The organism is Streptomyces sp. AHA2, from assembly GCF_036857595.1.
Classification (GTDB): domain Bacteria; phylum Actinomycetota; class Actinomycetes; order Streptomycetales; family Streptomycetaceae; genus Streptomyces.
The window spans coordinates 57,672-171,372 of the sequence record NZ_JAUQWJ010000011.1; the positions used below are offsets into that span (position 1 = coordinate 57,672).

Genomic DNA, 113,701 nt, shown 5'->3' on the forward strand with positions numbered 1-113,701 from the left:
AGCGTCGACCGGCTCGCCGCCCTGTACACCGCGATCGAGCTGGTGCGCCGCGGCGGGACCATCTCGCTGTCCGGTGTGTACGGCGGCATGGCGGACCCGCTTCCGATGCTGACCATGTTCGACAAGCAGATCCAGCTGCGGATGGGCCAGGCCAACGTGCGCCGCTGGGCCGACGACATCATTCCGTACCTCACCGACGAGGACCCGCTCGGCGTCGACGACTTCGCCACGCACCGCGTGCCGCTGTCGGACGCGCCGCGCGCCTACGAGATGTTCCAGCGCAAGGAGAACGGCGCCGTCAAGGTGCTGATGCAGCCCTGAGCACCCCTGAGGCGTGAGCGCCCGTCGCGCACCGTCACTCCTCAGGCGCCCAGGATCTCCGCCAGGTCGTAGCGGACCGGCTCCTCCAGTTGCGCGTACGTGCAGCTCTCGGGGGTCCGGTCCGGGCGCCAGCGACGGAAGCGGGCGGTGTGCCGGAACCGCTGCCCGTTCTCCATGTGGTCGTACGCCACCTCGGCCACCCGCTCGGGCGCCAGCGGCACCCACGACAGGTCCTTGCGGCCCGACCAGCGGCTCGGCGCCCCCGGCAGCCGGGCCGTCTCGTGGGCGGCCTCCTCGGACCAGGCCGCCCACGGATGCCCCGAGACGTCGTCCATGCGCAGCGGCTCCAGCTCCTCGACCAGCTCGGCCCGCCGCTTCATCGTGAAGGCCGCGGACACGCCCACGTGCTGCAGCGTCCCCCGCTCGTCGTACAGGCCGAGCAGCAGCGAGCCCACCACCGGGCCGCTCTTGTGCAGGCGGTACCCGGCGACCACGACGTCCGCCGTCCGCTCGTGCTTGACCTTGAACATGGCGCGCTCGTCCGGCCGGTAGCGCACGGTCAGGGGCTTGGCGATCACGCCGTCCAGGCCCGCCCCCTCGTACTGCTCGAACCAGTTCCGCGCCACCTCGATGTCGGTCGTGGCGGGGGCCAGGTGCACGGGGGCCGCCACCCCCGACAGCTCCCGTTCCAGCAGTTCCCGCCGCTCGGTCAGCGGAGCGCTCATCACCGGGTCGTCCCCGAGGGCCAGCAGGTCGAACACGACGAGGGACGCCGGCGTCCGCTCCGCCAGCGTCCGCACCCGCGAGTCCGCCGGATGGATCCGCTCGGTCAGCGCGTCGAAGTCGAGATGGCCCTCCCGCGCGATGACGATCTCCCCGTCCACCACGCACCGCCGCGGCAGCCGCTCCCGCACCGCGTCCACCAGCTCGGGGAAGTACCTGGTCAGCGTTTTGCCGGTCCGGCTGCCGAGTTCGACCTCGTCCCCGTCGCGGAACACGATCGCCCGGAACCCGTCCCACTTCGCCTCGTACTGCATGCCCGCGGGGATGGACGCCACCGACTTGGCGAGCATCGGCAGGACAGGGGGCATCACCGGCAGATCCATGCGTCGATTCTGCGCCCGAATGCCGGACTGTGCCCGATGTGCGAGGTATGCGGGGTACGCCTACCGTGGCTCGCATGGGTGACGCGGTGGAACTGGAGGTCGGCGGCCGGACCGTACGGCTGTCCAGCCCGGACAAGGTCTTCTTCCCCGAGCGCGGCTTCACCAAGCTCGACCTCGCCCGCTACTACATCGCCGTCGGCCCCGGCATCCTGCGCGCCCTGCGCGACCGGCCGACCACCCTGGAGCGCTACCCCGAAGGCGTGAGCGGGGAGAACTTCTTCCAGAAGCGGGCGCCGAAGAACATGCCCGACTGGATCCCGACCGCGCACATCACCTTCCCCAGCGGCCGCAGCGCCGACGAGATGTGCCCCACCGAAGTGGGAGCGGTGGTGTGGGCGGCCCAGTTCGGCACGCTCACCTTCCACCCCTGGCCGGTCCGCCGCGACGACGTCGACCGCCCCGACGAACTGCGCATCGACCTCGACCCGCAGCCCGGCACCGACTACGACGACGCCGCCCGCGCCGCCCACGAACTGCGCGCGGTGCTGGACGAGTTCGGCGGACTGCGCGGCTTCCCCAAGACTTCCGGCGGCCGGGGCCTGCACGTCTTCGTGCCCATCGAACCGCGCTGGACCTTCACCCAGGTCCGCCGCGCCGCCATCGCCGTCGGCCGGGAGATGGAACGCCGGATGCCCGAGCAGGTCACCATCAAGTGGTGGAAGGAGGAGCGGGGCGAGCGGATCTTCCTCGACTACAACCAGACGGCCCGCGACCGCACGATCGCCTCCGCCTACTCCGTGCGCCCCCGCCCGCACGCTCCCGTCTCCGCGCCCCTGCGCTGGGAGGAGGTCGGCGTGACGCACCCGCAGGACTTCGACCTGGCGACCATGCCCGCGCGCTTCGCCGAACTCGGCGACGTGCACGCGGACATGGACGACCACCGCTACTCGCTGGAGGCCCTGCTCGACCTCGCCCGCCGCGACGAGCACGACCACGGGCTGGGCGACCTGCCGTACCCGCCCGAGTATCCGAAGATGCCGGGGGAGCCCAGACGGGTACAGCCGAGCAGGGCCAGGAAGACCTCCGGAGGGTCTACAACTCCTTGATCCGGATGTCGCGGTACGAGACCACGTCCGTCGTGCCGTGCACCTGGAGCCCGATGTAACCGGAGGCGAAGCGCCGCCCGTCCGTGCCCGGGTCGTCCGAGCGCGGGGGAGCGAACTCCTGGCCGCCGGTGTTGTCGAACTCGTTGATCAGCACGCCGTTGCGGAAGACCGAGTAGTGCTGGCCCTCCACCCGGATCTCGTAGTCGTTCCAGGTGCCCTTCTGCGTCACGACCGCGCCGGCCAGGCCCACGCGGTCGAAACCGTAGATCGAACCCGTCTTGTACATGTCGCCGTCGGGCCGGTCGAGCACCTGTACCTCGTGACCGTACTTGATGGCGACCCACTCGGGCCGGGACTCCTCCGGGTGGTCGAGGACCCACGGGAAGCGCACGAACACACCCGAGTTGGCGTTGCCGGTGCCGGGCGCGTCGTCACGCCACTGGAGCTTCAGCGAGAAGTCGCCGTACTTGCGCTCCGGGAACCAGAGCATGCCCATGCCGGGTGTGGTGGTGCCGGAGGTGAGGGTCCCGTCCGGGTTCAGCCCGAACGAACCACCGCCCACCTGCCTCCACTTGGCCAGGGACTCGGCCGTGCCGTCGAACAGCGCCCGGTAGCCCTCGGTCTGCCCCGGCTTGCCGATGCCCGACTGCCGGGCCGCCTTGCGGATCGCCTTGGCCTCCCGCTCGTCGATGACGCCTTCCTTCAGCAGTGCGTCCAGGACGGAGCCGACGTGCTTGAGGAACAGCGCCTGGGACGTCCACTCCTTCTCGTCCTCGATCAGCTCGCCGATCCGGCAGCGGTTGTCGGTCACCCGGTTGCGCACCCCGGAGTCGACCGTGCCGACGATCACCGTCAGCCGCTCGTCGTACTCGGGGCAGTCCGGCGCCGGGACCTGACCGGAGACGACCGTGAAGGACACCGTGCGGGCCGCCGCGGTGTTGCCGGCCTTGTCGGTCGCCCGGTACGCCACGGTGTGCGCACCGGCCCGGTCCACCACGACCGGCGCCGAGTAGGCCAGGTAGGGGCCGCCGTCGAGCGAGTACTCGATCCTCTCGACGCCCGAGCCGTGCTCGTCGGTCGCCGTGACGGTCACCCGGGCGCTGTTGACGTACGCCCCCGCGGAGTTCTTCGTGCCCTCCACGCTCACGCCCGTCACCGGCGGGACGGTGTCCTGCGGCGGCGCCGCGACGACGGCGAACCGCACGGTCTTCTCCGCCGCCACGTTGCCCGCCTTGTCGGTGGCGCGGTAGCGGACGGTGTGCTCGCCCACCTGGTGCACCATCACGGGCGCGGTGTACGCCTGCCAGGCTCCGGAGCCGATCGCGTACTCGATCGTGTTGACCCCGGAGCCGGTGTCGGACGCGGAGACGGTGACCGTCGCCATGTCGATGTAGGCCCCGTCCGCGTTCCGCTCGCCGGTCACCGTCGCCGAGGTCTCCGGCGCGGTGGTGTCGTCCGACTGCGGTGCCACGACCGTGAACGCGGCGCTCTTCTCGGCGGAGACGTTGCCCGCCTTGTCGAACGCCCGGTAGCGGACCGTGTGATCGCCGACCTGGTCGACCACGACCGGCGTGGTGTACGGCTGCCAGGCACCCGCGTCGCCGAGCGCGTACTCGATCCGGTCCAGACCCGAGCCGCCCTCGTCGGTGGCGTGCAGCGCCACGCTCGCGGAACCGACGTACTGGCCCTGCGTGTTCCGCGTGCCGCTCACGTGCGCCGACGCCTCGGGCGCCGTGGTGTCCTCGCCGGTGCCCTCGGTCACCGTCAGGATGCCCTGCATCTGACCGTGGCCGGGGATCGTGCAGTGGTAGAAGTACCGGCCGGGCGTGAGCGTGACCTGGGCGGTGTGCTTGCCGCCCTGGCCGTCGTTGGGGTTGGCCAGGATGTTGAGCTGCACGTCGCCGTTGAACTCGGGATCGCTGGTCACGAACGTCAGCGTGTGCGGCATGCCCGTGGTGTTCCCGGTGGCCGCGCTGTTCTCGAAGACGATCGTGGCGGGCCCGGCGACCGCGGTCGTGGGCGCCGAGAGGTACTTGTCGATGGGGTCGCCGGCCGTCCAGGTCAGCACCTGCTCGGCGGCCTGCTCCGTGGGCTGCCCGGCGGCGGGCAGCGCCTGCACGCCGAGCATCATCAGCACGGCGGCCAGCAGGGCGGCCCAGACTCTTCGTGCGCGCATCACTCGGTCCCCCTCGCCAGCTGACCGGCGGCCGGGGTCGGTCCGCCGCCCTTGTAGGTGACCCGCCACAGGGCCGATTTGGAGTCCGAGGTGAAGAAGCCGCGCCCGTAGTCGAGGACGTAGAGCGCGCCGTCCGGACCGAACTTCCAGTCCATCAGGTTCCTGATGCCGTCGTTGCCGACCGGCACGATCTTCTTCAGCGACTCCGAGTGCACCGGCAGACCGCCGTCGCCCTGCGTCTTCGGGTCCATGATCACCGCGTTGCGCGGCTGGTCGGCGTCGTAGAAGTCACCGACGAACCACTTGCCGTCCCAGTAGGCCGGCCACTTCACGGCACTGTCCGCCGCGACCGCGTCGGACCGGTACACCGGCCCGTTCATGGCCGCCTGGCCGCCGCCCTTGAGCCAGGGCAGCTTGTAGGTGGCCTCCGCCGCCTTGTACGACGGGACGCCGTTCGCGTCCCGCGGGAAGTCCGGGGCGCCGCCCGAGGGCGAGTACCAGATGTTGTTGCCCGTCACCGGCGGCAGGTTGACCAGGCCGTCGTTGTTGGGCGACTCGTTCTTCGGGTGGTCGCAGTCGTACCAGCCCAGCGGCTTGGACGGGTCCGGCAGGTTGCGGTCCCGGTAGGGCTGCTTGTTGCCCATGCAGTACGGCCAGCCGCGGTTGCCGGCCTTCGTGATGGCGGCGAACGTGTCGTACTTGGCCGGACCCCAGGTCGTCGAGGGCGAGCCCGCGTCCGGTCCGACCCAGCCCGCGTACAGCACGTCCGTCGACTTGTCGACGAAGATGCGCGCCGGATTGCGCACGCCCATCACATAGATCTCGCCGCGCGTCTTGCCGCCGCCCTCGTCGGTCTCCTTCCCGGTGAACAGGTTGCCCTCGGGCAGCGTGTACGTGCCGTCCGGCTCGGGGTGGATGCGCAGGATCTTGCCGTTGAGGTTGTTGGTGTTGCCCGCGGTGCGGCGCGCGTCAGCGAACGACACGCCCTTGTAGTTGGGCTCCGGGTTGTTGCCGGAGTAACCACCGCTGAAGCCGCTGGAGTTGTTGTCACCGGTGGCGATGTACAGGTTGTCCTCGGAGTCCCAGGCCATCCCGCCGCCCGCGTGGCAGCAACTGTGGATCTGCACCGGCCACTTCAGCAGCACCTTCTCGCTGGACAGGTCCAGCTTGTTCGTGGCCTGGTCGAGCGTGAACCGGGAGACCCGCCGCTCCGCCATACGCGTCTCGCGGTCGATCCGCTCGTGCGGCGTGTAGTGCAGGTACACCCACCCGTTCTGCGCGAACCCGGGGTCCAGTTCGATGCCGAGCAGGCCTTCCTCGACCTTGACCAGTTCGTCGCCGCCGCCCTTGTTGCCGAAGACGGTCAGCGCGCCGGCCAGGGTGACCTGCTTGGTCTTCGGGTCGTAGACGTGGATCTCACCCTTGCCCTTGCCGATGTCCGGGTTGTTCCAGTCGGTGATCACCGGCTGTGAGGAGTCCGCCCCGCCCCGGCCGATGTAGAAGACCCGGCCGTCGGGGGCGGTGACCAGGCCGTGCGGCTCGCCGATCTGGTCGTTCCGCCCGGGCTGGTTCGGCTTGGTCAGGCGCTCGGCCGCGTAGTTGGCGTTGATGGTCGCCTTGCAGTCGGCCTGCTCCAGCCGGGTCGTCCACATCAGCGCACCGCGCAGATGGGCGCGGAAGTCCGCCTCGTCGTAGGACGACACCGTGCCGCCCATGCCGGTGTAGAAGGAGCGACCGCCGTCGTAGTCCCGGCACCAGCTGACCGGGTGGTCCCAGCCGTTGGCGCCGGTGCCCGGCTGGTACGTCGACTCCCGTACACGGGCCACCGTGTGGACCTCGCCCGAGGGGTTCTTCACCCAGTTCAGCCACTTGTCGGGACGTTTCCACTGCACCGGCAGGTCCTTGGTGGCCGGATGCCGGCGGTCGCCGACCTCCACGGTCGCCCGCTGCGCGGACGTGGGACCGGAGGCGGCCGGGCGTGCGCCGACCAGACCGGTGAACCAGTCCGAGTACGGTTCCGCGCGCGCCGCGTCGTGGATGCCGACGAACCCGCCGCCGGCCTCCATGTAGGCCTCCAGGCCGGCCTCCTGCTCCGCGTCGAGGACGTCGCCCCCGCCGGTCAGGAAGACGATCGCGTTGAAGCGGCCCAGCTTCCTGTCATCGGTGAACACCGAGGCGTCGCCGGTGGCTTGGACCTTGAAGCGGCGGTCCGCCGGTCCCGAGAGCCCGATGTCCTCGATCGCCTCGATCCCGGCGTTCACCACCGGGGACTCCTCCCCGGCCGCGGCGGAACCGTGGAAGATCAGCACCCGTACGTTCGCGCCGCCCGGCGGCGACTTGATCGACATCGTTGTCAACGACGGCTCGGGGAACGGGCGCGCGTTCGCCGCGGGCCCGGACAGCAGTCCGGCGATCACGGCGGCGGCGGCCACCGAGGCCGCCCCGACACGTCTCCTCTTGCTCGCCCCTCGTAAGCGCATGGGCACCTCCTCGGTCACAGCAACACCGCCAAGGAAGCTAGACCCCTTTGCCCGCGCCGCCAATACCTATGACCGGGATGGCATCAACTTTGTCTTGAGTGTGGATAAACGTCGGCGCGGCCGGTACCGTCTCACCGGTTCATCACAGGCACGCCTCCGTCAAAGCCTTACCAGGGTGGGGAGTTCCGCATGGACAGACGCAGCTTCAACCGGCGGGTCCTGCTGGGCGGCGCGGCCGTCGCGACATCGTTGTCCGTGGCGCCGGAGGCCCTCAGTGCCGTCGAACCGGCGAGGACGGCCCCCGCCGGGGGCGAGGTGAAGCGCATCAAGCTGTACGCCGAGAAGCTGGCGGACGGTCAGATGGGCTACGGCCTGGAGAAGGGCAAGGCGAGCATCCCCGGACCGCTGATCGAGCTCAACGAGGGCGACACGCTCCACATCGAGTTCGAGAACACCATGGACGTCGCGGTGAGCCTGCACGTCCACGGTCTCGACTACGAGATCACCAGCGACGGCACCAAGCTGAACCGCAGTCACGTCGAGCCGGGCGGCACGCGCACCTACACCTGGCGCACCCACGCCCCCGGGCGCCGCAAGGACGGCACCTGGCGCTCCGGCAGCGCGGGCTACTGGCACTACCACGACCACGTCGTGGGCACGGAACACGGCACCGTGGGACTGCAGAAGGGCCTGTTCGGCCCGGTCATCGTCCGCCGCAAGGGCGACGTCCTGCCCGACCGGACGCACACGGTCGTCTTCAACGACATGCGCATCAACAACAAGGCGCCGCACTCGGGCCCGAACTTCGAGGCGACGGTCGGGGACCGGGTCGAGTTCGTCGTGATCACGCACGGCGAGTTCTACCACACGTTCCACATGCACGGTCATCGCTGGGCGGACAATCGCACCGGCATGCTGACCGGCCCGGACGACCCCAGCCAGGTGATCGACAACAAGATCACCGGCCCGGCCGACTCCTTCGGTTTCCAGGTGATCGCGGGGGAGGGGGTCGGCGCCGGTGCCTGGATGTACCACTGCCACGTGCAGAGCCACTCCGACATGGGGATGGTCGGCCTGTTCCTGGTGAAGAAGCCGGACGGCACGATCCCCGGCTACGACCCGCACGAGCACGGGGAGGGCCCGGGAGGCGGCCACGAGCACGACGCGGACACGGGAGGCGGACACGAGCACTGAGGGGCGCGGGCCGCGGCGCTGAGGGCGTCGGACAGGGTCGCGGGCCCCCCACTGAGGGCGCGCGGACGGTCGGGCGCTCCCCGGACCACCGGAGAGCGCTCTCACCCAGCGCCGTGCCCGGGGCTATCCTGATCCGCAGCCGCAGAGAGGGAGCCCCGAAGTGACCGACACAGCGCCGCGTCCCACTCTGGAGGCCGTGGCCGCACGGGCCGGGGTCTCGCGGGCCACCGTCTCACGCGTGGTCAACGGCGGGGACGGGGTGCGGGACGTCCTCGTCGAACGCGTCCGCAAGGCCGTGGAGGAGCTCGGCTACGTGCCCAACCAGGCCGCCCGCTCCCTGGTGACCCGGCGGCACGACGCGGTCGCGGTGGTCGTCGCCGAACCGGAGACGCGGGTGTTCGCCGACCCGTTCTTCGCACTCCAGCTGCGCGGCATCAGCAAGGAACTCACCGCCCACGACAACCAGCTCGTGCTGCTGCTCACCGAGGGCCGGGACGACCACGCCCGGGTCGGCCGGTACCTCGCCGGCGGGCATGTCGACGGCGCCCTCGTCTTCTCGCTCCACCTCGACGACCCGCTGCCTGAACTGATCCAGCGGGCCGGCGTCCCCACCGTCTTCGGGGGGCGGCCCGGCTGGGGCGGCGACCGGCGGGACGTGGTCTACGTCGACAGCGACAACCGCGGCGGCGCCCGCGACGCCGTCCGCCACCTGGCGGGCCTCGGCCGCACCCGCATCGCGCACATCACCGGCGCCCTCGACCAGACCTCGGCGGTCGACCGGCTCGACGGCTACCGCGACGTCATGGCGGACGCCGACCCGCGCCTGATCGCCGAGGCCGACTTCACCTACGCCGGCGGGGAGCGGGCCATGCGCGAACTCCTCGCCCGCTGCCCCGACGTGGACGCGGTGTTCGCCGCGAACGACCTCACCGCCTCGGGCGCGCTGCGCGTCCTGCGCGAGTCCGGCCGCCGCGTCCCCGACGACGTGGCCGTCATCGGCTTCGACGACATGCAGCCCGTCGCGGAGCAGACCGACCCGCCTCTCACCACGGTCCGCCAGGACATCGAGGAGATGGGCCGCCTGATGACCCGTCTGCTCCTGCGCGGCCTGGACCGGGACGCGCCCCGGGAGGGCGTCGCCCGCACCCCGTCCAGCGTGGTGCTCCCCACGACGCTGGTGCGCCGGGGGTCCGCCTAGGCCCTGGTCCCGGTCCGCTGATCCTCCGGCCGCTCGCTGCGCACCACCGCGAAGCGGGCGCCGTAGGGGTCGGCCAGTTTGGCCAGGCGGCCGACACCCGGTACGTCGGTGGCGGCGAGACGGACCGTTCCGCCCAGTTCCCCGGTCCTGGCGACGACGGCGTCCGGGTCCGTCACCTCGAAGTACGGCAGCCAGTACGCCTGCTCCTCGGTCGGGTCCTCGGACAGCGGGACGACCCCGCCGAACATGGCGTCCTCCCCCTCCCCGGCCGGGTTGAACGTGGTGTAGGTGCCGCTCGGGAAGTCGACACCGGCGGTCTCCAAACCGAGGACCGAGTGGTAGAAGGCGGCCGTCGCCGGGACGTCCTCCGTGTACAGCTCGACCCAGCACAGCGAGCCCGGCTCCTGGACGGCCTCCAGGCCCTCGTTGCGGCCCGGCTGCCACAGGCCGAAGGGCACGCCGGCCTGATCGCTCAGGATCGCCATGCGGCCCAGGTCCTGGACGTCCATGGGCTGCACCAGGACCCTGCCGTGCTTCTGCTCGGCCGTCCGTGCCGTGGCGTCCGCGTCCGGCGCCTGGAAGTAGACCGTCCAGGAGGGCGGCCCCTGCTCCGCCGACGTCTGCATCCCCCCGGCGGTGGTCCGCCCGTCGAGCCGGAACAGCCCGTACCCGCCGACCTCCGGTCCGCCCGGCTCGAACCGCCAGCCGAACAGCTCACCGTAGAAGGCCGCCGCACCCCCGATGTCGGGTACGCCGAGGTCGATCCAGTTGGGGGAGCCGGTGACATAACGGGTGGTGAGCATCCTCGCCCTCCTCGCACAGGGGCCCGTCCGTCCGTACTGCCGAGTCTCGCACCGCGCACGGCCCCGCGCCGCCGGAACGCCGCCGGTCCCTGCCGCGCACCGGCCGTGCCCGCCCGGCTGACGGGTGGCGCCGCGCGCCGCCGTGCGCGCAGCCGTCCGCGGGGGCGGCAGCGAGGCGGCCCAGGGCCGTGAACGCGGTGTTGATCCGGTGTTGATCGAACGTTTTTCGCCTGCCGCGAGGCTTCCGGCCATGCACATCGACACGATGATCTCGCCCGAACTCACCTGGCAGCAGGAAGCGCTGTGCGCGCAGACCGGGGCGGACTTCTTCTTCCCTGAGCCGGGCAGCTCGGTGCGCGAGGCGAAGCGGATCTGCGGTATGTGCCCGATCCGCACGGCCTGTCTGGAGTACGCGATGGCCCACGACGAACGCTTCGGCGTCTGGGGCGGCCTGTCGGAGAAGGAGCGGCTGGAGCTGCGGCGCGTGGCGCGCTAGGCGGGTGGCACCACCGCGTGCGCGTGGCGCGGCGGCCGGGTGGCACCGCGGCGTGCGCGGTACGCCGGCGGGGCCCGGCCGCTCGTGACGGCCGGGCCCCGCCGGATGCGTGCGCGGGGTTCGCCGTCAGGCGCCGGCGCGGGCGGCCATGCGCGCTTTGCGGGCGGCCAGCTTCTCGTCGAACTTCGCCGCCTCCGCGTCGAGGCCGCCCATGTACAGCCCCAGCTCCTCCTGGGCCTTGCGGCCGTCCGGGCCCAGGCCGTCGATCTCCATGATCTTCAGGAAGCGCAGCACGGGCTGCAGCACGTCGTCGTGGTGGATGCGCAGGTTGTAGACCTCGCCGATCGCCATCTGCGCGGCCGCCCGCTCGAAACCGGGGATGCCGTGCCCGGGCATCCGGAAGTCGACCACCACGTCCCGCACGGCCTGCATCGTCAGGTCGGGCGCCAGCTCGAAGGCCGCCTTGAGCAGGTTGCGGTAGAAGACCATGTGCAGGTTCTCGTCGGTCGCGATCCGGGCCAGCATGCGGTCGCAGACCGGGTCACCGGACTGGTGGCCGGTGTTGCGGTGCGAGATGCGGGTGGCCAGCTCCTGGAAGGCGACGTAGGCCACCGAGTGCAGCATCGAGTGGCGGTTGTCCGACTCGAAGCCCTCGCTCATGTGGGACATGCGGAACTGCTCCAGCTTGTCCGGGTCCACCGCGCGCGAGGTGAGCAGGTAGTCGCGCATCACGATGCCGTGCCGGCCCTCCTCGGCGGTCCAGCGGTGCACCCAGGTGCCCCAGGCGCCGTCACGGCCGAACAGGCTGGCGATCTCGTGGTGGTAGCTGGGCAGGTTGTCCTCGGTCAGCAGGTTGACGACCAGCGCGATGCGGCCGATCTCGGTGACCTTCGACTGCTCCTTCTCCCATGCCTGGCCGTCCTCGAAGAGGCCGGGGAAGTTGCGTCCGTCGCTCCACGGGACGTACTCGTGCGGCATCCAGTCCTTGGCGACCTTCAGATGCCGGTTGAGTTCGGTCTCGACCACTTCCTCCAGGGCGTACAGCAGCTGAGCGTCGGACCAGGCGCCGGCGGGGCTGCCGAGATGGGGAGTGGTGATCGTCATGGACTCTCCAGGGGGACATGCGTACGAGCGGTGAGCGGTAACCTACGGCATCGTAGGCTACGTTCCCGTAGGTTACGAAGCCGTAGGTTAAGGACACCGTAAAGGCCGCTGATCAGCTCTGCCGTGCATGTGCATGCCCAGGCTCCGGATGTGCAGGCCGGCGGCCCGGAAACGACGGGCCCGACGGGTCAGACGTACAGCTCCCGCAGGCGCACCGAGAGGCATGTCACACAGCCCTCGAGCTTCTCGAACTCGCCGATGTCCACGACGACCGGTTCGTACCCGAGGTCGGCGAAGAGCTCCGCGGTCTTCGGTGCGCTGGCCGCCATCAGCAGCTTGTCCCCGCCGAGCAGCACCACGTGCGCCCCCGCCTCCTCCGGCACCGGCAGGAAACGGCCGAACAGCGAGGGCGTGTCCATCTGGGGGATGTGCCCGATCACCGTGCCGTCGGGCAGCGCCGTCACCGCGGTCTTCAGGTGCAGCACCTTGCTCACGGGCACCGAGACGACCCGCGCGCCGAGCGGCTCGAACGCGGCGCGCAGTTGCTGGACCCCGGCGGCGTTGGTGCGCCCGCCCCGGCCCACGTACACCGTGTCGCCGATCTTCAGGACGTCGCCGCCGTCCAGCGTGCCCGGGTCCCACACCCAGTTGACCGAGCAGCCGAGACCGGCCACGGCCTCCTCGACAGCGGCGGTCTCGCCGCGCCGCGACTCGGCTCCGGGGCGGGTGATCAGGGCGACGTTCCGGTACATGACCACCGTGTCCTCGACGAACACCGCGTCCGGGCAGTCGTCGGCCGGCTCCACCTCGACGGTCTCCCAGCCGTGCGTGCGCAGGGCCGCCACGTACGCCTCCCACTGCTGCAGCGCGAGGTCGGCGTCGACGGGCTCCCGCTCGATGTGCGTCACCAGCCCTTCGGCGAGACGCGGGCCGGGACGGCGGACGAGGGCCTTCTTGCTGGGCACGAGGACGACTCCGTATCGGAGGGGACGTGGGGGACCGCACCGAGGGAGTTCCCGGAATCGGCCGGAACCCGACGTGCGTCGGCCGACCATCATGCAGGGCGACGGGGGGAGAGAACAGCCCCGCCCCCGTCGCTGCGGCCGGCGTCAGCCCATCGGCTCCGCCTCCTGCGCCTCCCGCCGCTGGGCCGGAGCCGTGGTGGCGCCGGCCGCGGGGGGCTCCGGGGCGCGCAGGCACTCGATGAGGTAGTCGCCGGTGTCGGGGTCCCGCGTCACCCCGTGCGTCTCGCTGCCGAAGCCGGGGAAGCGCCGGTCGAAGGACTCCAGGGCGCCCAGGTACCGCAGGAGCGGCCCGTCCGCCGCGCCGATGCTCTCGCCGGGCATGAGGACCGGGATGCCGGGCGGGGTGACGGTCACCATCGCCGCGGCGACCCGGCCCGGCGTGTCCGCCAGGCGCAGCCGCTCCGTGCCGCCGCGGATCAGCCGCTGGTAGCACTGCTGCGGCGGGGCGACCGGCTCCGGCAGCTGCTGGAAGGCCGTGTCGAGCAGCTCGACCAGGCGGGAGGCGCGCAGCTGGTCGTGCATCTCCTGGCACAGCTCGCGCAGCGTCAGCCCGGCGTAGCGGCGCGGGTGCTGCGCGACGAGCGCGGGCAGCACCCGGTCGAGCGGGGCGTCACCGTCGTAGAGGTCCTTGAAGTCCATCAGGGCGTCGAGCAGCGTGCCCCACTTGCCCTTGGTGATGCCCATGGAGAACAGCACCAGGGTGGTGTAGCTGTCGGTCTTCTCGACGACGATGCCCCGCGTGGTCAGGTACGCGGTGAGCACCCGCGCCGGGATGCCCTGCCCGGACAGCTCGCCGGTGGCGCTGATGCCCGGGCAGGTCAGGGTCACCTTGATCGGGTCGAGCATGCAGTAGCCCTCGGTCAGCCCCGGGAAGCCGTGCCAGTCGGCTCCCGGTTCGAGGTGCCAGCAGGACGGCTCGGTGCGCAGCAGCTCCGCCGGTGCCTCGTCGAAGGGCAGGCGCGTCCCGGTGGCCGGGTCGGTCACCTCGTCGGGCTGCCACACCCCGAAGAACCACGCCGGCCGGTCGCCCGCGGCCTCGATGCGGCGCCCGATGCGCACCATCTCCTGGCGGAACCGGACCGCCTCCGTCACCGCCTCGTCGACCAGCCACTGTCCCTGCGGCCCGTCCATCATCGCCGTGGCGACGTCCAGGGAGGCGATCATCGGGTACAGCGGCGAGGTGGTGCCGTGCATCATCAGCGCCTCGTTGAACCGGTCGTGTTCCACGGGGGCCCGCGGCCCGGGCCTGACGTGCACCATCGCGGCCTGGGACAGCGCGGCCAGCAGCTTGTGCGTCGACTGGGTGGCGAAGACCGTGGGCCGGTCGGGGCCGGGGAAGCTCTCCGCGTCGACGGACATGCCGTAGCGGCCCGCGTAGAGCGGGTGGAAGCGGGCGTACGCGAACCACGCCTCGTCGAAGTGCAGCCGGGGCGTGCCTGCCGCGAAGGCCCGGGCCGCGGCGTTCGCGTCGTAACACAGCCCGTCGTACGTGGAGTTGGTGAACACCGCGTACTGGGCGCGCGCGGACACCGCGTCCGCGGTGAGCGGGTTGGCCGCGATCCGCTCCGCCGCCGCGTCGATCTCCGCCGGGGGCAGCGGGCCGGCGAGGCCGTAGCCGTTACGGGTCGGCACGAGGTACACCGGGCGCGCACCGGAGACGACCAGGCCGTGCAGGACCGACTTGTGGCAGTTGCGGTCCACCAGGGCGATCTCGTCGCGGGTGACGCTGAAGTGCCCGACCAGGCGGTTGCAGGTGGAGTCGCCGTGCAGCACGAAGTACGTGTGGTCCGAGCCGAAGACCCGCGCGGCGTTGCGCTCCGCCTCGCCGATCGGCCCGGTGTGCTCGAACAGCGAGCCGAGTTCCTCCACGGAGATCGACAGGTCGCTGCGCAGCAGCCGCTCCCCGAAGTAGTCGTGGAACGCCCGCCCGACGGGCGACTTGAGGAAGGCCACGCCGCCGGAGTGCGCGGGGGTGTGCCAGGAGTACTCGTGCGCGTCGTCGAAGCGGCGCAGCGCCTTGAAGAACGGCGGGAGCAGGGCCTCCTGGTAGGCCCGCGCGGCGGTGGTGATCCGCCCGGCGATGAACGACGGGGTGTCCTCCAGGGGCCACACGTAGCCCACGACCGACTGCGAGACCCACAGGGGCAGTTCCCGCAGCTCGTCGTCCGCCATGACCAGGAACGCCGGCAGGTCCCGGAAGCGGCGCCCGATGCCGCGCAGGACCGCCGCCCCGCCCGGCTCGTCCCCGGTGCCGGGTGGGAGGTCCCAGGCGACCAGTGCGGCGGCCAGCCGGGCCTCCGTCCTGAGCACCGCCTCGGCGTCGGCGGCGCTCGTCACCCAGCGCACCTGCGAGCCGCGGTCCCGGATCGCCTCGGCGATGCGCGCCAGCTGCCCGGCGGCGGCGCCCCCGTCCTGCGGGTGCTCCGCCACCGCCACCAGTACCGTGCCGCCGTCCATGCCGTCCCCCCTCGCCGGTGGCCCGCGCCACCCCCCTCCAGTGTTCGCGGGCACCGCACGCCGGATCGGCCGGCGGCCGGTCAAACCACTCCATCGGGGCACGGCCCCGGCCGCCCCTTGACGGCCCTGGGTCATCGCACCCGGCGGACCGGCTCCGGAGCACCCCGCCGCCCTTGACCGGCCGGGGCCCCTCCCCGGCCGCCCGGCGACCCGCCTCCAGGTCACCCGACCGGTGTCGCCCCGCATCGCCGGGTCGTAGCACGCCCCGCCCAGCGAGGACGCGGTGAGCGTGGCCGTGACGTGGCACGCGGCCGTCGACCTCGGGGTGTCCAGCGGTCGCGTCGTGGCCGGCCGCGTCGGCCCCGGCACCCTGGACCCGACGGCTCACCCTGCGCGCCGGCGGTCCCGCTCCCCGGCGGTCCGGCACTCCGCTCCCCGGCGCCCGGCGGTCTCACCCCGGCGTCACGGCAGCCGTCCCGGCCGCGTCGACCGCGCGGCGCAGGTGCTCTGCGGTGAAGGACCCTCGCGCGCGGAGCAGTTGGCGCGGTGTTCCCTCGAAGACGACCTCGCCGCCGTCCCGGCCGCCGTCCGGGCCGAGGTCGATCACCCAGTCGGCCCGGGCGACCACGTCCAGGTTGTGCTCGACCACCACGACCGTGTTGCCCGAATCGACCAGCCGCTCCAGCAGGTTGATCAGGCCGGCGACGTCCGCCATGTGCAGGCCGGTCGTCGGCTCGTCGAGCACGTAGACCGCGCCCGTCCGGTGCAGCCGCGTGGCCAGCTTGATGCGCTGCCGCTCGCCCCCGGAGAGCGTGGACAGGGGCTGACCGAGCGTCAGGTAGGTGAGCCCGACGTCCCGCAGGGCCCGCAGCCGGCGCCGCACGCCCGCGTCGTCGAAGAAGTCGAGGGCCTCCCCGGCGGTCATCGCCAGCACGTCGGCCACGGAGCGCCCCCGCACGGTCAGCGCGAGCACCTCCTCCTTGAAGCGCCGTCCCTCGCAGTCCTGGCAGGTCGTCGTGACCGGGTCCATGAACGCGAGGTCGGTGTGGATGACACCCCGTCCCTCGCAGGTGCCGCACGCCCCGGCGGAGTTGAAGCTGAACAGGCCCGCCTCCGCCCCCGTCCCACGGGCGAAGATCCTGCGGATGCTGTCCATGACCCCCAGGTACGTCGCCGGAGTGGACCGGCCCGAGACGCCGATGGCGGACTGGTCGACGACCACGGCCTCCTCGTGCGCCGCGGTGAACTCGCCGACCAGGGTGCTCTTGCCCGACCCGGCGACCCCGGTCACGGCGGTGAGCACCCCGGCCGGGAACCGCACGGTCACGTCCCGCAGGTTGTGCCGGTCCGCGCCCTTGACCCACAGCTCGCCGGTGGGGCGGCGCACCGCGTCCTTGACCGTCGTACGGCTGCGCAGGCAGCGCCCGGTGAGCGTGCCGGAGGCGGCCAGCCCGGCCGGCGTGCCCTCGAACACCACCGTGCCGCCCTCCGCGCCGGCCCCCGGCCCCATGTCGACCACGTGGTCGGCGAGCGCGATGACGTCCGGGTCGTGCTCCACCACGAGCACCGTGTTGCCCTTGTCGCGCAGCCGCAGCAGCAGCTCGCCGAGGCGCCCCACGTCCCGCGGGTGCAGTCCGACGCTGGGCTCGTCGAAGATGTAGGTCATCCCGGTCAGGCTGGAGCCGAGGTGCCGCACCGTCTTCAGCCGCTGTCCCTCCCCGCCGCTGAGCGTCGCGGTCTCCCGGTCGAGGCTGAGGTAACCGAGGCCGATCGCCTCGATCCGCTCCAGCGCGGCCACGGCCGCCGAGGCGATCGGCCGCGCCACGGGGTCGTGGATCTCCTTCAGGACGGTGATCAGGTCGGTGACCTGCATCCGGGTGCAGTCGGCGATGGACCGCCCGCCGACGCGGGTGGCGAGCGCCGCCGCGTTCAGCCGGGCTCCCCGGCAGGCCGGGCAGACGCCCTCCACCAGGAACTCGCGGACCAGGTCGCGGGTCTTCTGGCTCATGGCGGACAGGTCCCGCTTGAGGTAGAGCCGCTCGAAGCGGTCCGCCAGACCCTCGTAGTCGGTGGTCCAGGTGCCGCCGCTGCCGCTGACGGTGACCTTGCTGCCGGGCCGTCCCCGCATGAGGAACTCCCGTTCGGCGTCGGTGAAGCGCCCCACCGGCTTGTCCGGGTCCAGCTCGGCGCTGTTGGTGTACGCCTTGCCCTGCCAGGTCCCGGCGGCGAACGGCGGGAAGCGGACCGCACCGCCTGCCAGGGAGCGCTCCGGGTCCAGGATGCGGTCCCAGTCGGGCCGCACGGTCCGGCCGAGGCCGTCGCACTCGGGGCACATGCCCGACGGGTCGTTGAACGAGTACGCGGTGGCGGGTCCCGCGCTCGGGGTGCCGTGCCGGGAGAACAGCACCCGGATCACCGAGTAGACGTCCGTCATGGTGCCGACCGTCGACCGCGAGTGGCCGCCCACCGGGCGCTGGTCGACGACGATCGCGGGGGTGAGGTCCTCCAGGCCGTCCGCGTGCGGCCGCTCGAACTTCGGCAGCCGGTTGCGGACGAACCACGGGTAGGTCTCGTTGAGCTGGCGCTGCGACTCCACCGCGATCGTGTCGAAGACGACCGACGACTTACCCGACCCCGAAACGCCGGTGAACACGGTCAGCCGGCCTTTCGGGATGCGGAGGGTGACGTCCTTGAGGTTGTTCTCCCGGGCTGCGGTGAGGGTGATGACATCGGGCATGCAGCCGAAGCTAGGAGGTATACCCGACAGCCTCCGGCGTGATTTCCCGCAGTTCTCCCTCCTCCATCATCAGCCAGCGCGTGATGCCGACCGACTCCAGGAACGGCAGGTCGTGACTGGCCACCAGCAGCGCCCCCTCGTAGGAGTCCAGGGCCGAGACCAGCTGGCGCACGCTCGCCATGTCGAGGTTGTTGGTCGGCTCGTCCAGCATGAGCAGCTGCGGGGCGGGCTCCGCCAGCATCAGCGCGGCGAGGGCCGCCCGGAAGCGTTCGCCGCCGGACAGCGTCGCGGCCTTCTGGTCGGCCCGGGCGCCCCGGAACAGGAACCGGGCCAGCCGCGCCCGCACCCGGTTGTTCGTGGCCTGCGGTGCGAACCGGGCCACGTTCTCGGCGACCGTCAGCTCCCCGTCGAGGACGTCGAGCCGCTGCGGCAGGAACCGCAGCGGAACGTGCGCCGTGACCTCGCCCGCCTCCGGTGCGAGCTCCCCGCCGATCGTGCGCAGCAGGGTCGTCTTGCCGGTGCCGTTGCGCCCGATCAGTGCGGCCCGTTCCGGGCCGCGCAGGTCGAGCCCCTTGACCCGGGCGCCGTGGCGGAGCCGGAGGTCGCGCAGGGTGAGGACCGTGCGCCCCGGAGGGACGGCCGTGTACGGCAGTTCGACGCGGATCTCGTCGTCGTCGCGCACCGCCTCCACGGCCTCGTCGAGCCGCTCCCTGGCCTCGGCGAGCTTCTCCTCGTGCATGATGCGGTGCTTGCCCGCGGACTCCTGCGCCGCGCGCTTGCGCGCCCCCATGACGATCTTCGGCTCGCGCTTCTGGTCCCACATCTTCTGCCCGTACCGCTTACGGCGGGCCAGTTTGACCTGGGCGTCGGCCAGTTCGCGCTTCTGCTTGCGCAGATCGGCCTCGGCCACGCGCACCATGCGCTCGGCCGCCTCCTGTTCGACCTCCAGTGCCGCCTCGTAGGCGGTGAAGTTGCCGCCGTACCAGGTGATCGAACCCGAGCGCAGGTCGGCGATCTGGTCGACGAGGTCCAGCAGTTCACGGTCGTGACTGACCACGATCATGACGCCCGGCCAGGACCGGACGGCCTCGTACAGCCGCCTGCGCGCGTACAGGTCGAGGTTGTTCGTCGGCTCGTCCAGCAGCAGTACGTCGGGCCGGCGCAGCAGCAGCGCGGCCAGCCGCAGCAGCACCGACTCGCCGCCGGACAGCTCGCCGACGGTGCGGTCGAGCCCGATGTGGCCGAGCCCGAGTTCGCCGAGCGTGGCGAGGGCGCGCTCCTCGACGTCCCAGTCGTCGCCGACCGTCTCGAAGTGCTCCTCGGACACGTCACCGGCCTCGATGGCGTGCAGTGCGGCCCGCCGGCCGGCGATGCCGAGCGCTTCGTCGACCCGCAGGGCGGTGTCGAGCGTGACGTTCTGCGGGAGGTGGCCGACCTCCCCGGCGACGCGGACGGTGCCGTCGGCCGGCGCCAGTTCACCGGCGATCAGTTTCAGCAGGGTCGACTTCCCCGACCCGTTGACGCCGACCAGGCCGGTCCGGCCCGGGCCGAACGCGGCGTCCAGTCCCTCGAAGACCGGGGTGCCGTCGGGCCAGGCGAACGACAGGGACGTGAGGGTGACGGATGAAGACATGGTGGCCTCACTCGCGGTTGCTCGAAGCAGACAGGGGCAAACGCGTGTCGAGACACCTGCGACCCGGAGGGAGGCTCCACGGGCATGGCAAAAGCCCTGTACCGCCAGGACGGCTCGGACGCCGAGGTCGCACGCAGCGCACACCCGGGGGTGTGACGCGGTGTCTCAGGACCTCAGACGAGCAACGTCCTTCTCCAATCGACGGCAACAGGACCGCTTCACACCGTAGGAGTGGCTGCGGAGCCTGTCAACGGATTAACGAACCGCCCCTCCGCGCTGCGCCGAACACCCGTTCCCGACCCCAGGAGGCACCGTGCCCGTGTCCGACGGCCGGCTCTCGCTGCCGGCCCGGCTGTGCCTGCTGGGCTGGGACGCCGCGCGGCCGCCGTCCGGTGCCACCGTCCGGCTGCCCGGCCTGGTGCGGGCCGGCGCCCTGGTGGAGCTGGCCCGCAAGGGTCTGCTCCGGGACGAGGACGGCATCGCCGTGCCGGCCGGCCCGGACGCGGTCGCGGGCGACGCGGTCCTCGACGGGCTGCTGGAACTCGTCCACGAGTCCTGTCCGCACCCCTGGCGGACCTGGGTGACGCTGCGGTCGCGGGTGACCCTCGACGCCGTACGGGAGCAGCTGGTTGCCGGGGGGTACCTGCGGGCGGAGAAGAAGCGGGTCCTCGGCGTGTTCCCCTCGGTGGAGTACGCCCTGGGGCGCGCCGCCGCCGTGGAGGCGCTGCGGGAGGAGGTCCGGCAGGTCCTGCGGGGGCCGCTGCCGGTCGCCGCGCTCGCCGAGCGGGACGCGGCCGTCGCCGCCCTGGCCGCCGCGGCCGGCCTGTTCGCGCAGGAGGGGGCCGCAGCGGGCCGGCGGGTCGGGGAGCTGACCGAACGGGCCGGCGAGGCGGCCCCCGGACTGGGCCGGATCGTGCGCGAGGTGCGCGCGGCGGTGGCCGAGGCGGTGAGGGCACCGGCGTCGCTCTGACACCGGCGGCGGGCGCCGGCGCGGGGAGCTGAAAGGGCCGGTGAGGGCCACGTCGGGCTTCCGCCGGCCGCCGTTTCCACCCCGTCGGCCGAGTTGGCCGGTACGACGGATCGGAACGGGCCGCGGCCCTGGGCGCGCCGGGCCGCGCGGGAGCTGCTGCGCACCGGGACGTGCGGGCGCTCCCGGGCACTCCCGGCTCCGGAAGGTCAACGCCCCGCTGGAGCCGGGGCGCCGGGGCTCAGCAGGCGTCCCGCATCAGCTCGGCCAGGTCGTGGTCGAGGTCCAGCTGGAGGTGCTCCAGGCCCACGGGGACCAGCTCGCCGGTCGCCTCCAGGAACCGGCGGATCTCGCTGGAGCGCACGTGCACCACGGCGGTGCCCTCGGGGGCGTGGAACTCCAGCACGGTGCGGTCGTACCCGTACGGCCGCACCCGCACGTCGCCGTGGCCCTCGGAGTCGTGCAGGCCCGCGGCGAGCAGCTCGCGGGAGAAGGTCCAGCAGACGTCGACACCCTCCAGCGTGGCCGGGGCCGGGAAGGTCATGCGGACGGCGAACGGGTCGCGCCGGTCGTAGTGCAGCGTCGCGGGAATGCTCGGCATACGCGGCGCGGCGGCGACGAGGCGGGCCTCCACGGGCTGCTCGATGACGATGGACAACGCCTTGCTCCCTTTGGACGGCTGGACGGACTTCCGGGCGTATGAGGCCGGGCACTGGAAGAGACGTCGGAATGAGCCGATCCGTGCACCCGGGATGCGAGTGACCTCCGTCACCGCGCTCATGCACGTACGTGACGTGGCTCTCCTCGTGTGCCCCGCAGGGCACTTGTTGCACCCGCGGGGTCGGGGGAACGGGCGAGCGAGGCCGTCTGGACGGCGTTCGGGCAGTGGGCTAGCTTCGCCCGCCATGAGGCGCATGGGGAACACGCGACGCACGCGACGGCGGGGTCCGGTACGGCGCACGGCCACGGCGGTCGCGGCCTGCGCGGTGGCACTGGCCGCGCTGACCGCCCCGCCGGCGCAGGCGCACCCGGCGGGGCGCGGGGCACCGCACTGGGACATGAAGGACACCGGCACCCCGGACGTGCGGTTCCGGGGACTGTCCGCGGTCGGCCGGGACACCGCCTGGGTCGCCGGGACCGGCGGCACCGTCCTGCGCACCACCGACGGCGGCCGGGACTGGCGGGACGTCTCGCCCCCCGGCGCGGGGGAGTTGCAGTTCCGGGACGTGGAGGCGTTCGACGCGCGCCGCGCGGTCGTCCTGGCCGTCGGGGAGGGCGAGGCGTCCCGCCTCTACCGCACCGACGACGGCGGAGCGACCTGGACCGAGTCCTTCCGCAACACCGACCCGAAGGCCTTCTACGACTGTCTGGCCTTCTTCGACCACCGCCACGGCCTCGCCATGAGCGACCCGGTGGACGGCAGGTTCCGCATCCTGTCGACCGGCGACGGCGGCCGGACCTGGCGGGTGCTGCCGGACCGGGGCATGCCGGCCGCGCTGGAGGGCGAGGCCGGATTCGCGGCGAGCGGGCAGTGCCTGGTGACGTCCGGGCCGCGGGACGTGTGGCTCGCCACCGGCGGGGCCGCGCACGCGCGCGTGCTGCACTCCGCCGACCGGGGCCGCACCTGGACGGCCACCACCTCGCCCCTCCCGGCGGGCGATCCCGCGCGAGGCGTCTTCGCCCTCGCCTTCCGCGACCGGACCCACGGTCTCGCCGTCGGCGGCGACTACCGCCCTGACCAGCCCTCGCCCCGGTCCGCCGCGCGCACGGCGGACGGCGGCCGCACCTGGCGTGCCGCCGGCACACCGCCGGCCGCCTACCGTTCCGGCGCCGCCTGGCTCCCGCACAGCCGGACCGCCGCCCTCGCCGTCGGTCCCACCGGCACCGACCTCACCACCGACGCGGGCCGCACCTGGCGGACCGTCGACACCGGCTCCTTCGACACCGTCGACTGCGCGCACGGCACGGGATGCTGGGCCGCGGGGGAGAAGGGGCGTGTGGCCCGCCTGGAGCACTGAGCGAGCGGGGTGCGCTGAACCTTGGCAGTGTGGGTACCCGTTCACTGATCGGGAAAGGAAGTGAGCGGGTATGCCACGCGGTTCGAGCCCCAAGCGGGAACGCCAGTACGAGCACATCAAGGAGAGCGCGAAGGACCGGGGCGAGAGCACCGGCCGCGCCGAGGAGATCGCCGCTCGGACGGTGAACAAGGAACGCGCCCGGTCCGGCGAGTCGAAGACGGCCAGCCGCACCTCCACCAAGGACATGTCCTCCGGCAAGCGCGGCGGCCAGCGGTCGGGGCAGGGCTCCCAGGGGCCCACCTACGACCAGCTCTACCAGGAGGCCAAGCGCAAGGGCGTCGAAGGCCGTTCGAGCATGAACAAGAGCCAGCTGCAGCGCGCACTCGGCAAGTGACGCACGCGGCTCGTGAGGCCGGCAGGGACTCCCGCTTCCTGCCGGCCTTCGCACGGCCCGTAGGCTTCCACGCACCATGACGACCGTACGCATCCCCGAGGACTGGCCGGCCACCGAGGAACAGGCCCGCGCCGTGCAGGACGAACTGCGCGCCCGGGTGATCCTCGACGAACCGGGACCGCCGCCGGGGACCGGTCATGTGACGGGGGTGGACGTGGCCTACGACGACGAGCGGGACGTGGTCGTGGCGGCGGCGGTCGTCCTGGACGCGTCCGGGCTCGGCGTCGTCGCGCAGGCCACGGCGGTGGGCCGGGTCTCCTTCCCCTACGTCCCCGGACTGCTCGCCTTCCGGGAGATCCCCACGGTCCTCGCCGCCCTCGACGCCCTGCCCTGCCCGCCCGGCCTGGTCGTCTGCGACGGGTACGGCCTGGCGCATCCCCGCCGCTTCGGCCTGGCCAGCCACCTCGGCGTCCTCACCGGCCTGCCCACGATCGGCGTGGCCAAGAACCCGTTCACCTTCACCCACGACGACCCGGACGCCGCGCGCGGCGGCAGCTCGGCGCTGCTCGCCGGCTCCGAGGAGGTCGGCCGCGCCCTGCGCACCCGGGACGGCGTCAAGCCGGTCTTCGTCTCCGTGGGACACCGGGTGACGCTCGCGAACGCCTGCGCCCACACCCTCGCCCTGACCCCGCGCTACCGCCTCCCGGAGACCACGCGCCGGGCGGACGCCCTGTGCCGCAGGGCCCTGAAGGAGACCTACTCCGCCTGACCGGTCACCCGCCAGCGGCCGACCTCGCGGTACTCCGAGTCGTAGACGGCCGCCCCGTCCCCGGGTTCGAGGGCGTAGTGGTGGAGATTGCCGCCCCAGTACCTCAGGATCCGGCCCAGCTCGCCCGCCGGGTCCTTCGCCAACGCTGCGTCGTCCATGGTGACTTCCAGAAGGAATCGCATGTCTTCCATGGTTCCATTGAAGTCCCGTTGGCACTTGTGGCTGCCACGCCGAGGTAGCGGCGCGACAAGTCTCAAACCCTGCTGCAGGCCAGTGGCGAACCGGGCGGGCCGGGATGAGTACGGGCCCTGAGTACCCGTACGGATGTCCGACCCGTCCGTCGCCGACAGGCTGGGCGCATGCCGACACATCGTGCGCCCAAGCCGCTCGCCGCCCCGGTCCAGCCCGTGGAGCGGGCCGTCGTCGCCGGACTCGTCCTCGCCGTCCTGGCGGGGCTCGCCTGGATCGGCGGGATGATCTACACCCTCACCGCGTGGCCGCTGTGAGGCGCGGGCGCTCTCACCTGGTCGCCGCCACGCGGAAGCGGATGCCCGCCGCGCGCAGCCGGCCGATCAGGGCGTCGCCCATCGCCACCGCCGTGGTGACCTGCCCCGCGGTGCCCGGCAGGTCGTCGAAGGCCAGACACAGGGCGGACTCGGCGAGCATCTTCGCCGTCTCGTCGTAGCCGGGATCGCCGCCCGAGACCTCCGTGTACACCCGCCGGCCGCCGCCCTCGCCCACGAACCGCACCGAGAACCAGCTCTCGGCCCGCTTCTGCGCATCGGGCCCCTCGCCGGGCTCGAGCCGGCCCGACAACCAGCGCCGCGCGGGCGGCACCTGGGCCGCCGCGACGAGCGCGCCGAGGGCCGCGACCCCGCCCACCGCCACGGGCAGGTGCCGTACGGCGGCGTACTGGCGGTAGCGGAAGTCGGGCCCGTAGCGGTCGAGCGCCGCCGCCGAGCGCCGCACGATCTGCGGGTCGATGGTCGGCATCGGCAGCGCCCAGGCGCCGACTTCCCTCGCGAAGCGCGGCGCACCGAGCGGCGCCGACGCCCGCCGCCCCACCAGCCGCGGCTCGTGCCGCCGCCGGTCCCGTGCGGCCGCCGCCATCTGCCGCTGCCGCGCGATCTGGTTGAGGGCCGAGGCGAAGGTCCCGCCCGAGAACGCCCCGTCGGCCGTGACGAACCCCTCGACGCTCAGCGGCACGTCCTCGGGGAGCTGCTGCACCGTGAAGTACACGCCCAGGTCGTGCGGGACCGAGTCGAACCCGGCGGCGTGCACCAGCCGTGCCCCGGTCTCCCGCGCGCGTGCGTCGTGCCGGACGTACATCAGGTCCACGAACTCCGGCTCGCCGCACAGGTCGAGGTAGTCGGTCCCGGCGTCCGCGCAGGCGGCCACCAGCTCCTCGCCATAGGCGATGTACGGCCCGACCGTGGTCGCCACCACCCGCGCGTTCCCTGCCAGCTCGCGCAGGGAGGCCGGGTCGCGGGCGTCCGCCCGCACCACGCCGACCCCGGCGGGCAGCCCCTCGCTCAGCCGCCGCAGCTTCTCGGCGCTGCGGCCCGCGATCGCCCAGCGCAGCCCCTCGGGCGCGTGCGCGGCGAGGTACTCGGCGGTGAGCGCACCGGCGAAACTCGTGGCTCCGAAGAGCACGATGTCGTACGGACGGTCCGTCCTGCTTTGCCTGCTCATGACACCCCTCGGTCGTGCAGCCCGTGCCGCTGTCGGTGGCCGAGGCTAGCGTGAGGGGTGCGGAGCGCGACGACGAGCCCGGAGGAACGCCATGGCCCTGCCCAGAAATGCCCTGAAGAAGCGGGAGAAGGTGCGCGCGTTCGCGCTGGGGCTGCCGGGCGCCGTCGAGGAGTTCCCCTGGGGCGAGTCGGTCGTGAAGGTCAACAGGAAGGTGTTCGTCTTCCTCGGCGCCGAGGACGGCAGCCAGCCCCTGGGGGTGACGGTGAAGCTCACCGACGAGACGGCCCACGCCCACGCGCTCGCCTGCCCCGGCGCCGAGCCCACCGGGTACGGACTGGGCAGGGCGGGCTGGGTGAGCATCCCCCTGGAGGGGCAGGGCGCGCCCGCGGCGGAGCTGCTGTGCGACTGGGTGGAGGAGAGCTACCGGGTGATCGCGCCGAAGCGGCTCACCGCGGAGCTGGACGCGAGCTGACCCGTGCGGCAGATTGCTAAGCGCTTGCTCGTTGAGGGCTTGTGCCGAGTGGAACGCGTTCTTAGCATCGCTGGTGTTACATCGGTTGTGTCACAGCACTGGGGGCTGGATGACCACGGCAAGGACGCCAGGGCACGGCCCGCTCACCGGAGTGCGGGTCGTCGAGCTGGCGGGCATCGGGCCCGGCCCGTTCGCCGCCATGCTCCTGGCCGACCTCGGCGCCGACGTGGTGCGCGTGGACCGGCCCGGCGGTCCCGGCCTCGGCATCGACCCGGCGTTCGACGTCACCAACCGCAACAAGCGCTCGGTGATCGTCGACCTGAAGTCCCCCGACGGCGCCGGGCGGGTGCTCGACCTCGTCGCCCGCGCCGACGCCCTGATCGAGGGGTACCGCCCCGGGGTCGCCGAGCGCCTCGGCGTCGGGCCCGAGCCCTGCCACGCCCGCAACCCGCGCCTGGTCTACGGCCGGATGACCGGCTGGGGCCAGGACGGACCGCTCGCGCGTCGCGCCGGGCACGACATCGCCTACCTCGCCCCCACCGGCGCCCTCGGCATGATCGGCAACCCCGGCGCGCCGCCGCCGGCCCCCGCCAACCTGCTCGGCGACTACGCCGGCGGCTCCCTCTACCTCGCCGTCGGTGTCCTCGCCGCCCTCCACCACGCCCGGGCGACCGGGACCGGGCAGGTCGTCGACGCGGCCATCGTCGACGGCACCGCCCACCTCGCCACGATGATCCACGGCATGCTCGCCGCCGGCGTCTGGCAGGACCGCCGCGGCGCCAACCTCCTGGACGGCGGCTGCCCCTACTACGGCACCTACGAGACGGCCGACGGCCGGTACATGGCGGTCGGTGCCCTGGAGCCGCGGTTCTACGCGGAGTTCCTGGCCCTGCTCGGCATCGGGGACCGGGCCGGCGCCCACGCGGACGTCACCCGCTGGGACGAACTGCGCGAGGAGATCGCCGCCCGTTTCAAGGCCCGCACCCGGGACGAGTGGACGGCCGTCTTCGACGGCACGGACGCGTGCGTGGCGCCCGTGCTGTCACTGCGCGAGGCGCCCCACCACCCGCACCTGGCCACCCGCGGCACCTTCACCGACCACGGCGGCATCACCCAGCCCGCCCCGGCCCCCCGCTTCTCCGCGACCCCGACCACCGTGCGCAGCGGCCCGGCCCGGCCGGGTGCCGACACGGCGGACGTCGCCCGGGAGTGGGACGTGCCCGGGCTGCTCCCAGCGTCCCGAAACCCTCAGTGAAAGGCCTCCTCGTGAGCACCGAAGCGTACGTGTACGACGCGATCCGCACCCCGCGCGGGCGCGGCAAGGCCAACGGCGCCCTGCACGGCGCCAAGCCCATCGACCTGGTCGTCGGGCTCATCCACGAGATCCGCGCCCGCTTCCCGGGCCTCGACCCGGCCGCCGTCGACGACATCGTCCTCGGCGTCGTCGGCCCGGTCGGCGACCAGGGGTCCGACATCGCGCGGATCGCGGCCATCGCCGCCGGGCTGCCCGACACCGTCGCCGGCGTCCAGGAGAACCGCTTCTGTGCCTCGGGCCTTGAAGCCGTCAACCTGGCCGCCGCGAAGGTCCGTTCCGGCTGGGAGGACCTCGTCCTCGCCGGGGGCGTCGAGTCGATGTCCCGCGTGCCCATGGCCTCCGACGGCGGCGCCTGGTTCAACGACCCGATGACCAACCTCCAGGTCAACTTCGTGCCGCAGGGCATCGGCGCCGACCTCATCGCCACCATCGAGGGCTTCTCCCGCCGGGACGTCGACGAGTACGCCGCGCTCTCCCAGGAGCGGGCCGCCACCGCCATGAAGGACGGCCGCTTCGACCGGTCCGTCGTCCCCGTGAAGGACCGCAACGGGCTCGTCGTCCTCGACCGCGACGAGTTCCCGCGCCCCGGCACCACCGCCGACTCCCTGGCCAAGCTGAAGCCGTCCTTCGCGGACATCGGCGAGCTCGGCGGCTTCGACGCCGTGGCGCTCCAGCAGTACCACTGGGTGGAGAAGATCGACCACGTCCACCACGCGGGCAACTCCTCGGGCATCGTCGACGGCGCCTCGCTCGTCGCGATCGGCTCCAAGGAGGTCGGCGAGCGCCACGGCCTCACACCCCGCGCGCGGATCGTCTCCGCCGCCGTCTCCGGCTCCGAGCCCACCATCATGCTCACCGGCCCCGCCCCCGCCACCCGCAAGGCCCTCGCCAAGGCCGGGCTGACCATCGACGACATCGACCTCGTCGAGATCAACGAGGCGTTCGCGGCGGTCGTGCTGCGCTTCGTGAAGGACATGGGCCTGTCCCTGGACAAGGTCAACGTCAACGGCGGCGCGATCGCGCTCGGCCACCCCCTCGGCGCCACCGGCGCGATGATCCTCGGCACCCTCGTCGACGAGCTGGAGCGCCAGGACAAGCGCTACGGCCTCGCCACGCTGTGCGTCGGCGGCGGCATGGGCGTCGCCACCATCGTCGAGCGCATCTGACCCCCTCCCGACGGATCACACGGAGCACCTCCACATGAGCACTGAGCCCACCACCATCCGCTGGGAGCAGGACCGCACCGGCCTCGTCACCCTGGTCCTCGACGACCCGAACCAGTCCGCGAACACCATGAACCAGGCGTTCCGCGACTCACTCGCCGCGGTCACGGACCGGCTGGAGGCCGAGAAGGACTCCATCCGGGGCGTCATCATCACCTCCGCCAAGAAGACCTTCTTCGCCGGCGGCGACCTGCGCGACCTCATCCGCGTCACGCCCGAGACGGCCCAGGAGCTGTTCGACGGCGGCATGGCCATCAAGCGGAACCTGCGCCGCATCGAGACCCTCGGCAAGCCCGTCGTCGCCGCCCTCAACGGCGCTGCCCTGGGCGGCGGTTACGAGATCGCCCTGGCCTGCCACCACCGGATCGCCCTGGACGCGCCCGGCTCGAAGATCGGCTGCCCCGAGGTCACCCTCGGCCTGCTGCCCGGAGGCGGCGGCGTCGTCCGCACGGTCCGCCTGCTGGGCATCGCCGACGCCCTGCTGAAGGTCCTCCTCCAGGGCACCCAGTACAGCCCCCGCCGCGCCCTCGACAACGGCCTCGTCGACGAGGTCGCCGACACGCACGACGAACTCCTGGCCAAGGCGAAGGCGTTCATCGACGCCCACCCCGAGTCGCAGCAGCCCTGGGACCGGCCGGGCTACAAGATCCCCGGCGGCACCCCAGCCGACCCCAGGTTCGCGGCCAACCTGCCCGCCTTCCCGGCCACCCTGCGCAAGCAGACGGGCGGCGCCCCCTACCCCGCCCCGCGCAACATCCTCGCCGCGGCCGTCGAGGGCGCCCAGGTCGACTTCGAGACCGCGCAGGTCATCGAAGCCCGCTACTTCGTCGAACTGGCCGCGGGCCAGACCTCGAAGAACATGATCCAGGCGTTCTTCTTCGACCTGCAGGCCGTCAACTCCGGCGCCAACCGCCCCAAGGGCGTCGAGCCCCGCAAGGTCGGCAGGGTCGCCGTCCTCGGCGCCGGCATGATGGGCGCGGGCATCGCCTACTCCTGTGCCCGCGCCGGCATCGACGTCGTGCTGAAGGACGTGTCCCTGGAGGCCGCCGTCAAGGGCAAGGGCTACTCCGAGAAGCTGTGCGCCAAGGCCGTCGCCAAGGGCCGGACGACCCAGGAGAAGGCCGACGCCCTGCTGGCCCGCATCACGCCCACCGCCGAGGTCCAGGACCTGGCCGGCTGCGACGCGGTCATCGAGGCCGTCTTCGAGGACACCTCCCTCAAGCACAAGGTGTTCCAGGAGATCCAGCACGTCCTCGCCCCCGACGCGCTGCTGTGCTCCAACACCTCCACCCTGCCCATCACCGCCCTCGCCGAAGGCGTCGAGCGGCAGGCCGACTTCATCGGACTGCACTTCTTCTCGCCGGTCGACAAGATGCCGCTCGTCGAGATCATCAAGGGCGAGCGCACCGGCGAGGAGGCCCTGGCCCGCGCCTTCGACCTGGTCCGGCAGATCAACAAGACGCCGATCGTCGTCAACGACTCGCGCGGCTTCTTCACCTCCCGCGTCATCGGCCACTTCATCAACGAGGGCGTCGCCATGGTCGGCGAGGGCATCGAGCCCGCGTCGGTCGAACAGGCCGCCGCCCAGGCCGGCTACCCGGCCAAGGTGCTGTCCCTCATGGACGAGCTGACGCTGACCCTGCCCCGCAAGATCCGGGCCGAGACGAAGCGGGCGGTCGAGGAGGCCGGCGGCACCTGGACGCCCCACCCCGCCGAGGCCGTCATCGACCGCATGGTCGACGAGTTCGGCCGCACCGGCCGCAGCGGCGGCGCCGGCTTCTACGACTACGACGAGGACGGCAAGCGCGCCGGGCTCTGGCCGGGGCTGCGCGAGCACTTCACCCGGCCCGGCCACCGCATCCCCTTCGCGGACATGCAGGAACGCATGCTGTTCTCCGAGGCGCTGGACACCGTCCGGCTGCTGGAGGAGGGCGTGCTGACCTCCGTCGCCGACGCCAACATCGGCTCGATCCTCGGCATCGGCTTCCCGGGCTGGACCGGCGGCGTGCTCCAGTACATCAACGGCTACGAGGGCGGCCCGGCCGGCTTCGTGGCCCGCGCGCGGGAACTCGCCGAGCGCTACGGCGACCGGTTCACGCCGCCCGCGCTGCTGGTGGAGAAGGCCGGGAAGGGGGAGCGGTTCAGCGACTCAGCCCGCGGCTGAGCCGCCCGGAGCACCGGTCAGCCACTGGCCCAGCTCCTCCTTCAGCGACCGCTGGAACGCGGTGAGGAGCGCCTGCACCACCAGGGGGTGCATGTGCGCGGACAGGGACCGCACGTCCTGTGCGTCCCGTTCCGCGACCTCACCGCGGAAGAGGTCCGACAGCTCCCGGGCCGCGGCGCGCGCGTGCTCCAGCAGTACCGTGCGCGCCGCGGAGATGGCCTGCTGCGACAGGGGCACGTCCAGCAGGCCCACGCCGAGCCGCAGCAGGCCGAGATCGGCCTCGTAGCCGCCGTCCACCGGCCGGATCACACCCATGGCGACGAGCCGCTCGACGTCCTCGTCGTCCAGCGGCCGCCCCGCCCGCCGCACCAGCGCCTCCCGGGTGACCGTCTCGACGGTCTCCGGTGACCAGGAGGCCACCACCGCCCGGTGGACGGCGAGATCGTGCGGGCTCAGGTCGGGCGGGAGTTGCCGCAGATGGCGCTCGATGCCGGCCAGGGTCATGCCCTGGTGCTGCAGCTCCTCGATCAGGGCGAGCCGGGCCAGGTGCTCGCGCCCGTAGTGCCCGACGCGCCGCGGGCCGAGCACCGGCGGCGGCAGCAGGCCCTTGGTCCCGTAGAAGCGGACCGTGCGCACGGTGACGCCGGCCCGGGCGGCCAGCTCGTCGATCGTGAGGGTCGGCTCCCCGGTGTCGGTCGTCATGTGCAGCAGTATCGCTGTCCCACCAGTGCTGTGAAACCTCACCCGCACCTTCGGGCGGTAACGAGCGCGTCCCGTGACGACCGAACGGTGAACGTGGAGCGGCCGCTGTGGGCGTCCCGGGTGGACCTTGTGAGAAGTCACGCTCTGTGACACCGGTCACCGTGTGCGAACCGAGGCGTGTGGGAAAGTGCTGCCTTGGTCTGTGCCGCGTCACAAGGGTGGTGCGGGCCAGCGCACTGTACGGACCCCGGGCCCATGACGCCCAGGGGCGATCCAGAGAGTGGAACCACCCGTGAGCAAGGACGCCGTGAACACGGCTGCGGCCACGCCGCGTACCGATGCGGCCCAGGTGCCCGCGGACGCGGGCGACGCCGGCTACAGCAAGGACCTCAAGGCCCGCCACGTCAACATGATCGCCATCGGCGGCGCGATCGGCACCGGACTCTTCCTCGGCGCCGGCGGGCGCCTGCACAACGCCGGCCCCGCGCTGGCGATCGCCTACCTGGTCTGCGGCATCTTCGCCTTCTTCGTGGTGCGGGCGCTGGGCGAGCTGGTCCTGTACCGTCCCTCCTCCGGCTCCTTCGTGTCGTACGCGCGCGAGTTCCTCGGTGAGAAGGGTGCCTACGTCGCCGGCTGGATGTACTTCCTGAACTGGTCGACCACCGGCATCGCCGACATCACCGCCATCGCGCTCTACACGCACTACTGGAGCATGTTCACCGACATCCCGCAGTGGGTGCTCGCGCTGATCGCCCTCGCCGTGGTGCTGGCCGTGAACCTGATCTCGGTGAAGATCTTCGGCGAGATGGAGTTCTGGTTCGCGATCATCAAGGTCGCGACGCTCGTCGGCTTCATGCTGATCGGCATCTTCCTGCTCGCCACCCAGCGGGAGGTCGGCGGCCAGACCCCGGGCCTGAGCGTGATCACCGACAACGGCGGCGTCTTCCCGCACGGCCTGATGCCCGTCGTCCTGGTGATGCAGGGCGTGATCTTCGCGTACGCCGCGCTGGAGCTGGTCGGTGTCGCCGCGGGCGAGACCGCGGAGCCGGAGAAGGTCGTCCCGCGGGCCGTAAACTCGATCATGTGGCGGGTCGGTCTCTTCTACGTCGGCTCGGTCGTCCTGCTGGCCCTGCTGCTGCCCGGCTCGGTCTACTCGGCCGACCAGAGCCCCTTCGTCACGGTGCTGTCGAAGATCGGCGTCCCGGCGGCGGGCGACGTGATGAACCTGGTGGTCCTGACGGCCGCGATGTCCTCCCTCAACTCGGGCCTGTACTCCACGGGCCGCATCCTGCGTTCCATGGCGATGGCCGGCTCCGCGCCGAAGTTCACCGCCCGCATGAACGGCAGCCAGGTCCCCTACGGCGGCATCCTGCTCACCTGCGCGGTGTGCGTGCTGGGCGTCGGCCTGAACTTCCTCGTGCCGGCCCAGGCGTTCGAGATCGTGCTGAACGTCGCCTCGCTGGGCATCATCAGCACCTGGGTGATCATCATGATCTGCCACCTGGTCTTCGTCCGCCGCGCCAAGGCGGGCATGATCAGCCGCCCCACCTTCCGCCTCTTCGGCAGCCCGGTCACGGAGATCGCCACGATCGCCTTCCTGCTGGCCTGCCTCGGCATGATGTGGAACGACCCGGAGGTCGGCCGCAAGACCCTGCTGCTCGTCCCGGTGATCGCACTCATGCTGATCGCGGGCTGGTTCGGCATCCGCCGCCGCGTGTCGCGGACCACCGACCAGGAGCTGTCACAGCTGACGAAGTAGCGCGGAAGCCGCTCGACGGCTCCTTCGGAAGGTGGCGTCGTGCCGGAGTGCCCTGCGCCTCGGACGGCGCCACCGTCGCGTCGCCGCGCAGGACGGCGACCTCGCCCGGGAGGACAACCGGCGACGATCCGCTCTCAGCTCTGCCCGTCGAAAGCCCGGAGCAGGCAGGCGGTCAGGTGGTGGGTGGTCGCTCCCGTCGGGTCGAGGCGGGGGTTGAGGATCGTGACGGTGAGGCCCGCCGCGCCGTCGCCGCGCAGCGCCGTCCGGAGCACGGTCTCCAGGTCCTGCCAGGACAGACCGTCCGGCCGGCGGTGGTCCACGGCCGGCATCACCGCGTCGTCCAGCACGTCGGCGTCGAGGTGGACCCAGTAGCCCGCGTCCGCGCCGCCGCCGGTCAGCAGCTCTACCGCCCGCTGGGCGGCCTCGCCCGCGCCCAGCGCACGCACGGTGTCCAGGTCCATCGCGTGCAGCGCGTCCGGCAGCGGCTGCATCCCGTACGCCGCGGCCTCCTCCGCGTCCCGGAAGCCCAGGGCGACGACGTCCTCGTCCCGGACCAGCGGTCCCCTGCCCTCCAGGTCGGCCAGCACCCGCGGCCCCCGGCCGGTGGCCAGGGCGAGCTCCATGGACGCCACCTCGCCGGCCGGCTCCGCCGCGGGCTGGTAGAAGGCGCTGTGGCCGTCCAGGAACAGCAGGCCGTGCCGGTCCCGGCGGCGCAGCGCGAGCAGGGCCCCCAGCAGCACGCTGCAGTCGCCGCCGAGCACCACCGGGAAACGGCCCTCGTCCAGGACGGCGCCCACGGCGTCGGCCAGCGCGCCGGAGTAGGCCGCGATCCCGTCCCCGTTCAGCAGCCCGGTCGTCGGATCCCGCCGCGCGTCGTACGGCGGCGGCTCCACCCGCCCCGCCCGCACCGCGCCCAGCCCCTCGGCGAGCCCGGCCCCGAGCAGCGCCCCCGGCAGCTCCTCCACGCCGGTGGGCCGCAGCCCCAGCACGGACGGCGCCTCGACGATCGCCACGTCCCGCACGCCGCCTCCTCCACCGACCCGCCCTTGCACGGCCGGTCTCACTCACCGGCCGGCCGGTGCACCTTCGGTCGCCTCACCGCCCGGCCGCGTCACCGCCGAGCCCACACGCCCCCGGCAACCGGCACCGGGTGCGCATGGGCCCACCGTAGACCGCCGGGCCCGGCGGGGCGCGTCAGTGCCGGTGGGGCGTCCGCCCGTGCACCCCGTTCGTGGCGGCGATCTTCTTCCAGGACCTCGGCTGCTTCACGGCCCCCGGCCCCTTCGCCAGCGCCGCGGCCCGCGCCGCCGGCGCCCCCGGCTTCGACGGCTGGAACAGCCAGGTGTCGAACAGCGCGGCCAGCGGCTTGCCGGACACCTCCTCGGCGTAGCGCCGGAAGTCGGCGACCGACGCGTTGCCGTGCGCGTACGTCCGCGGCCAGCCCTTGAGGATCGCGAAGAACGCCTCGTCGCCGACCTTGTTGCGCAGGGCCTGGACGGCCAGTGCGCCCCGGTCGTAGACCGCGATGTCGAACTGGTTGTCCGGGCCGGGATCGCCGGGCCGGACCGTCCAGAACGGGTCGTCGGCGGGGTGCGAGGCGTAGACGTGGTCGGCGAGTTCCTGCGCCGTGCCCTCGCCCTCGTGCTCCGACCACAGCCACTGCGCGTACCGCGCGAAGCCCTCGTTGATCCAGATGTCCTTCCAGCGCTTCAGCGACACGGAGTCCCCGTACCACTGGTGGGCCAGCTCGTGCACCACGACGGACACGTTCGACCCGTTCGCGAACTGCCGCGGGCTGTAGAACGGCCGCGTCTGCGTCTCCAGCGCGTACCCGGTGTTCGTGTTCGGCACGTACCCGCCGAGTGCGTCGTAGGGGTACGGCCCGAAGTACCCGGCCAGCCAGTCCGCGATCTCCCCGGTCCGCTCGATGCTCGCCCTGGCCGCACCGGCGTTGTCGCCGAGGTCCTCGCTGTAGGCGTTGAGGACCGGGATGCCGCTCTCGCTCGTGCCGGTGGTGATGTCGAACCTGCCGACCGCCAGCGTGGCGAGGTACGTGGCCTGCGGCTTGTTCGAGCGCCAGTTCCAGCGGGTCCAGCCGAGGCGCGAACTCGTCGACTGCAGCCTGCCGTTGGAGATGGCCTGGGTGCCGTCCGGGACCAGTACGGACACGTCGTAGGTGGCCTTGTCGAGCGGATGGTCGTTGCTCGGGAACCACCAGGCCGCCGCCTCGGGCTCGTTGGCGGCGACACCCCCGTCCGGGGTGCGGTGCCAGCTGGTGAACCCGAACGCCTTCTTCGAGGAAGGCACTCCGCGGTAACGCACCACGACCGTGACGGGTGCGCCCTGGGCCAGCGGCTTCCTCGGTGTGATCTCCAGTTCCTGCTCGCCCGAGGTGCGGTACGCGGCCGTGGCGCCGTTGACGCGCACCTCGGTGACGTCGAGCAGGAAGTCCAGGTTGAAGCTCGTCAGGTCCTGTGTGGTGCGGGCGACGAGGGTCGCCGTGCCCTCCAGTTCGTCGGTGGCCGGCTGGTACTTCAGTCTCAGGTCGTAGTGCGAGACGTCGTAGCCGCCGTTGCCGTAGGCCGGGTAGTAGGGGTCGCCGACACCCGGCGCGCCGGGGGAGAGGGAGGCGGCCGATGCCGGGATCGCCAGCAGGGTGGCCGCCGCTGCCAGGGCTCCCGGCGCGATGATTCTGCGGTGCACGCAAGGCTCCAAGTCGTAGGGTCCCGAGGTCTGTGACGAACCTATTCACCACCTGAGCCGCTAGTCATGTCCATGGCCCCTGCTGTCACACGATCGCCATTCGGCCGACACGCGGCGCCGCCCCCGCAGGGTCCTTCATGACACGCCGGGCCGTCAGCTGCCCTCTTCTGAACGGGAGTTCGCCGATGTAGCGTCCGGCGCATGCCGAAACGCACGCGCTTCACGACCTGGAGACCGCTCGCGACGGCGGCCACGGCCGCCCTGATGGCCACCCTGCTGACCCCGGTGGCCCCGGCCGCCGCCTCCGCCGCATCCGCCGCGTCCGGCGGCAGCCGGCCCGTCCACTCCTACGCGGACGCCGTCCGGGAAGCCGTCTGGGTGGACACCGGACTCGACGGCGACCGCGACGGGAGGACCGACCGGGTCGCCGTCGACATCGTCCGCCCCCGCGAACCCGCCCGCCAGGGCCGCAAGGTGCCCGTCATCATGGACGCCAGCCCGTACTACTCCTGCTGCGGGCGCGGCAACGAGAGCCAGAAGAAGACGTACGACGCGAACGGCGACGTCGTGCAGATGCCGCTCTACTACGACAACTACTTCGTGCCACGCGGCTACGCCTTCGTCGGGGTGGACCTGGCCGGAACCAACCGCTCGGACGGCTGCGTCGACGTCGGCGGCCGCTCCGACGTGCGGTCCGCGAAGGCCGTGGTCGACTGGCTCAACGGCCGCGCCAAGGCGTACACCACGCGCACCGGCACGACCCGCGCCACAGCGGGCTGGACCGACGGCCGCACCGGGATGATCGGCAAGAGCTGGGACGGCACCATCGCCAACGGGGTCGCCGCCACCGGCGTCGAGGGACTGGAGACCATCGTCCCCATCAGCGCCATCTCCTCCTGGTACGACTACTACTTCCAGCAGGGCGCCCCGCTCTACGACTCCGGCCCCGAGTGGCTGTCGGACTACGTCAACAGCCCCGCCGCCCGCGCCAAGTGCGGCCCCGTCCAGCAGAAGCTGACCGAGGGCGCCCCGCGCACCGGCGACTGGACCCCGCTGTGGACGGAGCGCGACTACGTGCGGGCCGCCCGCAAGGTGAAGGCCAGCGTCTTCCTCGTCCACGGCATGCAGGACCTCAACGTCCGCATGAAGCACGTCGGCCAGTGGTGGGACGCGCTGGCGAAGAACGGCGTCCAGCGCAAGATCTGGCTCTCCCAGACCGGCCACGTCGACCCCTTCGACTTCCGGCGCGGCGCCTGGGTCGAGACCCTGCACCGCTGGTTCGACCACGAACTCATGGGCTACGACAACGGCATCGACCGCGAGCCCATGGCCGACATCGAACGCGCGCCCGACGTCTGGGACACCTCCCGGACCTGGCCGCCGAGCGGTACCCGAGCCGCCACCCTGCGGCCCGACCGGGGCACTCAGGCCGGCGTGGGCACCCTCGGACTGCGCCGCGGCCACGGCACCGAGACCTTCACCGACGACCCGCGGCTGAACGAGACCGACTGGGCCGCGCACATCGACGAGCCGACCCCGGAGAAGGCCGGGTTCACCACGCGTCCGCTCACCCGGGACCTGCGCCTGGCCGGTTCCTCGAAGGTCACCGTCACGGCGACGCCCTCCACCCCGACGGCGCACCTGTCCGCCGTGCTCGTCGACGTCGGCCCCGCCACCGTCCGCGACTACGCCGACCCCGGCGAGGGCATCGTCACGCTCGCAAACCGCAGTTGCTGGGGAGCGAGCACACCGGGCGACAGCTCCTGCTTCAAGGAGACCGAGGCAAAGACCGCCGACGTCGACTACACGGTCGTCAGCCGCGGCTGGGCCGACCTCGGCAACCACGCCTCCGCTCTCGCGGGCTCGCCGCTCACCCCGGGCAAGCGGTACACGATCACCCTCGACCTCGCGGCCACCGACCACGTGGTGCGCAAGGGCCACCGCCTGGCGCTGATCGTCGCCGGCACCGACCAGGGCCTGATCGACCCTCCGGCCGACAAGCCGAAGCTCACGCTCGACCTGTCCCGCACCTCGGCACGCGTCCCGTTCGCGGGCGGAGCCGCCGCCTTCGCCCGCGCCACCTCGGGCACCGCGCCCGCGCCCCCCGGCGCCACCGCACTGGACGGCGTGGAGGAACCGCGCACCACCCACCGCGTCCCGGAGGGAGGCCGATGAGCCGCCGCACCGCCCCCGTCGCAGCACTGATCGCGACCACCGCCGCGCTCGCCGCGTGCCTGGTCGCCGCACCGGCCCGGGCGGCCGCCGACACGCCGCCGCGCACCGGCTTCGAGCGGACGGGCGGCGCCCGCTGGACCACCCAGCCCGAAGAACAGGGCTTCCTGCGGGCCGTCGACCGGTCGAGCGACCGCGCCTCGGTGACCCGCTTCGGCACCACCGAGCAGGGCCGCCCGCTCCAGCTGGTCCGCATCGGCAGCGGGAAGAGCCCCGGCACGGTGCTCCTCGTGTGCAGCCAGCACGGCGACGAACCCGCCGGCCGAGAGGCCTGCCTGACCACCGTCCGCGACCTCGCGCTCGCGCGCGACAGCCGCACCCGGCGGTTCCTGGACCGCACCACGGTCCTGGTCGTGCCCACCGCCAACCCCGACGGCCGGGCGGCCGGCACCCGGGGCAACGGCGACGGCGTCGACATCAACCGCGACCACCTCGCCCTGCGCACCGCCGAGGGCCGCGCCCTGGCCGCGGTCATCCGCGACCAGCGCCCCGACATCGTCTACGACCTGCACGAGTACGGCGCCACACCCCCGTACTACGACAAGGACCTGTTCGACCTGTGGCCGCGCAACCTCAACACCGACGAGGACGTCCACGACGAGGCACGGACCCTGTCCGAGGCGTACGTGCGCCCCGCCGCCCGGCGGGCGGGCCACTCCACCGGCACCTACGGCATCTGGACCGACCCGGCCACGGGTGAGCCGGTCCGGCAGGTCGCCGGGGACGGGCAGGAGCGGATCCTGCGCAACATGTCCGGGGTGAAGCACGCGGTGGGTCTGCTCATCGAGAGCCGCGTCGACCCGCTCACCGAGGCCGAAAGGGCCGACGAGGCCCTCAACAACCGCCGCCGCGTGACCTCGCAACTGAACGCCCTGGACGGGCTGTTCGCCTACGCGGACCGGCGCCGCGCCCGGATCGAGGTCACCACGGCGAAGGCCCGGCTCGCGGGCTGGGCGGACACCGGCCCGGTCTACGTGGGCGGCGCCGACAACGAGCCCCCCGAACCGGCCGACGTCATCCAGGACCCACCCTGCGGCTACCGCCTGACCGCCGCCCAGTACGCCGAGGTGGGGGACGAACTCGCCCTGCACGGCGTGCGCGTGCGCAAGGACCGCGAAGGCGTCCTCGTCCCGCTTCGCCAGCCCCTGCGGGCCCTCGTCCCGCTGCTGCTGGACGACCGGGCCGAGTACCACCTGATCGGAGGTTCACCCGAAACCGCATGTTGACAGGGGTGAAAATGCGCCAGTCGTGGTAGCAGCGTTTACGGAGGTGCAACACCTCCGCTGCTGTCCCGATGAAAGGTGCCGCCAGTGACGCAAGAACGACCAAGCGACAAGGGTTCCCGGGAGGGGACCGCGCTACCGGGGTCGGAAGCGGGTCTGCCAGGTCAGGACCGGCCGCGTACCGACCGCATCGTCTTCGGCGTCACGGCGGTGCTCACCCTGGCCTTCGTGGTGTGGGGCGCCACCGCGACCGGCTCGCTCGAGGACGTCTCCACCAGCATGCTCGGCGGGCTGATGCACAACGGGGGCTGGGCGTTCATGCTCGCCGCCTCCGGCTTCGTCGTCTTCGCCCTCTGGCTCGCGATCAGCCGCTACGGCCGGATCCATCTGGGCGCGGAGGGCGAGGAGCCCGAGTTCCGCACGATCTCCTGGGTCGCGATGATGTTCAGCGCCGGCATGGGCATCGGCCTGATGTTCTACGGCGTGAGCGAGCCGCTGTCGCACTACACCACCGCCCCGCCCGGCACCGACCCGGCCGACTCCGGTGACCGCATGGAAACGGCCATGGCCACCACGCTGTTCCACTGGACCCTGCACCCGTGGGCCATCTACGCGGTGGTCGGTCTCGCCATCGCCTACAGCACCTTCCGCAGGCGGCGCCGGCAGACCATCAGCGCCGTGTTCACCCCGCTCATCGGCCGGAAGAACGCCAACGGAGGCGTCGGCCGGGCCATCGACATCCTCGCGATCATCGCGACCGTCTTCGGCTCCGCCGCGTCCCTGGGCCTCGGCGCGCTGCAGATCGGCTCCGGCGTCCAGGAGCTGGACTGGATGGACGAGGTGAGCACCGGGCTGCTCGTCACGATCATCGCCGTGCTGACCCTGGCCTTCGTCGCGTCCGCCATCTCCGGTGTGGAGAAGGGCATCCAGTGGCTGTCCAACACCAACATGGTGCTGGCGCTGGTGCTCGCCCTGTTCGTGTTCGTCGCCGGCCCGACCATCATCGTGCTGGACCTGCTGCCCACGTCGGTCTTCGCCTACCTCGGCGACCTGCCCCAGCTGGCCGGGCGCACGGAGGCCAGCGGCGGCGAGGGCGTCGCCGACTGGCTGGGCAGCTGGACGGTCTTCTACTGGGCGTGGTGGATCTCCTGGACGCCGTTCGTCGGCATGTTCATCGCGCGGATCAGCCGGGGCCGGACGATCCGGCAGTTCGTCGGCGGCGTGATCCTCGTGCCCAGCACGGTCAGCCTCATCTGGTTCGCGGTCTTCGGCGGCTCGGCGATGAGGATGCAGCAGGAGGGGCAGCTCGGCAAGGAGACGACCCCGGAGGGCCAGCTCTTCGCCGTGCTCCAGCAGTTCCCGATCGCGACGGTCACCAGCCTGCTGGTGATGGTCCTCGTCGGCATCTTCTTCGTCTCCGGCGCCGACGCCGCTTCGATCGTCATGGGCACCCTGTCGCAGAAGGGCGCGCTCGAACCGGGCCGTTTCGTGGTCGTGTTCTGGGGCGTGGTCACCGGTGCGGTGGCCGCCATCATGCTGCTGGTCGGCAGCGGGCAGGGCGACGCCCTGACGGGCCTGCAGAACCTCACGATCCTCGCGGCGGCGCCGTTCGTCGTCGTGATGATCTTCATGTGCGTCGCCCTCATGCGCGACCTGCGCCGCGACCCGGTGATCGTGCGCGAGCGGATGGGCTCCGAGGCCGTCGAACAGGCCGTCATCGAGGGCCACACCAAGTACGACGGCGAGTTCGAACTCCGCGTCGGACCGGGCCGCGGCCCGGACGTCGAGGGAGACCCGGTCGGCAAGCACTGACCCGCCACCCGGTGAGGGCGGCCCGGCCACCACGGCCCGGGCCGCCCTCTCGCTGCCCCGGGTCCCCACCGCCGCACGGCCCTCGCCGTCGTGCCCGCCTCCACTCCGCCGCGGCCCCGCCGGCGCGGGCCATTCGGTCGGCCCCCGCCGGTCTCCGCCGGTTCGCGCCGGTCGCCGAAGGACCCGGCTGAAGCGGGGCCTTCGTGGTTGATTCCCGCCTGTGTCCGTCGCCCGTGCTGGTCGCTGCAGGGTCCCGCCGGTCCGGGCCGTTCGCGGTCGGTCCCTGCCGGTTCCCGCTGGCGCGGGGCCTTCGTGGTCGGTTCGCGCCTGTGACCGTTGACCCCGCCGTTCCCGCCGGCCGCTGCAGGCTCCCGCCGGTCCGGGTCGTTCGCGGTCGGTCCCCGCCGGTCGCTGTAGGCTCCCGCCGACCCGACCCGACTTGACCCGACCCGACCTGACCCGACCCGGGCCGTTCGGTCGGTCCCCGCCTGTGCCCGTTGACCCCGCCGGTCGCTGTAGGCTCCCGCCTGTCCGGGCCGTTCGCGGTCGGTCCCCGTCGGTCGCTGCAGGCTCCCGCCGACCCCACCCGACCCGACCCGACCTGACCCGACCCGGGCCGTTCGGTCGGTCCCCGCCTGTGCCCGTTGACCCCGCCGGTCGCTGTGGGCCCCCGCCGGTCCGGGCCGTTCGCGGTCGGTCCCCGTCGGTCGCTGCAGGCTCCCGCCGACCCGACCCGACCCGACCCGACCCGATCCGACCCGGGCCGACCCGACCCGGGGCCGTTCGGTCGGTCCCCGCCTGTGTTCGTTGGCCCCGCCGGTCCCGCAGGCTCCCGCTGGTGCGGGGCCCTCCCGATCGGTCTCCGCCCGTGTCCGTCGGTCCCTGCCGGTCGCCGAAGGCTCCCGCCGGTGTCAGGCCGTGGCCAGCCGGGCCGCTTCCTCCGCGCAGCCCCAGGCCACCGTGACGCCCGCGCCGCCGTGCCCGTAGTTGTGCACCAGCACGCGCCCGTCCGGCAGTTCCTCGCGCTCCAGGCGGACCGCGTCGCGGACCGGGCGCAGTCCCACCCGGTGCTCCAGCACCCGTGCCCCGGCGATCTCCGGCCGCAGCGCGGCGCAGCGCCGTACGATCGCCTCGGCCGTCTCGGGGTCCGGCTCCAGCGACCAGGCGTCCTCCTCGCTCGTACCGCCGAGGACGAGCCCGCCCGGCTGCGGGAACATGTACGCGTGCTCCCCGGCCTCGCCGCCGGCGACCAGCCACGTGCCGATCCCCGGGTTCTCCACCACCACCAGCTGCCCGCGCACGGCCCTGACGGCCGGGTCCGGCACCAGCTCGCGCGCGGCCAGCCCCGTGCAGTTGACCACCACCCTGGCGTCCACCTCCCCGAGGGCGGACACCGTCCGCGCCTGCACCACCCCGCCCGCTGCGACGAACCGGTCGCGCAGCCAGGGCAGATGGGCGGGCATGTCGATCAGCGGCAGCCGCGCCCGCACGCCCGTCCCGGCGTACTCCGCTGCCGTGGCCGCCCGCAGCCCGGGCACCCGGCCCGCGAGCCACCCGTCGACCTCGTCGAACCGGGTGTCACCCAGTACCCCTTCGACCATGCGTACGCCGGACGCCCCGGAGTCCGCCGCCAGCTCCTCGTACACCTCCAGCGACCGCAGGGCCCACGTCCGCGCGAGCGCCATCGGCTCGATGCGGTAAGGCCACCACAGCGCACCCGCGACGGCGGAGGTGGTCGCCTCCGCCGCGTCCCGCGTCCACACCCGCACCCGGTGCCCCCGCTCGGCGAGCACCACCGCCGTCGCCAGCCCGACGACCCCGCCCCCGACCACCACGATCCCGTCACTCAGCTCGCTCGCCATGCCGGGACCGTAGCGGAATGTGCCATGCCGTGCTCACATCACGCTGAGTGCGGGAATACTCACAGCATGTGTGTCGAGTACACGACCTTCGGCCTGGCCCCGGCGATGCGGGCCGGCGGCGTCCGCACCGACGGCGGTTACCAGGTCCACCGTGACTTCCTGGACTTCGTCGTCGACGGGCGCCCGCTGCTGTTCCGCCTCTCCGACCTCGACGCGGTCTCCCCGCTCGCCTCCGACGTCCCGCCGGCGATCTTCACCGCGCAGGTCCGCAGCCTGCTCCTGGAGAGCCCGGCCCCGCTGCCCGGCGGCCGGTACGTCGTCTACGGCTGCCCCGAGTGCGAGGACCTGGCGTGCGGCGCCGTCACCGCGGTCATCCGGCAGGACGGCGAGGACGTCGTGTGGGCCGACTTCGCCTGGCAGACCGGCGAGACGGCCGACCTCGCCCTCAACGGATACCACGGCATCGGCCCCTTCCGCTTCCGCGGCGCCGAGTACCGCGCCGCCCTCGGCACCCTGCTGAACGGAACGGCCCCGGACCCCCGCCCCCGGGTCCTGCTCATCGGGGCCCGCGTCGCCGTCCTCGCCAAACTGGCCGCCGCGTTGCGCACCATCGGCATCGGCGCCGACATCGCCCGGGACGCCCACCGCGTGCCCGTCGAGGAACTGCGCGGCTACGGCGCCGTCGCCTTCGGCCAGGACACCGCGGAGCGCGAACGCGACGCCGTCCTGCGGGCTTTCGCACGCGCAGGGGTCCCGGTCGCCCGCGTCGACGGCCTCGCACCCGTCATACCCCTGCTCGTCGCCCAGATCGAGCACGCCCTGGACCGCAGCCCGGCCGGGCAGCGCCGCCTCACGGGCCTGACCGCCCGCACCGGCCACGCCGAGATCGAGGTCACCTCCGCCTGCCGGGTCACTCTCACCGCGTACCGCGTCGACCGGCTCTCCCGCACCCGCACCCGCGACCTGCTCGACGAGGTCCTCCAGCCGGGCCGGCACCGCATCCCGCTCGACCCGAAGGCGGTCAGGAGCCGGTCCTTCCTGGTGGCGCGCACCGCCACCGGCGTCCTGGCCACGGCCGTGACCCCGTGAGCGGCCCACTAGGATCGGCGCTCTGATGACCGCCACCCTCGTCGCCAAGAACCTCGCCGCCGGCCACGCCGACCGTTCCCTGTTCACCGGACTCGACCTTGTCGTCGCACCCGGCGACGTGATCGGCCTGGTCGGCGCCAACGGCGCGGGCAAGTCCACCCTGCTGCGGATGCTCGCCGGCCTCACCACGCCCGAACAGGGCGAACTGCGCCTGTCCCCGCCGGCCGCCACCGTCGGACACCTCCCGCAGGAGCCGGACCGCCGCCCGGGCGAGACCGTACGGGCGTTCCTGGCCCGCCGCACGGGCGTCGCCGAGGCGCAGCGGACCATGGACGAGGCGACCCAGGCCCTGGTCGACGGCACACCCGGAGCCGACGACGCCTACGCCACCAGTCTGGAGCGCTGGCTCGGCCTCGGCGGTGCCGACCTCGACGAACGCGCCGAAGAGGTCGCCGGCTCCCTGGGCCTCGCGGTGGACCTGGACCAGCCGATGACGTCCCTGTCCGGCGGCCAGGCGGCCCGCGCCTCCCTCGCCTCCCTGCTGCTGTCGCGCTACGACGTCTTCCTGCTCGACGAGCCGACCAACGACCTCGACCTCGACGGCCTGGAGCGCCTGGAACGCTTCGTCACCGGCCTGCGCGCCGGCACGGTCGTCGTCAGCCACGACCGTGAGTTCCTCTCCCGCACCGTCACCAAGGTCCTCGAACTCGACCTCGCCCAGCGGCGGATCAACCTCTACGGCGGCGGCTACGAGGCTTATCTGGAGGAGCGGGAGGTGGCCCGCCGGCACGCCCGGAACGACTACGAGGAGTACGCCGACAAGAGGGCCTCCCTGCAGGACCGCGCGCAGATGCAGCGTTCCTGGATGGACAAGGGCGTCAGGAACGCCCGGCGCAAGGCGGGCGGCGACAACGACAAGATCGGCCGCAAGTTCCGCAGCGAGGCCAGCGAGAAGCAGGCCGCGAAGGCCCGGCAGACCCAGCGCATGATCGAGCGCCTCGACGTCGTCGAGGAGCCGCGCAAGGAGTGGGAACTGCGCATGGAGATCGCCTCGGCCCCGCGCTCGGGCGCCGTCGTCGCGACCCTGCGCGACGCCGAGGTGCACCGCGGCGGCTTCGTCCTCGGGCCGGTCTCCCTCCAGATCGACTGGGCGGACCGGGTGGCGATCACGGGCGCCAACGGTTCCGGCAAGTCGACCCTGCTCGCCGCCCTGCTCGGCCGCGTCCCCCTGGACGCCGGGCACGCCGCGCTCGGCTCGGGCGTCCTGCTCGGCGAGGTCGACCAGGCGCGCCGGCTCTTCCACGGAACCGACAGCCTGCTCGACACGTTCCGCGCGGCCGTCCCGGACACCGAACCGGTCGAGGTCCGCACCCTCCTGGCCAAGTTCGGCCTCGGGACCGACCACGTCCTGCGCCCCGCGGCGACCCTGTCCCCGGGCGAGCGCACCAGGGCCGCGCTGGCCCTGCTCCAGGGCCGCGGCGTGAACCTCCTGGTCCTCGACGAGCCGACCAACCACCTCGACCTGCCGGCCATCGAGCAACTGGAGTCCGCGCTCGACGCGTACGAGGGCACGCTGCTGCTGGTCACCCACGACCGCCGCATGCTGGACGCGGTCCGGGTCACGCGCCGTCTGGAGGTGGCGGACGGCAAGGTGACCGAGCGCTAGGCGGTCGCCAGGCGCCGGGCCAGGGAGGGGTAGTCCACGACGAACCCCTCCTCGTCGAACTGCAGGTCGCCGCGGAAGCCGCCGGAGGCGAAGCCGACCCGGCCGGGGCGCAGGTGCGCGTACGTCTGCTGCGACGGCCGCACCGTCAGATCCGGCACCGACACCCACGCCACCAGGAACTCGAGCTCTCCCGGTCCGCGGTGCAGGCCGTGGCGCAGCACCGGCATGGTGTTGGTCAGGGGACACAGCCCGAGATCGCAGTCCAGGGCGCCGTCGACGTCCGGCAGCCGTTGGCCGTTCGCGGTCCAGGCGCCGCCGCCGTCGTGCCGAAGGTCGAGCGTGCGGCTGCCGCCCGCGGACTCGGCGGTCACCCGCAGCCGGCGTGTCACGAACTCCTCGGGTGCGTCGAGTTCGTAGGAGATCCAGTACGGCTCCGGGTCCGTCGCGACGGCCCGGCCGCGTGCCGTCAGCCCTCCGTCGGCGCGCCACACCCAGGCGGTCTCGAATCCGCCGGTCGCGGAGACCGCCCAGGTCAGGGTGCGCGACGTGACCATACGGCCACTGTAGGCCCGAGGGGGCGCCGGACGCCTCCCCCCGGGGGGCGGGGGGAACCACGCGACCGGTCACGACCCGCAACTGCCCACGTGGGCTTCCGGCCCAGCCGTCAGCGGCGGCCGTTCTTCGGGTCGGCCAGCCCCGCCCGGCGCAACGCGTCGGCCATCGCGCTGTTGGCAGGCGGCGCCGCCGCCTGGCGCGAGCCGCCCGCCTGACCGCCGCGGCGGGAGCCGCCACCGCCCTGGCGCTGCTGCGGCGGACGCCCGCCGCGCTGCCGGCGCTCACCGCCGCCGTCCGCACCCTGCGGTGCGGCCTCGTCGTCCAGACGCAGCGTCAGCGAGATCCGCTTGCGCGGGATGTCGACGTCCTGCACCTTCACCTTGACGATGTCCCCGGGCTTCACCACGTCACGCGGGTCCTTCACGAACGTCTTCGACATCGCCGAGACGTGCACCAGACCGTCCTGGTGGACGCCGACGTCGACGAACGCGCCGAAGGCGGCGACGTTCGTCACCACGCCCTCCAGGATCATCCCGGGGGTCAGGTCGGAGATCTTCTCGACGCCCTCCTTGAAGGCGGCGGTCCGGAACGCCGGACGCGGGTCGCGGCCCGGCTTCTCCAGCTCCTTCAGGATGTCGGTGACGGTCGGCAGGCCGAAGGACTCGTCCACGAAGTCCTGTGGCCGCAGCGAGCGCAGTACGGAGGTGTTGCCGATGAGCGCGGCGACCTCCTGCCCGGCCGTCTTCACCATGCGCCGGACGACCGGGTAGGCCTCGGGGTGCACGCTGGAGGCGTCCAGCGGGTCGTCGCCGCCGCGGATGCGCAGGAAGCCGGCGCACTGCTCGTACGCCTTGGGTCCGAGGCGGGCCACCTTCTTCAGCTCGCGGCGGGACGTGAACGGCCCGTTGGCGTCCCGGTGCGCCACGATGTTCTCGGCGAGCCCGGAGGTGATGCCGGAGACCCGGGCCAGCAGCGGGGCCGAGGCGGTGTTGACGTCCACGCCCACGCCGTTCACGCAGTCCTCCACGACCGCGTCCAGCGAACGGGACAGCTTCACCTCCGACAGGTCGTGCTGGTACTGCCCGACGCCGATGGACTTCGGGTCGATCTTCACCAGTTCGGCCAGCGGGTCCTGGAGCCGGCGGGCGATCGACACGGCGCCCCGCAGCGACACGTCCATGTCGGGCAGCTCCTGCGAGGCGAACGCGGACGCCGAGTACACCGACGCGCCCGCCTCGGACACCATGACCTTGGTGAGGTTCAGCTCCGGGTGCTCGGCGATGAGCTCCCCGGCGAGCTTGTCGGTCTCGCGGGACGCCGTGCCGTTGCCGATCGCGATCAGCTCGACCTTGTGCTCCTTCGCCAGCCGGGCCAGCTTGGCGAGGGCCTCGTTCCAGCGGTTGGCGGGGACGTGCGGGTGGATGACGTCCGTGGCGACGACCTTGCCCGTCGCGTCGACCACGGCGACCTTGACGCCCGTGCGGAACCCGGGGTCGAGGCCGAGCGTCGCGCGGGTGCCCGCGGGAGCGGCGAGGAGCAGATCGCGCAGGTTCGCGGCGAAGACCCGCACCGCCTCGTCCTCGGCGGCCGTGCGCAACCGCAGCCTGAGGTCGAGGCCGAGGTGGACCAGGATGCGGGTGCGCCACGCCCAGCGGACCGTGTCCTTCAGCCACTTGTCGCCGGGGCGGCCCCGGTCGGCGATCCCGAACCGGTTCGCGATGACGCCCTCGTACGAGGAGGGGCCGTCGGTCGGCTCCTCCGGTTCGAGGACGAGGTCGAGAACCTCCTCCTTCTCGCCGCGCAGCATGGCGAGCACGCGGTGCGAGGGCAGTTCGGTGAACGGCTCGGTGAAGTCGAAGTAGTCGGCGAACTTCGCGCCCGCCTCCTCCTTGCCCTCGCGCACCTTGGCGGCGAGCCGCCCGCGCACCCACATGCGTTCGCGCAGTTCGCCGATCAGGTCGGCGTCCTCGGCGAACCGCTCGGTCAGGATCGCCCGGGCGCCGTCGAGGGCGGCCTGCGGGTCGGCGACGCCCTTGTCCGCGTCGACGAACGAGGCGGCCGCGGCGAGGGGGTCGACGGTGGGATCGCCGAGCAGCCCCTCCGCCAGCGGCTCGAGACCGGCCTCACGGGCGATCTGGGCCTTCGTGCGCCGCTTGGGCTTGAACGGCAGGTAGATGTCCTCCAGCCGGGCCTTGGTCTCGGCGCCCCGGATGCGGCTCTCCAGCTCGTCGGTGAGCTTGCCCTGCTCGCGCACCGACTCGAGGATCGCCGCCCGCCGTTCCTCCAGCTCCCGCAGGTAGCGCAGCCGCTCCTCGACCGTGCGCAGCTGCGCGTCGTCGAGCATCTCGGTCGCTTCCTTGCGGTAGCGGGCGATGAAGGGCACCGTCGAACCGCTGTCGAGCAGTTCCACGGCAGCCCTGACCTGCCGCTCCCGTACGCCGAGCTCCTCGGCGATCCTGCCTTCGATGGACCCGTTGGACCCCGGTGTCGTCACGATCCCGTACCGCCTTCTCCGCTGAGGTTGCGCGGCAATTGTGGCAGGTGACACCGACACTCGGGGATCAGGGCGGGCCCGGCGGGCCGGGCGGGGCGGTCAGGCCCTGCGGGTGGAGGACGAGGCCCCGCCGAACAGCCGGGCCAGGGCCCGGAAGGGAAGCGTCACGACGGTGGCGATGGCGCCGCCGATCTGGCGCAGCACGTCTGCGATGGCACGGAACACGAAAATCCCCTTTCCTCGTCCCGGCCGAACCGGCCGGTGAAGAACAGGTACCTCGCGAACGGCTCACCATGCGTCACGACCGGGCACGCCCGCCCGGACAGGCCCGGGAGGGGCCGCCGACGGCCCCCGGCGGCGAGGCCGCGCGGCGCCCGCACCCCGACGGCGGCCACGGCCTCCGCACCCCGGGGGGAACGAAGTCATCAGCGCTCGGCGTCAGGCCTTGCCGATCAGGTCCGCCGGGAAGGCACCCGCCACGAGCGCCGCGTGCGCGAACGTCCCGCCCAGCTCGGTCAGCCGGGCCACCCCCTCGGCGCCCAGGTGCGCGTACGGGGCGCGGTCGAGGCGGTCCGTCTCCTGCTCGATCTCGGTGCGCAGGGCGGCTCCCTGCCCGCTCAGCTCACCGGACTCCTCCAGCAGCCCCCGCTCGCGCAGCCGGTCCGTCGCCGCGTCCCACTCCTCCTGCGTCCAGCCCCGGGTGGTGAACACCCACTTCGGGGCCATGCCCCTGCCCGTGGCCGTGTGCGTCACGACCGCCTCCAGGCCGTCCAGCCCCGCGGACACCAGGACGGCCAGGTGACCGTCGCCCCGGTGCTCGCGCAGCAGGGTCGCCGCGTGCCAGTAGGCGAGGTGCGGCTCCTCGGGGACGGGCAGGTCGGCGTGGGCGGCGTACAGGGGCCGCGCCTCGCGCGAGCACGCCTCGGCGGCGCGCAGCGCGAGCCGTGCCGCCTCGGCCATCTCCGCCGACGCCAGAGCCTCCCGGCCGAGCAGCCGGCGCAGCGTCGCGTCGACCGCACGCGCGCGTGCCGCCAGCACCCGCGACGGTGCGGCCGTCTCCCAGACGGCCGGGAGGTGCCGGGCGACCAGCTCGTACTTGTAGTTGTAGAAGGCGGCCGCCACCGGCCCCGCGCCGACGGCACCGAGGGCCGCGGCACGCACGGCGAAGTTCGCCGCCTGCGGGTCGGTGATGCCGACGGCGCCCAGCTCCCTGCCCAGGTCGGGTGAGAAGTAGTGCGTCGCGTGCAGGGAGTTGAGCATGTTGTGGCAGCGTCGGCCGGCGCGCGGCTCCAGGGCGGCAGTCGTCATGCCGGGGAGGTTACCAACCGCTTGGTATGGCTTCCATGGCCGTGCGCGGCATGGCAGGAAAGGTGGGGAACTCGGCATTGCGGCCATGTCGTGCCCCCGCGAAGAATCGGGACCATGGCCCAGCGCACGATTCTCGTCGTCCTGTTCGACGGTCTGCAGAGTCTCGACGTCACCGGGCCCGTGGAGGTCTTCGCGGGCGCGGAGCTGCTGCGTCCGGGCACGTACCGGATCCGCACGGCGTCCCTGGACGGGGCGCCCGTACGCAGCACCAGCGGCCTGACCCTCGTGCCCGACGGGTCGCTGGCCGGCGCGGCCGACCCGGACGTCCTGCTCGTCCCCGGCGGGAAGGGCAGCCTGCGGCCCGATCCGCGGCTGGTCGACTGGGTGCGCGAGCACGGGCCGCGCGCCGCCCGGCTGGTGTCCGTGTGCACCGGCGCGGCCGTGCTGGCCGAGGCGGGGCTGCTGGACGGCCGCCGGATCACCACGCACTGGGCGTACTGCGACAGGATCGCCCGCCGGCATCCCAGCGTCGAGATCGACCCCGACCCCGTCTACGTCCGCGACGGGAACGTCGCCACCTCGGCCGGCGTCACCGCCGGGATCGACCTCGCCCTCGCCCTGGTCGAGGAGGATCTGGGCCGGCAGACCGCCCTGACCGTCGCACGGCACCTGTTCGTGTTCCTGCGCAGGCCCGGCAACCAGGCCCAGTTCAGTGCCCAGCTCGCCGCCCAGACCGCACACCGCGAGCCCCTGCGCGAGGTCCAGCGCTACATCGCCGAACGCCCCGGGGCCGACCTGTCGGTGGAGTCCCTCGCCGCCCGCGCCCGGCTGTCGCCCCGCCACTTCGCCCGCGCGTTCCGTGCCGAGACCGGCACGACACCGGGCCGCTACGTCGACCGCGTCCGGCTGGAACACGCCCGCCGTCTGCTGGAGGACACCGCCGACGGCGTCGAGGAGATCTCCCGCAGCAGCGGCTACGGCACCCCGGAGGCGATGCGCCGCGCCTTCCTCAAGGCCCTGGGGACGTCACCTGCCGAGTACCGCCGGCGCTTCCGCCCGGTGACAGCGCCCTGAACGGGACGGGTCACCCCTTCTCATGCCTGCCCGCCGACCGAAGGGACACCATGCAGATCGCCATCGCCCTCTACGAGGGCTTCACCGCCCTCGACGCCGTGGGCCCCTACGAGACCCTGGGCCGTCTGCCCGGCGCCGAGACGGTGTTCGTCGCCGAGGAGGCCGGCCCCGTGCGCAACGACACCGGCAGCCTCGCCCTCGTCGCCGACCGGCCCCTGGCCGACGTGCCGAGCCCCGACATCGTCGTCGTCCCCGGCGGCCCCGGCCCGCTCCCGCTGGCGTCCGACGGCCCGCTGGCCGGCTGGCTGCGCACCGCGGACGCCACCAGCACCTGGACGACGTCCGTGTGCACCGGCTCCCTGCTGCTGGCCGCCGCCGGGCTCCTGCGGGGCCGCCGCGCGACCTCCCACTGGCTGGCCCTGGACGAGCTGCGCCGGCACGGCGCCGAGCCCACGGGCGAACGGGTCGTCACCGACGGCAAGTACGTCACCGCGGCCGGCGTCTCCGCCGGCATCGACATGGGCCTGACGCTCCTCGGCCGGATCGCGGGCGACGACCACGCCCGCATCGTCCAGCTGGCCACCGAGTACGACCCCCAGCCGCCCTACGACGCCGGATCACCCGAGAAGGCCCCGGCCCACCTGGTCGACCTGGTCCGCACCCACTCCGGCGTCATCCTGACGTAGGCACGACCCAGCCGAACCGCGGCTGCCTTCGCTCCAGGAACGCGGCGACGCCCTCCGCGGCGTCGCCGCTGCCGCGTGCCTGCCCGGCCCAGTACGCGTCCCGGTCCGTACGCCCGTCCGCGAACTCCTTGGCCGCCGCCTGCGTCAGTTGCGAGCGCGACACCAGGACGCGGGTGAACTCCGCCGCCCGCTTGCCGAGTTCGCCCTCGGGCAGGACCTCGTCGACCAGTCCGGTGCGCAGCGCCCTGCCCGCGTCGATCAGCTCCCCGGAGAACAGCAGGTACTTGGCGGTGGCCGGACCCACCAGGGACGCCAGCCGCCGGGTCGAGGACGCCGGATACACGATGCCGAGCTTCGCGGGTGTCACCCCGAACAGGGCGCCCTCCTCGGCGAACCGCAGATCGCAGGCGGCCGCGAGCTGTGCGCCGCCGCCCACGCAGTACCCCCGGATCACCGCCAGGGTCGGTTTGGGGAAGGCGGCCAGGGCCTCCTCGGCCCGTACGGCCAGCCCCTGCGCCTCCTCGGGGGAGCCCCGCAGTGTCGATATGTCGGCACCGGCGCAGAACGTGCGCCCCTCGCCGGTCAGCACCAGCGCCCGTACGGCCGGATCGACCGCGAGGTCGTGCAGCAGCGGTGGCAGGGCCCGCCACATCCCGGCGGTCATGGCGTTGCGCTTCTCGGGGTGGCGGATGACGACCGTCGCGACCGAGTCGGTCACGGCGTGGTCCAGCAGGGGCTCCATGCGCCGGATGCTATCCGGATGCCAAACCCGTACAACCCGAATAGTTCGCCGAGACGGCACAACAGGGACAGGACCAGTCCCACAACTGACCGTGTCATACGCCGACGGTCAGAAGTGCTCGATAGTTGCTGACTTCTGTTCAGCTCCGAGGAGGGGAGCGCATCGTTCCCAACACTCGACGTGTGGCGACAATCGAGCGCGAGGGTGGCGACCGGACGATGGACGACGACGGGCGCGGAATCGGCCGGCGCCCCGAGGGCGGCGCGGTGCCCCTCGGTCCGGGGCCCGCGGATCCGCTGCCGTACGAAGGGGTCTGGAGGTTCACCGCGCCCGCGGTGGAGGCCTCCGTCCCGCAGGCCCGGCACGCCGTGCGGGACCTGCTGCTGCGCCAGGGCGTACCGGTCTCGGACGACCTGGCCCAGGGGCTGCTGCTGATCGTCTCCGAGCTGGTGACGAACGCCGTGAAGCACGCGGCGGTGCTCTCGCCGACGATCGCCGTCGAGGTGGCCGTCGGCGCGCAGTGGCTGCGCCTGTCCGTGGAGGACAACCACCCCTACCGGCCCACGGCACTGGAGACCGACCACGGCCGCACCGGCGGGCGCGGGCTCCTCCTGGTGCGCGAGATCACCCGGGAGGCCGGCGGGGTCTGCGAGGTCGAGTACACCGCGAGCGGCGGCAAGGTGATCTGGGCCGCCCTGCCGCTCGCACCCGCCCGCCTGCCCTAGGCTCGAACCGCCCGGCTGCCCGGGGGCCGCCGGCCGCGCCGGGCCTCGGAGGACGCGGGGAACCGCCGACGGGCCCCCGAGGCCCGGAAACGCGTCAGGGCCCGGGGAATCGCCTCACCATCCGGCCGACGTGCCCGTCAGCTCCCTGATCGCGGGCCGGGCCGCGTCCAGCACGGTCATGAACCAGGCCGAGAACGGGTCCTTGGCGTGCCGCTCGGCCAGTTCCGGCGGCGTCACGAAGACCGTCGAGGCCACTTCCTCCCGGTCCGGCCGCAGCACGGCCTGCACCATGCCGACGAACAGGTGGTTGTACTCCTGCTCCACCAGACCCGACTCCGGGTCCGGGTGGTTGTAGCGGACCGTGCCCGCCTCGGCCAGCAGCGAGGGGGACGCGCCGAGTTCCTCGAACGTGCGCCGCGCCGCCGCCGCGAAGGGCGCCTCACCGGGGTAGGGGTGGCCGCAGCACGTGTTGGACCACACACCGGGGGAGTGGTACTTGCCCAGCGCGCGCTGCTGGAGCAGCAGCCGGCCGTACTCGTCGAACAGGAACACGGAGAACGCGCGGTGCAGCCGCCCGGGCGGCTGGTGAGCGGCGAGCTTCTCCGCGGTGCCGATCGTCACGCCGTCCTCGTCGACGAGTTCCAGCAAAATCGCGTCTGCGGTGCCGTTCGACGGGCTGTGCGTCGCGGTGGCAGGTGTGATCGGCATACCCATCCTTCACATCGGTCTTCGCGCCCCAAGTCTGCCGTACGAATCCGGCACTCCCGGCACTTCGCTGCCCGCCCGCATGTCCCGGGCGGGCGACACGGAGCGCGGACGGCGCCGCCGGGAGACCGGGGAGAGGGACCCGGAAGGGGATCGTGCCCGGCCCGCCGGACCGAAAATCGTCCCCGGCGGGTGCTCCGGGAGTCAGGGCGCCTGCGTGCGCCGCAGGGCCGCATTCCCCGGCGCGCGCCGGGCGCAGTGCGCCCCACCCGCCCCGGCCGCCTCGGCAGGCCGGTGCGTCAGTGGCACAGGCGCGCCTCGTGCTCGGCGTGCCCGCTCGGTTCCAGCTGGAAGGTGCAGTGCTCCACGTCGAAGTGGTCGCCGAGGCAGCCCTGGAGCTCGTGGAGCATCTTCTCGTGCCCTATCGCGTTCAGCGTCTCGGTGCTGACCACCACGTGCGCCGACAGCACCGGCATGCCGGAGGTGATCGTCCACGCGTGCAGGTCGTGCACGTCCTCCACCCCGTCCGTCGCCAGGATGTGCGCCCGCACCTGGGCCATGTCGACGCCCTTGGGCGCCGCCTCCAGCAGCACGTCGAGCGTCTCGCGCAGCAGCTTCCACGTCCGGGGAACGATCATCAGAGCGATGACCAGCGAGGCGATCGGATCGGCGGGCTGCCAGCCGGTGAGCATGATCACCAGCGACGACAGGATGACCGTGACCGAGCCCAGGGCGTCCGCGGCCACCTCCAGGAACGCGCCCCGCACGTTCAGGCTCTCCTTCTGCCCGCGCATCAGCAGCGACAGGGAGACGAGGTTGGCGGCCAGACCGATCGCGCCGAACACCAGAGCCAGCCGGCCCTCGGTGTCCGCAGGGGTGATGAACCGCTGCACCGACTCGTACACGACGTACCCGCCGGCCCCGAGCAGCAGCAGGCAGTTGGCCAGGGCCGCCAGGATCTCGGCGCGTGCGTAGCCGAACGTGGCGCGTTCGCTCGGGGGGCGGCTCGCGAAGTGGATGGCGAGCAGTGCCATGGCCAGCCCCAGCGCGTCCGTCGCCATGTGCGCCGAGTCCGCCACCAGGGCCAGCGAGTCGGCGAGGACACCCCCGACGATCTGGACGACGACGATGCCGAGCGTGATCGCCAGCGCGATCCGCAGCCTGCCGCGGTACGCCGAGGTCGCCGTACCGCCGGCCGCGCCGTGCGCGTGCCCGTGATCGTGCCCAGCCCCCATGGAAAGTCACCCTCCTGTGTCCGCCGATCGTGCCCGGGCACCCCAGTCAACTACGGGGAGGGGGTATGGGCAACGCGGCACTGAACACCGTTGTCATGTGCCCTGACCTGCGGAAACGACGCGCAGGTCAGGGCGGTGCGACGGTCAGGAGCCGTGGTGGAGCCGCCAGCCCCGCCAGGCCGACTCGGTCATCTCCCGCACCCCGCGCCGTGCCGTCCAGCCGAGTTCCGCGGCCGCCCGGGCCGCGGACGCGACCGCCCGCGGGGCGTCCCCCGGGCGGCGCTCTTCGACCACCGGGGGCCGCCGGTCGCCGGTGACCTCGCCGATGACCGCGATCAGTTCCCGGACCGAGACGCCCTCACCGCGGCCGATGTTGACCGTCAGGTCACCCGTGACACCGCCCTCGGCCAGCCGCCGGGCCGCCGCGAGATGGGCCTCGGCCAGGTCGGCGACGTGGATGTAGTCCCGTACGCAGGTGCCGTCGGGGGTCGGGTAGTCGTCGCCGAAGATCCTCGGGGCCTCGTCGCGGGTCAGCCGGTCGAAGACCATCGGGACGATGTTGAACACTCCCGTGTCGGCCAGTTCCGGAGCGGCGGCGCCCGCCACGTTGAAGTACCGCAGGCACACCGTGGAGATCCCGTGCGCCCGGCCCGCCGCACGCACCAGCCACTCCCCGGCGAGCTTGGTCTCGCCGTACGGGTTCACCGGCGCGCACGGCGTGTCCTCGGTGATGAGGTCCACGCCCGGGTCGCCGTACACCGCCGCCGAGGAGGAGAAGACGAACCGCCCGATCCCCGCCTCGGCCACCGCGTCGAGCAGGGTCGCCAGGCCGCCCACGTTCTCCCGGTAGTACCGCGTCGGCTGCGCCACCGACTCGGCGACCTGCTTGCGTGCCGCGAGATGCACCACGCCCGTCACGGCGTGCTCGGCGAGGACCCGCTTCAGCAGCTCCCCGTCGAGCGAGGAACCCCGCACGAGCGGAACGGCGGACGGCAGCCGCGCGGGCACCCCGGCGGACAGGTCGTCCAGGGCGACGACGCGCTCCCCGGCCTCCGTCATGGCCCTGGCCACGTGGGCCCCGATGTAGCCGGCCCCGCCGGTGATCAGCCAAGTCATGGTCGTCCACCCTATGCCGCCCGGCCCGGCACCCGCGCAATGTCCCCGATGTCCGGTCTGCGGGGCGCGGTTTGTGGGGCGGGCCCCGGATCCACCAAGATGATCGCGGCAGGGCTCGGGCGAACTGCGTCGATCGAGCCGCCCAACGGGCGGTGAACACGGCCTTCCGGCCATCCGATAGCCTCTGCCGACATGCCGCCCCGGGAGTGACCGGCGCGGCCGCCCCCATCATGTACAGCACCGGTGCGGAGCGCCGGTCCCCAGGGAGTGAATTCGGTTGTCGACCGCCATCCTCACCGGGCAGCCGGTCCCCGGATCGTCGATCGAGGGCGACCTGCGGTCCCTCGGGTTCGACGTCCGGTTCGCCGGTGACGCCGTCGAGGCCGAGACGCTCCTCGCCGAGGTCCCGGGCGACGAGCGGGTCGCCCTGGTCGACGCCCGGTTCGTGGGCCACGTGCACGCGCTGCGGCTCGGCCTGACCGACCCCCGCTTCCCGCTGGCCGCGATTCCGGGCGCCGTCACCGCCCGGCCCGCCGGGCGCCCCGCCCTGACCCGGGCGATGGCCCGCGAGAACTCCACCGGCGGCGGCACCACCCTGGTGGACAGCCTCGCCGACCGCGTCCTGGCCGCGCTGGACGCCGACGGCGCCGACGTGCACCGCCCCGAGCTGGGCACCCTCGTCGCCGCCGTCCCGGCCGACCCGCAGGCCCGCAACGAGGCCCGGCAGGCGGTGGCGGACGTCGACGACGAGGCCGTGCGCCTGAAGTCGGCCGTGAAGGCGCGCGACGGCTTCTTCACCACCTTCTGCATCAGCCCCTACTCCCGCTACCTCGCCCGCTGGTGCGCACGCCGCGGCCTGACCCCGAACCAGGTCACCACCGCCTCCCTGCTCACCGCGCTCATAGCGGCGGCCTGCGCGGCCACCGGCACCCGCGGCGGCTTCGTCGCGGCCGGCGTCCTGCTGATCGCCTCGTTCGTGCTGGACTGCACCGACGGGCAGCTCGCCCGCTACTCCCTGCAGTACTCCACCCTCGGCGCCTGGCTCGACGCCACCTTCGACCGGGCCAAGGAGTACGCCTACTACGCCGGCCTCGCCCTCGGCGCCGCCCGCGGCGGCGACGACGTATGGGCCCTGGCCCTGGGCGCCATGGTCCTGCAGACCTGCCGGCACGTCGTGGACTTCTCCTTCCACGAGGCGCACGTCGTGGGCACCGACGCCACCGTCAACACCAGCCCCACCGCAGCCCTGTCCGACAGGCTCGACAGCGTCGGCTGGACGGTCTGGGTCCGCCGCATGATCGTCCTGCCCATCGGCGAGCGCTGGGCGATGATCGCGGTGCTCACCGCCCTCACGACCCCGCGCATCACCTTCTACGCGCTGCTCGCCGGCTGCGCCTTCGCGGCGACGTACACCACGGCGGGCCGCGTGCTGCGCTCCCTCACCCGCAAGGCGCGGCGGACCGACCGCGCGGCCCGGGCGCTGGCCGACCTCGCCGACAGCGGACTCCTCGCCGACGCCCTCGCGGGGGTGCTGCGCAGACTGCCCGCCAGGCCGCCGCTCGGCGCACGCTTCCTCGTCGCCCTGCCCGGTGCGGTCCTGCTGGTCCTCGCCGCGGCCCTGGAGCCCTACGGCAGCGCGCTGCCCGTCGCCGCCGCGGTCCTGTACGCCCTCACCTCGGCCGCCGCCGTCGCCCTGCCCCTCAAGGGCGCCCTCGACTGGCTCGTCCCGCCGCTGTTCCGGGCCGCCGAGTACGGCACCGTCCTGGTCCTGGCGGCCCGCGCGGACGTGAACGGAGCCCTTCCTGCGGCTTTCGGGCTGGTGGCCGCGGTCGCCTACCATCACTACGACACGGTGTACCGCATCCGCGGCAACGCCGGAGCGCCCCCCGCCTGGCTGGTGCGTTCCATCGGGGGGCACGAGGGACGAACGCTGCTCGTCACCGTCCTCGCCGCGCTGCTCACCGCCTCGCAGTTCACGGTCGCGCTCACGGTCCTCGCCGTGGCCGTGGCCCTGGTGGTGCTCGCCGAGAGCATCCGCTTCTGGGTCGCCGCCCACCAGGTCGGCGCACCCGCCGTACACGATGAAGGAGAACCCGCATGATCGGCCTCGTGCTGGCCGCCGGCGCCGGACGGCGTCTGCGCCCCTACACCGACAGACTTCCCAAGGCGCTGGTACCGGTGGGGCTGGCGGGCGAGGAGGACGGGCCGACGGTTCTCGACCTCACCCTCGGCAACTTCGCCGAGATCGGCCTGACCGAGGTCGCCGTCATCGTGGGCTACCGCAAGGAAGCCGTGTACGCGCGCAAGGAGGCGCTGGAGGCGAAGTACGGCCTCAAGCTCACCCTCATCGACAACGACAAGGCCGAGGAGTGGAACAACGCCTACTCCCTGTGGTGCGGCCGTGACGCCCTCAAGGACGGCGTGATCCTCGCCAACGGCGACACCGTCCACCCGGTCTCCGTCGAGAAGACGCTGCTCGCCGCCCGCGGCGACGGCAAGAGGATCATCCTGGCCCTGGACACGGTCAAGGACCTCGCCGACGAGGAGATGAAGGTCGTCGTCGACCCCGAGAAGGGCATGACGAGGATCACCAAGCTGATGGACCCCGCCGAGGCGACCGGCGAGTACATCGGCGTCACCCTCATCGAGGGCGACGCCGCCCCCGAACTCGCCGACGCGCTGAGGACCGTGTGGGAGGCGGACCCGCAGCAGTTCTACGAGCACGGCTACCAGGAGCTTGTGAACCGCGGCTTCCGCATCGACGTGGCGCCGATCGGCGACGTCAAGTGGGTGGAGATCGACAACCACGACGACCTCGCCCGCGGACGGGAGATCGCGTGCCAGTACTGACCCGGCTGATCCCCTCCCCGCTCGTCGTGGACATCCGCCCGGGTGCCCTCGACGACCTGGCCTGCGTCCTCGCCGACGAGCGCATCTCGCACTCCGGCCGCCTCGCCGTCGCCGTCAGCGGCGGCTCCGGCGCCAGGCTGCGCGAGCGCATCGCGCCGAGCATGCCCGGCGCCACCTGGTACGAGGTCGGCGGCGGCACCCTCGACGACGCCGTCCGGCTGGCCGGCGACATGCAGGCCGGCCGCTACGACGCCGTGGTCGGGCTCGGCGGCGGCAAGATCATCGACTGCGCCAAGTTCGCCGCGGCACGCGTCGGCCTGCCCCTGGTCGCCGTGCCCACGAACCTCGCGCACGACGGTCTGTGCTCGCCGGTCGCGACCCTCGACAACGACGCGGGCCGCGGCTCCTACGGCGTGCCCAACCCGATCGCGGTCGTCATCGACCTGGACGTCATCCGTGAGGCCCCGGTCCGCTTCGTGCGCGCCGGCATCGGTGACGCGATCTCCAACATCAACGCGATCGCCGACTGGGAACTGGCCAACCGCGTCAAGGGCGAGAAGATCGACGGGCTGGCCGCCGCCATGGCCCGGCAGGCGGGCGAAGCGGTGCTCCGGCACCCGGCGGGCGTCGGCGACAACGGCTTCCTGCAGGTGCTCGCCGAGTCGCTCGTCCTCACCGGCGTCGCCATGTCGATCTCCGGCGACTCGCGGCCGGCCTCGGGGTCGTGCCACGAGATCAACCACGCCTTCGACCTGCTCTACCCGCAGCGGGCCGCCGCCCACGGCGAGCAGTGCGGTCTCGGCGCGGCCTTCGCGATGTGGCTGCGCGGGGCGCACGAGGAATCGGTGTACACGGCCGAGGTGCTGCGCCGCCACGGGCTGCCCGTCCTGCCGGACGAGATCGGCTTCACGACGGAGGAGTTCGTCAAGGCCGTCGAGTTCGCGCCCGAGACCCGGCCCGGCCGTTACACCATCCTCGAACACCTCGACCTGACCACCGAACAGATCAAGGACGTCTACGCCGACTATGTCAAGGCCATCGGTAGCTGAACTCCGCCCCGTCGTTCACCCCGCGGGGGTGAAGGACCGGCGCAGCGGTGAGCACTGGATGGGACGCCTCTACATGCGCGAGGTGTCCCTGCGGGTCGACCGCTACCTGGTGAACACCAGGGTCACGCCCAACCAGCTCACCTACCTGATGACCGTCTTCGGTGTGCTCGCGGCCCCGGCACTGCTCGTGCCGGGGATCCCGGGCGCCGTCCTCGGCGTGGTGTGCGTCCAGCTGTACCTGCTGCTGGACTGCGTCGACGGCGAGATCGCGCGCTGGAAGAAGCAGTACTCCCTCAACGGCGTCTACCTGGACCGGGTCGGCGCCTACCTGACCGACGCCGCGGTGCTCACCGGCTTCGGTCTGCGCGCCGCCGACCTGTGGGGCAGCGGCCGCATCGACTGGCTGTGGGCCTTCCTCGGCACCCTCGCCGCCCTCGGCGCCATCCTGATCAAGGCCGAGACCGACCTCGTCGGCGTCGCCCGGCACCAGGCCGGCAAGCCGCCGGTGCAGGAGGCCGCCGCCGAGATGCGCTCCTCCGGCATGGCGCTGGCCCGCCGGGCCGCCGCCGCCCTGAAGTTCCACCGGCTGATCCTCGGCATAGAGGCGTCGCTGCTGATCCTGGTGCTGGCGATCGTCGACCAGACCCGCGGCGACCTGTTCTTCACCCGGCTCGGCGTCGCGGTGCTGGCCGGCATCGCCCTGGTGCAGACGCTGCTGCACCTGGTGTCCATCCTCGCCTCCAGCAGGCTGAAGTGAGCGCCATGAAGGTCGGGGCCGTCATCATCACCATGGGCAACCGCCCCGACGAACTGCGCGCCCTGCTCGACTCCGTCGCCAAGCAGGACGGCGACCCCGTCGAGGTCGTCGTCGTCGGCAACGGCTCGCCCGTCCCGGACGTCCCCGAGGGCGTCCGCACCGTCGAACTGCCCGAGAACCTCGGCATCCCCGGCGGCCGCAACGTCGGCATCGAGGCCTTCGGCCCGGCCGGCCGCGACGTCGACATCCTGCTCTTCCTCGACGACGACGGCCTGCTCGCGCACCACGACACCGCCGAGCTGTGCCGCAAGGCGTTCGAGGCCGACCCGAAGCTCGGCATCGTCAGCTTCCGCATCGCCGACCCCGACACCGGCGTCACCCAGCGCCGGCACGTGCCCCGGCTGCGCGCCTCCGACCCGATGCGCTCCTCCCGGGTCACCACCTTCCTCGGCGGCGCCAACGCCGTCCGCACCCGCGTCTTCGCCGACGTCGGCGGCCTGCCGGACGAGTTCTTCTACGCCCACGAGGAGACCGACCTGGCCTGGCGCGCCCTGGACGCCGGCTGGATGATCGACTACCGCGCCGACATGGTGCTCTACCACCCGACGACCGCCCCCTCACGGCACGCGGTGTACCACCGCATGGTCGCCCGCAACCGCGTCTGGCTGGCCCGCCGCAACCTGCCCGCGCTCCTGGTGCCGGTGTACCTGGGCGTGTGGCTGCTGCTCACCCTCCTGCGCCGTCCCTCGCGGCCCGCGCTGCGGGCCTGGTTCGGCGGATTCCGCGAGGGCTGGACCACCCCCTGCGGGCCCCGCCGTCCGATGAAGTGGCGTACGGTGTGGCGGCTGACCCGGCTGGGCCGGCCCCCGGTCATCTGACAGGCTCGTGTCCGGGACCACCCGGGACCACCCGGGAGTGTCCGAGGGGGCCTACCCTGGCCCCGGCTCAAGCAGGCCCGCACAGGCCGCCTATCCCGAAGACGAAAGTTTCCACTAGTGAGTGAGACAACGCACGACGCCACGGTCGCGGTGAGCGCGCCCGCGGCGCCCGACGAGGGCCTCACGGCGAAGGAGCTCGCCGCCAAGTACGGCCTGAGCGTGAGCGGCGCCCGGCCCTCGCTGCTGGAGTACGTGACTCAGCTCTGGGACCGGCGGCACTTCATCCTCGCCTTCTCGCGGGCGAAGCTGACCGCCCAGTACAGTCAGGCCAAGCTCGGCCAGCTGTGGCAGGTGGCCACGCCGCTGCTGAACGCGGCCGTGTACTTCTTCATCTTCGGCCTGCTGCTGGAGGCCGACCGGGGCATGTCCCGCGAGGTCTACATCCCGTTCCTCGTCACGGGCGTGTTCGTGTTCACCTTCACGCAGAGCTCGGTGATGGCGGGCGTGCGTGCCATCTCCGGCAACCTCGGCCTGGTCCGGGCCCTGCACTTCCCGCGGGCGTCCCTGCCGATCTCCTTCGCGCTGCAGCAGCTGCAGCAGCTGCTGTTCTCGATGATCGTGCTGTTCGCGATCGCGGTCGGCTTCGGCCACTACCCGGACCTGTCCTGGCTGCTCATCGTGCCGGTGCTGGTCCTGCAGTTCTGCTTCAACACCGGTCTGGCGCTGATCATGGCCAGGGCGGGCGCCAAGACCCCGGACCTCGCGCAACTGATGCCGTTCGTGATGCGGACCTGGATGTACGCGTCCGGCGTCATGTTCTCCATCCCGATCTTCCTGGCGGACAAGCCGTCCTGGATCGCCAACGTCCTGCAGTGGAACCCGGCCGCGATCTACATGGACCTGATGCGCTTCGCCCTGATCGACGACTACGGCTCGCGGTACCTGCCCGACCACGTGTGGGCGGTCGCGGCCGGCTGGGCCGTGCTGTTCGCCCTCGGCGGTTTCGTGTACTTCTGGAAGGCGGAGGAGAGGTACGGCCGTGGCTGAGCAGCAGGAGCGGGTTCCCACCGTCATCGCGGACGATCTGCACATCGTCTACCGCGTCAACGGCGCCAAGTCCGGCAAGGGCAGTGCCACCGCCGCCCTCAGCCGCATCCTCAAGCGGGGCTCCGACGACACGGCGCGCGGTGTGCGCAAGGTGCACGCCGTGCGCGGGGTGTCCTTCGTCGCCTACCGCGGCGAGGCCATCGGCCTGATCGGCTCCAACGGCTCCGGCAAGTCGACGCTGCTGCGTGCGATCGCCGGGCTGCTCCCCGCCGAGCGGGGCAAGGTCTACACCGACGGCCAGCCCTCCCTGCTCGGCGTCAACGCGGCCCTGATGAACGACCTCACCGGCGAACGCAACGTCATATTGGGCGGGCTCGCCATGGGCATGTCCCGCGAGGAGATCAAGGCGCGCTACCAGGACATCGTCGACTTCTCCGGCATCAACGAGAAGGGCGACTTCATCACCCTGCCGATGCGCACCTACTCCTCCGGCATGGCGGCCCGGCTCCGCTTCTCCATCGCCGCGGCCAAGGACCACGACGTCCTGATGATCGACGAGGCCCTCGCCACCGGCGACCGGAAGTTCCAGAAGCGCTCCGAGGACCGCATCCGGGAGCTGCGCAAGGAAGCCGGCACGGTCTTCCTGGTCAGTCACAACAACAAGTCCATCCGCGACACCTGCGACCGCGTCCTGTGGCTGGAGCGCGGCGAACTGCGCATGGACGGCCCGACCGACGAGGTCCTCAAGGAGTACGAGAAGTTCACGGGCAAGTAGCGCGATCCGGCCAGGGCCCCGGCGGAACTGTTCCGGCGGGGCCCGGCGTCTGCAAAGGAAGCGTCAACTCCCGTCCACGACAGGAATCTTGGGGTCGATCGGTGTGTTCTCGTTGGGGTGCGGGCCACCCTGACGAACCGTGTCGCGTTGTACAACGTAAGCTGTACCGGTCCCGAAACACGGCAATCAGGGCAATAATGCGCGACACCGCCCGTCGGACGACCGTGCGGACGGCCGGGCGGCGTGTCCGAAATAGTGCGTATTGGGTCGGCAGTGTAGAACGGGAGATGTGACGGCGATGGCTACGGAAACTCCCCAGCTCCACGCAGCACGTGCCGTCCCCGCACCGGGCAGCCGGCGGTGACGGGAACCGGCACGGCGCGCACCCCCGACCCGGAGCGCGCCACCCTCGACAAGGCCGCGGGTGAGAACTTCCCCGTGGCCCCCTTCTTCCTGCCCCGGGCCTGGCGCACCGACCTCATGGCCGTCTACGGCTTCGCCCGTCTCGTCGACGACATCGGCGACGGCGACCTCGCCCCCGGCGGCGCCGACGCCCGGCTGCTCGGGGTGTCCCCGCAGGACGCCGACGACCGGCTGGTCCTGCTCGACGCCTTCGAGGCCGACCTGCGCAGGGTCTTCGACTCCGCTCCCCGTCACCCCCTGCTGCGCCGGCTGCAGCCGACCGTGCGGCGGCACGCGCTGACCCCCGAGCCGTTCCTCGGCCTGATCGCCGCCAACCGCCAGGACCAGCTGGTGGGCCGCTACGAGACCTACGACGACCTGCTCGCCTACTGCGAGCTGTCCGCCAACCCGGTCGGCCGTCTCGTCCTCGCCGTCACCGGCACCTCGACGCCCGAGCGGATCCGCCGCTCCGACATGATCTGCACCGCCCTGCAGATCGTCGAGCACCTCCAGGACGTGGCCGAGGACCTGCGCCGCGACCGGGTGTACCTGCCCGCCGCCGACCTGAAGCGCTTCCACGTCCAGGAGGAGGACCTCGCCGTCGCGAGCGCCGGGGCGTCGGTCCGCGCGCTGGTGGCGTACGAGGCGCGCAGGGCACGCGACCTGCTGGACGAGGGCGCACCCCTGGTGGGCAGCGTCCACGGCAGGCTGAGACTGCTGCTCGCGGGCTTCATGGCGGGGGGAAGGGCGGCGCTGAGGGCGGTCGCCGCCGCCGACTTCGACGTACTTCCCGGCCCGCCCAAGCCCGGCAAGCTCCAGGTGCTGCGTGAGGTGGGCGTGATCCTGCGAGGAGAGGGGTGATCCGGACCGTGGAATCCGAACCGCACACGTCCGCACCGGTACTCGCCGCCTACAGCTACTGCGAGGCCGTCACCGGGCGGCAGGCCCGCAACTTCGCCTACGGCATCCGTCTGCTGCCGACGCCCCAGCGCCGTGCCATGTCGGCGCTCTACGCGTTCTCGCGGCGCGTCGACGACATCGGCGACGGCCCGCTCGCCGACGAGGTCAAGGTGGCCCGGCTGGAGGAGACGCGGGCGCTGCTCACCCGGATCCGCGAGGGCGGGGTCGGCGAGGACGACACCGACCCGGTCGCCGTCGCCCTCACGCACGCCGCCGCGCACTTCCCGATCCCGCTGGGCGGCCTGGACGAGCTCATCGACGGCGTCCAGATGGACGTCCGCGGCGAGACGTACGAGACCTGGGACGACCTGAAGGTCTACTGCCGCTGTGTGGCCGGCGCCATCGGACGGCTGTCGCTCGGCGTGTTCGGGACCGAACCGGGGGCGCGCGGAGTCGACCGCGCGCCGGAGTACGCCGACACGCTCGGTCTCGCGCTCCAACTCACCAACATCCTCCGCGACGTCCGCGAGGACGCCGAGGGCGGACGCACCTACCTGCCCGCCGACGACCTCGCCAAGTTCGGCTGCTCCGCCGGCTTCAGCGGTCCCCGCCCGCCCGAGGGCTCGGACTTCGCGGGGCTCGTGCACTTCGAGGTACGCCGGGCCCGGGCCCTGTTCGCCGAGGGCTACCGGCTGCTGCCCATGCTCGACCGGCGCAGCGGCGCCTGCGTCGCGGCCATGGCCGGCATCTACCGCCGCCTCCTCGACCGCATCGAGCGCGACCCGCAGGCGGTGCTGCGCGGCCGGGTCTCGCTGCCGGGCCGTGAGAAGGCGTACGTGGCCGTGCGCGGTCTGTCGGGTCTCGACGCCCGGCACGTCACGCGACGAGCCGTCAGGAGGCGGGTGTGAGCGCCGAAGGAGCCGCCGCCGACGGGGAACAGCGGGCAACCCCCCGCCCCGTGGGCGCGTCCCTGACACAGACGGCCTCCCGCGCGGGCATCGCGCGGCACGGCCGCCGCGCGGGGGAGGGGGTGCGATGACCCACGGCACGCGGTCCCACGGACCGGCCGCGGAGGGACGGCACACCGTCGTGGTGGGCGGCGGGCTCGCCGGTGTCACCACCGCGCTCGCCCTCGCCGACGCCGGAGTGCGCGTCACGCTGCTGGAGGGCCGGCCCCGGCTGGGCGGCCTGGCCTTCTCCTTCCGGCGCAAGGACCTCATCGTCGACAACGGACAGCACGTCTACCTGCGGTGCTGCACCGCCTACCGGTGGTTCCTCGACCGCATCGAGGGCGCGGCCCTGGCCCCGCTGCAGCACCGGCTCGACGTCCCCGTCCTGGACGCCGACCGCCCCGTCGGCCGGCGCCTGGGCAGGCTGCGGCGCGACGCGCTGCCCGTGCCGCTGCACCTGGGCCGCAGCCTCGCCACCTACCCGCACCTGTCGCTCGCCGAACGCGCCAGGGTCGGACGTGCCGCGCTCGCGCTGAGGAACCTCGACCCGGCCGACCCGGCGCTGGACGCCCAGGACTTCGGCAGCTGGCTGGCCGCGCACGGCCAGTCCGCCCGCGCCGTCGAGGCGCTGTGGGACCTGGTCGGGGTCGCCACCCTCAACGCCGTCGCCGCCGACTCCTCCCTGGCGCTCGCCGCCATGGTGTTCAGAACCGGCCTGCTGTCCGACCCGGGCGCGGCCGACATCGGCTGGGCGAGCGTCCCGCTCGGCGACCTCCACGACCGGCTGGCCCGCGAGGCCCTCGACCGCGCCGGCGTGCGCACCGAGCTCCGCACGCGCGTCACCTCCGTCTGTGCACGGCCGGACGGCCGCTGGCGCGTCGAGGTCCCCGGCGAGAGCCTCGACGCCGACGCCGTGGTGCTGGCCGTACCGCAGCGCGAGGCGCACGGGCTGCTCCCCGAGGGGGCTGTCGACGCCCCCGAGCGGCTCCTGCGGATCGGCACCGCGCCGATCCTCAACGTCCACGTGGTGTACGACCGCACGGTCCTCGCCCGGCCCTTCTTCACCGCCCTCGGCAGCCCCGTGCAGTGGGTGTTCGACCGCACCGAGGCGTCCGGCTTGCGCGAGGGCCAGTACCTCGCCGTGTCCCAGTCGGCGGCCCAGGACGAGATCGACGCCCCCGTGGCGGTGCTGCGCGAGCGGTATCTGCCCGAGCTGGAGCGGCTGCTGCCGCGGGCCCGGGGCGCGGCAGTGAGGGACTTCTTCGTCACCCGGGAGCGGACCGCGACGTTCGCTCCCACCCCCGGCGTCGGGCGTCTCAGGCCCGGTGCCCGCACCAAGGCACCCGGCCTGTACCTGGCCGGAGCGTGGACCGCCACCGGGTGGCCCGCGACCATGGAGAGTGCGGTCCGCAGCGGCGTGAGCGCGGCGGACGCCGTGCTGAGCGCCCTGGGCCGGCCCCGCCCGCAGCACCTCTTCGCGTTCGAGGAGGCGGCGTGATGCTCGCTCGGCACGACGCGGCAGGCGGCCCCCGTACCTCCGGCACCGCAACAAGAGGAGAGACTGTGCCCACTGTGCCCCCGGCCTCGAGGACTGCCGAGGCGGTGGACGTGACCGCGCTGCTGGAGCGCGGCCGGACCCTGGCCACTCCGGTACTGCGGGCGGCCGTCGACCGCCTGGCCCCTCCCATGGACACTGTTGCCGCCTACCACTTCGGCTGGATCGACGCCCAGGGCAGGCCCGCCGAGGGCGACGGGGGCAAGGCCGTGCGCCCCGCCCTCGCCGTGCTGTCCGCCGAGGTCATGTCCGCCGCCCCCGAGACGGGCGTCCCCGGCGCGGTCGCCGTGGAACTCGTCCACAACTTCTCCCTCCTCCACGACGACCTCATGGACGGCGACGAGCAGCGCCGCCACCGCGACACGGTCTGGAAGGTGCACGGCCCCGCCCAGGCCATCCTGGTCGGCGACGCCCTGTTCGCCCTGGCCAACGAGGTGCTCCTGGAACTCGGCACCGTCGAGGCCGGCCGTGCGGCCCGCCGGCTGACCACCGCCACCCGCGCCCTGATCGACGGCCAGGCCCAGGACATCTCCTACGAGCACCGCGACCGGGTCAGTGTCGAGGAGTGCCTGGAGATGGAGGGCAACAAGACCGGCGCCCTGCTCGCCTGTGCCAGCTCCATCGGTGCGGTCCTCGGCGGCGCCGACGACCGCACCGCCGACACCCTGGAGAAGTACGGCTACCACCTGGGCCTCGCCTTCCAGGCCGTCGACGACCTGCTCGGCATCTGGGGCGACCCGGACGCCACGGGCAAGCAGACCTGGAGCGACCTGCGACAGCGCAAGAAGTCGCTGCCCGTGGTGGCCGCGCTCGCGGCGGGCGGCCCCGCCTCCGAGCGGCTCGGCGAGCTGCTCGCCGCCGACGCCGAGGCCAGCGACTTCGCGAACTTCTCCGAGGAGGAGTTCGCGGCCCGCGCCGCCCTGATCGAGGAGGCCGGCGGCCGCGAGTGGACCGCCGGTGAGGCACGCCGTCAGCACACCATCGCCATCGAGGCCCTCGACGCCGTCGACATGCCCGACCGGGTGCGGGAGCAGTTCACGGCGCTCGCGGACTTCGTCGTCGTACGAAAGAGATGATCACTATCGGCCGAATAACCCTCGCGTAGTCGCCGGCCGGTGCCGCGGGCACCGGCCGACGGCGGACCCACAGCAGATGCACACCTTGCAGGACTGCACGAAGGGGAAGCCATGACAGCGACGACCGACGGAAGCTTCGGGGCCCTGCCGCCCCGCGCCGCCGCGGCCAGCGACACCGACACGCACACCCCCGGGGCGGCCGGGGCACCGCAGGCCGCCGCACGCGCCGCCCGGCGTGCCACCGACTTCCTGCTCTCCCGCCAGGACGCCCAGGGCTGGTGGAAGGGCGACCTCGAGACCAACGTCACGATGGACGCCGAGGACCTGCTGCTGCGTCAGTTCCTCGGGATCCGCGACGAGAAGACCACGCAGGCCGCCGCCCTGTTCATCCGAGGTGAGCAGCGCGAGGACGGCACCTGGTCCACCTTCCACGGCGGACCGGGCGAACTCTCCACCACCGTCGAGGCCTACGTCGCGCTCCGCCTCGCCGGTGACGCGCCCGACGCCCCGCACATGGCTCGGGCCGCCGCCTGGGTCCGCGCGCGGGGCGGCATCGCCGAGGCCAGGGTCTTCACCCGCATCTGGCTGGCCCTGTTCGGCTGGTGGAAGTGGGAGGACCTGCCCGAACTCCCGCCGGAGCTCATCTTCTTCCCGAAGTGGGTGCCGCTCAACATCTACGACTTCGGTTGCTGGGCCCGGCAGACCATCGTCCCGCTGACGGTCGTCTCCGCGAAGCGGCCGGTGCGCCCCGCGCCCTTCCCGCTCGACGAACTGCACACCGACCCGGCGCACCCGAACCCCCGCAAGCCGCTCGCCCCGCCGCTGAGTTGGGACGGCGCGTTCCAGCGCATGGACAGGGGCCTGCACTCCCTGCGCAGGGTCGTGCCCGCCGGGCTGCGGCGGGCGGCCATGAACAGCGCCGCCCGCTGGATCATCGAGCGGCAGGAGAACGACGGCTGCTGGGGCGGCATCCAGCCCCCGGCCGTGTACTCGATCATCGCCCTGCACCTGCTCGGCTACGACCTGGAGCACCCGGTGATGCGGGAGGGGCTCGCCTCCCTGGACCGGTTCGCGGTGTGGCGTGAGGACGGGGCCCGCATGATCGAGGCGTGCCAGTCGCCGGTGTGGGACACCTGCCTGGCCGCCATCGCACTCGTGGACGCCGGACTGCCCGCGGATCATCCGCAGTTGGTGAAGGCGGCCGACTGGATGCTGGGCGAGGAGATCGTACGGCCCGGCGACTGGTCCGTGCGGCGTCCGCAACTACCGCCCGGCGGATGGGCGTTCGAGTTCCACAACGACAACTACCCCGATATCGACGACACCGCCGAGGTGATCCTCGCGCTGCGCCGGGTCGCCCACCACGACCCCGAGCGGCTGGACCGGGCCGTCGGGCGCGGCGTGCGCTGGACGCTCGGCATGCAGTCGCGCAACGGCGCGTGGGGCGCCTTCGACGCGGACAACACCAGCCCGCTGCCCAACCGGCTGCCGTTCTGCGACTTCGGCGAGGTCATCGACCCGCCCTCCGCCGACGTCACGGCGCACGTCGTGGAGATGCTCGCCGTCGAAGGGTTCGCCCACGACCCGCGCACCCGGCGCGGCGTGCAGTGGCTGCTGGCCGAACAGGAGCCGGACGGCTCGTGGTTCGGGCGCTGGGGTGTCAACTACGTCTACGGCACCGGATCGGTCGTCCCCGCCCTGGTGGCCGCCGGTCTGCCCGCCGCGCACCCGGCGATCCGCCGGGCCGTGAGGTGGCTGGAGTCGGTGCAGAACGACGACGGCGGCTGGGGCGAGGACCTGCGCTCCTACCGGGACCCCGCGAGGTGGAGCGGCCGGGGCGCCTCCACCGCCTCCCAGACCGCCTGGGCGCTGATGGCGCTGCTCGCGGCGGGGGAGCGCAACTCCCGCGCCGTGGAACGCGGCGTCGAGTGGCTCGCCGCCACCCAGCGCGAGGACGGCTCCTGGGACGAGCCGTACTTCACGGGGACGGGCTTCCCGTGGGACTTCTCGATCAACTACCACCTCTACCGGCAGGTGTTCCCGCTCACCGCGCTCGGCCGGTACCTGCACGGGGAGCCCTTCGCGGACCGGCTCCGGCTGAGCGGGGCTGCGGCGGAGGCCGGCGACTACGGGCTCGCCGGGGCCGAGGCCGACTGATGGGCACAGGGACCGCCCCCGCCCCGCTGCTGATCGCCTGCGCGCTCGGCATCGAGCAGTTCGCCCTGCGCGCGGGCGGCCGCGGCGGGGCCGGCGGGCCGGTCACCGTGGTGCGGACCGGGATGGGGCCGGCGGCGGCCGAGCGGGCCGTCACACGGATGCTCGCCGGCCCGGCCCTCGCTGACGCCGCCGTGCTCGCCACCGGTTTCTGCGCGGGGCTCGCCCCCGGCATGCACCCCGGCGACCTCGTCGTCGCCGAGGAGACCCGCGACCCGCGCGCCACCACCGCCTGCACGGGGACCGGCCTGCTGGTGAACGCCCTGGCCCGGGCCGTGCCGGGAAGGACCGTGCACACCGGTCCGCTCACCGGCTCCGACCACGTCGTGCGCGGCCCCGAGCGCTCCGCCCTGCGCGCCACCGGTGCGATCGCCGTCGACATGGAGTCCGCCGCCACGCTCCTGAGCGCCGTGCGCGGCGGCGAGCGCCCGGTTGCGGCCGTCCGGGTGGTCGTGGACGCTCCTGAACATGAGCTCGTCCGGATCGGCACGGTGCGCGGTGGAATATCGGCTTTCCGTGTTCTTCGCTCGGTCCTTCCCGCTTTCTTCGAATGGCACCGTTCCTTGCTGCTCCCCAGGAGGTGAGCCAGATGGCCATGCCGCTCCGACAGTCCATCAAGGTCGCTACGTATTTGGCTGAACAGAAGCTGCGCCGCAGGGACAAGTTCCCGCTGATCGTGGAGCTGGAGCCGCTGTTCGCCTGCAACCTCAAGTGCGAGGGGTGCGGCAAGATCCAGCACCCCGCCGGAGTGCTGAAGCAGCGGATGCCGGTCGCCCAGGCCGTCGGCGCCGTCATGGAGTCCGGTGCCCCGATGGTCTCCATCGCCGGCGGCGAACCCCTGATGCACCCGCAGATCGACGAGATCGTGCGCCAGCTGGTGGCCAAGCGCAAGTACGTGTTCCTGTGCACCAACGCCATGCTGCTGCGCAAGAAGATGGGCAAGTTCACGCCCTCGCCCTACTTCGCCTTCGCGGTGCACATCGACGGACTGCGCGAGCGGCACGACGAGTCCGTGGCGAAGGAAGGCGTGTTCGACGAGGCCGTGGAGGCGATCAAGGAGGCCAAGCGGCGCGGCTTCCGGGTCACCACCAACTCGACCTTCTTCAACACCGACACCCCGCAGACGATCATCGAGGTGCTGAACTTCCTCAACGACGACCTCGAGGTCGACGAGATGATGATCTCGCCCGCCTACGCCTACGAGAAGGCCCCCGACCAGGAGCACTTCCTCGGCGTCGAGCAGACCCGCGAGCTGTTCAAGAAGGCCTTCTCGGGCGGCAACCGGCGGCGCTGGCGGCTCAACCACTCCCCGCTCTTCCTGGACTTCCTGGAGGGCAAGGTCGACTTCCCGTGCACGGCGTGGGCGATCCCGAACTACTCGCTCTTCGGCTGGCAGCGCCCGTGCTACCTGATGAGCGACGGGTACGTGCCGACGTACCGGGAACTGGTCGAGGACACCGACTGGGACAAGTACGGCCGCGGCAAGGACCCGCGCTGCGCCAACTGCATGGCGCACTGCGGCTACGAGCCCACGGCCGTCCTGGCCACCATGGGATCGCTCAAGGAGTCGCTGCGCGCCCTGCGCGAGACCGTCTCCGGGAACCGGGAGTGAGGACGTGACCGCCGTCCCGCCGGGCGGGCCCGCGGTGCCGGCCCGGCCGGTCGCGCCCCGGCGCGCCCGGCGCCTGCTCCACGTCGGCCCGGTGGCCGTCGGAGGCGGCGCCCCGGTGCCGGTGCGGTCGATGGAGCACGGCTTGCGCGACCCGAAGCTCTGAGTCCGACCGTCAGGGAAGAGCAGTCCAAGGAGTCACAGCAATGACCACCGCCGAATCCGCGCCGGAGTCGTCGCAGGCCGGGGAGTTCGACCTCGGAGCCCTGCTGGCCGAGCGCGGGGCCGAGCGCTACGAGCTGCACGGCCGGTACCTCAACCACCAGCTCCCGCGCATGCTGCACACCATCGGCTTCGACAAGGTCTACGAACGCGCCGAGGGCGCCTACTTCTACGACGCGGACGGCAACGACTACCTGGACATGCTCGCCGGGTTCGGAGTGATGGGGCTCGGCCGCCACCACCCCGTCGTCCGCAAGGCGCTGCACGACGTGCTGGACGCCTCCCTCGCCGACCTCACCCGCTTCGACTGCCAGCCGCTGCCCGGCCTGCTGGCCGAGAAGCTGCTCGCGCACAGTCCGCATCTGGACCGGGTGTTCTTCGGCAACAGCGGCACCGAGGCGGTCGAGGGGGCGCTGAAGTTCGCCCGGTTCGTCACCGGCAGGCCCAGGGTCCTGTACTGCGCGCACGCCTTCCACGGCCTGACCACCGGCTCCCTGTCCGTCAACGGCGAGGCCGCCTTCCGCGACGGCTTCGCCCCGCTGCTGCCCGACACGGCCGTACCGCTCGGCGACCTCGACGCACTGGAGCGGGAGCTGCGCAAGGGGGACGTCGCCGCCCTGATCGTGGAGCCGATCCAGGGCAAGGGAGTGCTGGAGGGTCCGCCCGGCTGGATGCGGGCCGCGCAGGAACTGCTCCACCGGCACAAGGCCCTGCTCATCGCCGACGAGGTGCAGACGGGCCTCGGCCGCACCGGCGACTTCTACGGCTACCAGCACGAGGACGGCGTGGAGCCGGACCTGGTGTGCGTGGCCAAGGCCCTGTCCGGCGGCTACGTGCCCGTCGGCGCCACCCTCGGCAAGGACTGGATCTTCAAGAAGGTCTACTCGTCCATGGACCGGGTGCTGGTCCACTCGGCGAGCTTCGGCTCCAACGCCCAGGCCATGGCGGCCGGCCTGGCCGTGCTGTCGGTGATGGAGAACGAGCAGATCGTCGCAGGCGTCCGAGCCACCGGTGAGCTGCTGCGCACCCGGCTCGCGGCGCTGACGGACCGGTACGAGATGCTCGCCGAGGTGCGCGGCCGGGGGCTGATGATCGGCATCGAGTTCGGCCGTCCCACGTCGCTGAAGCTGCGCAGCCGCTGGACCATGCTGCAGGCGGCGCGCAAGGGGCTGTTCGCGCAGATGGTCGTGGTGCCGCTGCTGCACAGGCACCGCATCCTCACCCAGGTCTCCGGCGACCACCTGGAGGTGATCAAGCTGATCCCGCCGCTGATCATCGGGGAGCGGGAGGTGGACCGGTTCGTCGAGGCGTTCACGGCCGTGATGGACGACGCCCACAACGGCGGGCTGGTGTGGGACTTCGGCAGGACGCTCGTCAAGCAGGCGGTCGCCAACCGCTGAACCGACGCCTTTGCCTGGGAGGCAAGAAATTTGCCGCAGAGGCAAAGGTCCGGCTGAATGGAGGCATGAGCTCCTCCGAGAGCGAGCGGCCCCCCGGGGCCGGCTCGCCGGCCGACCAGGCACCCGGCGCCCTGCCGGCCGTGGTCGCGCCCCAGCTGCGGGCACTGCGGCGGCAGGCTTCCCTGACGCTGGAGGCCGCGGCCCGCGCGGCCGGGCTGTCGCCCGCGCACCTGTCCCGACTGGAGACCGGCCAGCGCCAGCCCTCGCTGCCGATGCTGCTGGCACTCGCCCGTATCTACGGTACGACGGTCTCCGAACTGCTCGGCGAGACGGTCGCCGAACGGGACTCCGTCATCCGCTCCGCCGACATGGAGCCCACCGCGGCGGGCGGCTGGACCTACTGGCAGGCCGGCGCCCCCGGCCGCGGCATGCAGGCGCTGCGCGTCCACGTCCCCCACGGCTCCCAGGGCGACATCGTGCGCGTCCACCCCGGGGAGGAGTGGCTGCACGTCCTGCGGGGCCGGCTGCGGCTGCGTCTGGCGGACACCGTGCACCGCCTGGGGCCCGGCGACAGCGCCCACTTCGACTCGCTGACCCCGCACCGCATCGCCGCCGAGGACCACGACGGCGTCGACCTGCTCTTCGTCCACACCCTGCTGCAGAGCCCCACGGCCGCCCTGTGCCTGGGCCCCACCCCTGGAGACACGACATGAGCAACCTCGAGGAGAAGTTCCCCCGGGCCCTGTGGGTGCGCCTGCTGGTCTACCTCGTCCTCGGGCACGTCTTCGCCGCGTTCGTCTACCTGCTGTTCGAGGTCGGCGCGAAGTAGACCCCGGCCGGCGCCTCAGTCCAGGAGCCGCTCGCGCAGTCGCTCCCGGGTCTGCGGGGCGAGCCCGAGCCCCTGTTCCAGATAGGCGTCGACACCGCCCCAGGTCTCCTCGATCGTGTCGAAGGCGGCCGTCAGGTACTCGGCGCGCGCGTCGAAGAGAGGGCTGAGCAGCTCCATGACCTCGGGGGAGTAGGCGGAGGCGTGGGAGCTGCTGCGGTGGACCTTGTAGCGGCGGTGCTTGGCGTTCGACTTCAGGTAGTCCTCGACGATCGCCTCCCGCTCGACCCCCACCGCCAGCAGCGTCACCGCCACCGACAGGCCCGCGCGGTCCTTGCCCGCCGCACAGTGCATCAGCGCGGGGACGCTGTCCTGCGCCAGCGCGTGCAGCACCCGCGAGTGCTCGGCGGTGCGGTCCTTGATGATCGAGCGGTACGAGGCGATCATCCGGGCCGCGCCCTTGCCGTCGGCCAGGATCGCGCGCAGCTGGTCCAGGTCGCCGTCGCGGACCATCGTCCAGAACTCGGCGCCGTCGGCCGGGTCGCTCAGCGGCAGGTTCACATTGCGCACGCCCGGCAGCGTGACGTCCGGCCCCTCCAGCTTCTGGTCGGCCGCGTTGCGGAAGTCGAAGATCGTGTGCAGGCCCAGGGCGGTGAGGAAGGCGGCGTCCTCCCCGGTCGCGTGGGCGAGGTGGCCGCTGCGGAACAGCACGCCTTGGCGCACCCGCCGCCCGTCCACGGTGGGCAGTCCGCCGACATCGCGGAAGTTGCGCACTCCGGCCAGCTCGGGCTCGGTCGACGGGACCTGCTGTGTCACGAGGGCTCCTCCCCATCGGTGCCGCCGCCGCGGCTCGCCGGCGGGCACCACTCGACGATACGACATGCCTGCCTGGGGCAATGAAGTCGTCCGCAGGCGCTGCCGGCACGCCCCACGGAATTCGACGAGCCGCCCCCCGGTCGCACCTGATCGGGCTCGCTCACATCCGTGGATCCATGCTGCCGGACCGTGCCGAAGCCGGACGTACGCGGCTGCTGCCTGGCCGCTCGCCGCGTGGGCCGCGGCTCCGGACGTCGAGCTGGTCCGGTCGACGACGCCGGGGCGGCTGTCCGAAAAGGGTCGGCCGGGCGGCGGTCCGGACACGGCCCACGTCCTCCTTGAGTGGAACTGGCCCTTCTGTCCGAATGAGGAGCTTAGGTTGCTTCGTCATAACGTGCCCCGGTCATGCGGGAAATGGGGAGGAGTCGCGTGACCATCGTCATATCCGTGACGATGCGTTGTCGCCATGTGCACGTAATTCGGGTGAATATCAGGGGCATTGAGGAAAGGGAAAGATCGAAATAGCACGCTCGGTGACCGTGAAAACCTCGGCGCCTCAGAAAAAACACCGTCACGCGCAACCACACGCTTGTCCCTTCGCGTCCCGGTCGCTTACGTTCCACACCGATCCGGACGGACGCCTAATCCTGCCGCCGCCCGGAGCCCGCACACACTGACCCGACGCACGGCAGGAGCGGGGGACCCACAGGTACGACGCCTGTTCCGGTTCCCGGAACGGGCTTGGGGTTGAGTCGCGCCTCCGGCGCGGCCGGGCATCTCCAGCCCGCACCCGACAGCTCACCTCGCAGGCGACGGAGAGGAATTCACCATGCCCGCGAAGGGTAAGCACCGCCGTCCCAAGACCCAGCGTTTCACCCGTTCCATCGCCGCCGCCGGAACCGGCGGCGCCGCGCTGGCACTGCCGCTGATGGGGGCCGCCGGCGCCCACGCCGCCACCCCGCAGGCGGTTCCGGAGAAGGCGGTCCAGTCCGCCCCGGCCGCGGAGAAGAAGACCGCCGACAAGGCCGCCGGCACCCGCACCTACACCGTGAAGGCCGGTGACTACCTCGCGAAGATCGCCGACGACCAGCACGTCAGCGGTGGCTGGAAGAAGCTCTACGCGGACAACCGCGACGCCGTCGGTGACGACCCGTCGCTGATCCACCCGGGCCTGAAGCTCTCGATCGGCGAGAAGGCCGCCGCGGACCGGGCCCCGTCGCAGCCCGCGCCCAAGGCCTCCGCCGAGAAGCCCGCGAAGAAGTCCTCCGCCGAGTCCTCCGCGGACACCTCCGCCAAGGCCGGCACCGCCGCGAAGCCGGCCGCCGCCGAGCCCGCCGCACAGAGCAACGCCAGTGGCTTCACGTCGCCCGTGGCCGGCGCCACCGTCGGCACGCCGTACCGCATGTCCGGCAGCATGTGGTCCAGCGGCTACCACACCGGTGTCGACTTCGTCGCCCCGACCGGCACCTCCCTGAAGGCCGTCGGCGCGGGCACGGTCGTCTCCGCCGGCTGGGGCGGCGCGTACGGCAACCAGGTCGTCGTCAAGCTCGACGACGGCAACTACGCCCAGTACGCCCACCTGTCGCAGCTGTCCGTCTCGGCCGGCCAGACCGTGACCGCCGGGCAGCAGATAGGCCTGTCGGGCGCGACCGGCAACGTCACCGGGCCGCACCTGCACTTCGAGATCCGCACCACGCCGGACTACGGCTCGGACGTGGACCCGGTCGCCTACCTGCGCTCGCACGGCGTCTCCATCGGCTGACCGACCGCACCGGCACCTGCCTGACACGCCACCGAAGGCCGGACCCCGTTCCCCGGGTCCGGCCTTCGGTGCGTGGCGGGTCCATGCCGGAACGCCTGCGGTGACATGCCTGTTCCGGAGTTGGCGAATCCTTTAGGAGTGGCCTTTCTCACCGCCCGTCAAGCCCTGCCTACGGTCGCGTAGGTCACATTCGAGGGTGAATCATGAACGGCTGTGGCAGACGATTCGAAGAGTGACAGCAAAGCAGTGATCGGGTCGTACGTGGCGCTGGGGGACAGCTTCACCGAGGGCGTCGGCGACCCCGGCCCCGACGGGGCGTTCGTCGGCTGGGCAGACCGGTTCGCCGTCCTGCTCGCCGACCTGCGGCCCGAGGGCGACTTCCGGTACACCAATCTCGCCGTGCGCGGAAAGCTCCTCGACCAGATCGTTGCGGACCAGGTTCCGCGAGCCGTCGAACTGGCCCCCGACCTCGTCTCCTTCTGCGCCGGGGGCAACGACATCATCCGGCCCGGCACCGACCCGGACGAGGTGGCCGAGCGCTTCGAGCGGGCATTGCGACGCCTCACCGCCGCGGCCGGCACGGTGATGGTGACGACCGGGTTCGACACCCGGGGCGTGCCCGTGCTCAAGCACCTGCGCGGCAAGATCGCCACCTACAACGGACACGTCCGCGCCATCGCCGACCGCTACGGCTGCCCGGTGCTCGACCTGTGGTCCCTGCGCAGCGTGCAGGACCGCCGGGCGTGGGACGCCGACCGGCTGCACCTTTCCCCCGAGGGGCACACGCGGGTGGCGCTGCGCGCCGGCCAGGTGATGGGCCTGGCGGTGCCGGCCGACCCCGAGCAGGCCTGGCCGCCGCTGCCGCCGCGCGGGGCGTTCGACGTACGGCGGGACAACGTGCAGTGGGCGCGCGAGTTCCTGGTGCCGTGGATCGGGCGCCGGTTGCGCGGGCAGTCCTCGGGCGACCACGTGACGGCCAAGGGAGCGCTCTCCCCGGACGACATCCGGATGCGGATCGCTCCCGTGGCGTGAGACCCGGGCCGGCGGACCGGCCGCTACCGCACGGTCGACGCGGCCGGTTCCAGGCCCAGTTCGCGGGCCAGGGCCTCGTCCGCCCACTGCCGGGCGCGGGCCCGGGAGACCGTCCCGGGGTAGGACGTCAGCTGGACGGCGAGACCGTCGAGGAGGGCGGTGAGGCGGAAGGCTGCCGCCCGGGGGTCCGGGCAGGGGAACTCGCCCGCCGCCACGCCCTCCGCCATGACCTCGGTCAGGGCGGCCTTCCACTGCCGGTCGAGGTCCTCGGTGACCTCCCGCAGCGCCGGCTCGCGCAGGGCGGCCGCCCAGCCCTCGATCCACAGGCGCCAGCCCTTGGCCTGGCCCGTCGGCGCGTACCACCGCACGGCCGACCGCAGCCGGCGCAGCGCCGGCGCCCGCCGGCCGAGCAGCCGGCGCAGGTGCGCGAGATCGGCCTCGGCGGCATGCCGGAACGCGGCGGCCACCAACTGCTCCTTCGAGGAGAAGTGGTAAAGCACCAGAGCGTTGCTCACCCCGAGCGCCGAGGCCACGTCGGCGATCCTGACCGCCGCCACGCCCCGCGCCTCGATCTGCTCGATGGCGGCCCGCAACAGCTCCGCGCGCCGCTCGGCGACGCTCAACCGGACTCTCGTCACACCGTCACCCTATATACGGCGGCGCGGACCCCCGCCGTACGGATCCGGCCGGTCCCGCGCCTCAGCGGTACCAGCCGAACCGTTCCGCCAGCTCCGGCAGCCGGTCCGCCGCGAGCGCGTGCGCGGCGGCCCTGGGCGTGATCCCCTCGGCCTGCGCACGGGCCAGCATCCGCCCCACCAGTGCCCGCATCGCGCGACGCGTGTGCGCGAACGCCTCCTCGGCGTCGGGGCCGACGTCCCCGAACAGCGTCCACCACCACCAGGCGTTCGTCCCGGAGTTGACCACGACGTCCGGCAGCACGCTCACCCCGCGCGCCGCCAGCAGCGGCTCGGCCTCCGCCCGTACGGGCATGTTGGCCGCCTCCACGATCCAGCGGGCGGTGATGTGTTCCTGGTTCCCGGCGTCGATGGCGTACGACACGGCCGCCGGCACCAGCACGTCCGCCTCCGCGGACAGCCAGGCGTCGCCGGGCAGTTCGCCGTCACCGGGGCGCAGCGCCGCACGGTCGACCGTGCCGTGGGCGTCGCGGGCGGCGAGGAGCGCCTCGACGTCCAGCCCCGCCGGGTTGGCGATCGTGCCCTTCAGGTCGGCGACGGCCACGACCGTCAGCCCCGCGCGGGAGAGGAACCGGGCGGTGGCCCCGCCCATGGTGCCCAGGCCCTGGAGCGCCACCCGCGTGCCCGCGTGCGGCACTCCCGCCCGGTCCAGGGCGGTGAGTGCCGCCTCGGCGACGCCGCAACCGCCGGCCAGCTCATCGAGCCCGATGCCGTCCACGTCCACGGCGAAGGCGTCCGCCAGCCTCCGCCGCGCTGCCGCCTCGTCGTCCAGCAGCGGGTACACGGCCTGGATCGAGGAGACCAGCCCGGCCTCGGCGGCGGCCCGGTCCACCACGTCCTGACTCAGCCCGAGATCCTCTCCGGTCGTCCAGAAGCTCTCGATGTACGGGCGCATCGCCCGCAGGTAGCGCACCAGCAGCGGGTACGCCTGCGGATCGCGCGGATCGCAGTCGATGCCGCCCTTCGCGCCACCGAGGGGTACGTAGCGGCCGGCCGGGTCGTAGTGCAGGGCCTCCTTCAGGGTCATGCCGCGGGCCAGGGCCGTCACCTCCTCCAGCGTGCAGCCGGGCCGCATCCGCAGACCGCCGCTGGCCACACCGCGCACCAGCCGGTCGACGACCAGGAAGCCCTGCCGGCCGGTGAGGTGATCTGTCCAGGTGAGGGACATCAGAGGGCTGGCCATACGGACTCCTTCGGCGCCGGTCTACTGAATCGCGAGTCAGTATCCCCTGGGCGGGACACCGGGCACGGGTGATGCCGGAGGGGCCGACCATAATGGAAAGCCTGACCGACTCCACCTGGAGGTACCGTGGCCGGTTTCCGTACCCTGAGCTCCGGGCTCCGCGCGCTGCGCCCCGGGGCGTTCGGCGCGGACCCGAGCGGCGAGCGCATGGCGCGCATCCGCCGATCACCCCACTTCGAGGACGGGGTCTTCCAGAACCCCGGCGGCCCCGCGCGGACCCGGCCCTCGGGCTCCACCCTGGACCTCGCGAAGGTCTTCTTCGACAAGGAGACCCGTCCGCGGCGCACCCCGCAGGGCGCCGTGCCGGTGCACTCCACCACGCTCGCGGACATCGCCCGGCCCCCGGCCACCGGTCTGCGGCTGACCTGGACGGGACACTCCAGCGTCCTCGCGGAGATCGACGGCCGTCGGGTCCTGTTCGACCCGGTCTGGGGCGAGCGCTGCTCACCGTTCCCCTTCGCCGGCCCCAAGCGGCTGCACCCCGTCCCTCTGCCGCTCGCCGCGCTCGGCCCGGTCGACGTGGTGGTCATCTCCCACGACCACTACGACCATCTGGACATGCCCACCATCAAGGCGCTGGCCGGTACGGACACGCTCTTCGCGGTCCCGCTCGGGGTCGGGGCCCACCTGGAGCGCTGGGGCGTGCCTGCCCGGCGGCTGCGCGAGCTGGACTGGCACGAGTCGACCGAGGTCGGCGGGCTGACCCTGACCGCCACCCCGGCCCGGCACTTCTGCGGCCGCGGCCTGCGCAACACCCAGCACACCCTGTGGGCCTCCTGGGTCGTCCGGGGCGGGGAGCACCGGATCTACCACAGCGGGGACACCGGTTACTTCGACGGCTTCGAGGAGATCGGCGCCGCGCACGGTCCGTTCGACGCCACGATGATCCAGATCGGTGCGTACTCCGACTTCTGGCCCGACATCCACATGACGCCCGAGGAGGGCATGCGCGCCCATCTCGACCTCCAGGGCGGACCGGACCGCGGCCTGATGCTGCCGATCCACTGGGCGACCTTCAACCTGGCCACGCACCCGTGGGCGGAGCCGGGGGAGGGGACGCTGCGCGCGGCCCGCGCCGTGAGGGCCCGGGTCGCCCTGCCCCGCCTGGGGGAGCCGTTCGAGCCGACGGCCGAGACCGTCCCCTCGGAGCCGTGGTGGCGTGGGGTGGCGCTCGCCCCGTCGGGCCGCGGTACGGCGGCCGCCGAGGCGGTCACCGACAGCACGATCAAGAGGGTCTCGGACCGGGCAGCCGTGGCCCAGGCCGATACGGTGAGTGACGGCGGCCGCAAGGCCGGCACGGGCACCGAGGATCCCGAATCGCTTCCGGCGGGCTGAGCCGGGACATGCGCACGACGGGCGGCGAGGGCCGGGGAGCGGATGACTCCCCGGCCCTCGCCGCCTTTGTGTGAACACTTCTGACCAGTACGGATCGAATTACTTCCCTTCCCGGTCGCATTCCTGTGGGGGTTATCGGTCTGTCGTACGAGACCTCATACCAGAGCGGGACGCTTGCCGTATGAGTTTGTCAACTGCCCACCGCACATGATGCGCTGACGACTACTGTCAGTGGCCGTCGGGAAACGGACGGATCAAGGAGCGGGGGCCGGCGTGCAGGCGCAAGGCGGACGAGGGAGTCGACGCGGCGGGGACCCCCGCTGCCCGCGCACCACCGACGCCGCCGCGGGCCCCGGGACGGGACGCCACGCGAACCCCGACCGGACCGCTGCCGGACGGCCGCGCAGCGAGGCTGCCGGCCCCCGCGGCGCACGGCAGCGGCCGCGTGACCCCCAGGGCGCTCCCGCGAGCGCCCCGGCACGGCAGCGGCCGCGCGATCCCGGGCGCACCACCGCGAGCGCCCCCGGCGCCGACGCCGGACGGACCAGTACGAGGACACCGATGTCACATCTCCGCGCACCGGCCGCACGCGCAGACCGCCGTGAGGGCGGGCGGCACGGGCGGCCGGCCTCCCGCACCGCGACCGCGCTGCCCGAGACCCACATACGGGCCCAGTTGCTGCGCATCGCCGTACTGCCGCCCGTCGCCGTCGCCCTCAGCGGCTGCGCGGCCGTCCTCTTCACCGTCCGGTCCACCGGCGCGCGCCCGGGGCTCACGCTGTGGGCCGTCCTCGCCGGCGCGCTGTCGGTGACCCTCGTCGCCGTCGTCGTCGCCGCGGTGGCCGCAGGCCGGGCCGCCCGGTCCGTGCACGACCGCGTCGGCGTCCTGCGCCGCGCCACCGCCCGGCGCGAGGCCGACCTGCGGGCCCTGGTGGAGGCGTTGCGCCGCGGTGACGGCCCGCCGCAGCCGGGGGCGCTGAGCCGGGGCGCCGGCCCCGGTGAGGACGCCGACGACCTCGACCTCCTCACCGCCGACCTGGCCCGGGCGCACGACAGTGCCGTCGCCGCCGTCGTCCAGGCCTCCCAGCTCTCCAGCCAGGCGGGCAGCGAGCAGAAGCTCGAGGTGTTCGTGAACCTCGCCCGGCGGCTGCAGTCGCTGGTCCACCGCGAGATCTCCATCCTCGACGAGCTGGAGAACGAGATGGAGGACCCCGACCTGCTCAAGGGGCTCTTCCACGTCGACCACCTCGCGACCCGGATCCGCCGTCACGCCGAGAACCTCGCGGTGCTCGGCGGGGCCGTCTCCCGGCGGCAGTGGAGCAACCCGGTCGACATGACCGAGGTGCTGCGGTCGGCCATCGCCGAGGTCGAGCAGTACTCCCGGGTCAAGCTCGTCCCGCCGGTCGACGGGCAGCTTCGCGGGCACGCCGTCGCCGACGTCATCCACCTGCTGGCGGAACTCGTCGAGAACGCCACGGTGTTCTCCGCTCCGCACACCCAGGTCCTGCTGCGTGCCAACCTCGTCACGTCCGGGCTGGCCGTCGAGGTCGAGGACCGCGGCCTCGGCATGCCCGTCGAGGAGCAGACGCGGATGAACGCACTGCTCGCCGACCCGGACCAGGTGAACGTCGCGCGGCTCCTCGCGGACGGCCGCATCGGTCTGTTCGTCGTCTCGCAGCTCGCCCGCCGGCACGGCATCACCGTCCGCCTGCAGTCCAACATCTACGGCGGCGTCCAGGCCGTGCTCGTGGTGCCGCAGGCGCTGCTCGGGGCGGCGTCCGGGGCGCCGGGCGGTACGGAACCGCAGGGCGGGGTGGTGGCCGGCGGTCGGCCTTCCCCGCTCCCGCAGGCCGGCCGGCTCGGGCAGAGCGGGCAGGGTTCTCCTTCTCCCGCTGCTGGTGACTCCGCTGATGCCGGTGCTTCTGCCGGTGCCGAGGGCGTTGCCGGTGGAGGGGGCGACTTTCCCCTCACCCCCTCCACCGCTCACCGCGGGCAGCACGCGGCCGAGGCGGCTCCCGGCCCGGACGGTCAGCGGACCGGTGCTCCCGGCGGTGCCCCCGCGCCCCTGCCCGTACGCGGTGCCCGTCGGGAGCGGCCCACACCGGCCGAGGCGGCGCCCGGCATCAAGCCCGAGGACCGGCGTGCGCTGGCCGAGCACGGGTCCGCGCCCCCCACCCCCCGCAACGGCGCCGTGCGCGGCACCATGGGCAAGCCCCAACTGCCCCGCCGACGTGCGCAGGAGCACATCGCACCCCAGTTGCGCGACGGCCCCGCCCCGCGCCAGGACCCCGAGTCCCTCGTGGGCCACGACCCGGGCCTGATGGCCGCGTTCCAGCGCGGCATCAGCCTCGCCGAGGCCCAGCAGAGCCTGGAAGCAGAGGACATGGTGTGGGGCGACACGGTGCCGGCTCACATGGAGTCCGCGCACACCACACCGATCCACTTCGCCTCGGCGCACGGGCAGCCGACCCATAGGGAGCCGACCCACACGGAGTCGACCCACACGGAGTCGGCGCCCATGTATCCAGCGCACACAGAGCCGGCACACCTGAACCCGAGGCACATCGCTCCGGCACCCACGTATCCGGCGCCCACAGACCCGGCGCCCACAGACCCGGCACTCACAGACCCGGCGCCCACAGATCCGGCACCCACCGACGCGGCGCCCACAGACCCGGCACCCACCGAACCGGCGCCCCGGGGCACCGGGCCGAGAGGTCTCAGCCCTCTGCGGCCGGTGCGTGCGGAGCCGCTTCCCACCGAGGTGTCCCCGGCCGCCCCGGCCCCCGGGCTCCGGCCCGAGCACAGAACCACCGACCGGCGGGACGGGAGCGCCCCCGCCGGATGACCACCCCCGTTCCCACCCCCACCCCCAGCGCTCCCGCAGACCTTCGTACCCCAAGGAGTCGATCCACCATGGCGAGCGACGCGCCGACCGCCCATGTATCCGACCTCGACTGGCTGATGAGCGGCCTCGTGCAGCGCGTACCGCACACGAGTGCCGCCGTGCTGCTGTCCTGCGACGGGCTCGTGAAGTCCGTGCACGGCCTCGATCCGGACAGCGCCGACCACATGGCCGCCCTCGCCTCCGGCCTGTACTCGCTGGGCCGCAGCGCGGGGGTCCGCTTCGGCGACGGCGGCGACGTCCGGCAGGTCGTCGTCGAACTGGCCTCGACCCTGCTGTTCGTCACCACCGCCGGCTCCGGCACATGCCTGGCCGTGCTCGCCGGCCGCGAGGCCGACGCGGCCGTGCTGGGCTACGAAATGGCCATGCTGGTCAAGAGCGTCCGCCCCTACCTGGTGACCGCGCCCCGGCAGCAGTCCGTCGATTCCCCGGCGATGAGGCCTTGAGCGTGACGGCGGCCGGTGACGGGCCCTGGCTCGACGACGCGGCCGGGCGGCTGGTGCGCCCGTTCACGGTCAGCAACGGCCGGACCCGTCCCACCGTCGCGCTCGACCTCGTGTCGCAGGTGATGGCCACCGGGGCGACCCCCCTCGGCTACCTGGGCCCCGAACACACCCAGGCGCTGGAACGGTGCCGGGTGCCCGTGGCGGTCGCGGAGGTGGCCGCCCACCTGAAACTGCCGGTGGCCGTCACCAAGGTGCTGCTGGCCGACCTCGTCGACTGCGGGGCGTTGACGACCAAGCCCCCCGCGTTCCACCACAACCCGACGGACCGGGCCCTTCTGGAGGCAGTGCTCGATGGACTACGACGACAGCTCTGACTACGCCGGCGGACCCGGCCACGGCGCCGATCCCTTCCCCACCGCGCTGAAGATCCTCGTGGCGGGCGGGTTCGGCGTGGGCAAGACCACCTTCGTGGGCGCGGTGAGCGAGATCGCGCCGCTCAGCACGGAGGAGCTGCTCACCACCGTCAGTGCCGCGACCGACAGCCTCGACGGCATCGAGAACAAGCTCGAGACGACCGTCGCGATGGACTTCGGCCGCATCACCCTCGACGCGGAACACGTGCTGTACCTGTTCGGCACGCCCGGCCAGGAGCGCTTCTGGTTCATGTGGGACGAGTTGTGCGAAGGCGCGCTCGGCGCGGTCATCCTCGCCGACACGCGGCGCCTGCAGGAGTGCTTCGCCGCGGTCGACTTCTTCGAACAGCGCGGACTCGGGTTCATCGTCGCCGTCAACGAGTTCGACGGCGCCCACCGCTACGACCCCGAGGAGGTGCGGGGCGCCCTCGACCTGGCCGAGGACATCCCGGTCGTCCGCTGCGACGCCCGGATCTCCAGCTCCGGGGTGCAGACCCTGCTGACCCTGGTGCGCCATCTCATCGCCCACACACCCACCCCCACCACGGGGTACAGCGCCCACATGTGATCAATCGACACCGCCACGGAGTGCCTATATGACGCATGCCCATAGCCCGGGAGCACGCCCATGAGCTACGACCCGCCGCGCCCGGCCGGTCGTCTCCTGCTCACCCCCGAGGACAAGGAGGCCCCCGCCCGCGCTCGCCGACTGCGCGGGATGGGCCTCGGGGAACACCCCGAACCCGGCCTCGACGCCTTCGCGCAGCGCCTCGCCGACATCACCGGGGCGCCGTACGCGATGGTCAACTTCCCGGGCGAGCACGGGCAGTTCTACGCGGGCCTGTACGTCCCGGCCGTCCCGCCCGCCGTGCGGAGCGACGGCACCGGGCCGCGCCTGGGCCGGGTGCTGCCCCGTGACCACGGCTTCTGCCCCCATGTGGTGGCGCGGCGCAAGGCCCTGGCCCTCGAGGACGTCCGCGACTACCCGCGTTTCGCGGGCAACCCGGTGGTCGACGAGTTCGGGATCCGCTCCTACCTCGGGGCGCCGCTGCTGGACGGCTCCGGCCTGGTGCTGGGTACGGTCAGCGTCGCCGACGTCCAGCCCCGGCCGTGGGGAACGGCCGGCCTGACGGCGATCAAGGAACACGCCGCGCTGCTCTGCGCCGACCTGGAGCACCGCGGCGGCCTGCCGCCCCACTGAGCTCCCGGCACGGCCGCCCCGCCGAGCCCCGGCACCGGCCGCCCCGGGGCGTGAAGCAAAGCTGAGGCGGCGCTTAAGAAAACCTCGATGGACCGGGTGCGCCGTCGTACGGCAGATTGCTGTGCGATCCCACTCCTCTCCCGGCCCAGGGGTTCCTTCGGCATGCCCGGAGCCGGGACTCACCCCCTGGAGCCGTAGCGGTGAAGGCGCTGGTCAAACAGAAGGCGGAGCCCGGCCTGTGGCTGGCGGACGTCCCCGAGCCGGTCATCGGCCCCGGCGACGTCCTGATCAAGGTGCTGCGCACCGGCATCTGCGGCACCGACCTGCACATCCGCGCCTGGGACGGCTGGGCCCGGCAGGCGATCAGCACCCCGCTCGTGGTCGGGCACGAGTTCGTCGGCGAGGTCGTCGAGACCGGCCGCGACGTCACCGACATCTCGGTCGGCGACCGGGTCAGCGGCGAGGGCCACCTCGTGTGCGGCAAGTGCCGCAACTGCCTGGCCGGCCGCCGCCACCTGTGCCGGGCCACCGTCGGCCTGGGAGTGGGCCGGGACGGCGCGTTCGCCGAGTACGTGGCCCTGCCCGCCGGCAACGTCTGGGTGCACCGGGTGCCCGTCGACCTGGACGTGGCCGCCATCTTCGACCCCTTCGGCAACGCCGTGCACACCGCGCTGTCCTTCCCGCTCGTCGGCGAGGACGTCCTGGTCACCGGCGCCGGTCCCATCGGCCTGATGGCCGCCGCCGTGGCCAGGCACGCGGGTGCCCGCAACGTCGTGATCACCGACGTCAGCGAGGAGCGGCTGGAACTCGCCCGCAAGATCGGCGTCAGCCTCGCGCTGAACGTCTCCGGAGCCACCATCGCCGACGGGCAGCGCACGCTCGGACTGCGCGAGGGCTTCGACATCGGGCTGGAGATGTCCGGCCGCCCCGAGGCGATGCGCGACATGATCGCCAACATGACGCACGGCGGCCGGATCGCGATGCTCGGCCTGCCCGCCCAGGAGTTCCCCGTCGACTGGGCCCGCGTCGTCACCTCGATGATCACCATCAAGGGCATCTACGGCCGTGAGATGTTCGAGACCTGGTACGCCATGTCGGTCCTGCTGGAAGCGGGCCTGGACCTCGCGCCCGTGATCACCGGCCGTTACGGCCACCGCGACTACGAAGCGGCGTTCGAGGACGCGGCGAGCGGCCGCGGCGGCAAGGTCATCCTCGACTGGACCGCGTAACCCCCCTCCTCCGCGAGCACCTTAGGAGCTTCCCGATGTTCGACTCCGTGCGCGACGACCTGCGCGCCACCCTCGACGAGATCCGCGCCGCCGGACTGCACAAGCCCGAGCGCGTCATCGGCACCCCGCAGTCCGCCACCGTGAACGTCACCGCGGGCGGCCGCCCCGGCGAGGTCCTCAACTTCTGCGCCAACAACTACCTCGGCCTCGCCGACCACCCCGAGGTGGTCGCCGCCGCCCACGAGGCCCTGGACCGCTGGGGCTACGGCATGGCCTCCGTCCGCTTCATCTGCGGCACCCAGGAGGTGCACAAGGAGCTGGAGGCGAGGCTGTCGGCGTTCCTCGGCCAGGAGGACACGATCCTGTACTCCTCCTGCTTCGACGCCAACGGGGGTGTCTTCGAGACGCTGCTCGGCCCGGAGGACGCGGTCGTCTCCGACGCGCTGAACCACGCGTCGATCATCGACGGCATCCGGCTGTCCAAGGCCCGCCGCCTGCGCTACGCCAACCGCGACCTCGCCGAGCTGGAGGCCCGCCTGAAGGAGGCCTCCGACGCCCGTCGCCGACTGATCGTCACCGACGGCGTCTTCTCGATGGACGGCTACGTCGCCCCGCTGCGCGAGATCTGCGACCTGGCCGACCGCTACGACGCGATGGTCATGGTCGACGACTCCCACGCGGTCGGCTTCGTGGGCCCCGGCGGCCGCGGCACGCCCGAGCTGCACGGCGTCATGGACCGCGTCGACATCATCACCGGCACCCTCGGCAAGGCCCTCGGCGGCGCCTCCGGCGGCTACGTCGCCGCCCGCGCCGAGATCGTCGCCCTGCTGCGCCAGCGCTCGCGTCCCTACCTCTTCTCCAACACGCTCGCCCCGGTGATCGCGGCCGCCTCCCTGAAGGTGCTGGACCTGCTGGAGTCCGCGGACGACCTGCGTGTCCGGCTGGCCGAGAACACGGCTCTCTTCCGCGGCCGGATGACCGAGGAGGGCTTCGACGTCCTGCCCGGCGACCACGCCATCGCCCCGGTGATGATCGGTGACGCGGCGATCGCCGGACGCATGGCGGAACTGCTGCTGGAGCGCGGTGTGTACGTGATCGGCTTCTCGTACCCGGTCGTGCCGCAGGGCCAGGCCCGGATCCGCGTCCAGCTGTCGGCGGCGCACTCCACGGACGACGTGAACCGGGCCGTGGACGCCTTCGTGGCGGCCCGGGCGGAGCTGGAGGCCGAAAACAGCCGGTGACCTGAGAGAATCGGTCGCATGATCGAGGCGCGGCGGCTCCACATCCTCCGTGCGGTGGCCGACCACCGCACGGTGACGGCGGCTGCCGCCGCGCTGTACCTCACCCCCTCGGCCGTCTCCCAGCAGCTCGCCGCGCTGGAGCAGGAGACCGGCCACCGGCTGGTCGAGCGCGGCGCCAAGGGCGTACGGCTCACCCCGGCCGGCGAGATCCTGCTCAGCCACACCAACGTGGTCCTCGCCCAGCTGGAGCGGGCCGAGGCCGAACTCGCCGCCTACGGCTCGGGCGAGGCCGGCACGGTCACGGTCGCCGCCTTCGCCACCGGCATCGCCCTGGTCGTGGCGCCCGCGGTGGCCCGGCTGGCGGAGTCGGCGCCCGGCATCCGCATCCGCGTCCAGGACGCGGAGGGCGACGCCAGCCTGCCGATGGTCCTGGACCGGCAGGTCGACGTGGCCGTGGCCGTCGAGTACCGGGGCGCCCCGCCCGCCGACGATCCCCGCCTGGCCCACGTACCGCTGTACGCCGAGCCGTTCGACGCGGTCGTGCCCGTCAGCCATCGGCTGGCCGGGGCGGCGGAGGTGCCGCTCGCCGAACTGGGCAAGGACCCCTGGATCGGCCCCTACCCGGGCAACCCCTGCCACGACGTGGTGGTCCTGGCCTGCGAGAGCGCCGGGTTCCAGCCCCGCATGGAGCACTCCTCGGACGACTTCCGGGCCGTCGTCGCGCTCGCCTCGGCCGACGTGGGCGTGGCCCTCGTGCCGCGCTCGGCGCTGCGCGGCATGGACCTCACCGGAGTGGTCGTCCGCCCCGTCGACGGCACCGCCCCGACCCGCCGCGTCTTCGCCGCCGTACGCCGCGGAGCCGAGGAGCACCCGCTGATCCGCCCGGTGCTGGACGCGCTGAGCGGGGCGGCCCGGGCCCAGCCGCTGCCGGTGTGAGGACTCCGTAACACATTCGTCTCACATCAGGGATAGCGTCCCGGATGTGAGAAGCGACGAGGAAGCGGATCCCGTGGACGTCCGGCTGGGAGCGCGCCTGGCCGAGCTGCGCGCCGCACACGGCTGGTCCCTCGGCGAGCTGGCCGAGCGCAGCGGCGTGAGCCGCTCCACCCTGTCCCGGGCCGAGCGGGCCGAGACCAGCCCGACGGCCGCGCTGCTGAACCGGCTGTGCGCCGTCTACGGGCGGACCATGTCGCAGCTGCTCAGCGAGGTCGAGGCGGAACCGGCGCCCGTGGTGCCGGCCGGCGACCAGCCCGTCTGGCACGACCGGGCCTCCGGCTTCGCGCGGCGTTCCGTCTCGCCCCCGCATCCCGCGCTGCGCGGTGAACTCGTCGAGGGCCGCCTGACCGCCGGCGCCGACCTCGCCTACGACCGTCCACCCGTGGCCGGCCTCGAGCAGCACATCTGGGTCCTGGAAGGCGCCCTCGACGTGACCGAGCAGGGCACCGAACACCACCTGGCCGCCGGTGACTGCCTGCGCATGCGGGTGTGGGGGCCGACCAGGTTCCGGTGCACCGCCGCCGAAGGCGTGCGCTACCTGCTGGCGGTGGTGCGGCCGTGAGGCGCCTGGACGCCGCCGGGGTGCGCCGGTACGCCGGAGGGCTGGCGGACCTGCTCGCCGACACCGTGCACGGGGGAGCCTCGGTCGGATTCCTCGCCCCGCTCGGCCGGGCCGAGGCGCTCGCGTGGTGGGAGGAGCGCGCCGCCGACGTGGCCGCGGGCCGGCTCGCCGTCTGGGCGGACGGCGACGGCGACCGGGTGCTCGGCACCGTCGGCCTCGCCTTCGCGGCCAAGCCCAACAGCCGCCACCGGGCCGAACTCGTGAAGCTGATGGTGCACCCCGCAGCCCGCGGCCGCGGGCTGGGGCGCGCCCTCCTGGCCACCGCCGAGACCGCCGCCGTCGCCGCCGGGGTCTTCCTGTTGCACCTGGACACCGAGACCGGCAGCCCCGCCGAGCACCTGTACCGCTCCGCGGGCTGGACCCCGGCGGGCACCGTCCCCGACTACGCGGCGAGCCCCGAGGGCCTGCTGCGGCCGACGACGATCTACTACAAGAGGCTCCCGGCGACCACTCCCACCAGGTGATTGTCAGTGCGAGCCGCTACGGTGCCTGCCATGCCGGATGCCGAAGACGTACGACGGATCGCCCTGTCCCTGCCGGACACGACCGAGAAGGTCGCCTGGAACATGCCCACGTTCCGGGTCTCGGGCAAGATGTTCGCCACCCTGCCCGAGGACGAGACGTCGATCGCCGTGCGCTGTCCCAAGGAGGAGCGGGACGAACTGGTGCTCGCCGAGCCGGACAAGTTCTGGATCGCCGACCACGAGTCCCCGTTCGCCTGGGTGCGCGTCCGGCTCGGCGCGCTGGAGGACGAGGGCGAACTCCGGGACATCCTGGCCGACTCCTGGCGCCAGGCCGCGCCGACCCGGCTCCTGGAGGCCCACCCCCGGCTCGGTCTCCCGGCGGCAGGATGACCTCCCCGCGAGTCCCGGGATTCACGCGGCGGCGGCCGCGCCGGTGAAGGCCGCGATGCGCTCCCTGAGCGAGGCGGCGTCCAGGCCGTGGGCGGCGACGTGCTCGTCCAGCTGCCCGTACCGCCGCAGTTCACGGCGCCCCACCCCGAGCCCCAGCACCCGGTGCGGCACCGCCGACAGCGCGTCGTTCGCGGCGGCCGTCGACGTGCCCGCCAGGTAGGGCTCCACCAGGACGACGTCCGTCCCGGCCGCCTCCGTGGCCCGGCGCAGGGCCGCCGAGTCGAAGGGGCGGACGGTCGTGGCGTACAGGACGGTGACGTCGAGGCCCTCGGTGGCGTCGAGCACCGCGTCGAGCACCGGCCCGACGGCGACCACGACACCGCGCCGCCCTTCGCGCACCGTCAGGAAACGCGCGCCGTCCACGGGCAGTGCCCGCCGGCCGGACTGCAGCGACAGCCGCACGTAGACCTTGTCGTCGCCCGCGGCGACCGCGTGCCGCAGCAGCGTCTCGGCCTCGTCGGGGTGGCCCGGCACATGGACGGTCCAGCCGTCGAGGGTGCCGAGCAGCGCCACGTCGCCCGGTGCCATGTGCGTGTAGCCGCCGGCGGGCCAGTCGTACGAGGCGGCCGCGCTCACCAGGACCGCGCCCGCGTCCTGGTGACCGAGATCCAGCTTGACCTGCTCGAAGGGCCGCTCCACGAGGAAGCTGGCGAAGGTGTGCACCACGGGCCGCAGCCCGGTCAGCGCCAGACCCGCCGCCGCCCCGACCAGGAGCTGCTCGCGGATGCCGACGTTGACGACCCGGCCGGGATGGCGCCGGGCGGCTTCGGTGAAGCCGCTCACGCCGATCTCGGCGAGGACCACGGCGACCCGGGGGTCCTCGTCGAGCAGCCGGGAGACGACGGAAGCGAAACGGTCACGCATGGTGTCCATGGAGGTTCAGGTCCCTTTCGAGGATCGGGCGGCATCGGGCCGCGGGGTGGACGGACGGCCGGATCAGGCGCCCTTCGGCTCGACCCGCGCCACGACCGCGTGCGGACGGCCCGGGTGCGGGGCGGTGAACGCGGCGTACAGGGCCTCGTGGTCGCGGCCGTCGACGGTCAGCGCGGACCAGCCCGCCGCCTCGAACCGGGCGGCGATCCCGCCCGGCCGCGCATAGGTCGCCGAGGCGTTGTCGACGACGACGGTGTGCAACCGGTCGAGCCCGGCCGGCCCGGCGAAGGCGATCGCCTCGTGGTTGCTGCCCTCGTCCAGCTCGGCGTCGCCGACGAGGGTCCACACCCGCGGCTCGTGCAGCCCTTGGGCGCGCAGCCCCAGCGCGGTGCCGACGGCGATCGGCAGCCCGTGCCCCAGTGAGCCGCTGCCGATCTCGGCCCCCGGAACCAGCGTGCGGTCGGGGTGGTGGCCCAGCGGGGAGTCGTAGGAGCCGAAGCCGGGCAGCCACTCCACCGGCAGGAACCCCTTGGCGGCCAGCACGGCGTAGTACGCCATCGGCCCGTGCCCCTTCGACAGCAGGAACCGGTCCCGCTCCGGGTCCGAGGCCTTCGCGGGATGCACCCGCAGCACCCGGTCGTAGAGCACCCACAGCACGTCCAGGGTGGAGGTGGCGGCCGGTCCGTGCTTCTCGTCGCCGGTCATCAGGGCCATCAGCCCCGGCAGGTCCGCGTACCCGTACGTCGAGGTCAGTGTCGTGTCCGTCATGTCCCCGAGCGTGCAACCTCAAGCAAGGTCGAGGTCAAGCGGTGTGGGGGTGGCGAAAACGGGTGCGCGATCACCGGTGTGAGTGCGGTATTGTTTCCCTGCGCGTTCGGCCGCGGGAAACCGCAGGTCAGACGGGCAACGGGACGTGGCGCAGCTTGGTAGCGCACTTGACTGGGGGTCAAGGGGTCGCAGGTTCAAATCCTGTCGTCCCGACAGAAAGGACCAGCGGGTCAGCCGGCATCGGCTGACCCGCTGGTCGTCGTGCTCGTGGCCGCCGGAGGCCGAAGGCCACGAGCGGCGTCAGATCACGCAGCCCGCGTGGGACAGCGCCTGCTTCAGCAGCACCCCGTGGCCGCCCGGCATCTCGCTCTGCACCGCCTGCGACAGCGCCTCCTGGGGGCTGAACCACACCAGGTCCAGCGCGTCCTGGCGGGGCCGGCAGTCGCCGGTCACCGGCACGATGTACGCGAGTGAGACCGCGTGCTGGCGGGGATCGTGGTACGCCGTGACGCCCTGCGTCGGGAAGTACTCCGCGACCGTGAACGGCTGCAGCGACGCCGGGACGCGGGGCAGCGCGACCGGACCGAGGTCCTTCTCCAGATGCCGCAGCAGGGCGTCGCGGACCCGTTCGTGGTGCAGCACGCGGCCGGACACCAGCGTCCGGCTGACCGTCCCGTCGGGCCCTATCCGCAGCAGCAGGCCGACACTGGTGACTTCGCCGCTGTCGTCGACGCGCACGGGCACGGCCTCGACGTACAGGATCGGCATGCGGGCGCGCGCCATCTCCAGCTCGTCGGAGGACAGCCAGCCGGGCGTGGTTTCGGTCATGTCAGACATCGCTTGATCATACTTTCAGCCGTTCGGACTTCCTGGGTAGCCGCTCCAGGAGAACTGTGACCGTCCACACGCCCGCTCAATCGTCCTTCGGCTGTCGGCGGATCCGCCGGCAGCCGGGCCGCCGTGCCGGGTGCCCCCGTACGGCACGGCGGCCCGCCGGACGTGTCAGGGCTTGACGGCCACCGCGCCGTACTGCGGCACCACCACGGCCGCACCGGGGGCGGCGCGCCACTGCCCGCAGGACACCAGACCCGGCTCCAGCAGCTCCAGACCGTCGAGGAACCCGGCGATGTCCGCACCGCTGCGGGCGGTGATCGGGGGAGTGGCGTTCTCGTTCCAGAACTCCATCGCCGGGATCTGGCCCGCGCCGCCGAGCTCGTCGTCGAACGTCGGGTGGGTGAGGACCAGGAAGCTGCCGGAGGGCACGGCGGCCATCACACGGCGCACGATCTCGCGTGCCTTGTCGGCGTCCAGGACGAAGTTGAGGATGCCCAGCATCATCACGGCGACCGGCTGCGTGAAGTCGAGGGTGTCCGCGGCCCGTTCGACGATGGCCTGCGGGTCGTGCACGTCGGCGTCGATGTAGGCGGTGACGCCCTCGTGCGTGCCGGTGAGCAGTGTGCGGGCGTGCACCAGCACGATGGGGTCGTTGTCGACGTAGACGATGCGGGAGTCCGGTGCGATCCGCTGGGCGATCTCGTGGGTGTTGTCCGCGGTCGGCAGGCCCGTGCCGATGTCGAGGTACTGCCGCACCCCGCGCTCACCGGCCAGGAACGACACGGCCCGGCCCAGGAAGTCCCGGTCCGCCCGGGCGATGTCCCGGATGATCGGGAACATGCCGGCGACGTGCTCGCCGACCTGCTGGTCGACCTCGTAGTTGTCCTTGCCGCCGATCCAGTAGTTCCACACGCGGGCGTTGTGCGCCACACCGGTGTTCAGCCGCGCCGATCCTCCCGAAGGGGTGTGGCCATCACTCACGACTCGTCCTCTCCTCGCACGAACGACCGACCGGTCATGGCCGCCATTGTGCCGCTCCGATGATCACGGTGTCCCGCGAATCGGCAACAGCGGGCACGGCGGGTGCAGGAGGGAGGTCCGTGAGGGTCCGGTCGCCGGGGTGCGGGGCTAGTCGGTGGGGCTCGCGGCGGGCGACCTGCCGGCCAGGACGTCTTCCAGCCGCTGGGTGCCCTGCTCGACGGCCTGTCTGGTGGAGTCGTTCTCGTCCCCGTCGAGGCCGCCGGCGGTGACGGTGATCGCGTCGTCGCCCACGCGTACGGCCGCGACGTCCAGGGTGAGGGTGGCGGGGTCGCCCCCGGCGTCGCCCCGCACGGTCACGCGCAGGCCCTGCCGGTCGTCGCCGACGTCGGGCAGCGAGGTCTCGATGACCTGGACCGTCCGCGAGTCGCCGCCGTCGGTCACGGTGAACTGGTCGCACTTGTCCGGCAGGGTCGACATCCAGGTCAGAGAGTCCTGGGGGTCGGTGCGGTCGTAGGAGGCGACCTGGTACAGCAGGCGGGAGTCGCCCTGCGCGAAGCCGCGCAGCTGGGAGGCGCCCGAGGGCCTGCCGAGCAGGTCGTCGTCGAAGAGGGAGTCCATCAGGCGCCGGCAGTCGGCGGCCTGGTTCCTGCCGCTGAGGAAGTCGTTGACGTCGACCCTGCCGATGAGCAGGTTGTCGTGCCAGTTCTCGGCCTCGGTGTCCTTGACCTGGGTCCAGTCGTCCTCGATGTCCGCCTCGGTGATCAGCGCGGCCCTGGCGCCGTCGGTGCTGAGGGTGGCGGTGGGGGAGGGGGTCTGCCGCTTCCCGGCGACCTGTGAGGCCTCGACCCCGGTGACGCGTGTGCCGCCGTCCGTGTCCCCGCCGTCGGAGCAGGCGGCGGTGGCCACCAGCGTGCCTGCCGCCAGGGCGGTGGTCAGGGTGCGGGCGAGCCGGCGCGATCGACGGGTCATGGGAAGTGCCTCCTGGGGACGTGGCGCGTGTCCCCAGCGCACCACCGGCACGTGCGGCCCACCACCGGCGCCGGACCGTTCGGGTGAGCCCGACGGCCCGGCCACCCGCCGGAGGACAGCCCCGTCGGGGGGGGGGGCAGGCAGGCGAACCGCCGGACCCGCTCGGGGATCGGCGGGCCGGGCGTCGGTCAGTCGCCGAGGGCGTCGTCCGCCACGCCCCTGCCGACCGCCGCACGGACCAGCGCGGCGGCGAGGACGGCCGGGCCGGTGTCCCCGGCCAGGGCCACGAGACGCTCGGGGTCCCGGGGCAGGCCGAGCCGCTCGGCGCCCTGCAGCGCCTTGGCGTCCAGGAAGGGGGCGTGGTCCGGCCAGACGCCCTGTGCCTCGCGCAGGAAGATGTCCGCCCCGGCCGGCCCCATCCCGGGGAACTCCTGGAGCAGACGGCGCAGTTCGCTGACCTCGCCGTCCGCCTCCCGCCGCAGCCTTCTGAGGTCCCCACCCCATCTCTCGCTCAGCAGTTGTACGCCATCGCCGAGTTGGGTGGCGGTGCGCTCGTCGTAGCGCCGGTAGCCACCCCGGCCGAGCGCGTCCACGCGCTGCCGCCGGGAGGCCGCCGCCATCCGCCGCGGGTCGCGCAGCCCCGCCTCGTGCAGGGCACGGGCGGTGGCCAACGCGACCGACGCGCGGATGCGGGCGCTGAGCAGGTGCGAGAGCACCAGCAGGCGGTACAACGGCTGAGGCGTGTCCCGCAGCCGGATGCCCGCCTCGTCGGCGTAGGTGCGGCCGTGCGCGTCGAGGAGCCGGCGCAGGACGTGCTCCCGCCGCCCCACGGCTACGCCTTCAACGGGTCGTGGCCGAGCGTCATCAGCCGGTGGCGGCGGCGGGTGCCGCCGTCCGCCGACTCGGGTTCGGGCTCGTTCTCCGGGTCGGTCTGCCCGTCGACGGTGTCGACGACCTCGCGCATGACCCGCAGGTCGTCCTCGGTCAGATCCGTGCGCCGCTTCTGCAGGATCGCCAGGACGTGCTGCCCGGTGTCGGTGCCCGCCTGCTCGGGCAGCGGTTCGGTGTCCTCGCCGGCGTCCCGGACCCGCAGCCAGGCCGCGAGTTCCTGCGAGGTCATGTTGACCGCGCGGTGGAAGTCCTCCCACAGCGCGTCGAGTTCGAGGGCGTCGGTCATCGCCTGCCCCTTCCGTGCGTACGTCGGTGCTCCACGCGGGCGGGAGGCGGTCAGCTCTCGCCCGGGACGTTCTCCGCGGCGAACATCCAGCGCTGCTTCTCCAGTTCCGCGGTGATGGCGATGAGCAGGTCCTGGGTGACCGGGTCCGCCTTCTCGGTCGCGTCGATGCGCTCGCGCAGCCGGGCCACGGCGTCCTGGAGCGCATCGACCATGACCTGCACGGCGTCCGCGTCGCGCACCCAGCCCTCCTTGGGGGCGGGCAGCGTGAAGGCCTTCGCGACGGTCTCCGGGCGGCCGTCCGGCGGTACACCGAGGGCGGCGGACCGTTCGGCCACCGTGTCGGCGAAGGTGCGCGCGGCGGCGACCAGTTCGTCGAGCTGGAGGTGGATGGACCGGAACCGCGGTCCGACGATGTTCCAGTGCGCCTGCTTCCCGGTCAGCGACAGGCCGAGCAGATCCACCAGGGTGTCCTGGAGTGCCTCGCAGGAGACCCGTCGGGCCTCGTCGGGCAGGGTGCTCCTGACAGCCGTCATAGGGCGCTTCTCCTTCTCACGTCGTTCGTCGTCTTCCCGAGCAGTGCGTCGCGCTCCTCCTCGCAGGTGCCGCCCCACACGCCCGACGCCCGCCCGTTGCTCAGCGCGTAGCTCAGGCAGGCTTCGGTGACCGGGCAGCGGGCGCAGACCCGCTTGGCGGCCGTGACGTCCCGAAGGGCGGGTCCCGCCGTGCCGACGGGAAGAACAACTCGGGGTCCTCGTCCACGCAGGCGGCGCTCCGCAACCACTCCATGGACGCGCGGGTGCCCCGGGCGCATCGGTGCAAACTCGGATACGGAAGGCCGTATCCCGCATGACGGCCTGCGATACCGTCCTGCGGGCGCCCCGTCACCCCTGCATTCTTCACAGGAGGCCCGCCGAGGGTCTATAGTCCGAAACTAGCGGTGCTAATTAACAGGCGGTGTGAGGAGTCCTCTCGTGCGTCCCGTCCACTTCGCGGCCGCCCGCCGCACCCCCATCGGCAAACTGCGCGGCTCCCTGTCCTCGGTCCGGCCCGACGACCTCGCCGCGCGCGTCGTGCGCGCCCTGGTGGCCGACGTCCCCGCCCTGGACCCCGCCCGGATCGACGACGTCTACTGGGGCGCGGCCAACCAGGCCGGCGAGGACAACCGCAACGTCGCGCGCATGGCCGTCCTGCTCGCCGGCCTGCCCGAGTCCGTGCCCGGTGCCACCGTCAATCGCCTGTGCGCCTCCGGCCTGGAGGCCGTGACCACGGCCGCCCGCACCATCGCCGCGGGTGAGGCCGAGATCGTGGTGGCGGGCGGCTCGGAGTCGATGAGCCGCGCCCCCTTCGTGCTGCCCCGGCCCGACGAGGCCCTGCCGCACCGTATGGAGACCGCCGACACCCGCCTCGGCTGGCGCCTGGTCAACCCGGCGATGCGTGATCTGCACGGCCTGCTCGCCATGGGCGAGACGGCCGAGGAGGTCGCCACCCGGTACGGCATCACCCGTGAACGCCAGGACGACTTCGCCCTGCGCAGCCACCGGCTGGCCGCCCTGGCCCGCAAGAACGGCCACTTCGACGACGAACTGCTGCCCGTGGAGCGGCCCGACGGGGTGGTCGTCGACGCCGACGAGAGCGTGCGCGAGGACACCTCTCCCGAGAAGCTGGCCCGGCTGAAGCCGGTCTTCCGCGAGGGCGGCACGGTCACCGCCGGCAACGCCTCGCCGATGAACGACGGCGCCGCCGGACTCCTCCTGGTCAGCGAGGAGGCCCTGAACGACCTGGGCCTGGAGTCCCTGGGCCGCTACGTCGCCGGCGCCTCCGCGGGAGTCCACCCGGACGTGATGGGCATCGGCCCGGTCCCCGCCACCCGCAAGGTGCTCGCCCGTGCCGGCTGGAGCATCGGCGACCTGCAGGAGGCCGAGTTCAACGAGGCGTTCGCCGCCCAGGCCCTGGCCTGCGTCGACCAGCTCGGCATCGACCCGGAGCTGGTCAACCCCAGCGGCGGTGCGATCGCCCTCGGTCACCCGCTGGGCTGCTCGGGCGCCCGCATCCTGACGACCCTGCTGCACCGGATGCGGCGCACGGGTGCGGAACGGGGCCTGGCGACCATGTGCGTCGGCGTGGGGCAGGGCAGCGCGGTCCTCGTCGAACGTCACTGACCGTCTCGACGTCGGCCCGTTCACCGCGGTCACCAGGCGAGACGGCCCTGACCCCGTCGACTCGGTGCACCTAGCATCGGTGTTCGCATGAACACCATGACGCTCTGGCACATCACCGGCTGGGAGTTCGCCGCCCTCGCCTTCGCGGCCCTGCTCGTCGGCTTCTCCAAGACCGCCGTCAGCGGGGCCAACACGGTCAGCCTCGCGATCTTCGCCGCCGTGCTGCCCGCCCGCGCCTCCACCGGGGTGCTGCTGCCCGTGCTGATCGCGGGTGACCTCCTCGCCGTCGCGACCTACCGGCGGCACGCGCACTGGCCCACCCTGTGGCGGCTGTTCCCCGCGGTCGCGGCCGGTGTCGTCGTCGGCACGGTCTTCCTGGTGTGGGCGGACGACGCGGCCGTACGGACCTCGATCGGCGTGATCCTGCTGCTGATGGCGGCCGTGACGGTCCGGCGCAGGCGCACCGCCGGCGCCGGGGAGCAACCGGAGCCGGTCACCACCCGGGCCGGGCGCCTCAAAGCCCGCTCCTACGGGGTCATGGGCGGTTTCACCACCATGGTCGCCAACGCGGGCGGCCCCGTGATGTCGCTCTACCTGCTGTCCGCCGGGTTCCGCAAGCTGGGCTTCCTCGGCACGTCCGCGTTCTTCTTCCTCATCGTCAACGTCTCCAAGCTTCCCTTCAGCGCCGGCCTCGGCCTGATCGACGGCCGTTCCCTGCTCCTGGATCTGGCACTGGTGCTGTTCGTGGTGCCGGGCGCGCTGCTGGGCAAGTGGGCGGTCGACCGGATCGACCAGCGGCTGTTCGAGCAGCTGGTCATCGCGGCGACCGTCGTGGGCGGCCTGCAGCTGCTGCTGCGCTGACGAACGGCATCGGGCCCGCCGCCGTCGTCACGCGGTCGGCCCGCCCGCGGGTCACCGCCCCGGGTCCGCTCCCCGCAGGCGGGGCGCCCTGGCCGCCGCGTCCACACAGCGGCCCTCGCCCTCCACCTCGCCGGCCAGCTCCCGGGCCCACGCGGCGACGCCCTCGACATCGATGCCGTGCGGCCGCGGCCGCCCCGCGGCGGACGCCCAGGCCCCGGCCGCGCCCGCCCCGCGCCGCAGCAGCCGGGCCCCGCCGGTGAGGTTGCCGCGGGCGGCGTGCGTGAGACCCACGGCGAGCTGCGCCAGTCCCCGCCACAGCTCCCGCTCCTCGCCGGGCCCCGACTTCCACGCGTCCTCGAAGACCTCGTGCGCGTGGAACGGCTTCCCCTCGTCGAGCAGCCGCTGCGCCTCCCGGACGGTCTCCCGCGGCGTGCGGACCACGCCCTCCGGCTGCCGGGGCACCCCCTCGCTGCCGTACGGCAGGGGCCGTCCGAGACCGTCCCGGGGCCGGGCGTTGCGGGCCCGGCCCTCGCTGTCGCGGTCCCGTGCGCCGCCGGCCGGGCTCGACTGCGTCTTACCTGTGCTGCCCATACGCCGATTGTCCCGCGCGGCCCGCTTTCGGCGCGGCCAGGGGTGTGGGGTAAAGTGCTGTCCGCGCGATCACGCCGGTCACGGCGGGTGGCGCGCACCGGGACGTGGCGCAGCTTGGTAGCGCACTTGACTGGGGGTCAAGGGGTCGCAGGTTCAAATCCTGTCGTCCCGACGGTGAGGAAGGCCCTCGCGGGCGGACGCCCGCGAGGGCCTCCGCTGTGCGTCCGGGGCCCGACCACACCCCGCCCGCAAGGACACGTCCTTCCTGGGCCGCCACGTCGAAGCCGGCGGCGACGTCATCGACACCTCCGACCACCGCGCCTTCCGGACCGACGCCGTCAGGGCGGCCGGAGCGAGGAACTCCTCGGCCGGTGGCGCCGCAGCCGCCCGCCGGCGACGGGATCCGATCGCCACCGGGCCCGGCGCCCGCCCCCTCGCCCCGGGCGCCGGCTTCGGGGGCGCTCCCGAGGCCTGGAGGCGAAGGCCGGTGCAGACGTACGGCTTCGCGCCGACGGGGAAGGCCGGTGTCACGTCCGCACCAGCAGCTGGAAGTCGAACGTGTAACGCGAGGCGCGGTAGACGTGCGTGCCGTACTCGACCGCGCGCCCGGTGTCGTCGAAGGCGGTGCGCCGCATGGTGAGCAGCGCCGCTCCCCGGGCCTCGTCCAGCCGTGCCGCCTCCTGTTCCGTGGCCGCGCGGGCCCCGACCCGCTGGCGGGCGCTGTGCAGGGTGATGCCGGCCGCGCGCATGATCCGGTACAGCCCCGTCGACTCCAGGCGGGCTCCGTCCAGGTCGAGCAGGCCGGGCGGGAGGTGGTTGCGCAGCAGGGCCACCGGCGTGCCGTGGGTGCTGCGCAGCCGCTCCAGGAGGACGACCTCGCCGCCCTCGGGAACACCGAGGGCGGCGGCCACGTCGCCGGACGCCGGGACGGTCTCGTGGCGCACGACCCGCGTGGCCGGTCCCTGCCCGGCCGCCTCCAGGTCGTCGTAGAGGCTGCTCAGTTCCAGTGGGCGCCTGACCTTGCTGTGCACCACCTGTGTGCCCACCCCGCGCCGGCGGACCAGCAGTCCCTTGTCGACCAGGGACTGGATGGCCTGGCGGACGGTGGGGCGGGACAGGCCGAGGCTGACCGACAGGTCCACCTCGTTGCCCAGGAGGTCGCCCGGGGCGAGGAGCCCCTGCCCGATCGCCCTCTCCAGCTGTTGTGCGAGCTGGTGGTACAGCGGCACCGGGCTGACCCGGTCCAGGGCGAAGCCGAGCGAGGCGAGCGCGGGTGCGGCGGCGGAACGGGCCCGCTCACCGGTCCTCACCATGGACGCACTTCCCTTCGTGTGTCAGGAGTTGCTGGGGAAGCCGAGGTTGATGCCGCCGTCGGACGGGTCCGGCCAGCGGGTGGTGACGACCTTGCCCTGGGTGTAGAAGGCGATGCCGTCGTTGCCGTAGACGTGCAGGTCGCCGAAGAGGGAGTCCTTCCAGCCGCCGAAGGAGTGGTAGCCGACGGGGACCGGGATGGGGACGTTCACGCCGACCATGCCGGCCTTGACCTCGAGCTGGAAGCGGCGGGCCGCGCCGCCGTCCCGGGTGAAGATCGCGGCGCCGTTGCCCCAGCGGGAGCCGTTGATCAGCTCGACGGCGTCGTCGTACGTCGCGGCGCGGACCACGCACAGCACGGGGCCGAAGATCTCGTCCCGGTAGGCGTCCGCGGTGAGCGGCACCCGGTCCAGCAGCGACACCCCGAGGAAGAAGCCGCCCTCGTGGCCCTCCACCGACAGACCCGTGCCGTCGACGACGACCTCGGCGCCCTGCTCGGCGGCCGACGCCACGTAGGAGGCCACCTTGTCCCGGTGCTCGCGGGTGATCAGCGGACCCATCTCGGAGGCCGGGTCGGTGCCCGGGCCGACCTTGAGCCTTCTCGCCCGCTCGGCGATCTTGGCCACCAGTTCGTCACCGATGCCGCCGACGGCCACGACCACCGACACGGCCATGCAGCGCTCGCCGGCGGAGCCGTAGGCGGCGTTGATCGCCTGGTCGGCGGCGAGGTCCAGATCGGCGTCGGGCAGCACCAGCATGTGGTTCTTGGCGCCGCCGAGGGCCTGCACCCGCTTGCCGTGCTCGACGGCCTTGAGCTGGATGTGCTTCGCGATCGGGGTCGAGCCGACGAAGGAGACCGCCTCGACGTCCGGGTGCTCCAGGATGCGCTCCACGGCCGTCCTGTCGCCCTGCACGACGTTCAGCACACCGTCCGGCAGGCCCGCCTCGGCGGCCAGTTCGGCCAGGCGCACGGAGGCCGACGGGTCCTTCTCCGACGGCTTCAGCACGAAGGTGTTGCCGCAGGCGACGGCGATCGGGAACATCCACATCGGCACCATCGCCGGGAAGTTGAACGGCGTGATGCCCGCGACCACGCCCAGCGGCTGACGGATCGAGGCGACGTCGACCCGGGAGGAGACCTGGGTGGACAGCTCGCCCTTCAGCTGGACGGAGATGCCGCACGCCAGCTCCACGATCTCCATGCCGCGCGCGACCTCGCCGAGCGCGTCGGAGTGCACCTTGCCGTGCTCGGCGGTGATGAGCCCGGCGATCTCGTCGCGGTGGGCGTCCAGCAGCTCGCGGTACTTGAACAGGATCGCCGTGCGCCTGGCCAGGGAGGACTGCCCCCAGCTCTCGAAGGCGGCCCGGGCGGAGGCGACCGCCGCGTCCACCTCCTCGTCGGACGCGAAGGCGACCTGCTTCTCCTGGACGCCGGTGGCCGGGTCGTGGACGGGGCCGAACCGGCCGGAGGTGCCCTCGACGGGCTTGCCGTCGATCCAGTGGGTGATGGTCTTCATCGTGCGCAGGGGACCTTTCGTGGAGCCACGGGCCGGCGGTGGCGGGGGTTCACAGGTGGCGGCGGCGTCCGGCCGCCCCGCGGTCGTAGCGCTCGCGGGCCTCGACGGCTGCCGGGCGGGAGGCGGTCTCGGCGACGGGCACGTCCCACCAGGCCTCGGCCGGAGGAGCGGTCGGGGTGGGGTCGGTCTCCACGTACACGCACGTCGGGCGGTGCGAGGCGCGGGCCGCGGCCAGGGCCTCGCGCAGCTCGCGCACCGTCTTGGCGCGCAGCACGTCCATGCCGAGGCTGGCGGCGTTGGCGGCCAGGTCGACGGGCAGCGGGGCCCCGGTGAAGGAGCCGTCGGCGGCCCGGAAGCGGTAGGCGGTGCCGAAGCGTTCGCCGCCGGTCTCCTCCGACAGGCCGCCGATGGAGGCGTAGCCGTGGTTCTGCAGCAGGACGACGGTCAGCGGCAGGCCCTCCTGGACGGCCGTGACGATCTCCGTCGGCATCATCAGATAGGTGCCGTCGCCGACCAGCGCCCACACGGGTGTGTCCGGGGCGGCCTGCTGGACGCCGATGGCGGCCGGGATCTCGTAGCCCATGCAGGAGTAGCCGTACTCCAGGTGGTACTGGCGGGGGCTGCGCGCACGCCACAGCTTGTGCAGGTCGCCGGGGAGCGATCCGGCCGCGTTGATCACCACGTCGTCGTCGCCCACGACGGCGTCCAGCGCGCCCAGCACCTGCGTCTGGGTCGGCACCGCGCTGTCGTCGGACGCCCGGAAGGCGGCCTCGACGACCTCGTCCCAGCGCTCCTTGCCGGCGCGGTACTCGGCCTCGTACGCCTCGGGCACGCGGTGCCCGGCCAGCGCCCCGGTCAGCTCCTCCAGTCCGGTGCGCGCGTCGCAGACCAGCGTGCGGGCCGCCAGCTTGTGGGCGTCGAAGCCGGTGACGTTGAGGTTCAGGAACCGCACGTCCGGGTTCTGGAAGAGCGTGCCGGAGGCGGTGGTGAAGTCGGTGTAGCGGGTGCCGACCCCGATGACCAGGTCGGCGGTGCGGGCGAGGTCGTCGCTGACGGCCGTGCCGGTGTGGCCGATGCCGCCGAGGTCGGCGGGGTGGTCGTGGCGCAGGGAGCCCTTGCCCGCCTGGGTCGAGGCCACGGGGATGCCGGTGGCCTCCGCGAACGCCTTCAGCGCTCCCTCGGCCTCGCTGTGGTGGACGCCGCCGCCCGCCACCACCAGCGGCCGCCGCGCCGCCCGGACCGCCTCGACGGCGGCGGCCAGCTCCACCGGGTCCGGCGCGGGCCGCCGGACGTACCAGACGCGCTCGGCGAAGAACTCCTCCGGCCAGTCGTACGCCTCCGCCTGCACGTCCTGCGGCAGGGCGAGGGTGACGGCGCCGGTCTCGGCCGGGTCGGCCAGCACCCGCATCGCCTGCAGCGCGGAGGGGATCAACGCCTCGGGGCGGGTGATCCGGTCGAAGTACCGCGACACCGGGCGCAGGGTGTCGTTGACCGACACGTCGGCCTCGGTCGGGTGCTCCAGCTGCTGCAGCAGCGGGTCGGCCGCGTGCGAGGCGAAGTAGTCGCCGGGCAGCAGCAGCACGGGCAGGCGGTTGATCGTCGCGAGCGCGGCCCCGGTGACCAGGTTGGTGGCGCCCGGGCCGATGGAGGTCGTCACCGCCTGCGCGGACAGGCGGTTGAGCTGGCGGGCGTGGCCGACCGCCGCGTGCACCATGGACTGCTCGTTGCGGCCCTGGTGGAAGGGCATCACCTCGGCGTGCTCGACCAGCGCCTGGCCGATCCCGGCGACGTTGCCGTGGCCGAAGATGCCCCAGGTCCCGGCGATCAGCCGGCGGCGCACGCCGTCGCGCTCGGTGTACTGGACGGACAGGAACCGCACCAGGGCCTGGGCGGTGGTCAGTCGGCGGGTGCGGGCGCTCATCGGGAGGTCTCCGGGGCGGTGTAGAGGGGCAGGCGGGGGTCGACCGGCTGGTCCGGCCAGGTGTCGCGGATCCAGGCGTGGTCGGGGTGGTCGCAGATCAGCCAGGCGCGCTCGGCCTCCGGGCCCGCCATGACGTTGAGGTAGTACATGTGGTGGCCCGGCGTGGCCATCGACGGGCCGTGCCAGCCGTCCGGGATGAGGACGACGTCGCCGTCGCGGACCTCGGCCAGCACGTCGGTGTCCCGGCCGGGGCCGGAGGGGGAGACGCGCTGGTAGCCGAGGCCGGGGACGCCGTCGTGGCGCGCGAACTCGAAGTAGTAGATCTCCTCCAGCACGGACTCCTCGCCCGGCCGGTGCTCGTCGTGCTTGTGCGGCGGGAACGACGACCAGTTGCCGCCCGGGGTGATCACCTCGACCGCGATGAGCTTGTCGCACTCGAAGACCCCGGCCGCGCCGAAGTTGTTGACCTGCCGGGAGCAGCTTCCGGTGCCGCGCAGCTCGACGGGCACTTCGGAGGCGGGCCCGTAACGGGCGGGCAGGCGGCGCGTGCAGCGCGCTCCGGTCAGCGCGAAGCGCCCGCCGGCCGCGGACGTCACGGTGGCCCGGGCGTCGCGCGGCAGGTAGGCGAAGTCGCTGACGCCGCTGAACACGTCGGCGCGGCCGGTGAGGTCGAAGGTGTCCTGGCCGAAGTCGTCCGCCGCGGCGACCGTGCAAGCGCCGGCCAGCGGGACGACGAGCCACTCGCTGTCACCGGTGCCGAAGGTGTGCGTGCCGCCCGGCGGCAGCTGAAGGATCCGCAGACTGGAGAATCCCCAGCCGGCCGACTCGGGCGTGACGTCGACGGTGTAAGGGCCGCCCACGGCCTTGCCCGCGGGAAGGTGATACGTCATCGTGTGCCTTTCGGATCACGGCGGAAGCGACTCACGGACTGCTGTGCTGCACGGACTGCTCGGCGGTTGTCGCGGACTGCTTCGGGGCGCGCTGGTTCACAGCAGGCCGACGGCGGTGTCCACCGCCTCTTCCACACTGCCCCCGGCCGGGTAGAGCAGCGACCGTCCGACGACCATCCCCTGGACGGTCGGCAGCCGCAGGGCCTTGCGCCAGCGCTCGTAGGCGCCCTCCTGGTCGCCGCCGACCTCGCCGCCCAGCAGCACGACCGGCAGGGTGGAGGCCTCCAGCACCTCGCCCATGTCGTCCGGGTCGTCGGTGACGGGCAGTTTCAGCCAGGTGTAGGCGGAGGTGCCCCCCAGGCCCGAGGCGATGGCGATCGACTTGGTGACGGCCTCGGCGGACAGGTCGTTGCGGACCCTGCCGCCGACCCTGCGGGAGATGAACGGCTCGACGAACAGCGGCAGCCGCCGGGCGGCCATGGCGTCGACCGCCCGGGCGGAGGACTCCAGGGTGGTCAGCGAGCCGGGGTCGTCGTAGTCGATGCGCAGCAGGAGCTTGCCCGCGTCGAAGCGGAGGCGGGCGATGTCCTCGGCGCGATGGCCGGTGAAGCGGTCGTCCATCTCGAACGAGGCCCCGGCCAGGCCGCCGCGGTTCATCGAGCCCATGACCACCTTGTTCTCCAGCACGCCGAGCAGGAGCAGGTCCTCCAGGATGTCGGCGGTGGCCAGCACCCCGTCGACGCCGGGCCGCGACAGCGCGGTGCACAGCCGCTCCAGCAGGTCCCCGCGGTGGGCCATGGCCAGGCGGCGGTCGCCGACCGCGAGCGCGCCGCGTGCCGGGTGGTCGGCGGCCACGATCATCAGCCGGCCGCTGTCTCCGAGCAGCGGACGCCGCGTCCGGCGGGCCGCCGCCTCGGCGACCGCCTCGGGATTGCGGGCCCGGATCGTGGTCAGCTCGGGAATGCCGATGTTCAAGGAAGGCTCCGTTTCAGTTGCTCGTGCCCGGCGACGGCACGCCGGCGAGGAGGTCCTCGACCTCGGACGGGGTGGGCATCGCGGAGGAGCAGGCGAGGCGGGAGGCGACCAGGGCCCCGGCGGCGTTGGCGTGGCGCACGGTCCGCTCCAGGTCCCAGCCGGCGAGCAGCCCGTGGCACAGGGAACCGCCGAAGGCGTCGCCCGCACCCAGGCCGTTGACCACGTCGACCGGCACCGGCGGCACGTCGGCCCGGCTGCCGTCGCGGTGCACGGCCAGCACGCCCTTCGGCCCCTGCTTCACCACGGCCAGCTCCACACCCGCCTGCAGCAGGGCGTCGGCGCAGGCGTGCGGCTCGCGCACACCGGTGGCGATCTCGCACTCGTCGAGGTTGCCGACGGCGACCGTGGCGTTGCGCAGCGCCTGGCGGTAGTACGGGCGGGCCTCCTCGGGGTCACGCCAGAACATCGGGCGCCAGTCGAGGTCGAAGACGGTGATGCCGGCCCGGTCGCGTGCCTCGAGGGCGGCGAGCGTGGCGGAGCGGCTCGGCTCCTCGCTCAGGCCGGTACCGGTGATCCAGAAGATCCGGGCCGCGCGGATCGCGGAGAAGTCCAGCTCGGCGGTGTGGATCTCCAGGTCGGGCGCCTTGGGACGGCGGTAGAAGTACAGCGGGAAGTCGTCCGGCGGGAAGATCTCGCAGAAGGTGACGGGCGTCGGGTACGCGGCGACCGGCGTGACCCAGCGGTCGTCGACGCCGAAGCCCGTCAGCTCCCGGTGCAGATACGCGCCGAAGGGGTCGTCGCCGGTCCGGCTGATCAGCGCGCTGCGGCGCCCCAGGCGGGCGGCGGCCACCGCCACGTTCGCCGCCGAACCTCCCAGGAACTTGCCGAACGTCTCCACATCGGCCAGGGGCACGCCCGTCTGGAGGGGATACAGGTCGACCCCGATGCGGCCCATCGTGATCACATCGAAATACTGGGCTGGCTCGGCCATGCGCGACCTCCTCGGGAAGCTGGGGATGCGGCCCCCCGGGCCCCCTGACACGGTGAGGGCGTGGATCCACGGGACCTGCCGCCTCCCAGGTGTAGGTCGCGGAGGGCGGTGCTGTCAATACTTTGTACTTACATTCGGACCTGCTCGTGAAATGATGTCTTAACAAAGTATTGACAGCGGGCGCGGCAGGGACTTGTATCCCGTGCCATCGCAACAGTCGGCTTGCGGCATCATGATCCGGACTCCGTAAGGCTCCGGGACCACGGATCCCTTCGTGATCCCTCCCTTTCCCCCGCAGTAGCACAGTGAGGTGCCAGGAAAGATGGACCGCTCTTCTCACCCCCGCTCTCGCAGGCTCGCGCCCGTCGTCGCCGTCGCCGCCGCGGCGGCCCTGACCCTCGCCGGCTGCTCCAGCAGTTCCGGGGGCAAGAAGTCCGAGGAAGGCGGCGCGAACGCCTCCGTCGGCAAGGCGAACACGCCCCGCATGACCGTCGCCCTGGTCACCCACCAGGCACCCGGCGACACCTTCTGGGACACCGTCCGCAAGGGCGCCGAGGCCGCGGCCGCCAAGGGCAACATCAAGCTCGTCTACTCGGCCGACCCGAACGCGGGCAACCAGGCCAACCTGGTGCAGAACGCGATCGACCAGAAGGTCGACGGGATCGCCGTCACCCTCGCCAAGCCGGACGCGCTCAAGACCGTCATAGGCAAGGCCGAGAAGGCGGGCATACCCGTCGTCGGCCTCAATTCCGGCCTCAGCGACTGGAAGGACCTGAACCTGCTGGAGTTCTTCGGCCAGGACGAGTCCGTCGCCGGCGAGGCCTTCGGCAAGAAGCTCAACGAGGTCGGCGCCAAGCACGCGCTGTGCGTCGTGCAGGAGCAGGGCAACGTCGGCCTGACCCAGCGCTGCGACGGGGTGGACAAGACCTTCGACGGCAAGCTGGACACCCAGAACGTCAACGGCACCGACATGCCGTCGGTGAAGTCGACGATCACCGCCAAGCTGAAGCAGGACCCGTCGATCGACTACGTCGTCACCCTCGGCGCCCCCTTCGCGCTGACCGCGGTCCAGTCCGTCGGCGACGCCGGCAGCAAGGCCAAGATCGCCACGTTCGACCTGAACAAGGACCTGATCAAGGCCATCAAGGGCGACGACATCCAGTTCGCCGTCGACCAGCAGCCCTACCTGCAGGGCTACCTGGCCGTCGACGGCCTGTGGCTCTACAAGAACAACGGCAACTACAGCGGCGGCGGCGAGCAGCCCGTGCTGACCGGCCCGGCCTTCGTCGACAAGTCCAACGTCGACCGGATCGGGGAGTTCGCCGCGAAGGGCACCCGGTGATGAGCATGACCCAGCAGGCCACGCCGGCGGTGGAGACACCGCCGGCCCCCGGCCCCCAGGCGTCCGACGGGCGCACGCGGCAGCGGCCCCTGGCCCTGCGGCTGCTCGCCCGCCCCGAGGTCGGGGTCTTCCTCGGCGCCGTCGCCGTCCTCGTGTTCTTCCTGTTCGCCGCGCCGCCCGTGCGCGACGGCAGCTCCATGGCGAACATCCTGTACCAGTCCTCGACCATCGGGATCATGGCGCTGCCCGTGGCCCTGCTGATGATCGGCGGCGAGTTCGACCTGTCCGCCGGTGTCGCTGTGGTCACCTCGGCGCTGACCGCCTCGATGCTCAGCTACCAGCTGACCCTGAACGTCTGGGTCGGCGTGATCGTCGCCCTCCTGGTGTCCCTCGGGATCGGCGCCTTCAACGGCTGGATGCTGGTCAAGACCGGCCTGCCCAGCTTCCTCGTCACCCTCGGCACCTTCCTGATGCTGCAGGGCGTGAACCTCGCGGTGACCAAGCTGGTCACCGGCAACGTCGCCACCGACGACATCAGCGACATGGACGGCTTCGCCCAGGCGCAGAAGATCTTCGCCTCGACGTTCGAGGTCGGCGGGGTCAACGTGAAGATCACGGTGGTGTGGTGGCTGGTCTTCGCCGCCCTGGCCACCTGGGTGCTGCTGCGCACCAGGTACGGCAACTGGATCTTCGCCGTCGGCGGCAACAAGGACTCCGCGCGGGCCGTCGGCGTGCCCGTGACCTTCACCAAGATCTCCCTGTTCATGCTGGTCGGCTTCGGCGCCTGGTTCGTCGGCATGCACCAGCTCTTCTCCTTCAACACCGTCCAGTCCGGCGAGGGCGTGGGCCAGGAGCTCATCTACATCGCCGCGGCCGTCATCGGCGGCTGCCTGCTCACCGGCGGCTACGGTTCCGCCGTCGGCCCGGTCTTCGGCGCCTTCATGTTCGGCATGGTGCAGCAGGGCATCGTCTACGCCGGCTGGAACCCCGACTGGTTCAAGGCCTTCCTCGGCGTGATGCTCCTCGGCGCCGTCCTCATCAATCTGTGGGTCCAGCGCACGGCGACCCGGAGGTGACCGCGATGACCAGCAACACGACCGGCACCCACGGCGCCGTCCTCATGGACGAGCCGCCCGCCGGCGACCGTCCCCTCGTCGAACTGCGCGGCGCGGGCAAGTCCTACGGCAACATCCGCGCCCTGCACGGCGTCGACCTCACCGTCCACCCCGGCAAGGTGACCTGCGTCCTCGGCGACAACGGCGCCGGCAAGTCCACCCTCATCAAGATCATCTCGGGTCTGCACCAGCACACCGAGGGCGAGTTCCTCGTCGACGGCGAACCCGTGCGCTTCTCCACCCCGCGCGAGGCCCTCGACCGGGGCATCGCCACCGTCTACCAGGACCTCGCCGTCGTCCCGCTGATGCCGGTGTGGCGCAACTTCTTCCTCGGCTCCGAGATGACCAAGGGCCCCTGGCCCGTGCGCCGCCTCGACATCGAGCGGATGAAGAAGACCGCGGACGAGGAACTGCGCAACATGGGCATCGTCCTGGACGACCTGGAGCAGCCCATCGGCACGCTCTCCGGCGGCCAGCGCCAGTGCGTCGCCATCGCCCGCGCCGTCTACTTCGGCGCCCGCGTCCTCATCCTGGACGAGCCGACCGCCGCCCTCGGCGTCAAGCAGTCCGGAGTGGTGCTGAAGTACATCGCCGCCGCCCGCGAGAAGGGCCTCGGCGTCATCTTCATCACCCACAACCCGCACCACGCCTACATGGTCGGCGACCACTTCAGCGTCCTGCGCCTCGGCACCATGGAGCTGTCCGCCGACCGCAGCGAGGTCAGCCTCGAAGAGCTCACCAACCACATGGCCGGCGGTGCCGAACTGGCCTCCCTCAAGCACGAGTTGGCGCAGGTCCGTGGCGTCGACGTCCAGGGGCTCCCCGAGGAGGGGGAGATCGGCGCTCCCGCAGCCGCGTCTTCGGAAGGAAAGTCCTGACATGGCCCTCGCGCTCGACCGCATCCGGGTCGGCTCCGCCCCCGACTCCTGGGGCGTCTGGTTCCCCGACGACCCTCAGCAGGTGCCCTGGGAACGCTTCCTCGACGAGGTCGCCGAGGCCGGCTACTCCTGGATCGAACTGGGCCCCTACGGCTACCTGCCCACCGACCCGGCCCGGCTCACCGACGAGGTGACCCGCCGCGGCCTGCAGGTCTCGGCCGGCACGATCTTCTGCGGACTGCACCGCGGTCCCTCCGAGTGGGACTCCACCTGGGAGCAGGTCAGCCGGGTCGCCGCGCTCACCCAGGCCATGGACGCCAAGCACCTGGTGGTCATCCCGTCCTTCTGGCGCGACGACAAGACCGCCGAGATCCTGGAGCCCCCGGAGCTCACCACCGAGCAGTGGCGCCACCTCACCACCGGCATGGAGCGCCTCGGCCGCGAGGTCAAGGACACCTACGGCCTGGACATCGTCGTGCACCCGCACGCCGACACCCACATCGACACCGAGGAACACGTCGAGCGGTTCCTCGACTCGACCGACTCCCGGCACGTCAACCTCTGCCTGGACACCGGGCACTACGCCTACTGCGGCGGCGACAGCGTCAAGCTCATCGAGACCTACGGCGAGCGCATCGGCTATCTGCACCTGAAGCAGGTCGACCCGGAGATCCTCGCCGACGTCGTGAAGAACGAGGTCCCGTTCGGGCCGGCCGTCGCGCGCGGTGTCATGTGCGAGCCGCCCGCCGGTGTGCCCGAGCTGGGTCCGGTCCTCACGGCGGCGCAGAAGCTGGGCGTGGACCTCTTCGCCATCGTCGAGCAGGACATGTACCCCTGCGAGCCGGACAAGCCGCTGCCGATCGCCGTGCGCACCCGCACGTTCCTGAGGTCCTGCGGCGCCTGACGACCCGAAAGGAAGGCCATGGCCGAGCGTGCCCCCCTCTCCGTCGCGGTCATCGGGGCCGGACGGATGGGCGCCGACCACGTGCGTCGCATCCACGAGGTCACCAGCGGAGCACGGGTGGCCGCCGTCGCGGACGTCGACGCGGAGCGGGCGAAGTCCGTCGCCGCCCGCGTCGACGGCTGCACCGCCCACGCCGACCCGGTGGCCGCGATGGCGGCGGACGGCGTCGACGCCGTCCTCATCGCCTCCCCGGGCCCGGCCCACGAGGCCGCGCTGCTCGCGGCGTTCGAACGCGACCTGCCCGTGCTGTGCGAGAAGCCCCTGACCCCCGACGCCGCCTCCGCCCTGCGTGTCCTCGAAGCCGAACAGCGCCTCGGCCACCGACGGGTCCAGGTCGGCTTCATGCGCCGCTACGACCCCGAGTACGTGAAGCTGAAGGGCCTGCTGACCACGGGACAGCTGGGCCGCCCGCTGATGCTGCACAACCGGCACCGCAACGTCACCAGCCCGCCCTTCTTCACCAGCTCCATGCTCGTCACCGACTCCGTCGCCCACGAGGCCGACGCGACCCGCTGGCTGCTGGGCCACGAGATCACCGCCGTCACCGTGCTGCGCCCCACCCCCTCCGCCGGCGCCCCGGACGGCCTGCAGGATCCCCAGTTCGTCGTCTTCGAGACCGACGGCGGCGTCCTCAGCGACGTCGAGATCTTCGTCAACTGCGGCTTCGGCTACCAGGTCCAGGCCGAG

The 113,701-nt window shown here is 72.7% G+C and carries 105 protein-coding genes, 2 tRNA genes, 1 pseudogene and 1 riboswitch (2 of these 109 only partly in view); of the genes and pseudogenes, 65 read left to right on the top strand and 43 right to left on the bottom strand.

Annotated elements, in window-relative coordinates; all coding sequences use genetic code 11:
* A protein-coding gene (locus tag Q5694_RS22435; protein ID WP_333935013.1) for a zinc-dependent alcohol dehydrogenase crosses the window boundary here: on the top strand, positions 1-321 show its 3' end. It extends 870 nt beyond the left edge of the window; 321 of the gene's 1,191 nt are visible here — the last part of the coding sequence; its start codon lies off the left edge, out of view; the stop codon is at positions 319-321.
* Positions 322-362: 41 nt separating this feature from the next.
* On the opposite strand, the gene Q5694_RS22440 is transcribed toward Q5694_RS22435, so the two are convergent.
* Complete coding sequence (locus tag Q5694_RS22440) at positions 363-1,427, bottom strand: ATP-dependent DNA ligase (RefSeq protein WP_333935014.1); 1,065 nt, start codon at positions 1,425-1,427, stop codon at positions 363-365.
* A 74-nt stretch (positions 1,428-1,501) separates the two neighbouring features.
* Between Q5694_RS22440 and ligD the strand changes: the two genes are divergently transcribed.
* Positions 1,502-2,533, top strand: a complete 1,032-nt coding sequence (gene ligD / locus Q5694_RS22445; protein ID WP_333935015.1) for a non-homologous end-joining DNA ligase — start codon at positions 1,502-1,504, stop codon at positions 2,531-2,533.
* Here ligD and Q5694_RS22450 read toward each other — a convergent pair.
* Both Q5694_RS22450 and Q5694_RS22455 read right to left on the bottom strand, forming a co-directional pair.
* The gene (locus tag Q5694_RS22450; RefSeq protein ID WP_333935016.1) at positions 2,520-4,709 is read right to left on the bottom strand and encodes an OmpL47-type beta-barrel domain-containing protein; all 2,190 of its coding nucleotides are present in this window, start codon (positions 4,707-4,709) and stop codon (positions 2,520-2,522) included. The genes ligD and Q5694_RS22450 overlap by 14 nt on opposite strands.
* On the bottom strand, positions 4,709-7,189 hold the full coding sequence (locus Q5694_RS22455; RefSeq protein ID WP_333935017.1) for a ThuA domain-containing protein: 2,481 nt from the start codon (positions 7,187-7,189) through the stop codon (positions 4,709-4,711). Before Q5694_RS22455 ends, Q5694_RS22450 begins: the two co-directional genes overlap by 1 nt.
* A gap of 189 nt (positions 7,190-7,378) precedes the next feature.
* Here Q5694_RS22455 and Q5694_RS22460 point away from each other — a divergent pair, with 189 nt between their 5' ends.
* Both Q5694_RS22460 and Q5694_RS22465 read left to right on the top strand, forming a co-directional pair.
* Positions 7,379-8,383: a multicopper oxidase domain-containing protein gene (locus Q5694_RS22460; protein ID WP_333935018.1), complete on the top strand. Its 1,005-nt coding sequence runs from the start codon at positions 7,379-7,381 to the stop codon at positions 8,381-8,383.
* A gap of 160 nt (positions 8,384-8,543) precedes the next feature.
* Positions 8,544-9,581, top strand: a complete 1,038-nt coding sequence (locus tag Q5694_RS22465; RefSeq protein ID WP_333935019.1) for a LacI family DNA-binding transcriptional regulator — start codon at positions 8,544-8,546, stop codon at positions 9,579-9,581.
* On the opposite strand, the gene Q5694_RS22470 is transcribed toward Q5694_RS22465, so the two are convergent.
* The gene (locus tag Q5694_RS22470) at positions 9,578-10,384 is read right to left on the bottom strand and encodes a VOC family protein (protein WP_333935020.1); all 807 of its coding nucleotides are present in this window, start codon (positions 10,382-10,384) and stop codon (positions 9,578-9,580) included. The genes Q5694_RS22465 and Q5694_RS22470 overlap by 4 nt on opposite strands.
* A gap of 250 nt (positions 10,385-10,634) precedes the next feature.
* Between Q5694_RS22470 and Q5694_RS22475 the strand changes: the two genes are divergently transcribed.
* On the top strand, positions 10,635-10,880 hold the full coding sequence (locus Q5694_RS22475; RefSeq protein ID WP_333935021.1) for a WhiB family transcriptional regulator: 246 nt from the start codon (positions 10,635-10,637) through the stop codon (positions 10,878-10,880).
* Positions 10,881-11,006: 126 nt separating this feature from the next.
* Here the strand turns inward: Q5694_RS22475 and Q5694_RS22480 are convergent, their stop codons facing one another.
* The 5 genes from Q5694_RS22480 to Q5694_RS22500 form a co-directional block, all read right to left on the bottom strand.
* Entirely contained in the window at positions 11,007-11,984 is a 978-nt protein-coding gene (locus Q5694_RS22480) for an acyl-ACP desaturase (RefSeq protein WP_333935022.1), read from the bottom strand.
* 188 nt (positions 11,985-12,172) lie between these two features.
* A complete protein-coding gene (gene ddaH, locus Q5694_RS22485) occupies positions 12,173-12,949 on the bottom strand; it encodes a dimethylargininase (protein WP_333935023.1) in 777 nt (258 codons plus the stop codon).
* 144 nt (positions 12,950-13,093) lie between these two features.
* Positions 13,094-15,466: an Orn/Lys/Arg decarboxylase N-terminal domain-containing protein gene (locus Q5694_RS22490; RefSeq protein WP_333935024.1), complete on the bottom strand. Its 2,373-nt coding sequence runs from the start codon at positions 15,464-15,466 to the stop codon at positions 13,094-13,096.
* A 451-nt stretch (positions 15,467-15,917) separates the two neighbouring features.
* A complete protein-coding gene (locus Q5694_RS22495; protein ID WP_333935025.1) occupies positions 15,918-18,203 on the bottom strand; it encodes an excinuclease ABC subunit UvrA in 2,286 nt (761 codons plus the stop codon).
* A gap of 10 nt (positions 18,204-18,213) precedes the next feature.
* Positions 18,214-19,836, bottom strand: a complete 1,623-nt coding sequence (locus Q5694_RS22500; RefSeq protein WP_333935026.1) for an ABC-F family ATP-binding cassette domain-containing protein — start codon at positions 19,834-19,836, stop codon at positions 18,214-18,216.
* Positions 19,837-20,155: 319 nt separating this feature from the next.
* On the opposite strand from Q5694_RS22500, the gene Q5694_RS22505 reads away from it, so the two are divergent.
* A complete protein-coding gene (locus Q5694_RS22505; RefSeq protein WP_333935156.1) occupies positions 20,156-20,806 on the top strand; it encodes a GOLPH3/VPS74 family protein in 651 nt (216 codons plus the stop codon).
* A gap of 238 nt (positions 20,807-21,044) precedes the next feature.
* On the opposite strand, the gene Q5694_RS22510 is transcribed toward Q5694_RS22505, so the two are convergent.
* Positions 21,045-21,461: an SsgA family sporulation/cell division regulator gene (locus Q5694_RS22510; RefSeq protein ID WP_333935027.1), complete on the bottom strand. Its 417-nt coding sequence runs from the start codon at positions 21,459-21,461 to the stop codon at positions 21,045-21,047.
* Positions 21,462-21,717: 256 nt separating this feature from the next.
* Between Q5694_RS22510 and Q5694_RS22515 the strand changes: the two genes are divergently transcribed.
* The 3 genes from Q5694_RS22515 (at position 21,718) to Q5694_RS22525 (ending at position 23,984) form a co-directional block, all read left to right on the top strand.
* Entirely contained in the window at positions 21,718-22,821 is a 1,104-nt protein-coding gene (locus tag Q5694_RS22515; protein WP_333935028.1) for a WD40/YVTN/BNR-like repeat-containing protein, read from the top strand.
* A gap of 70 nt (positions 22,822-22,891) precedes the next feature.
* A complete protein-coding gene (locus Q5694_RS22520; protein WP_333935029.1) occupies positions 22,892-23,215 on the top strand; it encodes a plasmid stabilization protein in 324 nt (107 codons plus the stop codon).
* A gap of 76 nt (positions 23,216-23,291) precedes the next feature.
* A complete protein-coding gene (locus Q5694_RS22525) occupies positions 23,292-23,984 on the top strand; it encodes an endonuclease V (RefSeq protein WP_333935030.1) in 693 nt (230 codons plus the stop codon).
* Here Q5694_RS22525 and Q5694_RS22530 read toward each other — a convergent pair.
* Positions 23,972-24,166: a hypothetical protein gene (locus Q5694_RS22530; protein WP_333935157.1), complete on the bottom strand. Its 195-nt coding sequence runs from the start codon at positions 24,164-24,166 to the stop codon at positions 23,972-23,974. The two genes, Q5694_RS22525 and Q5694_RS22530, sit on opposite strands and share 13 nt — an antisense overlap.
* Positions 24,167-24,343: 177 nt before the next feature.
* On the opposite strand from Q5694_RS22530, the gene mmpA reads away from it, so the two are divergent.
* Positions 24,344-24,490 carry a morphogenic membrane protein MmpA gene (gene mmpA, locus Q5694_RS22535; RefSeq protein WP_333935031.1) on the top strand — a complete coding sequence of 49 codons (147 nt, stop codon included), beginning with the start codon at positions 24,344-24,346 and terminating at the stop codon, positions 24,488-24,490.
* A 13-nt stretch (positions 24,491-24,503) separates the two neighbouring features.
* On the opposite strand, the gene Q5694_RS22540 is transcribed toward mmpA, so the two are convergent.
* Entirely contained in the window at positions 24,504-25,676 is a 1,173-nt protein-coding gene (locus tag Q5694_RS22540; protein WP_333935032.1) for a saccharopine dehydrogenase family protein, read from the bottom strand.
* 91 nt (positions 25,677-25,767) lie between these two features.
* Between Q5694_RS22540 and Q5694_RS22545 the strand changes: the two genes are divergently transcribed.
* The 4 genes from Q5694_RS22545 to Q5694_RS22560 all read left to right on the top strand — a co-directional run bounded on the left by Q5694_RS22545 (position 25,768) and on the right by Q5694_RS22560 (position 30,850).
* Entirely contained in the window at positions 25,768-26,148 is a 381-nt protein-coding gene (locus tag Q5694_RS22545) for an MmcQ/YjbR family DNA-binding protein (RefSeq protein WP_333935033.1), read from the top strand.
* Positions 26,149-26,257: 109 nt separating this feature from the next.
* A complete protein-coding gene (locus Q5694_RS22550; RefSeq protein ID WP_333935034.1) occupies positions 26,258-27,403 on the top strand; it encodes a CaiB/BaiF CoA transferase family protein in 1,146 nt (381 codons plus the stop codon).
* An 11-nt stretch (positions 27,404-27,414) separates the two neighbouring features.
* On the top strand, positions 27,415-28,629 hold the full coding sequence (locus tag Q5694_RS22555) for an acetyl-CoA C-acetyltransferase (RefSeq protein ID WP_333935035.1): 1,215 nt from the start codon (positions 27,415-27,417) through the stop codon (positions 28,627-28,629).
* Between the two features lie 34 nt (positions 28,630-28,663).
* Positions 28,664-30,850, top strand: a complete 2,187-nt coding sequence (locus tag Q5694_RS22560) for a 3-hydroxyacyl-CoA dehydrogenase NAD-binding domain-containing protein (protein WP_333935036.1) — start codon at positions 28,664-28,666, stop codon at positions 30,848-30,850.
* Here the strand turns inward: Q5694_RS22560 and Q5694_RS22565 are convergent.
* Entirely contained in the window at positions 30,836-31,552 is a 717-nt protein-coding gene (locus Q5694_RS22565; RefSeq protein WP_333935037.1) for a MerR family transcriptional regulator, read from the bottom strand. The genes Q5694_RS22560 and Q5694_RS22565 overlap by 15 nt on opposite strands.
* 292 nt (positions 31,553-31,844) lie before the next feature.
* Between Q5694_RS22565 and Q5694_RS22570 the strand changes: the two genes are divergently transcribed.
* Complete coding sequence (locus tag Q5694_RS22570; RefSeq protein WP_333935038.1) at positions 31,845-33,311, top strand: amino acid permease; 1,467 nt, start codon at positions 31,845-31,847, stop codon at positions 33,309-33,311.
* Between the two features lie 134 nt (positions 33,312-33,445).
* On the opposite strand, the gene Q5694_RS22575 is transcribed toward Q5694_RS22570, so the two are convergent.
* Entirely contained in the window at positions 33,446-34,333 is an 888-nt protein-coding gene (locus tag Q5694_RS22575) for an arginase family protein (protein WP_333935040.1), read from the bottom strand.
* 172 nt (positions 34,334-34,505) lie between these two features.
* Positions 34,506-36,014, bottom strand: coding sequence for a M1 family metallopeptidase (locus Q5694_RS22580; protein WP_333935041.1), 1,509 nt, complete (start codon positions 36,012-36,014; stop codon positions 34,506-34,508).
* 201 nt (positions 36,015-36,215) lie between these two features.
* Here Q5694_RS22580 and Q5694_RS22585 point away from each other — a divergent pair, with 201 nt between their 5' ends.
* The 3 genes from Q5694_RS22585 (at position 36,216) to Q5694_RS22595 (ending at position 41,281) form a co-directional block, all read left to right on the top strand.
* Positions 36,216-38,189 (top strand): Xaa-Pro dipeptidyl-peptidase, encoded by a 1,974-nt coding sequence (locus Q5694_RS22585; protein ID WP_333935042.1) that lies wholly within the window; start codon positions 36,216-36,218, stop codon positions 38,187-38,189.
* Entirely contained in the window at positions 38,186-39,472 is a 1,287-nt protein-coding gene (locus tag Q5694_RS22590; protein ID WP_333935044.1) for a M14 family metallopeptidase, read from the top strand. The genes Q5694_RS22585 and Q5694_RS22590 overlap by 4 nt, the downstream gene beginning before the upstream one ends.
* A gap of 84 nt (positions 39,473-39,556) precedes the next feature.
* Positions 39,557-41,281, top strand: coding sequence for a BCCT family transporter (locus Q5694_RS22595; protein WP_333935045.1), 1,725 nt, complete (start codon positions 39,557-39,559; stop codon positions 41,279-41,281).
* A gap of 911 nt (positions 41,282-42,192) precedes the next feature.
* On the opposite strand, the gene Q5694_RS22600 is transcribed toward Q5694_RS22595, so the two are convergent.
* Positions 42,193-43,143 carry an FAD-dependent oxidoreductase gene (locus Q5694_RS22600; RefSeq protein ID WP_333935046.1) on the bottom strand — a complete coding sequence of 317 codons (951 nt, stop codon included), beginning with the start codon at positions 43,141-43,143 and terminating at the stop codon, positions 42,193-42,195.
* Between the two features lie 66 nt (positions 43,144-43,209).
* On the opposite strand from Q5694_RS22600, the gene Q5694_RS22605 reads away from it, so the two are divergent.
* Positions 43,210-44,232, top strand: coding sequence for an oxidoreductase (locus Q5694_RS22605; RefSeq protein WP_333935047.1), 1,023 nt, complete (start codon positions 43,210-43,212; stop codon positions 44,230-44,232).
* A 25-nt stretch (positions 44,233-44,257) separates the two neighbouring features.
* Positions 44,258-45,898, top strand: coding sequence for an ABC-F family ATP-binding cassette domain-containing protein (locus Q5694_RS22610; protein WP_333935048.1), 1,641 nt, complete (start codon positions 44,258-44,260; stop codon positions 45,896-45,898).
* Here the strand turns inward: Q5694_RS22610 and Q5694_RS22615 are convergent.
* The 4 genes from Q5694_RS22615 to Q5694_RS22630 form a co-directional block, all read right to left on the bottom strand.
* Entirely contained in the window at positions 45,895-46,452 is a 558-nt protein-coding gene (locus Q5694_RS22615; protein WP_333935049.1) for a putative glycolipid-binding domain-containing protein, read from the bottom strand. The genes Q5694_RS22610 and Q5694_RS22615 overlap by 4 nt on opposite strands.
* Before the next feature lie 110 nt (positions 46,453-46,562).
* Positions 46,563-48,947 carry a Tex family protein gene (locus Q5694_RS22620; RefSeq protein ID WP_333935050.1) on the bottom strand — a complete coding sequence of 795 codons (2,385 nt, stop codon included), beginning with the start codon at positions 48,945-48,947 and terminating at the stop codon, positions 46,563-46,565.
* A gap of 99 nt (positions 48,948-49,046) precedes the next feature.
* The gene (locus Q5694_RS22625; protein ID WP_267889763.1) at positions 49,047-49,172 is read right to left on the bottom strand and encodes an LPFR motif small protein; all 126 of its coding nucleotides are present in this window, start codon (positions 49,170-49,172) and stop codon (positions 49,047-49,049) included.
* Positions 49,173-49,385: 213 nt separating this feature from the next.
* Positions 49,386-50,255, bottom strand: a complete 870-nt coding sequence (locus Q5694_RS22630) for an SCO6745 family protein (protein WP_333935051.1) — start codon at positions 50,253-50,255, stop codon at positions 49,386-49,388.
* Between the two features lie 114 nt (positions 50,256-50,369).
* Here Q5694_RS22630 and Q5694_RS22635 point away from each other — a divergent pair, with 114 nt between their 5' ends.
* On the top strand, positions 50,370-51,329 hold the full coding sequence (locus Q5694_RS22635) for a GlxA family transcriptional regulator (RefSeq protein WP_333935052.1): 960 nt from the start codon (positions 50,370-50,372) through the stop codon (positions 51,327-51,329).
* A 50-nt stretch (positions 51,330-51,379) separates the two neighbouring features.
* A complete protein-coding gene (locus tag Q5694_RS22640) occupies positions 51,380-52,015 on the top strand; it encodes a DJ-1/PfpI family protein (protein ID WP_333935053.1) in 636 nt (211 codons plus the stop codon).
* Here Q5694_RS22640 and Q5694_RS22645 read toward each other — a convergent pair.
* Positions 52,002-52,757: an enoyl-CoA hydratase/isomerase family protein gene (locus tag Q5694_RS22645; protein WP_333935054.1), complete on the bottom strand. Its 756-nt coding sequence runs from the start codon at positions 52,755-52,757 to the stop codon at positions 52,002-52,004. The genes Q5694_RS22640 and Q5694_RS22645 overlap by 14 nt on opposite strands.
* Before the next feature lie 218 nt (positions 52,758-52,975).
* Between Q5694_RS22645 and Q5694_RS22650 the strand changes: the two genes are divergently transcribed.
* Positions 52,976-53,482, top strand: a complete 507-nt coding sequence (locus Q5694_RS22650) for an ATP-binding protein (protein ID WP_333935158.1) — start codon at positions 52,976-52,978, stop codon at positions 53,480-53,482.
* A gap of 114 nt (positions 53,483-53,596) precedes the next feature.
* On the opposite strand, the gene idi is transcribed toward Q5694_RS22650, so the two are convergent.
* From idi to galE, 3 genes are all read right to left on the bottom strand, one after another.
* Positions 53,597-54,190 carry an isopentenyl-diphosphate Delta-isomerase gene (idi, locus tag Q5694_RS22655; RefSeq protein WP_333935056.1) on the bottom strand — a complete coding sequence of 198 codons (594 nt, stop codon included), beginning with the start codon at positions 54,188-54,190 and terminating at the stop codon, positions 53,597-53,599.
* Positions 54,191-54,486: 296 nt separating this feature from the next.
* Complete coding sequence (locus tag Q5694_RS22660) at positions 54,487-55,422, bottom strand: cation diffusion facilitator family transporter (protein ID WP_333935057.1); 936 nt, start codon at positions 55,420-55,422, stop codon at positions 54,487-54,489.
* Positions 55,423-55,566: 144 nt separating this feature from the next.
* Entirely contained in the window at positions 55,567-56,538 is a 972-nt protein-coding gene (gene galE / locus Q5694_RS22665; RefSeq protein ID WP_333935058.1) for a UDP-glucose 4-epimerase GalE, read from the bottom strand.
* Between the two features lie 277 nt (positions 56,539-56,815).
* Between galE and Q5694_RS22670 the strand changes: the two genes are divergently transcribed.
* From Q5694_RS22670 to Q5694_RS22755, 19 genes and pseudogenes are all read left to right on the top strand, one after another.
* Positions 56,816-58,639 (top strand): DUF5941 domain-containing protein, encoded by a 1,824-nt coding sequence (locus Q5694_RS22670; RefSeq protein WP_333935059.1) that lies wholly within the window; start codon positions 56,816-56,818, stop codon positions 58,637-58,639.
* On the top strand, positions 58,636-59,388 hold the full coding sequence (locus tag Q5694_RS22675) for a phosphocholine cytidylyltransferase family protein (protein WP_333935060.1): 753 nt from the start codon (positions 58,636-58,638) through the stop codon (positions 59,386-59,388). Before Q5694_RS22670 ends, Q5694_RS22675 begins: the two co-directional genes overlap by 4 nt.
* Positions 59,376-60,437, top strand: coding sequence for an iron-containing alcohol dehydrogenase family protein (locus Q5694_RS22680; protein WP_333935061.1), 1,062 nt, complete (start codon positions 59,376-59,378; stop codon positions 60,435-60,437). The genes Q5694_RS22675 and Q5694_RS22680 overlap by 13 nt, the downstream gene beginning before the upstream one ends.
* A complete protein-coding gene (locus Q5694_RS22685) occupies positions 60,415-61,194 on the top strand; it encodes a CDP-alcohol phosphatidyltransferase family protein (protein ID WP_333935062.1) in 780 nt (259 codons plus the stop codon). The genes Q5694_RS22680 and Q5694_RS22685 overlap by 23 nt, the downstream gene beginning before the upstream one ends.
* A gap of 5 nt (positions 61,195-61,199) precedes the next feature.
* On the top strand, positions 61,200-62,072 hold the full coding sequence (locus Q5694_RS22690; protein ID WP_333935159.1) for a glycosyltransferase family 2 protein: 873 nt from the start codon (positions 61,200-61,202) through the stop codon (positions 62,070-62,072).
* 117 nt (positions 62,073-62,189) lie between these two features.
* Positions 62,190-63,119, top strand: coding sequence for an ABC transporter permease (locus Q5694_RS22695; RefSeq protein WP_333935063.1), 930 nt, complete (start codon positions 62,190-62,192; stop codon positions 63,117-63,119).
* Positions 63,112-63,894 carry an ABC transporter ATP-binding protein gene (locus tag Q5694_RS22700; RefSeq protein ID WP_333935064.1) on the top strand — a complete coding sequence of 261 codons (783 nt, stop codon included), beginning with the start codon at positions 63,112-63,114 and terminating at the stop codon, positions 63,892-63,894. The genes Q5694_RS22695 and Q5694_RS22700 overlap by 8 nt, the downstream gene beginning before the upstream one ends.
* 360 nt (positions 63,895-64,254) lie before the next feature.
* Positions 64,255-65,157 (top strand): squalene synthase HpnC, encoded by a 903-nt coding sequence (gene hpnC, locus Q5694_RS22705; protein WP_333935065.1) that lies wholly within the window; start codon positions 64,255-64,257, stop codon positions 65,155-65,157.
* A complete protein-coding gene (hpnD, locus tag Q5694_RS22710) occupies positions 65,154-66,104 on the top strand; it encodes a presqualene diphosphate synthase HpnD (RefSeq protein WP_333935067.1) in 951 nt (316 codons plus the stop codon). Before hpnC ends, hpnD begins: the two co-directional genes overlap by 4 nt.
* Before the next feature lie 50 nt (positions 66,105-66,154).
* Positions 66,155-66,235 carry a DUF6380 family protein gene (locus Q5694_RS34865; RefSeq protein WP_443040924.1) on the top strand — a complete coding sequence of 27 codons (81 nt, stop codon included), beginning with the start codon at positions 66,155-66,157 and terminating at the stop codon, positions 66,233-66,235.
* Complete coding sequence (gene hpnE, locus Q5694_RS22715; protein WP_333935068.1) at positions 66,232-67,644, top strand: hydroxysqualene dehydroxylase HpnE; 1,413 nt, start codon at positions 66,232-66,234, stop codon at positions 67,642-67,644. Before Q5694_RS34865 ends, hpnE begins: the two co-directional genes overlap by 4 nt.
* A 65-nt stretch (positions 67,645-67,709) precedes the next feature.
* Complete coding sequence (locus Q5694_RS22720; protein ID WP_333935069.1) at positions 67,710-68,777, top strand: polyprenyl synthetase family protein; 1,068 nt, start codon at positions 67,710-67,712, stop codon at positions 68,775-68,777.
* 111 nt (positions 68,778-68,888) lie between these two features.
* Positions 68,889-70,934: a squalene--hopene cyclase gene (gene shc, locus Q5694_RS22725; protein ID WP_333935071.1), complete on the top strand. Its 2,046-nt coding sequence runs from the start codon at positions 68,889-68,891 to the stop codon at positions 70,932-70,934.
* Positions 70,934-71,575, top strand: a complete 642-nt coding sequence (locus tag Q5694_RS22730; protein WP_333935072.1) for a phosphorylase family protein — start codon at positions 70,934-70,936, stop codon at positions 71,573-71,575. The genes shc and Q5694_RS22730 overlap by 1 nt, the downstream gene beginning before the upstream one ends.
* A gap of 5 nt (positions 71,576-71,580) precedes the next feature.
* The gene (gene hpnH / locus Q5694_RS22735; protein WP_333935073.1) at positions 71,581-72,603 is read left to right on the top strand and encodes an adenosyl-hopene transferase HpnH; all 1,023 of its coding nucleotides are present in this window, start codon (positions 71,581-71,583) and stop codon (positions 72,601-72,603) included.
* Positions 72,604-72,607: 4 nt separating this feature from the next.
* A pseudogene (locus Q5694_RS22740) lies at positions 72,608-72,736 on the top strand (flavodoxin-dependent (E)-4-hydroxy-3-methylbut-2-enyl-diphosphate synthase); the annotation flags it as partial.
* Positions 72,737-72,806: 70 nt separating this feature from the next.
* Positions 72,807-74,222, top strand: a complete 1,416-nt coding sequence (locus Q5694_RS22745) for an aspartate aminotransferase family protein (RefSeq protein ID WP_333935074.1) — start codon at positions 72,807-72,809, stop codon at positions 74,220-74,222.
* A 65-nt stretch (positions 74,223-74,287) separates the two neighbouring features.
* Positions 74,288-74,935 carry a helix-turn-helix domain-containing protein gene (locus Q5694_RS22750; RefSeq protein WP_333935075.1) on the top strand — a complete coding sequence of 216 codons (648 nt, stop codon included), beginning with the start codon at positions 74,288-74,290 and terminating at the stop codon, positions 74,933-74,935.
* Complete coding sequence (locus Q5694_RS22755; RefSeq protein WP_333935076.1) at positions 74,932-75,051, top strand: DUF6126 family protein; 120 nt, start codon at positions 74,932-74,934, stop codon at positions 75,049-75,051. The genes Q5694_RS22750 and Q5694_RS22755 overlap by 4 nt, the downstream gene beginning before the upstream one ends.
* 15 nt (positions 75,052-75,066) lie before the next feature.
* On the opposite strand, the gene Q5694_RS22760 is transcribed toward Q5694_RS22755, so the two are convergent.
* Positions 75,067-75,864 carry a tyrosine-protein phosphatase gene (locus tag Q5694_RS22760; protein ID WP_333935077.1) on the bottom strand — a complete coding sequence of 266 codons (798 nt, stop codon included), beginning with the start codon at positions 75,862-75,864 and terminating at the stop codon, positions 75,067-75,069.
* 668 nt (positions 75,865-76,532) lie between these two features.
* Positions 76,533-76,689, top strand: a riboswitch (cyclic di-AMP (ydaO/yuaA leader).
* Positions 76,690-76,693: 4 nt separating this feature from the next.
* On the opposite strand from Q5694_RS22760, the gene Q5694_RS22765 reads away from it, so the two are divergent.
* Positions 76,694-77,626 (top strand): M23 family metallopeptidase, encoded by a 933-nt coding sequence (locus Q5694_RS22765; RefSeq protein ID WP_333935078.1) that lies wholly within the window; start codon positions 76,694-76,696, stop codon positions 77,624-77,626.
* Positions 77,627-77,872: 246 nt separating this feature from the next.
* Positions 77,873-78,658 carry an SGNH/GDSL hydrolase family protein gene (locus Q5694_RS22770; protein WP_333935160.1) on the top strand — a complete coding sequence of 262 codons (786 nt, stop codon included), beginning with the start codon at positions 77,873-77,875 and terminating at the stop codon, positions 78,656-78,658.
* A 23-nt stretch (positions 78,659-78,681) separates the two neighbouring features.
* Here Q5694_RS22770 and Q5694_RS22775 read toward each other — a convergent pair whose 3' ends face one another.
* Both Q5694_RS22775 and Q5694_RS22780 read right to left on the bottom strand, forming a co-directional pair.
* Complete coding sequence (locus Q5694_RS22775) at positions 78,682-79,296, bottom strand: TetR/AcrR family transcriptional regulator (RefSeq protein WP_333935079.1); 615 nt, start codon at positions 79,294-79,296, stop codon at positions 78,682-78,684.
* Between the two features lie 61 nt (positions 79,297-79,357).
* Positions 79,358-80,536, bottom strand: a complete 1,179-nt coding sequence (locus Q5694_RS22780) for a Glu/Leu/Phe/Val dehydrogenase dimerization domain-containing protein (RefSeq protein WP_333935080.1) — start codon at positions 80,534-80,536, stop codon at positions 79,358-79,360.
* 126 nt (positions 80,537-80,662) lie between these two features.
* On the opposite strand from Q5694_RS22780, the gene Q5694_RS22785 reads away from it, so the two are divergent.
* The 12 genes from Q5694_RS22785 to Q5694_RS22840 all read left to right on the top strand — a co-directional run bounded on the left by Q5694_RS22785 (position 80,663) and on the right by Q5694_RS22840 (position 91,837).
* Entirely contained in the window at positions 80,663-81,931 is a 1,269-nt protein-coding gene (locus Q5694_RS22785; RefSeq protein ID WP_333935081.1) for an MBL fold metallo-hydrolase, read from the top strand.
* Between the two features lie 561 nt (positions 81,932-82,492).
* A complete protein-coding gene (locus tag Q5694_RS22790; RefSeq protein ID WP_333935082.1) occupies positions 82,493-84,778 on the top strand; it encodes a sensor histidine kinase in 2,286 nt (761 codons plus the stop codon).
* A 68-nt stretch (positions 84,779-84,846) separates the two neighbouring features.
* Complete coding sequence (locus Q5694_RS22795; protein ID WP_333935083.1) at positions 84,847-85,281, top strand: roadblock/LC7 domain-containing protein; 435 nt, start codon at positions 84,847-84,849, stop codon at positions 85,279-85,281.
* A 2-nt stretch (positions 85,282-85,283) separates the two neighbouring features.
* Positions 85,284-85,655: a DUF742 domain-containing protein gene (locus Q5694_RS22800; protein WP_333935161.1), complete on the top strand. Its 372-nt coding sequence runs from the start codon at positions 85,284-85,286 to the stop codon at positions 85,653-85,655.
* Complete coding sequence (locus Q5694_RS22805) at positions 85,633-86,262, top strand: GTP-binding protein (RefSeq protein ID WP_333935084.1); 630 nt, start codon at positions 85,633-85,635, stop codon at positions 86,260-86,262. Before Q5694_RS22800 ends, Q5694_RS22805 begins: the two co-directional genes overlap by 23 nt.
* Before the next feature lie 60 nt (positions 86,263-86,322).
* Positions 86,323-86,895 carry a GAF domain-containing protein gene (locus tag Q5694_RS22810; protein WP_333935085.1) on the top strand — a complete coding sequence of 191 codons (573 nt, stop codon included), beginning with the start codon at positions 86,323-86,325 and terminating at the stop codon, positions 86,893-86,895.
* A 200-nt stretch (positions 86,896-87,095) separates the two neighbouring features.
* Positions 87,096-88,124, top strand: coding sequence for an L-threonine 3-dehydrogenase (gene tdh / locus Q5694_RS22815; protein WP_333935086.1), 1,029 nt, complete (start codon positions 87,096-87,098; stop codon positions 88,122-88,124).
* A gap of 35 nt (positions 88,125-88,159) precedes the next feature.
* The gene (locus Q5694_RS22820) at positions 88,160-89,365 is read left to right on the top strand and encodes a glycine C-acetyltransferase (RefSeq protein WP_333935087.1); all 1,206 of its coding nucleotides are present in this window, start codon (positions 88,160-88,162) and stop codon (positions 89,363-89,365) included.
* An 18-nt stretch (positions 89,366-89,383) separates the two neighbouring features.
* On the top strand, positions 89,384-90,301 hold the full coding sequence (locus Q5694_RS22825) for a LysR family transcriptional regulator (protein ID WP_333935088.1): 918 nt from the start codon (positions 89,384-89,386) through the stop codon (positions 90,299-90,301).
* Positions 90,302-90,347: 46 nt separating this feature from the next.
* Positions 90,348-90,923, top strand: coding sequence for a helix-turn-helix domain-containing protein (locus Q5694_RS22830; protein WP_333935089.1), 576 nt, complete (start codon positions 90,348-90,350; stop codon positions 90,921-90,923).
* Positions 90,920-91,447, top strand: coding sequence for a GNAT family N-acetyltransferase (locus tag Q5694_RS22835; protein WP_333935090.1), 528 nt, complete (start codon positions 90,920-90,922; stop codon positions 91,445-91,447). Before Q5694_RS22830 ends, Q5694_RS22835 begins: the two co-directional genes overlap by 4 nt.
* Positions 91,448-91,477: 30 nt before the next feature.
* Positions 91,478-91,837, top strand: coding sequence for an MmcQ/YjbR family DNA-binding protein (locus Q5694_RS22840; protein ID WP_333935091.1), 360 nt, complete (start codon positions 91,478-91,480; stop codon positions 91,835-91,837).
* Between the two features lie 21 nt (positions 91,838-91,858).
* On the opposite strand, the gene Q5694_RS22845 is transcribed toward Q5694_RS22840, so the two are convergent.
* Complete coding sequence (locus tag Q5694_RS22845; protein ID WP_333935092.1) at positions 91,859-92,770, bottom strand: transketolase family protein; 912 nt, start codon at positions 92,768-92,770, stop codon at positions 91,859-91,861.
* A 63-nt stretch (positions 92,771-92,833) separates the two neighbouring features.
* On the bottom strand, positions 92,834-93,538 hold the full coding sequence (locus Q5694_RS22850; RefSeq protein WP_333935093.1) for a transketolase: 705 nt from the start codon (positions 93,536-93,538) through the stop codon (positions 92,834-92,836).
* A gap of 139 nt (positions 93,539-93,677) precedes the next feature.
* Here Q5694_RS22850 and Q5694_RS22855 point away from each other — a divergent pair.
* Positions 93,678-93,751, top strand: a tRNA-Pro gene (locus Q5694_RS22855).
* 87 nt (positions 93,752-93,838) lie between these two features.
* Here the strand turns inward: Q5694_RS22855 and Q5694_RS22860 are convergent.
* The 7 genes from Q5694_RS22860 to Q5694_RS22890 form a co-directional block, all read right to left on the bottom strand.
* Complete coding sequence (locus tag Q5694_RS22860) at positions 93,839-94,366, bottom strand: NUDIX hydrolase family protein (RefSeq protein ID WP_333935162.1); 528 nt, start codon at positions 94,364-94,366, stop codon at positions 93,839-93,841.
* 174 nt (positions 94,367-94,540) lie between these two features.
* Positions 94,541-95,353 carry an SAM-dependent methyltransferase gene (locus Q5694_RS22865; protein ID WP_333935094.1) on the bottom strand — a complete coding sequence of 271 codons (813 nt, stop codon included), beginning with the start codon at positions 95,351-95,353 and terminating at the stop codon, positions 94,541-94,543.
* A 147-nt stretch (positions 95,354-95,500) separates the two neighbouring features.
* Positions 95,501-96,322, bottom strand: coding sequence for a hypothetical protein (locus Q5694_RS22870; protein WP_333935095.1), 822 nt, complete (start codon positions 96,320-96,322; stop codon positions 95,501-95,503).
* 188 nt (positions 96,323-96,510) lie between these two features.
* Positions 96,511-97,152 (bottom strand): endonuclease, encoded by a 642-nt coding sequence (locus tag Q5694_RS22875; protein WP_333935096.1) that lies wholly within the window; start codon positions 97,150-97,152, stop codon positions 96,511-96,513.
* Positions 97,153-97,154: 2 nt separating this feature from the next.
* Positions 97,155-97,499 (bottom strand): DUF3140 domain-containing protein, encoded by a 345-nt coding sequence (locus tag Q5694_RS22880; RefSeq protein ID WP_333935097.1) that lies wholly within the window; start codon positions 97,497-97,499, stop codon positions 97,155-97,157.
* 50 nt (positions 97,500-97,549) lie between these two features.
* Positions 97,550-98,032, bottom strand: a complete 483-nt coding sequence (locus Q5694_RS22885) for a Dps family protein (RefSeq protein ID WP_333935098.1) — start codon at positions 98,030-98,032, stop codon at positions 97,550-97,552.
* Positions 98,029-98,310 carry a WhiB family transcriptional regulator gene (locus Q5694_RS22890; protein WP_443040920.1) on the bottom strand — a complete coding sequence of 94 codons (282 nt, stop codon included), beginning with the start codon at positions 98,308-98,310 and terminating at the stop codon, positions 98,029-98,031. The genes Q5694_RS22885 and Q5694_RS22890 overlap by 4 nt, the downstream gene beginning before the upstream one ends.
* Positions 98,311-98,470: 160 nt before the next feature.
* Here Q5694_RS22890 and Q5694_RS22895 point away from each other — a divergent pair, with 160 nt between their 5' ends.
* Both Q5694_RS22895 and Q5694_RS22900 read left to right on the top strand, forming a co-directional pair.
* A complete protein-coding gene (locus Q5694_RS22895; RefSeq protein WP_333935099.1) occupies positions 98,471-99,658 on the top strand; it encodes a thiolase family protein in 1,188 nt (395 codons plus the stop codon).
* Positions 99,659-99,745: 87 nt separating this feature from the next.
* Positions 99,746-100,519: a sulfite exporter TauE/SafE family protein gene (locus tag Q5694_RS22900; protein WP_333935100.1), complete on the top strand. Its 774-nt coding sequence runs from the start codon at positions 99,746-99,748 to the stop codon at positions 100,517-100,519.
* A gap of 51 nt (positions 100,520-100,570) precedes the next feature.
* Here the strand turns inward: Q5694_RS22900 and Q5694_RS22905 are convergent, their stop codons facing one another.
* A complete protein-coding gene (locus tag Q5694_RS22905) occupies positions 100,571-101,110 on the bottom strand; it encodes a DUF309 domain-containing protein (RefSeq protein WP_333935101.1) in 540 nt (179 codons plus the stop codon).
* Positions 101,111-101,208: 98 nt separating this feature from the next.
* Here Q5694_RS22905 and Q5694_RS22910 point away from each other — a divergent pair.
* Positions 101,209-101,282, top strand: a tRNA-Pro gene (locus Q5694_RS22910).
* A 355-nt stretch (positions 101,283-101,637) separates the two neighbouring features.
* On the opposite strand, the gene Q5694_RS22920 is transcribed toward Q5694_RS22910, so the two are convergent.
* The 6 genes from Q5694_RS22920 to iolC all read right to left on the bottom strand — a co-directional run bounded on the left by Q5694_RS22920 (position 101,638) and on the right by iolC (position 108,715).
* Entirely contained in the window at positions 101,638-102,423 is a 786-nt protein-coding gene (locus Q5694_RS22920) for a GntR family transcriptional regulator (RefSeq protein WP_333935102.1), read from the bottom strand.
* A 21-nt stretch (positions 102,424-102,444) separates the two neighbouring features.
* Positions 102,445-103,938, bottom strand: coding sequence for a CoA-acylating methylmalonate-semialdehyde dehydrogenase (locus tag Q5694_RS22925; protein WP_333935103.1), 1,494 nt, complete (start codon positions 103,936-103,938; stop codon positions 102,445-102,447).
* A 49-nt stretch (positions 103,939-103,987) separates the two neighbouring features.
* A complete protein-coding gene (gene iolD / locus Q5694_RS22930; protein ID WP_333935104.1) occupies positions 103,988-105,859 on the bottom strand; it encodes a 3D-(3,5/4)-trihydroxycyclohexane-1,2-dione acylhydrolase (decyclizing) in 1,872 nt (623 codons plus the stop codon).
* Positions 105,856-106,749 carry a 5-deoxy-glucuronate isomerase gene (gene iolB / locus Q5694_RS22935; RefSeq protein ID WP_333935105.1) on the bottom strand — a complete coding sequence of 298 codons (894 nt, stop codon included), beginning with the start codon at positions 106,747-106,749 and terminating at the stop codon, positions 105,856-105,858. The genes iolD and iolB overlap by 4 nt, the downstream gene beginning before the upstream one ends.
* A 96-nt stretch (positions 106,750-106,845) precedes the next feature.
* The gene (locus Q5694_RS22940; protein ID WP_333935106.1) at positions 106,846-107,724 is read right to left on the bottom strand and encodes a Cgl0159 family (beta/alpha)8-fold protein; all 879 of its coding nucleotides are present in this window, start codon (positions 107,722-107,724) and stop codon (positions 106,846-106,848) included.
* Positions 107,725-107,737: 13 nt separating this feature from the next.
* A complete protein-coding gene (gene iolC / locus Q5694_RS22945; protein WP_333935107.1) occupies positions 107,738-108,715 on the bottom strand; it encodes a 5-dehydro-2-deoxygluconokinase in 978 nt (325 codons plus the stop codon).
* A gap of 322 nt (positions 108,716-109,037) precedes the next feature.
* Here iolC and Q5694_RS22950 point away from each other — a divergent pair, with 322 nt between their 5' ends.
* The 5 genes in view from Q5694_RS22950 to Q5694_RS22970 are tightly spaced (at most 18 nt apart) and all read left to right on the top strand, a layout consistent with a single transcriptional unit that may run on beyond the window.
* Entirely contained in the window at positions 109,038-110,057 is a 1,020-nt protein-coding gene (locus Q5694_RS22950) for a substrate-binding domain-containing protein (protein ID WP_333935108.1), read from the top strand.
* Positions 110,057-111,133 carry an ABC transporter permease gene (locus tag Q5694_RS22955; RefSeq protein WP_333935109.1) on the top strand — a complete coding sequence of 359 codons (1,077 nt, stop codon included), beginning with the start codon at positions 110,057-110,059 and terminating at the stop codon, positions 111,131-111,133. The genes Q5694_RS22950 and Q5694_RS22955 overlap by 1 nt, the downstream gene beginning before the upstream one ends.
* A gap of 5 nt (positions 111,134-111,138) precedes the next feature.
* Entirely contained in the window at positions 111,139-112,050 is a 912-nt protein-coding gene (locus Q5694_RS22960; protein WP_333935110.1) for an ATP-binding cassette domain-containing protein, read from the top strand.
* Position 112,051: 1 nt separating this feature from the next.
* Positions 112,052-112,954 (top strand): sugar phosphate isomerase/epimerase family protein, encoded by a 903-nt coding sequence (locus Q5694_RS22965; RefSeq protein WP_333935111.1) that lies wholly within the window; start codon positions 112,052-112,054, stop codon positions 112,952-112,954.
* A gap of 18 nt (positions 112,955-112,972) precedes the next feature.
* Positions 112,973-113,701, top strand: partial view of a Gfo/Idh/MocA family protein gene (locus Q5694_RS22970; protein WP_333935112.1) — the 5' portion only. Its footprint extends 291 nt past the window's final position; only the first 729 of its 1,020 coding nucleotides appear in the window; its start codon is at positions 112,973-112,975; its stop codon lies beyond the right edge, outside the window.

Coding starts and splice junctions, on each gene's coding strand:
- Q5694_RS22460 (WP_333935018.1), top strand. CDS start 7,379: ATGGACAGACGCAGCTTCAACCGGCGGGTCCTGCTGGGCGGCGCGGCC.
- Q5694_RS22950 (WP_333935108.1), top strand. CDS start 109,038: ATGGACCGCTCTTCTCACCCCCGCTCTCGCAGGCTCGCGCCCGTCGTC.
- Q5694_RS22810 (WP_333935085.1), top strand. CDS start 86,323: ATGAGCTACGACCCGCCGCGCCCGGCCGGTCGTCTCCTGCTCACCCCC.
- Q5694_RS22765 (WP_333935078.1), top strand. CDS start 76,694: ATGCCCGCGAAGGGTAAGCACCGCCGTCCCAAGACCCAGCGTTTCACC.
- Q5694_RS22640 (WP_333935053.1), top strand. CDS start 51,380: ATGCAGATCGCCATCGCCCTCTACGAGGGCTTCACCGCCCTCGACGCC.
- Q5694_RS22610 (WP_333935048.1), top strand. CDS start 44,258: ATGACCGCCACCCTCGTCGCCAAGAACCTCGCCGCCGGCCACGCCGAC.
- Q5694_RS22900 (WP_333935100.1), top strand. CDS start 99,746: ATGAACACCATGACGCTCTGGCACATCACCGGCTGGGAGTTCGCCGCC.
- iolC (WP_333935107.1), bottom strand. CDS start 108,715: ATGGCCGAGCCAGCCCAGTATTTCGATGTGATCACGATGGGCCGCATC.
- Q5694_RS22755 (WP_333935076.1), top strand. CDS start 74,932: ATGAGCAACCTCGAGGAGAAGTTCCCCCGGGCCCTGTGGGTGCGCCTG.
- Q5694_RS22440 (WP_333935014.1), bottom strand. CDS start 1,427: ATGGATCTGCCGGTGATGCCCCCTGTCCTGCCGATGCTCGCCAAGTCG.
- mmpA (WP_333935031.1), top strand. CDS start 24,344: ATGCCGACACATCGTGCGCCCAAGCCGCTCGCCGCCCCGGTCCAGCCC.
- Q5694_RS22790 (WP_333935082.1), top strand. CDS start 82,493: ATGTCACATCTCCGCGCACCGGCCGCACGCGCAGACCGCCGTGAGGGC.
- Q5694_RS22795 (WP_333935083.1), top strand. CDS start 84,847: ATGGCGAGCGACGCGCCGACCGCCCATGTATCCGACCTCGACTGGCTG.
- Q5694_RS22550 (WP_333935034.1), top strand. CDS start 26,258: ATGACCACGGCAAGGACGCCAGGGCACGGCCCGCTCACCGGAGTGCGG.
- Q5694_RS22860 (WP_333935162.1), bottom strand. CDS start 94,366: ATGACCGAAACCACGCCCGGCTGGCTGTCCTCCGACGAGCTGGAGATG.
- galE (WP_333935058.1), bottom strand. CDS start 56,538: ATGACTTGGCTGATCACCGGCGGGGCCGGCTACATCGGGGCCCACGTG.
- hpnH (WP_333935073.1), top strand. CDS start 71,581: ATGGCCATGCCGCTCCGACAGTCCATCAAGGTCGCTACGTATTTGGCT.
- Q5694_RS22745 (WP_333935074.1), top strand. CDS start 72,807: ATGACCACCGCCGAATCCGCGCCGGAGTCGTCGCAGGCCGGGGAGTTC.
- Q5694_RS22805 (WP_333935084.1), top strand. CDS start 85,633: ATGGACTACGACGACAGCTCTGACTACGCCGGCGGACCCGGCCACGGC.
- Q5694_RS22965 (WP_333935111.1), top strand. CDS start 112,052: ATGGCCCTCGCGCTCGACCGCATCCGGGTCGGCTCCGCCCCCGACTCC.
- Q5694_RS22590 (WP_333935044.1), top strand. CDS start 38,186: ATGAGCCGCCGCACCGCCCCCGTCGCAGCACTGATCGCGACCACCGCC.
- Q5694_RS22825 (WP_333935088.1), top strand. CDS start 89,384: ATGATCGAGGCGCGGCGGCTCCACATCCTCCGTGCGGTGGCCGACCAC.
- Q5694_RS22645 (WP_333935054.1), bottom strand. CDS start 52,757: ATGGAGCCCCTGCTGGACCACGCCGTGACCGACTCGGTCGCGACGGTC.
- Q5694_RS22630 (WP_333935051.1), bottom strand. CDS start 50,255: ATGACGACTGCCGCCCTGGAGCCGCGCGCCGGCCGACGCTGCCACAAC.
- Q5694_RS22605 (WP_333935047.1), top strand. CDS start 43,210: ATGTGTGTCGAGTACACGACCTTCGGCCTGGCCCCGGCGATGCGGGCC.
- Q5694_RS22730 (WP_333935072.1), top strand. CDS start 70,934: ATGGGCACAGGGACCGCCCCCGCCCCGCTGCTGATCGCCTGCGCGCTC.
- Q5694_RS22905 (WP_333935101.1), bottom strand. CDS start 101,110: ATGGGCAGCACAGGTAAGACGCAGTCGAGCCCGGCCGGCGGCGCACGG.
- Q5694_RS22480 (WP_333935022.1), bottom strand. CDS start 11,984: ATGACGATCACCACTCCCCATCTCGGCAGCCCCGCCGGCGCCTGGTCC.
- Q5694_RS22750 (WP_333935075.1), top strand. CDS start 74,288: ATGAGCTCCTCCGAGAGCGAGCGGCCCCCCGGGGCCGGCTCGCCGGCC.
- Q5694_RS22525 (WP_333935030.1), top strand. CDS start 23,292: ATGACGACCGTACGCATCCCCGAGGACTGGCCGGCCACCGAGGAACAG.
- Q5694_RS22495 (WP_333935025.1), bottom strand. CDS start 18,203: ATGCCCGATGTCATCACCCTCACCGCAGCCCGGGAGAACAACCTCAAG.
- ligD (WP_333935015.1), top strand. CDS start 1,502: ATGGGTGACGCGGTGGAACTGGAGGTCGGCGGCCGGACCGTACGGCTG.
- Q5694_RS22660 (WP_333935057.1), bottom strand. CDS start 55,422: ATGGGGGCTGGGCACGATCACGGGCACGCGCACGGCGCGGCCGGCGGT.
- Q5694_RS22675 (WP_333935060.1), top strand. CDS start 58,636: ATGATCGGCCTCGTGCTGGCCGCCGGCGCCGGACGGCGTCTGCGCCCC.
- Q5694_RS22650 (WP_333935158.1), top strand. CDS start 52,976: ATGGACGACGACGGGCGCGGAATCGGCCGGCGCCCCGAGGGCGGCGCG.
- hpnE (WP_333935068.1), top strand. CDS start 66,232: ATGACCCACGGCACGCGGTCCCACGGACCGGCCGCGGAGGGACGGCAC.
- Q5694_RS22470 (WP_333935020.1), bottom strand. CDS start 10,384: ATGCTCACCACCCGTTATGTCACCGGCTCCCCCAACTGGATCGACCTC.
- Q5694_RS22845 (WP_333935092.1), bottom strand. CDS start 92,770: ATGGACACCATGCGTGACCGTTTCGCTTCCGTCGTCTCCCGGCTGCTC.
- Q5694_RS22490 (WP_333935024.1), bottom strand. CDS start 15,466: ATGGACGGCGGCACGGTACTGGTGGCGGTGGCGGAGCACCCGCAGGAC.
- iolB (WP_333935105.1), bottom strand. CDS start 106,749: ATGACGTATCACCTTCCCGCGGGCAAGGCCGTGGGCGGCCCTTACACC.
- Q5694_RS22635 (WP_333935052.1), top strand. CDS start 50,370: ATGGCCCAGCGCACGATTCTCGTCGTCCTGTTCGACGGTCTGCAGAGT.
- Q5694_RS22545 (WP_333935033.1), top strand. CDS start 25,768: ATGGCCCTGCCCAGAAATGCCCTGAAGAAGCGGGAGAAGGTGCGCGCG.
- Q5694_RS22530 (WP_333935157.1), bottom strand. CDS start 24,166: ATGCGATTCCTTCTGGAAGTCACCATGGACGACGCAGCGTTGGCGAAG.
- Q5694_RS22685 (WP_333935062.1), top strand. CDS start 60,415: ATGTCAAGGCCATCGGTAGCTGAACTCCGCCCCGTCGTTCACCCCGCG.
- Q5694_RS22600 (WP_333935046.1), bottom strand. CDS start 43,143: ATGGCGAGCGAGCTGAGTGACGGGATCGTGGTGGTCGGGGGCGGGGTC.
- Q5694_RS22455 (WP_333935017.1), bottom strand. CDS start 7,189: ATGCGCTTACGAGGGGCGAGCAAGAGGAGACGTGTCGGGGCGGCCTCG.
- Q5694_RS22780 (WP_333935080.1), bottom strand. CDS start 80,536: ATGGCCAGCCCTCTGATGTCCCTCACCTGGACAGATCACCTCACCGGC.
- Q5694_RS22890 (WP_443040920.1), bottom strand. CDS start 98,310: ATGCGCCCGGGGCACCCGCGCGTCCATGGAGTGGTTGCGGAGCGCCGC.
- idi (WP_333935056.1), bottom strand. CDS start 54,190: ATGCCGATCACACCTGCCACCGCGACGCACAGCCCGTCGAACGGCACC.
- Q5694_RS22880 (WP_333935097.1), bottom strand. CDS start 97,499: ATGACCGACGCCCTCGAACTCGACGCGCTGTGGGAGGACTTCCACCGC.
- Q5694_RS22560 (WP_333935036.1), top strand. CDS start 28,664: ATGAGCACTGAGCCCACCACCATCCGCTGGGAGCAGGACCGCACCGGC.
- Q5694_RS22475 (WP_333935021.1), top strand. CDS start 10,635: ATGCACATCGACACGATGATCTCGCCCGAACTCACCTGGCAGCAGGAA.
- Q5694_RS22960 (WP_333935110.1), top strand. CDS start 111,139: ATGACCAGCAACACGACCGGCACCCACGGCGCCGTCCTCATGGACGAG.
- Q5694_RS22925 (WP_333935103.1), bottom strand. CDS start 103,938: ATGAAGACCATCACCCACTGGATCGACGGCAAGCCCGTCGAGGGCACC.
- Q5694_RS22615 (WP_333935049.1), bottom strand. CDS start 46,452: ATGGTCACGTCGCGCACCCTGACCTGGGCGGTCTCCGCGACCGGCGGA.
- iolD (WP_333935104.1), bottom strand. CDS start 105,859: ATGAGCGCCCGCACCCGCCGACTGACCACCGCCCAGGCCCTGGTGCGG.
- Q5694_RS22955 (WP_333935109.1), top strand. CDS start 110,057: ATGAGCATGACCCAGCAGGCCACGCCGGCGGTGGAGACACCGCCGGCC.
- Q5694_RS22920 (WP_333935102.1), bottom strand. CDS start 102,423: ATGGTGAGGACCGGTGAGCGGGCCCGTTCCGCCGCCGCACCCGCGCTC.
- Q5694_RS22450 (WP_333935016.1), bottom strand. CDS start 4,709: ATGCGCGCACGAAGAGTCTGGGCCGCCCTGCTGGCCGCCGTGCTGATG.
- Q5694_RS22840 (WP_333935091.1), top strand. CDS start 91,478: ATGCCGGATGCCGAAGACGTACGACGGATCGCCCTGTCCCTGCCGGAC.
- Q5694_RS22540 (WP_333935032.1), bottom strand. CDS start 25,676: ATGAGCAGGCAAAGCAGGACGGACCGTCCGTACGACATCGTGCTCTTC.
- Q5694_RS22850 (WP_333935093.1), bottom strand. CDS start 93,538: ATGACGGACACGACACTGACCTCGACGTACGGGTACGCGGACCTGCCG.
- Q5694_RS22585 (WP_333935042.1), top strand. CDS start 36,216: ATGCCGAAACGCACGCGCTTCACGACCTGGAGACCGCTCGCGACGGCG.
- Q5694_RS22500 (WP_333935026.1), bottom strand. CDS start 19,836: ATGTCTTCATCCGTCACCCTCACGTCCCTGTCGTTCGCCTGGCCCGAC.
- Q5694_RS22870 (WP_333935095.1), bottom strand. CDS start 96,322: ATGACCCGTCGATCGCGCCGGCTCGCCCGCACCCTGACCACCGCCCTG.
- Q5694_RS22520 (WP_333935029.1), top strand. CDS start 22,892: ATGCCACGCGGTTCGAGCCCCAAGCGGGAACGCCAGTACGAGCACATC.
- Q5694_RS22515 (WP_333935028.1), top strand. CDS start 21,718: ATGGGGAACACGCGACGCACGCGACGGCGGGGTCCGGTACGGCGCACG.
- shc (WP_333935071.1), top strand. CDS start 68,889: ATGACAGCGACGACCGACGGAAGCTTCGGGGCCCTGCCGCCCCGCGCC.
- Q5694_RS22565 (WP_333935037.1), bottom strand. CDS start 31,552: ATGACGACCGACACCGGGGAGCCGACCCTCACGATCGACGAGCTGGCC.
- Q5694_RS22690 (WP_333935159.1), top strand. CDS start 61,200: ATGAAGGTCGGGGCCGTCATCATCACCATGGGCAACCGCCCCGACGAA.
- Q5694_RS22820 (WP_333935087.1), top strand. CDS start 88,160: ATGTTCGACTCCGTGCGCGACGACCTGCGCGCCACCCTCGACGAGATC.
- Q5694_RS22885 (WP_333935098.1), bottom strand. CDS start 98,032: ATGACGGCTGTCAGGAGCACCCTGCCCGACGAGGCCCGACGGGTCTCC.